Consider the following 112083-nt stretch of genomic DNA (forward strand, 5'->3'; position numbering starts at 1 on the left):
ATGGTGGCGGCATAATCGCGGCGGAAATCCACTTAACGAAACGCCCGAAACTGTTCAGACAAACCGAACCACCTCTTACGTCTGAAATTATCGCAGAGCATCTTTCTGAATGCGGAATTCCATTCATCTTCATGACTGGATATAGTGATCAGTCATCCATTCCTGAACGTTTCCGGCAAATCGAAGTTATCCGCAGACCTATCGATATTTCATCGCTCAATATAAAGTTTAATTCTATGATTAATGCACAGATTTGATCCAAAGGGATGTACTCTGGATAATCGCTGATTTTAATCTTGATAGTTTTAAACTTGATGAATAGAGCCTACCCGTTCGGTTTACCGGGTAGCTTCCTTAAAATTGTCGGTCGCATATTTTCAAATACTTTTGGCTTGGCATCGGAAAGACATTCGATTGTGGCTTCGAGGAGATTAAGTGCGAGAAAATCAGCTTGGCTTTCCTGTTGCAATTTTTTGCGATCAAATATGGTCTCGTTAGCGGCTGTCTGCCATAACGCTAGTCCGATACGGGCCGCTGGATTGAGACGTCTCAAACGCCGTAGAGAAAACTTAGCGCGACGTGCGGAATCTAAGTCTAGCACGCAAAGAACAATCGCAGTAGCACCCGCAATGTCTTCCTTTCGCAATTGACTGGGTTGAGTTCGCTCCTGATCAATCACCTTGGTTTCCGCTGCCTGAACCGACAAAACCTGCGCCAACATTGCAGCCGTAACATCATCAAAAGGACCACGACCGCCTAAACAAATTATCGATTTTTTTTCACCTGCGGGGATTTGCAACACTTTGCTATCTTCGTTGTCTGATAATGCACCAACAGAGACAGTTTCTTCATTATCTTCTTCTTCATCAGCTATTTGTTCGAGATTTGCGACCAGCATTCTAGAACTCTGTGAAATCTGTTGTAGCTGTGTGTCACTGAGAACGCCGCGAATGCGATCCTGTTCTGCAATAAGCAGCGCTGGAATGGCTACGTTGCCGTAATATTCTACTAAAAATTGTTCGGATAATAATTCAAGTGCGTTGTCGGTTGCCTCATTGGGATCACCAGCCAGAAGTCGTTGATAAAGCCTCTCTTCGGGATTGAGTACCGGCTCCGAGCCAAACAGAATTTCAAGAAACCGAAACTGCGGAACATAGCGCCCCAGAACGACCAGACATACGGTCAGTGGTGTTGAGAGTATCAATCCAATAGGACCCCACAACCACGTCCAGAAAATAGCAGAAACGATAATTGCTAAAGGTGACAAGCCGGTTCGCGATCCATAGAGCCACGGCTCAATTATATTGTTGCTGATGAGTTCAATCAGAACGAAAAGTGCGATGGTCCATAAAAGAAGATCCCATCCGGGTGCAATGGCAAATGCCAAAAAGAGTGGCATTATTGCTGCGATCACCGGCCCAATATATGGCGCAAATCGCAAGACAATTGCCAGCATTCCCCACAAAAGTGCGTTCGGAACTCCTAAAATCCAAAGCCCAATGCCCAGCGGCACACCATAGCTAATATTCACGACGAGCTGTGTGAGTAGATAGCGCCCCACACGCGTGCCCGCCTCCTGCAAAGCTGACGTCGTGCGATGCAGATCGCCATGGCCCACCAGACGAATAAAGCGATCTCGTAATTCTTCTCTCTCGAGAAGCATGAAGACCACCACCACAATAACGAGTCCCAGAGTTGCTAGCGGCCCGATAAGCGGCCCTACGATTGTTTCAAGCGTTTGGACTGGATTCCGCTGTGAAAATATTTCCACCAGTATAGGCTTACGCTCTGGCTGTCCTGAGACGGCGGTATTGGTGCTTTTTTCCTCGTCCTGACTGATTTCCGCGCCAATGCGTTCCGCAAAGCTATTCAGGCGATTAAGGAGACCATTATCGGTGCCGGTTTCTTTGAGCGTACGAATTTTCTCGATGATATTATATTGATAGGTCGCAATGTTCTGACCAACTTCATTGACTTGAAATGCCAAAATTGCCCCAAACAATCCAATAATCAGAAACCCGCCTGTAACGCTGGTGATAATGGCAGGCAAACGCGGCAAACCGATACGTCTGAGAAAGGAGACAATCGGTGCCAGCATGAAGGTTAAAAGCACAGCAATGGCTAGCGGTAAGAACACGTCCTGAGCAAAATAGAGGACAGCAACGACTGCGGCGACAGCTGCAAGCGCGGGCAATCGTGATTGTTCGTGCGCTACAGCTAAAGAGTGGTTACCGCGTCCAAGCCCGCGCTGCATGATACCTCTTGCTACTTCAGATTCCTATTCTGCAAATTGATAAATAGAGCTGACATTTAAAATAGCAAAGTATCTGCAAAGAGTGCTTATGACGAAATTATTGACCGGGCTTTAATTGGTACAATAACGGCTCTCCGACAAAGCAAATCAAATACAGGGTTCACCACGATACGCAAAAAGCTCACTGCTTAAAGCAATGAGCTCTTCACACAATGCTCAATCGGTTATGTTTTATCGATAACCTTCTTCACCGCATCCTTTGCCTTACCTTTGGCCTGCTGTGCATCACCCTTGGCTTCCTGAGCCAGACCTTTGGCTTGCATCTCTTTGTTATCAATGGCTTTACCGATTGATTGCTTAGCTTTACCAGCGAGTTCGTTAGCCTTGCCGGATACCTTGTCTGAAGTACTACTCATAATAATTATCTCCCTGACATATTTTTTGAAATTTCATTCTAAAAACGATAATCGCTAAAATTGGTTCCAGGGGAGTTTTAATTTCAAGGTACGGCACTCTGAAATCAGCGTTGAGATCGGGAGGGCATTATGAATAAAACCGAACCCGACCCGGCATCACGCTCTATCATACATTAGTAGACGAAGAAGCAGGAAGAAAACGATGATAAGAACCGAAAACCTTCGAAAATCTATTCAACGATGCCGTTCGGAAGTAAAGCAGGCGTCACCCTGCCCGACTGGTTGAAAAATCACATCCTTTGGGAAGCATCCGAGCCCTATCTTCATCTCCGAACAGATAATCAGGGACGTCGGAGGGGCATCCATCCCATCACAACCTTATTGCTGAAGGCGAAGAAATTATCGAGGAGTTCAAGTGTACGAAAGCTCTCGAAGCAGCCTTGATATCCTCCGCTCAGGCTACCGAATATTACTAGATTACATGATATGGAGCGCTTGAGCGCTGGGCCACTGAACTTTGACACAAGGATGTTGCGACGGCTCTTGACGCAACGTTGCAGGAAGAGGGTCAACGGATCGCGATCTGACAAACTTGCAGAAACCAAAATCAACTTAAAGGCTGCACAATTTCTAAGCCTCGCCTCGACGAGGCTCTATCATTTTAGGCACGCTTAAATGGATAGGAAAAAAGCCCATGTCCGGTTCCAGATTTAGTTCGCGACGACCAGTCAGTGGATACTCATCCGATTTATCCAAAAGATCATAATGAAAAGCCTACACACTCACAATCAAATTTACCCGGCAATTCTAAAAAAGCAAGTACCTAGGCCGTGTGGACGGATTTGATTAAGATGAAAGCAGAAGCGATTGCGACGATGGATCGGAAGTTTCTTGCTGTTTTCTCGCAGCGTAATGCGACACGTTTGAACCGTTTGAGCTTCCCCATCATTTGTTCGATACGTGCGCGACCTCGATAAAGCGCCGTGGCAAAATGCTTCGGAATATTACGCCTGTTTGATCTGTAAGGGATCACAGGGATAGCGCCAGCCTTTCGCGCAATCTCTCGATTAACGTCGCTATCATAGCCTTTGTCAGCAATGATAGCGCGGTGCCTGACTTGAGGGCCCGTGTCCATGAGGCTTTCAAACTGTTTGCTATCGGAGGCTTCGCCTCCGGTCAGTTCAAAGCCAAGGGGCTGACCATTTCGGTCGGTTTTCAGATGGATTTTGGTTCCGAACCCTCCACGAGACCGGCCGAGCGCTTGACCTTCCTGCCCCCTTTAGCGCCTGCTGCAGATACATGGGCGCGAATGACGGTGCTGTCGAACATAGCGATAAGATGAGCGCTTTCATCAAGCCCAGCCAAAATGGAAAAATAGTCCTCGAAAACACCTGCTTTACCTAAACGGTCAAAACGCTTCCATACGCTGTTCCAGTTACCAAACCGCTCAGGCAAAGCCCGCCATGAGATGTTGTGAAGGGTGAAATAATGCAATGCCTCAAGGAATAGGCGGTCATTTTTAGCTTTCGCGCCAACGGCTGGCAGACAAGTCCGAAAAACCTCAAGTGCCAGTTCATAGTCATTTTCTGTCATCTTGGTGCACATTACTGACCTCCAAATCACGTCAGCAATATGTGAATCACGTCGAGAGAAAGTCTGGAACCGGAAAACTTATACCTGAGTCAATTCGTCCACACGGCGTAAGCCACCCCACCCCGACCGTTCTAAGTATTGATAAAATAAATAAATTTAGTGCTCACTGAAACCTTTTACTGGCTCACGAGTTTTCCCGAAGAGAGCGTAAGGCTGACAGCTTGTAAAATAGCTGCGTCGTCATTGTTACTATTTTTAGGAGATAACCAACATGAACTCTATCATCTATTTAGTAGGCCTAGTTGTCATCGTGTTGTTCATCCTCTCTTTTCTGGGATTACGTTGATGATGGATCCAACAGTTGTAGAAAACGCTCCTGATCGTAGCTATGTCGATTGGGCTGCTATTTTTGCTGGCGCCACGGTCGCGTCAGGTGTGATGGTTGTCCTCACAACATTTGCTGGTGGACTTGGTTTAAGTTCGCTCTCAGTTGATGATGGAGGTGACATTAGTGCAGTCTGGCTCGTCATTACTGCCCTATTTATTATCGTATCAATGGTCGCTTCTTATATGCTCGGCGGGTATATCACCGGCAGAATGCGCCGACCATCAGGAACCGCAACCCGTGATGAAGCAACCGTTCGAGACGGTCTGAATGGCCTCGTCGTTTGGGGACTTGGTACAATCGTCTCGGCTATTATGCTTGTCAGCGTTATTTCAGGTGGAGCGAAAGCTGTTGGAAGCGCTGCTGAAACAGCCGTTCAAACCGCAGGAACCGTTGTCGGCGGCACAGCTCAGGGAGCTGGTCAGTTAGCTGGAGGTGTCATTTCAGGCGCGGGGCAAGCAGTGTCGGGATTGGCTCAAAGTGCAGGACAAGCCGCTGCTCCATCGGTCGAACAGATGATGCCGCAAGGGTTGAAAACTAATCCATTCGACTACCTCACTGACACTCTGTTACGCACGGATAGTCAAGGCAACTCTGTTGCTGGACAGGAAGCTCAAAACATCGCGGATTTCCAACGTCAAGTTAGCGGAATTCTCGGAAACTTGCTTACTACCGGTCAAATCTCAGACGCCGATCGTACGTGGCTCACTAATCAGATCGCGGCTCGAACCGGCCTTAGCCAAACCGATGCTCAAACTCGTGTAAACCAGACAGTTGAACGCGTTCAGGCTCTGCGTACTGAAGCTCAAACGAAGGTTGACGAAGCTAAAAAGACCCTTGCTGATATACAGGCACAAGCTGAAAAAACTGCCGAAGAGGTAAAAGCAAAGGCAGCTGACGCAGCAGAAAAAGCTAGGATAACTGGCATTCTTACCGCCTTCCTGCTCGCGGCGTCTGCACTTGTCGCTGCCGTGGCCGCTTACATCGGAGCCGTGCACGGTGGTCGTCATCGCGACGAAGGTCGAATTTGGGGTGGTTTAGCTTACCGCAAATAATGATCCACAAATCATAATATTAAATAGGGCTTTGTATAAATACGAAGCCCTTTTCTTTTCGCGTACTGACTATGGCGATACTTTCGGTGGCACAAAAGGAAGAATTTGTTGGACCTGCCTCAATTTCAGTGTCTTCAATCTCTTTGCAACAAATATGAAATTGTCAGATCGCAAAATGTGCAAGCGGCACCGTTATTACCGAAGACGTGGATAAATTAAATATATTGCAGAGCGCAACAAAATTACTTTGTTTTGATAAAGTCTGTCAAGTTAGGCTTCAGGGCTCAAATGCAGTGCCGTGTCCGACGCCTACATCAATATTCTATATTTAATCGATTATAAAAAAAGCGAAATGCATAAAATTACGGCCGCTTATTTTCCTTATCCGACGGAACAATCAGCAGTATTCATTTGTTGTATTGAGCGGGATTAAAGGAGATAAAGATGCATATTCGGGTTGGCTATGAAATGGCTGTAGAAGTTACATCTCCTACCGCGATTTACACTTATTTAAATGTTCATCCACAACATTCATTGGATATGGTGTGGTCTTGTCCTGAGAGTTTTTTCGGTAGCAAGCATACCGATGTTCACGGTAATGAGTTCAATCGTCTCATTTTGCCTGCCGGCGAGACCGTTTTAAGTCATGATGCAATTTACGAAAACAATGGCCTTCCTGATGTCTTCGACGATAAGGCTGAGCAAGTCGATCCTGCTCACTTGCCTACGGAATATTTACCTTATCGTATGCGCCGTCTCTGTCCCATTGATTTGGCGTGTTTTTATTGAGTGACGTTTCTGCCAGAAGGTCTTTGGTCTTCCAAGTCGTCGGTCGGCAGGACTGTGATGATAGATGCGACCTATTTGAAAGCACACCGCACGGCTTCAAGCCTACGGATAAAAAAGGGGGCGATGGACGCCTGATCGGTCGGACGAAGGGTGGCATGAATACCAAATTGCACGCCGTCACCGATGCACAGGGTCGCCCCATTAGGTTACACATCACGGCGGGACAAATCAGCGACTATACCGGAGCAGCAGCCCTAATCGAGACGTTACCGAAGGTCGACTGGCTTCTTGCTGACAGAGGCTATGATGCAGACTGGTTCAGAAAACGGTTAAAAGACAAAGAGATAAAGCCGTGCATCCCGGGGCGCAAAAACCGCAAGAAAGCCATCAAATATGACAAACGCCGATACAAGCGGCGCAATCGTATCGAAATCATGTTTGGCAGACTCAAAGACTGGCGAAGAATTGCCACCCGTTACGATCGCTGCCCGGTCGTGTTCCGAGCAGCTATAGAGCTCGCGGCTGCCGTGATCTTCTGGCTCAGAAAGGAATGAGTCCTGAGCCTAATCTCCCAATCGGAGCAGGAAAATTTCTGTATCGCGTCCGCCGCCCTTGGCGGCGGGTTCTTTTCATAACTACTTTTTCAAGGAGTTTATCGTGAGGAGAACCGCTCCGGGCGGAACGTTTCCAGCAAGGGATGCTCGGCGCCAGTGGCGATCTCGTAGGCAAGCAGTTCGCCCACGATGAGGCCGAGCGTCGCACCACTGTGGCTAAAGGCTACATAATAGCCTGGAACGGCTTTCAAGGCGCCAATCACAGGCTCACCGTCTCCGGGGATCGGCTTTTCGCCGACGCCAATCGAAGCAAGCTCGAGCGCTGGATTGCCCTCCATTACCTTCGCCGCTTCGGCAAGAAGGGTTGAAGCGACGTTATTGTCGATTTCATAACTACCGTTGGGGAGCACCGTAACGCCTTCATCGGCCGCCCAATCTGCATCCAGCGAGAATATTCCACCCGGCGCAGGGCGTACGGCGACACGCGGCGTGTTGAGGACAGCACGTAACGGATGAGCGAGCGGCTTTGTCTGGACGAGAAGGGCCAGGAGGGTACTGTCACTCATCGTTTGTCCGGTTTCCGCTACCATTCGCGGGACGGCTGGCCCCGTCGCCAGCACAGCGGCATCTGCCGCGAAGCGGTTACCCACAGCGGTTTCAGCCCCCACTGCACGAGCACCTTCAATCACGATCCGGGCCTGCCCCTGGTTCGTTACTAGAACGCCCCCAAGCGCGGCAAACTCCTCAAGAAGCAGATTTATAAGTGAGGGCAGATCGACCCAGCCTTCGCCAGGATTGAAAATAGCGCCCTGTGGCGTTACCGCATTAGCTGCCACCCCCGGGGTGACACGCGCAACATCGGATGCCGAAAGTCGCTGCGCATCATAAACAAGCGAGACCTCGTGGCGATAAGCGGCATCGATCTCATTGCGCTCATCATCGGCATCCCAGGTCAAGCCGCCATTAAAGCGCAGCCACTTGGCATCCGGAAAGCGCGCCGAGAGTGTTCGATATCGGTCGATTCCGGCCATGCGCAGACGATGATAGGGCTCCGAACGCATGCGCGATGAGTTTAGCCAGGACAGTGAGCGGCCCGATGCCCCATTCGCCGGCGGACCGTCATTGATGATAGTCACGCGAATGCCGCGACGAGCAAGCTGTACCCCAGTAGAAACGCCGAAAATACCGGCGCCGATGATGACGGCCGAAGAGATGATGGTATCTGTCATTTCATTATCCTCTAATTGTACGATCAAGGTGGTCAGCAATCTTCCTAGCGACCGCTGACAGCGGAGCGGATAAGCGCGATAACGACCCGACACCGTTGTCCGCCTGTTTATCCGCTCGGCGACGCGGCAGATAGGTTGAACCGAAACATCGCAGAGGCCAGTTGCATTATCTTGAAGACGCAGATTCTACAGCGCGCCTCCGTCGCCGACGCATCCGCTTAGGTATTAAGACACTTCAGTACTGTATCCCCAGCCGCAGAGCGTCTAGCATGGCTGCATGAACCGACCGGCTGCTGACAGCATCGCCGATCCTGTGCAGTTCAAAGCCGGTGGACGTTGGGGTGCGCAACGGAGCTGGCCCAACCAGGGTTTTGATGTCGGTGACACCATCATTTGTTGAAAGCGGGCGCAATGCATCGAAGAGGTCGTTCACGGGCAGCGTGCCATGCTCGACGATGACCTGCCCGTGGATCTCGCGGAATTCTCGGCCTGTCAGCGCATGACGGAGAACTACTTCGCGCTGCCCCGTCTGTCCGCCTACCGAGACCAGTTCATATTCCAGCAACACGCGTACCTCCTGTTCGGCGAGCGCCTTGCGATAGGTGATGCTCGAATGATGCTCCATCTCTGCAGCAATAGAGGGGTCGCGGGCAACGAAAGTCACTTTCTTGTCTGCGGCTGCAATTTCTACGGCGACCGCGGGGGCAGGATGGCGACCGGTGGCATCGTAGATCAGCACGTCGTCGGCGAGTAACGAGGGGTTTCCGAGCGCATCGAAGGCGCTGAGGCATAGATCGCTGCCGACAACCGAACCGAAATCCGGAACACCACCGGTCGCGATGACGACGAGGTTCGGTTTCTCGGCAAGAACATCTGCAGCTTCCGCATAGATATTAAACCGCACATCAACGCCGAGACGGCTCAGCTCCGCGATGCGCCAATCGACAATGCCGGTCAAATCGCGACGAAGCCGCGCTTTCGCGGCCAGAACTAGCTGTCCGCCTAATCGATTGGCCGCCTCGAGTAACACAACCTTGTGTCCCCGCTCCGCTAGCACCCGCGCCGCCTCAAGTCCTGCCGGACCACCACCCACGACGACCGCCTTGCACCCCGCCTGCGGAGAGCGTTCGATCACCTGTGGTAACCAGGTCTCGCGGCCCGTTGCCGGATTATGAATGCAATGCACCGGACGGTAGAGACAGTGCGAAGCACCGACGCAGGGACGAACCTGCGCTTCACGCCCCTCCTGGAGCTTGTTGACAATCTGCGGGTCAGCCATATGCGCGCGCGTCATACCGACCATATCGACCAGTCCCGCTTCAACCGCGTGGCGTGCCGTTGCAACATCCGCGATCTTGGCTGCGTGGAAGACCGGTAGATCCGTATGCTTCTTAAACGCTCCAACTTGGTGCAGCCACGGCGCCGAGGCAGCTGTCATATCGGGGATGTTGTAGACGAGCAGATTAAGACGCGTGTCGAAACGGCCGAAAATACAGTTGAAAAAATCGACTAGCCCCTCGCGCTCGAGCATGTTGGCAACCGCAACCGCCTCGGTGAAGTTCAGGCCGTTCTCGTGATCTTCATCGATCGTGTAGCGGATACCGACCGGATAATCGCTGCCGACTTCGTGTCGGATTTCCTCATAGACCATGCGCAGGAAGCGCATCCGGTTTTCAAGCGAGCCGCCAAATTCATCCGTACGGCGATTGACCATCGGCGACAGAAACTGTCCGATCAGATGGCCGCCGGTCATCGTCTCGATGCCGTCAAGTCCGCCCGCGCGCGCGCGCCGCGCCGCCTGACCAAAGTCGCGTACAATGCGTGCGATATCATGGCGGTCCATCTCATGAGCGAAGCTGCGGTTATAATCTTCGCGCGAATGGGAGGGGCCAAGCGCTGGGAGCCAGTCGCCAACAGTGGCGTTAGCCCGCCGGCCTACATGGGAGATTTGACACATGAGTGCCGCACCGTGGCTATGGATTCGTTCGGAAAAGGCGCGGAACACAGGGATGACGGCATCGCTTGACACATCAAGCTGTGTGCCACCCCAACTTGAATCTGCCGAAACACGCGCTGAGCCACCGAACATTGTCAAGGCGAGCCCGCCCTTCGCCTTCTCCTCGTGATAGCGCTGATAGGCATCAAGCGGATAACCACCTTCGTCGAGAGCGGTCTCGTGGCTGGTGCTCATAATCCGATTGCGTAGGGTCAACCGACCAAGCTGTAGCGGCATCAGCAACGGATCGGCCCTTTTTGTCGACGAAGCGACCAAGTTTTTCTCTTCCATCTCCATATCCGCCTATGCCAAACTGAGGGTTTTGCGCATGGCCTCGACGCATTGTTTCAGCGGCGCAGTCGGATCGACGTTGTATTTCCAGTTCGTCAGTTCGATCGTCAACGAACCCTCGTAATTCTGGCTCCGCAGATAGGTGACCAGCTGATCAAGATCGATGATGCCCTCGCCCCAAGCAAGATGGCTGCCGCCAGCATCGGAATCGGTGAAATGAACATGGGCGACACGGCCAGCAAGATGGGTAAAATAATCCTGTGGCGTCTCATGGGTCATCACTGCGCCGGCGACATCATACACCGCATGCAATGCTGGACTGCCGAGCTTGTCCATCAGCTGGCGGATTTCACGTGCCGATCGGATGATGTTGGCAAAGGCATCCGGCAGTGACTCCATCCACAGATCGACACCGAGCTTCTGAGCACGATCACAGAGGATGCCCATGGAATCTACGCAACGTGCCAATGCCTGTTCGGCCGGTTCGTCGCGGTAACCGCCACCAGCGGTCACCAGAAGAGCCGGGGCTCCACATTCGGTAGCAAATTCCATTGATTCCAGAAAATAGCGCAGCGAACGGTCGCGCAATTCGGGTTCCTTAGCCGAGATATTGATGGGATAGATGCATTGCTCCGGTGTGAAGGCCACAATCTCGAGCCCCATGCCGCGCACTTTTTGCCGCAAGGCCCGCGCGTCGGCGAGGGTCTTGTCGCCGATATAAAAATGGGGAGCCGCGGCCCAAAGCTCGATGCGCGAGACACCAGCATCGCAGACATCGGCCAGAAATCGGTCCATCGTATGTCGTATATAGTGAAAATTCATAACGCTGATATTGCGTTCATCCAGTGGCATGATCGGTATTCCTCCATTAGCCGTCCGTGCGGCGATTCTTATCCATTTATGAGAACGTTCTCTGTTCACGGCGCAAACAGTTTCACTTTGTTGGGGGTTCAAGACGTCCGAAGAGCGAATTCTCTCACTGTCTCTTCGAAGAAAGCGGCAACCTGGACAGCCTCGTCTTCCTTTGTCCATCCGAGATGTGGTGCGGCCAGTTTTGCCGCCCTTTCCGCGTGGCGCCGGCCGAGATCCGGCTCCCAGCCGACAGAAAGACGACGGCGCAGGATGTCCGACAGCGAACGCGCCTGCTCGTTGAGGATGGCATAAGCGATGGAGGCTTCGGTGACGCGATTCATATCCGGAGACGGGGGCAATGGTGGATCGAGCGGATGTGACGAGCCGGATGGTTTCAGTCGACGACGAACAGCGCGCGTCAATCGCCGTCCGGCATCGCGGTGGGTCATCAGCAAACCGCCGGTGAAGGTAAAGACATTTGGCAGGCCATCATCTGTCAGGTCGTGCTCGCGGACAGAAGGCGTGGCGCTTCTGCCGTTCCCGGAAAGGCTGCGCGGCCGCACGCCGGCCCATGCATATACCACATCCTCGCGCTTCAAGCCGAAGCTTGGAAACAGGCGGCCGAGTTGATCAAGAACGGCAGATATTTCCGCCTCCGTCGCGCGAAACCCTTCCGGCCGGTAATCCGAAACGGAATCCCAAGGGCCGACATAATGAAGCTCACCCCAAGGGATCAGATAGAAGGGTGCCCCCGCCTCGGTCACGGTCTCGAAGCCGAGACCGCGCAGTCTCTCGGGCAGTTGAACGACGATATTGGTGCCTTTTTCACCGATGTTCTTTCGGATATGTGGCACCCCAGCCAAAGCAGTGACCTTATCGATCCAGACGCCGGCACAATTCACGACCGCCCGAACCAGAATATCGCGAGATCCATCAGCGGCCGCGAGCGTCACCCGCCAGAGATCGCCTTGTCGCGCCAGCGCCGTCACCGCCGTATGGTTCAGCGCCTCCATGCCGATTGCGCGTGCCTTATTGATCGTATCAACGACGATGCGCTCTGGCCAATGATATTGATATTCGGTGAAACACATCGCCCCGCGAATATCTTCAAGCCCTGCCATGCCCTGAAGCGCTGGGTGCATCTGCGCGTCTTTAGCCGACAGGATGCGAAGGTTGAGCGGCACCTGGCCGCCGTCGCTGGCCGCCATCAGGCGAAAGGCCAGTTGCGCCTTCCAGCGTGGGATAGCGTTTTCCGGCGTCAGCGGAACGATGAAGGTAATGGGCTTCACCCGCTCGGGCGCAAGTCGCACGAATTCCGCTCGTCCCCGCATCGCGCGCCGCATGAGACCCAAGCAATCCAATGCACTACGTGGATGGGCGAGAAACGCTGCGATCGAGCCACTAGCGGCGGAGAGATAACCAAGTCCACAATGCTGAAGACGCGAAGTCTTGCTGGAAGTGCCTGCACCGTAATCGCCTTGCTCGGCTAGCAACGTGCGATAGCCTGCGGCTGCTAGGTGTTGACCTGCAGCTGCGGCGATGATGCCTCCACCGACAACTACGGTGTCGTAAATATCTCTCACGCTCAACTCCCGTCAGTCGTAGCAACAGGCCTCAATATGTGAGAACGTTCGCAAAATTTCGACCGCGGTGTCAAGACCCGCTTGACGTCGCCACCATGTCTATAATACGTATTATAACGTCATATAGAAAGGTACATCCTATGCCCCTCCCTTCCGCCTTTGATGCCGGCGTCGCCGCCACCTTGTCTGCGCTCGACGCAAAGTCGGTGAAGCATGTATTCTTCATCGCATGCGGTGGCTCCCTGTCGATCATGCATCCGGCAAAATTCCTCCTCGACCAACATTCAACCTTGCCTTCGGATGTCTATAATGCCGCCGAATTCCTCACCCGCGCGCCGCGCTCGCTCGACAAGAATTCGCTGGTGATTTTGTGTTCGATGACCGGCACCACGAAGGAAACCACGGCCGCCGCTGAATTCGCCAGGTCTAAAGGCGCCACCACCATTGGACTGACTGTAGAGCCCTCTTCTCCGCTTGCCAAAGCCGTCAATCACGTCGTCGGCTTTGAAGCGCCTTATACGACCGGCGTAGCGATCGAGGCGAAGGACAGCAACTACGCGCGAATATACCAGCTCATCATGGGCCTTGTTGCCCTGACTGGCGGCGAGGATCTCACTGAAACGCTCATCAGCAGCCTTTCGGCCTTGCAGCCCGCGATTGACCGCGCTCAGGTAACGTTCGCACCAAAGTTCGAAGATTATGCCCCGCGCTTTGCCAAAGAAGACGTCATCTATACGGTGGCCAGTGGGGCGAGCTATGGTGCGGCCTATTCCTTTGCCATCTGTGTGCTGATGGAAATGCAATGGATCAACAGCCAAGCTATTCACGCCAACGAGTTCTTCCATGGCCCCTTCGAAGTGCTGGACAAAAACCGCGCCTTCATCTTGATGAAGGGGCTCGATAGTACCCGGGCGCTTGAAGAACGTGCAGACGAATTTTTGCATCGGTTCGGCTCGCCTGAGAACATCCTGGTTCTCGACGCTGAGAAGCTTGATCTCTCCGGTATCGACCCACGTTTCCGGGGCAATGTCGTGCCGCTGATCTTCTTCGACACGCTCTGGCGTTTCGCATATAAGATTGCTGACCTACGCAAGCATGAAATGCTTGCGGCGCGACGCTACATGAAGAAGATCACCTACTGATTGAGCCTGGAAGGGGCGGATGGACGAACAATCGAAGCTTTTGCCGCTCTATGAACAGGTCCGGCGCGCGATCATGACCGGTATCGAAACCGGCCAGTTCCCGGTGGGCAGCTTCCTGCCCGCCGAACCCGAGCTGATGTCGCTTTACGGCGTCAGCAGGATCACTCTTCGGCGAGCAATAGGCGATCTATGCGCCGAAGGGCTGCTGCAACGGCAGCAGGGGCGCGGTACTGTCATCATGCCGCGCAAGGTGCGTCAGACGCTCATTTCCCTATCAGGCTTTTCCGAAACGATGGACGGGCTTGGCCGAAAGGCCAGTCATCGCATTCTGTCACGGACTGATAATCCCGATGCACCTGCCGTTCGCGAGCGTCTGCACGTACAGGTGCTGGTGCGTTTCGAAAGGCTGCTGGAGGATAACGATCGACCGATGACGCTCGAAACGCTCTGGTTCGATCCCAGCCGTTTTCCCGAGGTGATCGAGCCTGTTGCGGCTGGCGGTTCCTTTTTCTCCGCGTTGCGCGACAAGGCTGGCATTGTGCCTGCCCACGCGGAGCGGCAGATTGATGTCGGCCTTGCACTACCGGCTGAACGCGACATCCTTTCGGTCACCGCCACACAACCCGTCTACAGGATCGAGAAAATCGTCACCGATTCCGAAGGGCGCCCGCTCGCCCTGTCACAACTCGTCACTCCAAGCCATCTGGTCAGCTACACGATCAAGACCTGAAAGGTTCGACATGCATGTATTCGATGCCACTTCCGTTCACGCGGCGCTTCCGTGGACATTTTTGATCGAGGCTTTGCGCAAGGCTCATTGCGGGCCGGTGCCTGCTTGCGATGTCATCGTGCAGTCAGATCCCGCTGGCGGCAATGCCCAATTCGTCACCTTGCCCGGTTGGGCGCCCAATGGCCCTGTCGTCGTGAAGATGGTCGGCGTGTTTCCGCACAATGAAGGCCTTACACCTCCCCAGCCCGCAGTTCAGGGGTTGGTAGCGCTGTTCGACGGCACGACCGGCGGGCCGCTTCTCGTAGCGGACGGTGCGGCAATGACCGCGCGGAAAACCGCAGCCGATTCCGCCTTAGGTGCTACCATCCTCGCCCGCGCGAATGTCGAAAAACTTTTGGTCGTCGGGGCTGGCGCGCTCGCGCCGCATTTTGCCGAGGCGCATCTGACGGCGCGACCCTCCCTACGACAGGTCACGATCTGGAATCGCACTCCGGCACGTGCTGAGGCCGTTGCAGCCCGGTTGCGGGAAAAAGGCATCGACGCTGTCGTTAGCGATGATCTCGACCACGCCACCGCCTGTGCCGATGTCATATCCTGCGTCACCATGTCGGATAAGGCGTTGATCAAGGGTGCGTTCCTGCGGCCGGGCACCCACCTCGACCTCGTAGGTGCCTACCTTCCCCACCTTCGCGAGGCAGACGACATTGCCCTTGCACGCGGCACAATCTTCGTCGACAGCCGCAACAACATGCAGGGTGGTGGCGATCTTTCGCAAGCGGTCGCGTCGGGTACGATCAGCTGGGATGCGGTCAAAGCCGATCTTTTCGAGCTGATGCAAGGTAAAAAGGCAGGCCGAACCAGCGTAGATGAGATTACCGTGTTCAAGAACAATGGCGGTGCCCATCTCGACCTTTTCACAGCCTCCGCCTTATCCCATACCTTGAGCTGACAATTAAGCGTTTCCGCGGTACCATCGGCGGAAACGCATCTACCATTTTCAACCCTCTTCTGGTCATGCAGACGCTTCACATAGGTTCCGAAAATGCGTTACGCATCAGCCAGAACCCGTGCCAGGAATGCTCTCGTACGTTCATGTTGCGGACGCGTCAACACGATCGCCGGCTTTCCCTGTTCCACAATGACTCCTCCATCCATGAAGATCAGGTGATCGGCGACATCGCGAGCAAATCCCATTTCGTGCGTGACGACGACCATAGTCATACCATCATCAGCGAGCTGACGCATCACGGCAAGAACCTCGCCTACAAGTTCCGGGTCGAGCGCTGAAGTCGGCTCGTCGAAAAGCATCACGTCGGGCTTCATTGCCAGAGAACGGGCGATTGCCGCTCGCTGCTGTTGGCCTCCTGAAAGCTGAACGGGATAATAGTTTGCTCGCTCCTTCATGCCGACACGCTCCAGAAGAACCATCGCTTCTTGAATGGCGGTAGCACGCGGCACTCGCTTCACGAGAATCGGCGCTTCTATAACGTTTTCGAGTACGGTCTTGTGTGGAAAGAGATGGAACCCCTGAAACACCATCCCCATACGCTGGCGCTGACGGGCGAGTTCATTGAAGCTCATTTCATAAAGCTTCGCGCCTTTCCAGCGCACGCCTACTGGTTCGCCGTTGAGGAAAATAGCGCCAGATGTAGGCTTTTCGAGATAATTCAAACAACGGAGGAGCGTGCTCTTGCCCGAGCCGGACGGTCCAACGATGCAGGTCACATCTCCGCGGTTTACCGCAACATCAATGCCTCGCAGCACCTCATGTGCGCTGAAGCTTTTTCGTAGCTTTTCCACCTTCAGAAGTGGCTGAGCATTGGTCTGGTTATTCATGATAAGGTCTCCTGCTGCCGCGCGAAGAAACGGAAGAGACCGCCGGAATTCGCTCCAGCACGATGTTCGGATTTCAGCCGGCGCTCGACCGCATGTTCGATGGCGGTCAATATGGTGGTAAGCACGAGGTACCAGATGGTTGCTACAAGCAACAGCGGCACCGTCTGATAGGTGCGGGCATAAACCATCTGGGCCGAATAAAGCAGGTCTGGCAAGGCGAGTACCGAGACGAGCGAAGTGAATTTCAGCATCGAGATCGTATCGTTGCCAATCGGTGGAATGACAATACGCAATGCCTGCGGCAGCACGATGCGGCGAAGCGTCTGACCGCGCGTCATACCGAGCGTCGCGGCTGCCTCAGTCTGGCCGATGTTGATGGCCTGAATGCCCGCGCGGATCATTTCAGCGGCATAGGCACTTTCAGTAAAGGCAAGCCCCATGATGGCAGCGCTGAAAGGAGTAATGAGCTGGTTGGTGTTCCAGGAGAGGAGCTTCGGCCCGCCGAACGGGATGCCAATTGAGAGTTCTGGCAGGAGCAGAGCAAGGTTATACCAAAAAATCATCTGGACCAACGGAGGCACACCGCGGAAGAACCAGATCCAGCCCCAGCTGACCGACCGAAAAATGGGACTGGTTGAAAGGCGCATGATAGCCAGCACCACGCCGAGGGCAAGGCCAAGTACCATGGCGAGCACGGTGAGTAGCAATGTCATACCCAGACCCGAGAGGATGGCGGAGCTGAACATATATTCAGCAACCACACTCCACTGCATGTTCCTGTTGGTAAACAATAGTTGCAAGAAGACGACTGCAAGAATGGCAAGCGCCACGCCACCGATCCAATGACCGATCCTTGGCACCGCGATAGGCTTTGTCTCGTGGATTGAGGGCGGTGGCAGTGGTTTTTCAGACATCCTAATTCCTTGCTGCTCTTCTTCAACCTTGCGGAGCCGGCCCACGGTTCCGCGGGCCGCCATTTGGCTTTTGTTCCGGAAGCCGGACGCCTTAGAGATCGGCGGGGTTCTCTTCAGTAATCAACAATGCCTTACTTAGCATCCCGTTGTCGTTCAGGCCCCACTTGGCCATGATCTTCTCATAGGTGCCGTCGTCGATCATCGACTGGATCGTGTTCGTCAGCACTTGGCCGAGCGGATCTCCTTTGCGCACGCCGATGCAACTGTTCACCGGCGACAAAACCAGTTCGGACACCCTCATGTCGCTGGTCTGTTTTGCCATATAGGTCAGCTTGACTGAACCACCTACCGTGGCTTGGGCGCGATCAGAGCGCACGGCAAGTTCGGCCTGCGCCTGTGTGCCATGCGTCTGCATGAGCACCGGCTTGTCCTTGCATTCATTCGCATTCAGCTTTTCCAAGAGACCTATGTCCCACGAACCGTTGAGAACAGCTACCGTCAGACCGCAGACATCGGCTGCGGATTTGATATCAAGCGAGCTTTGCGCGGGATAGGCAAACGAAGTTCCTATTCTCCGTTGCGACACGAAATCAAGCGCTTTCAAGCGGTCAGCCGTGGTACCGAAAGAAGCGAAACCTGCGTCAAAGCGTTTGGATTGAAGCCCAGGGATAATGGCATCGAAACTCGTGCCCTCGAAGGTGAACGGCACGCCAAGGCGTGTTTGCATCTCCTTGGCTATGTCGACGCTCCAGCCTTTGAGTTGGCCATCAGCATCCTGATATTCGTCCGGCGCCCAGTCATTGAAAACTGCAGCCTTGATACCGTTGTCCTTGTATTCCTGCGTTAGCGCATCGTGCAACGCAGGAATGGCGTCGGCCATGGCTGGCATTGCCAATGCCGTGCTCAGGACACATCCGGCGAGAATGGATTTAAACATGACGTCCTCCTTGTTGTGGCTAACCCGATGGGTTCGCATCTGCGTCCTCTGGTTCCCCTTGAAAAAGTTTAGAGAACGTTCTCATATAAGAGACACGGACATAACCCGTCCGTCAAGCACCGTTTTATCAAAGCATTGCGCTTATGGCCATTGAAAACCGGTGATGATCTGCTAACACCTAAGCAGATATGTCGTTTTCCAACGCCACGTATGATACTATTCTCAGATCGGCGAGTGATAAATGTGAGAGGAATTGCCAATTGGCTCCGAAAAGCAAAGCGACGATTGCCGATGTTGCGCGTGCAGCAGGGGTTTCCACGGCGACCGCGGGACGTGTGCTCGGCGGCTATGGTTATACCAGCGAAGACAAGAAGGAACAGGTCCTCAAGGCAGCTCAGCGCCTGGGCTATCAGCCCAACGCACTGGCGCGTAGTCTCATTACCGGCAAGACCCGCACACTTGGTGTCGTGGCCGGTGACATTCAGAACCCCTTCTACGCTTCAGTCCTGCGTGGCATCTCCAACGTCGCGGAAGCCAATGGCTTTGGTCTGTTGATTACCAATAGCGATGAAGCCCAGCCCAAGGAAGTTAATTCGGTCGAGCTACTTGCTCGAAAGCAGGTAGACGGGCTGATCGTCACTCCCAGCGATACGCGCAAAGCGCGACATCTGCATAATCTGCGAGCTATGGGCGTCCCTCTCGTCCTCATCGACCGTGCAGTCGCCGGCTTGGTGGTGGACCGAGTTGCAACCGACAACGTCACAGCCGCTGAAATTGCTGTACGCCGATTGATCGCTGCCGGACACCGTCGGATCGGCATCGTCGCTGAACTTGTCGATGAAGAAGGTGGTGGTTTGGAAACCTTCCTCGCTCGGGCGATCTCGGGTGATCCGATCGAAAGCGAAACACTCTATCCCAGCTGGCAACGCCTGCTCGGTTATATTCGCGCCCATCGGATCGAAGGTCTGCCTGTCGACCCACGCCTGACGCTCCGAGCCGGAAGCTATTCAGCGCTCGCTGCACAGGCTGTTGTGCTCGGTTTAATGGCGACTTCCGGAGCACCGACGGCGCTCTTCACAACAGACGGCACCATGTCGGAAGGCACGATGCGTGCGCTCGCGGAAATGAAGCTTTCGATCCCCGAGAGCATTTCGCTTATCTGCTTCGACGATCTTGACTGGATGAGTTTTCATCGCCCCGGCATCACCACCGTTGCGCAGCCGCGCCTTGCCATGGGGGAAGCCGCTGCACGGATGCTCCTTGAGCGCATTCGCGGCGAGGATTATCCGCCACGCACCGTTCTTATGCCGGCGGAACTGATCGAGCGCGGTTCTGTCGCACAACGCTGATTCCGCAAAATCGAGCAAGAAGACCTTCATCGCATGCTGATGCATGACGGCAGTCGCCCAGTTATCTATTAGTGTTCCGCATGCGGACGTGCCTGTTTTAACGGACGCCAGCACGTCCGCTTATCTCCTCGCAGTTTCTCGGCTCTTCATCGCCCGGTGAAGGAAACCATTTGCCTTTTTCGCTACAGCCCTATAAATGAGAACGCTCTCAGTTTCTTCTCAGGAGAGCTCGTCTAATGCCCCGTCCCGTCAAAATCCTCGCCTTTGGCGATAATGTCGTTGACTGCTACCGTGATCGAAACCTGATGTTTCCAGGCGGAAACTGCGTCAATCATGCCGTTTTTGCGCGCCGTACCGGGGCCGAAACTGCCTATGTGGGTGCCGTATGCGATGATGACGCCGGGCGGTTGATCCGGCGCGCATTGATCGAAGAAGGGGTGGACGTCTCCTCGCTACGCGTGGTGTCTGGGCAAACGGCTTATTGCGTGATTGAGACGCAAGATGGCGATCGCGTATTCGTCGGCGCCAATCTTGGTGTCTCGATTATCGCACCGTCGAGGGCCGATATTGCTCGACTTTCGGATTTCGACGCCATTCACACCGGCCGTTCAAGCCATGTCGACGCCTGGCTGCCCCATTTTGCCGAGATCACGAAAGTGTCCTACGATCTTGCCACCGTACAAGACCCTGCCCGCATCGCCCAAATAGCACCGCACTGTTTTCTGATGGCCTGCTCCGCCGGTGGAGGTTCGCGTGAGGAGGCACTTGCGTTAGCTATGAGTGTCCGCACCGCTGGCGCTCGCTGGAGTCTAGTCACTCGCGGCATCGAAGGGGCTATCCTCGCCGGTGACACCGGTGTTTTCGAGGTTCCGGCCAAACCCGTCGACGCCCTCGATACGCTCGGAGCCGGTGACACCTATATCGCCAATGTCCTTGTCGGCTTATTGAGCGACCTGAAGCCCGAAACTATCCTTAGGCAAGCAGCAGAAGCTGCTGCTCATACGTGCCAGATGCACGGCGCTTTTGGACATCAGAGTTCCATGAGCGTGGACCTCACGAACATGATGAGCCTAGAAGAAATTTATCGCGTCACTCGTCCTGTGAAAGCAGCGGAGGAGGCCTAGCGTTATTTGAGCGATCAACCTCAAATGCGAATCCGATTATAGCGCTCTTCGGACATAACTATATTTGCACAGTTGATGCCGTGTGCATGTTATTCTAGCTATGTCCGGCAGTGTGAAAGGTATTTGCCTCTCCGAGAATCTGAAAAGCGCGTGACGCATTGATTGCCAGTCAAGATTCTCCCCTCGCTTAACGCGAACATCCGAGCTAAAATTGATACTTATATGGCTTTTTTGGGCGGTCCTGCTCGTAATAAGCATTCGGCCTATCTCATGAAAAATGCTGTATCATAATGCTGATGTCACGCCCGATTATGGATCGTTCATCGGAACCATTTGGACAGGTTTCTCGTTATTTCTGTTTCTCTGGCCTTAGCGCTAATATCTACCGAGAATGGTTTGGGTCCCATATGAACCCGAGAGAGCGACAATGAGAAATTTTGAGAAAACTCGTGACCAAATGGTGGAACAGCGGGTCCATCGCGGTGTTCACGACGTGGGCAAGCCGGAAGCAATGGGCACCGCGCATGCGGAAAATTCATTGATGAAGGCTCTATCGAATTTGCATATGAAGACTCACTCCATCAATTCAAATGGCCAGGCGATTTCACAGCAGGAATCTGGACCGCGAAGAAGGGGAGAAAGTCATGATAGAAAATGGTTACAAACTTCAGAGAAGAGGCGACGGCACCTGGTCCGTGATCGATGCCTTCAAGGGCAATCCGGTCACGTTCGAAGGGCGGTTGCAGATCGCATTGAACGAGGACGAGGCGCAGCGGGTCCTCGACTGCCTCAACCGCCAGAATCTCGAACGTCATCCCGAAGACGGCAGCGGTCGCCTGCCGTGATCCAGAGCATTATCGAAACATGAAGTGATCAAACGTGCCTATCTTAAATAATCAGGAAGCGTATTGCTGAGTTTTCGAAAGGAGTATTCCATGCCGCTCTTTAACGAAGCGAGCCGTATCTACAAGCCGGAAGAAGTGACCTTCATGCGCAACTGCTTTTCCCATGCCGCGATCATTCTTGAGGAGAGCGACCGGGAGTATGCTGCAGCCGATCTTTCGTCCGCGATCATCATGCTTTACCAGAACGGCCTGAGAGATCTGAACTACATTGCTGAACTGGCATCGCGGCTTGCCCACAAACGCTATCAAGACCGCCACGCAGAAGCGCCCATTGCCGCGAACCTGAACATTCTGCCGGATTCGGACGGTCCTTCCTGATGCGTCAGCCCTCGCCCAACGACACGCTCCCTTAGGCATTCTTGTCCGCATCAACAAACTTGTTGAAGCGGCTGTCGCCCGCGTCTTCATAGAGGAAAGCCAGATTACGATCATCGAAGATGGCGAAGAAATCATCCCAGTTGATCTCTTCCAGATTCTCGTCTTTCTCCGCGAAGTCGATGCGCAATATACCGACGTCATTACCCGTATCCACCACTGCCGGACGTCCGTTGCGGTCTTCCGCCCACCGGCGGATTTTGTCGTGGTCCCGTGTGATCTGAGCCATGTCTTATCCTTCCGCTTTGAATTTCTTCGCTTTTTCCAGCAGTTTTTGCCGGTCTCTGCCGAAACACTCAATCAACTGGCGGGCCTGAAGCGGCGAAATATCGGAGTTCTCGGCGAGAAACTTTACTTCTTCATCGTCCGTCAGCGGGGTGGTGGTTTTCTCGTTCATGGTCAACCTCATTTCTGATCTTCTGGCGGGTTGCTCGGCTGGTCCCCGCCGGTACCGGTTTGTGGCCGTTCGTTTTCACCCGGCTGCTGGATTGCGGGCTGATCGACCGAACCCGTCGCGGGCAGTGTCTGTATGCCCTGTTTTTCCGATACGGACCCACCGCCAGTCAGGCTCCACCCAAGGAAGAGAAGCAGCAGAACCGCCAGCGTGGCCAAAGCGAAGCGCGAAAAATATCCGAGTGTTCGCGACGAAGACTGGTCCCGTCTGTCCCGCTCAGGTTTCGATTGCATATTCATCACCATACCCATGAAATTGCGAAATAACCAATGACGACCATTGCGATGATGAACCACCAGACGAGATAGGCCGGGCCTTCCCGCATCTTTGCTTTTCCTCTGGCGGGTGGCGCCTTTTTCTCGGATGCCCACGCACGCAAGCCGGAAGCATGGCTGGAAGCGTTGCTGTCCTCAGTCGCCACAGTGTTGACACGGGCAGGCTGGGAATTGCCACCTGCCTCCGCATCCGTCTCCATCGGCGCTGCCGCAGGATCAAAACCGGGAACCTTGTCGCCGGTCTCACCCCGTTGGATCGCGCCCCTTGCACGAGCGCCAATGCTTTTATCCGGTGAAACTGCTTTCATCATTTTAGCCTCCCTATTCCAACCACAAGGCAGACCAATTGTTCCGCAAAACCTTGTTGCGGCAATCTGGTTGGTTTTTTCGGTCGCCCTTCCCGTTTCGTCCAACGAAACAATCCACGGTTTGAAAAGTTGGGCCACCAGTTCCAACGAATTGAGGCTCTCATGAAACACGACCCGAAAGTCGGCACCACGGACCAGAAACCGAAATGGGAAGGCCCGCCTGAAAACAGGCCTCACGGCTATGAACCTGCCGTTGATAACCCGGCAAAAAAGCGCGACGCTGCTGGGCACAGGCTGTCCGATCCCGACCGCAAGAACCTTTCCGATGCGCAGAGTGAGCCTCAGCATGCGGAACGAAAGGGCGACGACGGATGACGTGCCCAACTGAACGGCCGTTCCTTCACCCCACTGCTTGCTGCATTGTCGGATGGTCCGGACTTGCCGGGCCGGGCGAAGGATGTTCGGGTATGGGAAGCGGCGGTATCTGTTCCGGTTCGTCGGGGCTGAATGGCCCCTTGTCCGGTTGCGGAATGGTTTCAGGCGGCCGGACGGAAATACCTTCCGGCTCCTTTTCGGGTATTTCCGGTGGATCGGAGGGCAGCTCGGAGTCTGCGAACAGGACGAACGGCAACGCCGCTCCCCATTCTTCGATATGGATTTTCATTCGATTTCTCCCTTCAACGGGTGTCAAGCGTGATCCGGCCTGCCATAAGCCTTGCGCAGTTCATCCTTGGCTGCTTCCAATACCTGCTTGCGCTTCTCCGGCAAATTCTTGCCGGCGCGGTTGATATAGAAGGTCAGCATGGACATGGCCGAACGGAACGGCTCTGCCTTGCGTTTGTGGCTCTTGTCGGCTGAGCGTTTCAGGGAAGCGGCAATTTTCTTCGGATCGTCCTGCTCGAACACTTGCGGCTCGAGGTCCAGCGCATCGCTTTGCTCGGTCACTTCGGCTGACCACTTCTTTGTCGGGGCCATATCAAAATTCCTCTCTTGCGAGCTTCGATAACTGCCGAAGGCTGCCCATGTTCCTTTTACCCTGTCCGCGACATCGGCTGGTTTCGTTGCCTTGAGGGAACAAACCGCTCGCAAGCCGGTTCGGAAGCACGTTTCAGCCGTCATGGCACCCAACTGGAGGAATCATCATGTTCTACGATGCCGCAAGGATCAAACTGCCCTTTTTCGACAGGGATCGCGTCGGGGCGGGCGAACCATCCCAGCACGAACCGCGCGATCATCAGGCACGGCCGACGCATGAGCAGCCGAACGCGCCGGGCAACCCGCGCCCGCCACAGCCGGACAACCCGCAACAGGACTTCGATTTCGACAGCCCCAACAGCAAGCGCCCGAATGATCTGGCCAACCCCAGCGCGCGTGAACTGCGGCGGGAAAGCCGTGGTACCGAACAGAACTGACCATCCCAGGAGGTGAAGATGCCTGCAAAATCCAAAGCACAGCAACAGGCTGCCGGCGCGGCTTTGGCCGCGAAGCGCGGAGACAAATCGAAAAGCGAACTGCGTGGGGCGTCCAAGGAAATGGCCAAATCCATGAGCGAAAAGGAACTCGAGAAGATGGCCTCCACCAAGCAGAAGGGCAAGCCCGAGCACAAGTCGAAATCCTGACGGGACGTAACGATGACCACTTTGAAATGGCTTGCCGTCGTGATGTTCGCCGTGGCGCTGCAGGGGTTGGGCAGCCTGTTCATCACTTCCGACAAGGGGGACGTTTCGCCGGAGAGCCCCACCCAACCGGCCGGCTCTCCCACGCAGCCCTGACGTTTTGATTTTGCCCAATGGGCGAAACAAAACGGTCGCTGGCGGGTTAGGTGTTCCGTCGTCGGGATTTTCAGCCGAACGACATTGACAGTTTCGGAACTATAGGAGGCCTGCAATGGCCAGCACCAAACAACGCAATCTCGAGGACATTTATTATGCGGAGCGCAAAATCCTGAAAACTCTTCCCAAGATGTCCCGCGCGGCCAATGATGAGAAGCTGAAGGGCGCGTTCGAAAAACACCGGGAACAGACCCAAGGACATGTGGAACGTCTGCAGCAAGGTCGGCCGGCAGAGTCATAAGAACTCCTGAATGAAAGGGGCAGTCGTGTGCTGCCCTTTCTTAACTCAGTTGCGGATTGAAAAGGCTAAGACGATGTTATCCAAGCCAATACCCGAGTAGGCAATGTAACTTTAACCTATGCGCGAACACAGCTGTATCTATGATACTGATATCATGGGGATTTCAAGCATGCTATTTCACGCCAGGTCTGCATGGCAGACTGGCGGAGAAAGCGGTGGTTGGAGCGGGGAAAGTGATGAAGATTGTAAATTGGATCGTGTATGGACGCAAACTTTTGCAAATGGCGCGCTGATTTGAACCGCTTCATCATCCGCTCGCGTCGCCGTATAGGCTGGTGGGAATTCTCTGCCCGATTGTTCAAACTCTTATGCTGACGGTGATCACATTGAGTGAGACCAATCTCCCGCTTGGCGGCACCATAAGAGCCAAGCTTGTCTGTGACCATGACACGGGGAGAAACACCCTGACTGCTTAGTAATTTACGCATGAAACGCTTGGCAGCCTGGGTATCACGGCGTTTCTGTACCAAAATATCAAGGACAAAGCCGTCCTGATCGACAGCCCGCCACAAAATATGCCGCTCACCTTTGATGGTAATGAAACCTCATCAAGGTGCCATTTACCGCCAAGGCGCGGCGTGCGGCAACGGATCTGATTGGCATAGTCCCGACCAAACTTCTCCGCCTATTCCCGCACCGTCTTATGGGTAACAATAATGCCGCGGTAAGCTAGCATGTCTTCAACCATGCGAAAGCTCAGTGGAAAACGGAAATACAGCCAAACCGCTTCAGCAATAATCTCGGCCGGAAAACGATGGCGGTGATAAAGCGAGGCGCGGCTGTCGGTCATAACCAATTCTATAATCGCACAAACTTACGGAAACTTAAGGTTACGATGCCGCGCTCGGTCACCGTCAATGATTTTGGCGGCGGTGCAAAATCACTGCAGGCTTTGGTCGGCTCGGTCGACGTGGTCAGCGGGGCCTATGAACACACCATCCGCATGCAAAATCGCGGTCAGGATATCAAGGCGATCTGCGAACTTGGTCAGTTTCCCGGGATCTGCATCGCGGTGCGCAAGGACCTCGCAGGCGAGATCAAAACCATTGCCGACCTCAAAGGCCAGAATGTCGGGGTGACGGCACCGGGGTCGTCAACCTCGCTGTTCCTGCAATATGCATTGATCAAGAACGGCCTCTGAGCGGATGATGCATCCATTATCGGTGTTGGCGGCGGCGCCAGCGCTGTAGCAGCCGTCAAAAAGGGTGAAATCGCTGCCCTTGTGCACCTCGATCCAGTCATTACCCGTCTGGAGGTCGACGGTGATATCACCATCCTTCTCGATACCCGCACGGAAGCGGGAACCCGCGCCTTGTTCGGTGGCACCCCCCCCCGCCGCCATCACCTATGTCCAGCAAAGCTTCATCGACGCCAACCCCATCACCACCCAGCGCGTGGTCAATGCCTTTGTCAAATCGCTGAACTGGATCCACCAGGCATCCGCTGATGATGTGGCCGACGCCGTGCCGGAGGAATACCTGCTGGGTGACCGCGCCCTCTATAAGACCGGATTTGAGAAATCGCGCGCCATGTATTCCGAAAAAGGCATCATCGCAGCCGATGGTTTTGACAGCATGATGAACATGCTCAAGGCGCTTGATCCCGAACTCGCCGATTCAAAGATCAGCTTCGAGCAGACCTTTGACCCGCGATTTGCGCAAGCGGCCAAGACGTAACAGGGTTAAACCAGCATCATCTGTTCCGGCAAGCCTGTGCTGCCGGAACAGCCCGCAGCACCTTTGATCGAGCTTTGATCGCGAAAGCGACAATTCCGACACGACGGGTCAGCCGATCGAACCAATTGCTCCGACGCGCGTTTAAAAACCGAGAATTTCGCGCGAAGGAACATCAACTTGACGCAACAGGCAGTAACGCAGAAGCGACAATTGCGGCAGTCCCGGCCCTAGGGAAACAACCCCGAAAATCACCCTGACCACCCGACAAAAGCCCGCGCACCGGCATTACGATGTCATCGTGGTGGGTGCCGGCATCAGTGGCGCGCTGATCGCCCAGGCGCTGATGGACGGCAAACGGAAAATCGCGATCCTCGATCGTCGGCGACCGGTGTTTGGCAGCACAATGGCCAGCACCGCGATGCTGCAGCATGAGATCGATGTTCCACTGTTCAAGCTCAAGAAGCTTTTGACAGCGAAAGCCGCCGAGCGCATCTGGCAACGCTCGGCCGACAGTGTCGATGCCTTGATCAAGCTGACAGGAGAGCTTGATATAAATTGTAGCATGCAGCGCAAAAAGACCCTCTATCTGGCCAGTGACGAGTATGGCGCACGCGCGCTCAAGGAAGAAGTCGAAGCGCGGCAGGCGATTGGCCTTCGTGCGGAACTTCTCGACGCCCACACATTGAAGCAACGCTTTGCGATCGAGCGGACGGCTGCGATTGAAAGCGATATGTCGGCCTCCGCCAATCCCGCCCAATTGACCGCAGGTTTGTTGCGGCACTGCGTGAAAGGCGGTATCGAAATCATTCGCGACACGGAAATCACCGATTTTCTCAGTCTCAACGATCAGATCGCTCTCGCCACCGCGCAAGGCGCGGTGATAAGCGCCGGCGCTGTCGTGTTCTGCACCGGCTATCAATTCCTCAAAGCGCTGGCGCATAAGAATCATCAGATCATCTCGACCTGGGCGATCGCAGGTACCAAGCAACAGCCCACACCCGCCTGGCTGCGTGATTATCTGGTCTGGGAGGCGTCCGATCCCTATCTTTCTTTTCGCACGGCCAGCGATGGCAGACTGATCGCCGGTGGCGAGGATGAAGCCTCTGAGGACGCGTTTGAGGACCCACAAAAAGCCGCGGGGAAAAGCCAGACAATTGCCGGCAAAATTAGCGCATTGATCGGCTGTGACATACGCAAGCCCGCTTATCAATGGTCGGCGGCCTTCGGCTCGACGCCCACGGGTACGCCGATGATCGGGGCCATCGATGGCCATCCAAATGTCTATGCTGCGATGGGCTATGGTGGCAACGGCATCACCTTCAGCAAGATCGCTGCGGAAATTCTCGCCAAGGCGATCGGTGGCGGGGAAGATCGCGACGCAGCACTGTTCGCCTTTCTCTAGCCGCAGCACGTCGGCACCGGCAAACTGCGTGCAAGCCGCAGTCCGCAGGCGTGCCCGAAAGCCTGACGGAACAATCCGCAACGCGCGCGTTTATCCTTCTACGAGCCTTTGCAGCCGCTTGGTTTACCCTATCAAGGGTTGCGAAAGAATCAAGCTCCAGGCACGATCGCCTTGACAGTCGTGGCCTGGCGTAACGATCTTATAACCGGAGCAGGAAAACGCATGACGTCCCACCACACCGATCCCCTCACCCAGGATGAAGATATCAAGTTTCTGGCGAAAAACTCCGATCTGTCACCGCTTCAGGCCAAAGCGCTGATCGAAAAATTTGGCCGTGACCGCGAAAAATTGCTCGAGGAGGCCAAGCGGTTCAAAGCGGAAAGCTGATCCTCGCCGGGCTGAGCACCATTTCGCCTCTCACGCTGGAAGGAGGGGATGGCGTCCTGCGCAAACCATAAAGCATCGGCTGAATGAAGCGGGGCAGCGGTGCAACGCCCCGCGCGCCCGGTGTCTTATTTTTTGACGAAGACGGCGCCTCAACAGTCATTGGCTCGGGTTGTTGTGCCCACATGGCGCAGCCATTTCAAGGCGATCCGCTCATCCTGATCAAGCAGTGGTGCGACAACACGCAGGCGGGAGGCCGCTTGCACCATTGCTGTCAGTTGATCCTGCTCCCATTGCTCAAAAACCAACGGATGAATATAGGAGCGTCTGCAGACGACGCGTGTGTTGCAAAGCCGTTGCGCGATTCTGTCGATTTCCGCGTTCAACACCCGTTTCGACGCTGCCGCACCTTCGGGACGCGGCAAGGCTGACAATCCCTTCACAGCCGAGGCCGTCGCTGCCCAGGTCCGGAAATGCTTTGACGTGAAATCAGCCTTCGTCACATCCCGCAGATAGTCATTGATATCCTGCGAGGTGATCGCATGGCGTTTCCCTTCATCACAGACATACTGGAACAGGTGCTGACCTGGGAGTTCCTGCAACGAGCGAATGATTGTGGCGATCCGTCTGTCGGAAATCTTCAGGTTCCAGTCCTTTCCGGATTTTCCCTTGAAGATCAGCCGCAAGTTGTTGCCATCATTTTTTAGATGACGGTTGCGCAGGGTCGTCACGCCAAAGCTCTTGTTGGAGCGCGCATAGTCGGGGCTGCCGACGCGCACAAGCAACCGGTCCATCAGCCAGACAATCGTCGCAGTCACTTTTTCACGACACAATGAGCGCCGCCGCATATCGGCCTCGACCTGCCGGCGCAAGCTGCTCAACACGGTTGCGAAATCACCCAGACTGGAGAACTTCGTCTCGCCCTGCATTGCTGACCATTCGGAATGATAGCGATATTGTTTGCGCCCACGCAGATCCCTGCCCGTTGCCTGAATATGGCCGTTGGGATGCGCGCAGATCCAGACATCCTGCCAGGCGGGCGGAATGGCCAGCGCCTTGATGCGCTCAATGTCGCCGGCAGAGACGCGGCCTGCGCCAACGCCCTTATAACGGAAACCCGCACCGCAGCGCAGGCGTTGAATGCCGGGCTCACTGTCGCTGACATAGTGCAGGTCGCGCTCAAGCACCGGTGCGGGCTTTTCTGCAGCAGAAGCGTTCAATCGGTCAAGCAAGTGGCACCTCTTAGCGTTAGCGCAGCGAAAGCCTGCAGCCATCAACGCAGAGCGCCCGGCCGGGTTCCCGGTTATGCGACGCTGCGGAACCAAGCCACGATTGGCGAGTTCAATCCTGCAATCGGGCCTGCAATCGGGCCTGCAATCGAAAGGGATAAAACGGTGCCCAGTGCGTTTTGGAAAGGCTATCTCAAACTCTCGCTCGTCACCTGTGCAGTTGAACTGCGACCGGCCACCAGTGACAGCGAACGCGTGCGCTTTCACACGCTCAACGAGAAGACCGGAAATCGGGTGATCAGTCGTTACGTCGATCAGCAGAGCCAGAAACCGGTGCGCGATCAGGACCAGGCGAAAGGTTTCGAGAAAGCGGAAGGTGGCTATATCATCCTGGAGGACGACGAGCTTGAAGCCGTCGCGCTGGACAGCACGCGAACCATCGATATCGACAGATTTGTCCCACGCGACACCATTGGCTGGATCTGGTATGACAAGCCACATTTTCTGACCCCCGCCGATAAGGTTGGCGCGGAAGCTTTTGCAGTTATTCGCGAGGCCATGGACAGCGCCGGCGTCTCCGGTCTGGCGCGTCTTGTGATGTATCGCCGCGAGCGTGCCGTTCTGCTCGAGCCACGCGACAAGGGCATTGTGCTCTGGACACTGCGCTACGGCGACGAAGTGCGTGATGAGAAAGACTATTTCAGTGCGATCGAGGCGAACAAGCCCGAAAAGAAAATGCTGACCATGGTGCGCAGCCTCATCAAGAACAAGACGGAAGACTGGAACGAGCAACTGCTGACAGATCCCGTGCAGAAAAACCTCAAGCGGATGATCGCCGCCAAGAAAAAGAAAACGAAACCGCATGCCGCAAGCAAGCGCCAGGCCAATCCGTCAGGCGGGGGCAATGTCATTGATATCATGGAAGCGCTGCGCAGGAGTCTGGAAAAAGACCGCAAGAAATAGCTTTGGGCGCAGCCCTGTCGCAAGACGCGCAAACCCGATTGGCCATCCGTTGAAAAATGCATCGCTTTAACGCGATATGCACTCAGGAGATTGCCCGCTTTCGTCACCTGCCGCAATCCTCCCAACATGCCAGCTATCAGCTGGCGCTTGCGTGGTTAAAGCCGAAGAGCCCGTGACAATTGCCGGTTTCATGTCCATTTCCATCGCCATCAGCGACCGGATTGCCCTGCCGTGATTGCTGGTTCCGGGCACAGTGAAACCCGTCGCCTTGCTTATCCGGACACATGGCTTGGGGCCAATCAGCCGCATCCTAGACATGCCCGACCCCTGCCTGCACAGTTGGGCCCTGCACTGTTGAGCCCTGCAATTGACGGCGTATTTTCAAGCGGCGGCAGCTGCCGGCTGCAATTCTTTTGGTCACCATACTTAAGCGATTTAAATATTATTATTCCCTTTATTATATAGTCTTGAATTTAAAGCATGCAAACCTGCAATAACTTGCCATTTTCGAACGCCACTTCGAAAGATATAAGCGCGTTAATTGGTTCTTTAACAAAATCTTAACCATCCTCTATAATAATAGGCATTATAACCACTCTTTCTATGCGCTAATATTTATATTTCTACTGTCTAATATTGCATTGTCTATTTTCGTATCAGAGTCGGTCCGAGAACTTATTCATGTTGAACAAAGTCTTCGTAGCATGAGGTGAATTGATGCCAATTCGAGAAAGGCGAGTGCATTTCTCGACAGGTTCTCAAGATCCTTTGCCAGTCTTCGACATCTCCCCAGCCACGCAAATGTGGGCTCAACGACCTAGCGCCGTGGCAATATCTCGAAGCCCTTGGCAGTATCGGACCGTTTCACGATCTCGATGGTCAGGCCGGGCATGGCCTTCTTCTGACCCTTGGCAAAGACCGCCCCCCTGATAACCGCCATCAGCAAACAGCTGCTTCAAAAAAGGATAACCCCAAACAGCGTCTTCAGGACCAGCACGCCGCCGTCGCGCTCCTGGATGTCGGCCGGATGGACTAACGCATGCAGCAAAAGCCCTACCGTATCAACGAGGATATGACGCTTCTTGTCTTTGATCTTTTTCTCAGCATCATACCCGAACGGGTCGACACAACGCCCCCTTTTTCCGCGCCTTTGACGCTTTGGCTGTCGATGACCGCTGCAGTTGGACTGGCTTCGCGGCCCATGGCTTCCCCTACATTTCAGGTAGAGTTCCTCGTGAATGCGAGCAAGCGTGCCATCCCAATTCCAGAGATCGAAATAGCCAAACAACGTGCTACGGGGCGGCAGATCTTTCGGTACGGCGCGCCATTGGCAACCTGTCGACAGGATGTACATCAGGCCGTTGACAACCTCCCGCAACACAACCGTCCGTTTTCCCCCACCCCGCTTTCCCGCCGGGATCAACGGCTCGACAAGGGTCCATTCCTCATCCGTCAGGTCACTCGGACAACGCATTTGCTGCGATCATAGCGTCCGCGGCTCTCTGTCGTCCGCATTGAGCCTTCCTCACATGAAAAGATGCATTAAGGAATCACAACTCAGAGACAACTGCAAACCCTGTTGCAGCTAATTAATTCTGAATACAAATAAAGTGTCCGGACGGACACTCAGACCTGCGCGTAACAGTGCGTAGTGAAAAGTGGATTTCTCAGACATGCGACTGCGGTCAACCGGAACAATGCCCGCTGAGGCGATCATCTTAGAGGCTTGAATGTCAGCTCCCCTCCCGCGTCGCCGCACGCAGCTTTTGTGTTCTGCAGCCGTTGGTCTTGCAAGCCCGGTCGTGGCAAACCTGCCCGCGATGGCGCAGCCACAAATCACCTATACCGGCTCGGTGACACCCACACCACCGCCCGGGGCGACCGATTGGGACTTCTCTTCCAGTCAGACCCTCGTCGTTGGATTTCAGACTGCGGGCTCACTGAGCATCACAGGCGGTGCCAAAGGCACAGGTGATACGGTCCATGTGGGCGATCAGGGCTTCTTTGGCTCCGCTGATCTCTTGGTGGATGGAGCCGGCTCCAGCCTGCAGATCGCCGACCTCCGCATTGGCAACGAGAATAACAGCACTGGCACGGTGACGATCAGCAATGGTGGTGGGATCACCCTCAATTCAGTCGATCCGTTTTCTGTTACTGTTGGTAACTATTCAAACACCACTGCCGATCTGATTGTTTCCGGCGCTGGATCTTCGCTCACCGCCAATCAACGCATCATCATTGACGGCGACGGCACCGGCCATGTCACAATCTCCGGCCAGGGCTCAGCCTGGAATGGGCAGCATGGCATCTGGGTTGGACAATTCGGTAACGGCAGCGTGGACCTTTATGATGGCGGCACCATCAACGATAACACACTGGAAATAGCGTACAAAGCCGGAACCACGGGTATCGTCAAATTCGGCGGCGCCGCTGGGGCGCCAGCCAGGGCCGGCGGAGTCCTCAATGTCGCGACCATTGAATTCAATCGCGATGGCGGCGGCAGCAACGGAGTCCTAAACTTCAACACAACCGATACTGTTGCCGTCCACGCGGACATCAAGGGCGCAGGGACGATCAACCAGATCGCCGGAACGACGGTCTTCACTGGCAACGGCGATGATTTTACCGGCGTCACCAATATCACCGGGGGCGTGCTGCAGCTTGGCGATGGCGGCAACAGTGGCACCCTCGCTGGCAATATCAATACCGGAACCGATGCCGCCCATGCCGGCATGCTGGCTTTTAATCGTGCCGATAATGTCGAATTTTCAAACCCTGTCTCTGGCGCAGGTGCGGTCCGGCAGATGGGCACAGGCACGACCACGCTCGTGCAGGACAATAATTATGCCGGAGGCACCTGGATCATCGCAGGGACCTTGTCGGTGGCCTCCGACGCCAAGCGCGACCTTGCAACCGGCGCAGTCACATTGGATGGCGGCACGCTGCACGTGACCGGCAGTGCCGTTGGCAGCGCCGCGCGCAGTCTCACGCTCGGGAATCACGGCGGTGGCTTTGATATTGCTGAGACTTCCAACACAGTCACAGTGGCGCAAAGCCTGTCGGGAGCGGGTCAGCTGTGGAAACACGGTCAGGGCACTCTGATGCTTTCGGGCGATAACAGCTTCTCCGGAGGCTTGCATTTTGAATGCCGGTACCGCAAAGGCCGGCATGACCGATCATGCCTTTGGTTCGGGCATTTTGAATGTCGAGGCTGGGGCAACCGCTGATCTTGATCAATTCAACACTTCAACCGGCGGCCTTGCAGGCGCGGGCAGCGTGGCGCTCAATGCCGCAACGCTGACGCTTGCGCAAGACAGCAACACCCTGTTCTCCGGCACCATCAATGGCAGCGGTGGCCTTGTCAAGGATGGCGAGCAGGCGGTTGTCGGCGGCGCCTTCGCCTATACATTGCAGCAAGGTGGCGCCCAGGACGGCTCACAGGGCGCCAATGACGGCAACTGGTATCTGGTCTGCCATGCGCCGGATCCGGATACACCGCCTGTCGATCCGACCTGTCAGGACACCAACAGCTGTCCACCACCACCCAGCACACGCTACAGTAACGGTGCACCGGTGTATGAAGGCTATGGGCAGAACATGATGGCGCTCAACAAGCTGCCAACATTGCAGCAGCGGGTTGGCAATCGCTATTTTGCAGGGACCATCGCTTCTGATGCCGCTGCGACTTCCGGTGTCGGCGCTGGTGCTGGTGCAGGCGCGGAGCAGCCGGGCATCTGGGCACGCGTTGAAGGCGCGCATAACCGACTTGAACCCTCCACCTCGACCGCGCGCATGAAACAGGACATCAACACGCTTGAGATGCAGGCCGGTGTCGACGGACAGTTCTATGAGAATGACCAGGGCCGTCTGCTTGTCGGCATCACCGGCCAATATGGTCATGCCAAAGGCGATGTCTCCTCCATGCATGGCGATGGAACCATCACCACCGATGCATGGAGCTTCGGTGCCACCGCCACCTGATACGGCAATGACGGGTTCTATCTCGATGGTCAGGGCCAGGTGACATGGTTTGACAATGACCTTGTTTTCTCAACCGCCACTCAGTCGCTGGCCAATGGCCGCAAGGCGACCGGCCATGCGGTGAGCCTTGAAAGATGCAAGCAGATCCCTCTTGCAGGCAACTGGTCGCTGACCCCGCAGGCGCAGCTCTCCTGGTCGTCAATCAGTACCAACAGCTTCCGTGATGCGTGGAATGCCCGGATTGGTGTCGATGATGGTGACAGCCTTGTCGGTCGCCTGGGACTTGCCGCCCAATATGCCACCGCCTGGAAAGATGATCAGGGCCGTGCAAGCCAGGCTTCGCTCTATGGCATTCCCAATCTCTATCAGGAGTTCTTAGGCGGAACCACGGACGATCCGTCGGGTGTTGATTTTAACACCGACAATGACCGGACCTGTGGTGGCATTGGTCTGGACGGTACCTATGCCTGGGCCGACAGCAAATATGCGCTTTATGGCGAAGGCTCGGTCAATACAGGCCTCACCCACTTTGCCGACAGCTACAGCCCCAGGGCCAATGTTGGCTTCAAGGTGAACTGGTAACGTCGCACCTCAATGAAGAAAAAGAGCGGTTACGAACGCCCTTTTTCCATGAGCTGCGGATTTCTCCACAGTGTCAGCTCTGCGCTATTGGCACACTCATGAACGCGAAGCCGCCGCAACTGTCGTTTTGTTGTGGTTACCGGTCGTCATCATCCGCTCTCACTCTGATCAGCTTCTGATCAGCTCAAGCAAAGCTTAAGTTTCACCGCGAAATCACACGATTGGCGAAAGAAGAAGAAAGCAGCTGATCGTTGCAGCAAGCGGGTTTCAATTCTTTAGCTCGCCTTTTTGGCCCCACCCTGCTTCGCGGGCGTTTTCTTGGCAGCCGGTTTTCGGCCAACCGATTTCTTGTTCCCACCTGCTCCTTCAGCGCTCTTACGCAGCGCTTCCTTGAGATCAATGACCTGCGCGGATTTCGCTGGCGCCGGTTTCTTGAACGGTTTGCCTGCAATTTTAGCCTTAATCAGATCGGCCAGCGCCGTATCATAATGGTCATCAAAACCGGCCGGATCAAAACTGCCCATCTTGGTATCGATAATATGCCTGGCGAGATCGAGCATTTCCTTGTCGAACTTGAAACTGCCAATGTCTGAAAACGCTTCCTTGGTCGAGCGCACCTCGTAGTCGAAATTCAGCGTGGTCGCGAGAAGCCCCTCACCATATGCGCGGATCAGCAGTTTGCGAGCGCGCCGAAACAACACCGCCTCGGCAATCGCCCCAACTTTTTGCAGTTGCATCGCCTCGCGTAGCAAGTTGTAGGCTTGCTGATTGTCGTCATTCGGCGCCAGGTAATAAGGCCGGTCAAGATAAACATCATCAATCGCGTCGCAGGCAATAAAGCACAGCACATTAAGCGTCTTGTCGGTTTCAGGCACAGCCGCAGCGATTTCGTCGTCGTTAAAACTGACATAGGTCCCCGAGGCGATCTCATATCCCTTGACCTGATCCTCGCGGTCGACCGGTTTGCCGGTGTCGCTGTCGACAAATTCGCGACTGAGCCGATTGCCCGTCTTCCGATTGATCAGATGGAAGGAAATCCGGTCCGATGTTGACGCCGCCGTGTAAAGCGCGACCGGACACAGCAGTTCGTCGACCTTGATCTGCCCCTTCCAGTTTGCGCGCGGTGCCATTGTTACGCTCCATCCTCGTGCGAACTCGCCCTGCCGATCCTTTTCAAAATTTTCTCAAAGGCAAATCCAAAGCCCAGCAACAAGGGGAGACCCACCAACACGATCCAGAAAAATAACCATCCCATCGATTTTCCTCCCTCCTGCTGTAACCATTTCGATCAGGCAACAGCATTGATATGCTGCGCCCGTTTCCATGCTGAACAACCCATCCTGTTGAAAATGGTTCCCTGTCGCTGCAAACCATTCAACGCCCCTCTATTGCGGATATCGACTGCGGATCAAGATGCCCACCGACAGTCGACATCTCTCTGCCGCAGACACCATTGAACCCGGTGTCGCGGAAACCATGTCTTTTTAGAGAGTTCCCCTATTGCAGTTGGCGCCACCCTGCGCGCTTTTCACATTCTGCATCAACCCAATCTCGGGATGTCTCCATCGTAGTCGATCGTTCTTCTCAACAAGCCTGCGAGCGGCGTCAAGCATTTCACCTATCTCCGCGCGAAACAATGCAAGGGAACCAAGGCGTTCGCTGTTCGTTATGAGAAAATTCGCGGTGCATGGAGGCTTTGATGAGAAACGTCGACAGGAAAGATCGTTTGATCCTGGCACTCGCAGCGCTGCTGCGGGCTGAGCGCGAAACCCGTGGCGCCCTGGAATCAGCCCTTCAAAACGAAACTGTGAGCATCGAGTCACTGCGCGCCATCCTCTCCGATCCGGTCCCGGTGATCACGGAAGACGACATCTCATTTGCCGAGGATTTCGCCCGCTCAAGACATCTTCCACCGTTTCACCTTACGAACAACCCTCTCAGCGCAGCGAAGCGAACGTCCTGACGGTCAAGCCTATCCCTCTTTGCTTTCCAACGGGCGGAAACACTGTTGTCGTTTTCTGAAAAAACGCTAATCTTCCGTCATCTCCTGTTTGAGATTGTTTTGGAATTTCTCGCCGGAGCGGACTGTGAGCGATAACAAATTTATGCAGGATCGAGTTGCACCATTGATCTCCACCACGCATGCGGCAAGCGCAACTGCTCCCAACGCATTGGCGGACATCCCTGACTGTCGTCGCCTGCTTGGGACAATGGACTGGCCCACAAGTCCCCTTGGCCCGATGGATAGCTGGCCGCCTGCCCTGCGTTGCGCATTGGATCTCGCCCTTCCCTCCGACGCGCAGATTGTCATTTTCTGGGGTCCCCAGTTTATCGCGCTTTATAATGATGCCTATCGTCCAACCATCGGTCACAAACATCCCGCAGCCTTCGGTCGACCGGCCCAGGAGAACTGGTCGGAATTGTGGGATGATCTGAAACCATTGCTTGAAACCGTGCTTGAAACAGGTCAGACCGTTTCCGCGCAGAACCGCCCTTTTCGCATCGAGCGCTTCGGCTATCCCGAAACCGTTTATTTCGATATTTCCTATTCTCCGATCAGCGTTTCTGACAATGGTGCCTTGGGCGTGCTTTGCATCGTCAATGAAACCACATCGCGCGTCATCGCGCAGCGCAAGCTCACCGAAAACCAGCAGCGACTGGAGCTCCTCTTCTCTCAAACGGATGCCGGAATAGCCCTGAGCGAGCGCACGGGCAGGCTGATTAAGGTCAATCCTCGGCTCTGCGCGCTTTCCAGCCATCGTGAGGAAATCCTGCTGGCTGGCGGGCTGGATGCCGTGCTTGAACCCGCTGATCGGGAAGCTTACCGGACTTCACTCAAAGCGCTGTTCACCAACGGAGAAAGCTTTCTTCATCGATTCAGCCTGCTCGGCGCCAATGGTCGCCACACGCCTGTCAGTTGTGCGGCAAGCCCGGTGCGCAACGACACCGGCCTTATAACCCATGCTGTCTGGACGATTATCGACATCACGGAACAATTGCGCGCGCAGGAACTGGAAAGTCAGCTGGCGGCAATCGTTTCTTCTTCCCATGACGCAATTCTGAGCACTGATCTCGAAATGCGCATTCTGAGCTGGAATCACGGCGCGGAACGTCTTTATGGCTACAGCACTGACGAGGCTATCGGGCGCAAAGTCACTATGCTGCTCCCATCCGACAGGATGACCGAAGAGGTAGAGATCATTGAAAAAATCTCGCGCGGTCTCGCCGTCGCACCCCATGAAACAGTGCGGCTGCACAAGAACGGCGCGCGACTGGATGTTCAGTTGACGGTATCGCCGGTCCGGGATGGCAATGGACGCATCATTGGTGCGTCCAAAAGCGCCCATGATATCAGCGACCGAAAAAAGTCCGAACAGTTGCAGCAGGCAATTCTGGGCGAGATGAAGCATCGTATCAAGAATGTCCTGGCCACCGTCCAGGCTTTGGCACGCCAGACCTTTCGCAATCCCAGTCATAAAAGCGCCTATCAAACCTTTGAAGCCCGACTAGGCGCCATGGCCCGAACCCACGATCTTCTCACCGCCGATGTCTGGCAGGCGGCAGAACTCGACAAACTGGTGGAGGAGGCGCTGTTACCATTCGGTCTTTCCAATTTTGCGATCAATGGTCCGAAGATCGACGTTTCTTCACGCGCTGCCATGGCCTTTTCTCTCGGCCTGCATGAATTGGCGACCAATGCGTCGAAATATGGTGCGCTTTCAGTGCCGGGTGGCTCTGTCGACGTCACCTGGGCCTGCGATCCAGCATCGCAGCAACTCAATTTTGTCTGGAGAGAAAAAGACGGTCCCAGCGTCTCCGCTCCCAAAAGCAGAGGCTTTGGCAGCAAACTCATCGAGGGCGTCCTCGCAGGAGAAATCAGTGGTAACGTTGAGCTGAATTTTCACCCCGACGGCTTGCACTGTCAGCTGAGCACCAAGATCGCTCATCTCACGCAATAAACCTAAACGCCCAATTTGGAATCTTCGGCCGCGCGTTCAGCTGCTTATCTGCCGATAGCCGCATCTCGCCTCGACCGCCAAAGCGTTAGGCGCGCTGACGACGACCGCACCGCATCATCCGCAAGGCCCACCTCCGGGCCTCCGATATTTCTTCAGAAATTTAACCCGAGGCATGAAACAAAGCTGCCTCCTGGAGGTTCGGTCAATATGCGCATGCAACAGGCATCGCTTAACCACGCGCAATTTAATGGAGGAGCCGGAAAATGGCCAAAGCAAAGCAACGTAATCTTGATGATCTGTTTTATGACACTTTGAAAGATATCTACTATGCCGAACGCAAGATCCTCAAAGCGCTTCCAAAAATGGCGCGCGCCGCAAATGATGACAAGCTGAAAGCGGCGTTCGAAACCCACCGGGAACAAACTGAAACCCATGTCGAGCGCCTGCAGCAATGTTTCGAACTGCTCGGCAAGCGCGCGCAGGGCAAAACCTGTGACGCCATCGAAGGCATCATCGCGGAAGGCGAAGAAATCATGGAGGAGTTTTCCGACAGCCCAGCGCTTGACGCGGGTTTGATCTCGGCTGCCCAGGCGGTCGAGCATTACGAGATCACCCGTTATGGCACACTCAAACGCTGGGCTGAAACCCTGGGCCATAAGGATGTCGCCAAGCTTCTCGATGCAACCTTGCAGGAAGAAGGTCAGACGGACAAGGATCTGTCCTCGCTCGCCGAAACTTCGGCAAACGTCACCGCTCAGGCCGCCTGACCTCATCAGGCTGATTCTAAATGCTTGCCCGGGCGCGAGAGCGTCCGGGCCGACCAAGATCACCCGATCAGCGCGTTGCTAATCCCGGAAATTGCTCGCGCTCCTCGCACGCAAACGGACCAGGAAAGCAGACCAAAAGAGATTGACCGACGCATATTTTTCAAAGGAAGGCGCAATGGCTTGTGTGAGTGGACTTTTTGACAGCTTTGATGAAGCCTATGATGCGATGTCAGCCTTACGGGAAGCCGGAATAGAAGCAGAGCATGTGAGCCTAATCACCAACAATGTGGTCTTGCAGGGAGTCCAGCAAGCCAGGATTTGCGGGGCCCCGCAATCGGTTGAATGCCTGAACGATGCCGCAGCGCAACCGTCCCCGCACGACAGTCACACCCTTGACGCCTTGGGGATCATCTCGCTGCCGGGAATCGGTGAGGTGGCTGTGATTGGTTGGGTCACCGCCTCTCTTGTTGGCGTGGCGGGATCCGCGCGCAATGCTTCCGAACTCACAAGCATCGTTAACACCCTGCCACAACATGACATTTCCGAACGCATGGCTGATACATACAGCGAAGCACTGCGTCGCGGCAGTACGCTGTTGCTCACGCGTTGTGATGAAGCGGAGGTCAATAAGGTGGAAGCACTGCTCGATGAATGGGGCAGTGTGAAGATCGACGAGCGCCGCGATCTCTATGTGGCGGAGGGTTGGATAGCATTTGATCGTACAATGCCGCCTTTGACCTTTGAAGAGATCGAAAGGGATCGCCGTGCCAGAGGGCTCGAACGATGAAAAAGATTGACCCGATCAAGGCACGTCAAGGGTCTAAAGGCCGTCCGGTGCTGCTCGTTCTTGTGATGAGCCTTGTTCTCGCTCTCCTTGTCTGGGCTGCGTTCGAATTCTACGGGCAGATGCGTCCCGGACGTGGCTTTATGGACGATGACGCCAAGCTGCCGGCTTCCTCTCCTTCGCAAACGCCGCCCTCGGCCACCGGCCGTCAATAAGCCCGCTATTCTGTGATGCCTGTCCTTGTTTGCCAAGGTTTCCCGTCGCCTTAGCGACGCAGATCCTCATTCCGCCTATGCTCCCGCGATGTCCCGTCAATATTGACGCGGCGGCTGATGTCGGCCGCGCCGAACCGGACCAGCCAGATGCTCCAACGGCTTGCCTTCTTTGCACGGCACGCTTGGAGGCTAGCCGTCTTGCCAGCATGTCAGACACATCGATCACCGGCTGCTGTCCAAACTCGCGGAAAGCCAATCGTGAACGATGTTACAACGGCAATTTCGGAACATCCAGTGTTTCGCAGGGTTAGACCCTCGTCACGCGCGACAAAACATCATCCTACAACATGAAATTGGGAAGGAAAAAACAATGGCACAGAATCATAGCCAGGGCGGCAGCCACGAACAGCACGTCAAGGCCGGCCAGCAGAGCCACAAAAACACCGGCAAGCAGGCCAGCAACCGTGACGATAATAAAGAGAACCCATCGTCCTCGCGTGGCGGCACACATGAGCAGCATGTGAAGGCCGGGCAACAAAGCCATAAAAATTCATAGACTCGAAAGGGCAGCTTCGGCTGCCCGCACCGGGCTGTGCCCGGAAAGGCTGGAGCAATGTCTTGCAGAACCCCCGAAAAGAGCACAACCGACTGTGTGCTTGAACCCGACCAACTCGTTGCCATGATCCCCGCATTGAGGGCATTCGCGCGCAAATTCTACAATCAAAGAGAAGACGTCGACGATCTCGTTCAGGAAACGCTCGTCAAGGCGATCGCCAACCGCGCGAAATACGTACCCTATGCGCCGCTCAAATCATGGTTGTTTACCATCATGCGCAATACATTCTGTACCCGTATTCGGATCCAAACCCGCGAAGCGCCCGGGATCCTGGATTGTGTTTCCCAGGATATGGTGGTCAAAGCGTCCCAGGAATACGCGCTCGAAGCGCATGAGGTTCAACTGGCGCTTGAAACCTTGCCGGTTAAATATAAACGGGTGCTTGCCCTGGTGGTCTTTGAAGGCAAGTCCTATCAACGGGCAGCCGAACTCTGTGACTGCTCGGTCGGTACCGTGAAAAGCCGCCTGCATCGTGCCCGCTACAAACTTCACACGATCGTCGACGGTCACCGCTAAAAAACATCCACCGAGTAAAATCTGTTCACGCGCATGACTTGTAATTTTCATCCAATCATGGCGAACTCGCTGTAATGGTTCATTCAAAGCTTGGCACGCCGCATTTGTTTCGCGGCAAGAAAATACTAATTTTTGAGGATGGCTTCCTCCTGACCGAGGACGCGAAAACCAAGCTTGTGGGGCTTGGAGCCTCAATTCTCGGACCCGTCAGCACCCCGGAAACCAGCCTCACTGTGCTGGCAAGCGAAACAGTCGATGCGGTCATACTGGATGTTGCAATCGAACCCGAAGCAGTTCTGCCGGTTATAGCGGCGCTGGAAACCTATTGCATTCCCTTCATCTTCGCGCTCGCTGCCCATCCAGGCCTTGATGGGCAGCGCTTCGCAGGTTTTGTGCTCAGTGCCACGGATGACGATCTTGCGACCATCGCCACCGCATTGTTCGGTCAATCCGACCTGGTCCACTGACCAATGCGATCAGCAGGGTGCAACCATGCATTGCTACATGGCCTCTGTGAATCTGCGGCTTGCTCGAGCGCTTGTCTTTAATTTCTAAAAACATCACCACGATGCTACGGCGCAGGGACCAGTTTGTCTGCTATCGTACAGAAAAACCACGCCGGATCAGGGTGTTATAGATTGTTCCCCGTCAAACAGAATCGAGGGGGCAATGCGGTGCGGAGCGCGTTCCATGCCCAAAAGTAGGATACATGGACGGCGTCAGACAATTGCAGAACCGAATACTCAACAGCCTGCCCCCCGATATATTTTGCGAGATTTTTACGTCCCTTGAGCCAGTGACCCTGGAGCGCGGCCAGGTCATCGTCGCAGCAGACCAACCGATCGATTATCTCTATTTTCTTTGTAGTGGCATTGGTTCTGTCATTATAGTGCCCGCAAGCGGAAAACTTGCTGAAGCCGGCATGCTCGGTCGCGAAGGGTTTGGCCCAACCTCGCTTGCAGTCGGGACTCAGAAAAGCATCCATCAGATTGTGATGCAGGTCGGAGGACACGGCCACCGGATCGATGCGCGCGCCGCTCGCAGCCACATTAAACGCCATAGCCTGTTTGCCAATCTGCTGGCGCGTTACCTTCAGAGTTTTTCCTCGCAGGTCTCCTACACCGTCTGGGCCAATGTCAATTTAAATATTCATGAGCGCCTTGCCCGCTGGCTTCTGATGACCCACGACCGCACTGACGGTGACGAGATTATCCTCACCCATGATTTTATCGCCTTGATGCTCGGCGTCAGGCGACCCAGCATCACTACCAGCCTGCATATGCTTGAGGGAAAGAAACTGGTTCGCTCCGAGCGAGGACGGATCACCATTCGTGACAGAAAAGGATTGGAGGAATTTGCCGGTGAAGCCTATGGCAAGCCGGAGCAGGAATATCATGAACTCTTCGGCACAAAGCTCTGACATCCCAAACAAAGCTTTTCCATTTCGGGGCGCACGAACAAATGGAACCGGAAACACATTCCGCTTGTGCAAGCCTTCGTTGCTCCAAAAGAGAAGTGACATCGTTTCCCCAGGGCTCCGCCAAACCTACGGCGTTGCCTGAGGAACGCGGTTTGTCTTCGCCCAGGCCAGCCTGACGGCTGAAAAAACGCACAGCCCTTCATCGGCGTCATTTCCATCCACGCAGAGCTGAGGCCGAGAAATCTTAAGCCGGGCAATGATTGGCGTGCTTTCCATCTCCATGCCTTATCGGCCGTCGCCTGCGAAGAATAACCGATCCCGCGTGGATCCGCAGCGTGCTTATGCGGGTTGGACGCTGGCTTTCGTATTCAGATCCTGCATCAGCCGGCGATATTCCTGTTCCGCCCAACCATAGGCTCCGCCGGCATAGGCCTCGAGCGCTTTGCGGTCCCAGATCACGATATTGTTGCGCAAGGAGCGGATCAATCCCAGTCCCTCAAGCACATGAAGCGAAGTCGTGACGCTTGGCCGGCGCACGGCAAGCATGATGGAGAGAAACTCATGGGTCAACGCGATTTCCGAGCCTGAAATGCGGTCATCACACATCAACAACCAGCGCGCCAGGCGCTGATTGATCTCGTGGACGGCGTTGGTCACCGCTGTCGAAGCGAGTTGCACCGAAAAGGCTTCAATCGCCCGGATCATCACCCGAGAAAAGCTGCGGCTCGTCTCCATGCGTTCACGAAACCGATCATAGGCCACCGCATAGCCCTGTCCCGCTACCTGCATGATGACATCATAGGAGCTGGTCTCAACACCGGCCACCGCTGAGGTCGGCACATATCCATCAAATCCAAACAGCCCGGCTTCCGCCCGGTGCCCTTCGCGCGTGGTGACGATCACCGAGCCAATTCCAGCCGTTAAAAAATAAACAGCCTCTATCTCCTTGCCGGCCTGCGCCAATATGTGCCCGCGCGGAAGTTCAAGAAAGCGCGCATGACCGGCAATCGCGTCGTAATCAGCTTGCGAAAGGAGCGAAAGAAGCTGGTTTTCCATATTCTGCAGCTGCGGGAATGTCATTTCAACTTGCCTTGTTTTGCCGCCCTCAACCCAAAACAAGCCAGGCAGGCTTTTGTTCCGCCTGGCAACCTCATCGCTTAGAGCGGTAAGCAAGGCCTTTGTACGCTATCGGACAAAAAAAACGGGGTGCTTTATCCGCTATACTGGATTTCTGCCCACCAACGGGTGGCTGATAACAGCGAGGAATTTGCCGTGCCCCTTTTTAACGAAGCGAGCAGAATCTACGCGCCCGATGAAATCGACTTCATGCGAAACTGCGTTGCACTTGCTTCCCTCAAACTATCCGGTCCGCAACTCGACGAAGCCGTTCTGGCCGAGCAGGTGTTGCGGCTTTACGAAAGTGGCCTGCGGGATTCATCAGCAGTCTGCGATCTGGCGATCCGCTTGATCAGTCCAGCGCAACAGTCTCAAGACGTTTTCGCCGCCAATGGCAATGCTGCGCAGGAACCAGACATGCTTCCCGAATAAACACCCGTTACGACGTTGAATTCAGATCCAACTCCAATTGCATGCGGGCGCGACACAGCCTGCTTTTTATCGTGCCAATAGTACAGCCGCTCTGGGTGGCGGCATGTTGATAGCTCAGACCATTGAAGACAACCATGTCGATGACGTTGCGGTGGCTCTCCGAGAGTTTGGTGTAAGCGCGCCCAACGTCCTGGAGTTCAATCGCCATTTCCTGCGGCGCGTTGATGACCGGCCCCCCTTCATCGCCCAAAGCTGTTTCCCGACGCGCGCGCTTGAACCGGCTGCAAAAGCTATTTTTCATGATCGTGAACAACCAGGATTTCAGCGAGCCATAGGGCTGGTATTTTTCCCGGTTTTTCAGGGCCTTGACCAAAGTCTCCTGAACAAGATCTTCTGCATCGGCAGATTGGCGGCATAAGGACCGCGCGAACTGCGTCAGTGCCGGTAGCAGCTGCATCAACTCATCTTCGAAATTTGGCTGCGATAACATCATCTCTCTCCTGTCCGCCATTGATTTAAGGCCCGACCGGGGCTTTGGTTCCGAGAGACGGTCCAACCGTACGATATCGTACAGGGAAGATCTCAGCTGCGGTTGCTCTGTGGCTGTTGGGTTCACGACCGGGAACGGCTGCTGGCCGTAAAAAGCGGGAACGAAAACAGAATGGCGGAGTTTGGTGGGTAAACCGGCAACCAACTCCGCGCGAAAATGGCGGATGATTGGAGCCGGCCGCACAATTGAAAAGAAAGCGCGAGATCAAAATGCTGCCTGAAACCGGGATCACCAAAGGGAACCTCCGTGCTGGGAGCATGCATCTTTGCGTCGACATGCAAAAATTGTTCGGCCCCGGAGCGCCGTGGCATGTGCCCTGGGCGGAGGCGGTTCTTCCCAACATTGTCAGTCTTTGCGGGATCTGCGCCGAGCGGACCGTCTTCACGCGCTTTATTCCGCCACACTCTCCAGACGACGCCGTCGGCGCCTGGAAACGCTATTACCGCAAATGGCAGAGCGTGACGCTCGAATTTCTGGACCGTGATCTGCTCAATCTTGTTGATCCCTTACAACGCTTTGTCCCGCCGGCCACTCTTCTGGACAAGGGCGTCTACTCTCCCTGGACGCAAGGTCTGCTCCAGAAATTCCTCTATAAAAAACGTGTCCACACCTTGATCGTCAGTGGTGCGGAAACCGATCTCTGCGTACTTGCGACCCTTCTTGGAGCCGTGGATCGCGGCTATCGCGTCATTCTGGTGACGGATGCGGTCTGCAGTAGCTCCGATGCAAGTCACGACGCAATCCTCGCACTCTGCCATCATAGGCTGGCGGAACAATTGGAGCTTGCGACAACGCAGGAGCTGGCCGATGCATGGTAACAACCCCAAGAAAAGGATCACGGCCCCTGCAATGGTGTCCGTGTCTGTCATCAGCCGGGGCGCCCACAAGCTTTTGCTCACCTCCTGTGAAGAAGTGGAGCTGGCGCCGGCCCGCGTTGGTCAAAGCTCTTCCCCGATATGGCTATCGCTTATCGTAACCGCTCATGCATGAAACGGCACCGCGGCTCCAGCCGGCGCAGCGCGACGTTCACGAGAGCCGCGATAAAAGCGATTTCGCATGTGCGACTACAGCGCAAGTTTTTCTGGATTGAAAGGGGGCGGGGGTACCTCCTCTGGCATCGGAACCTCGGGTGCTGGATCGGGACGATCAGGAATATCAGGTCCCAGCGGTTCGGGTAGACTGTCTGGCTGCTGCTCGGGCACGGTAGCCGGAGGGATATCCGGGATTTCCGGCGAATGCTCCGGCACCGGAACATCAAGCGTGGGCTCGGGCCGGTCAGGAATGTCAGGTCCCAGCGGTTCGGGAAGACTATCTGGCTGCTGCTCGGGCACGGTAGCCGGAGGAATGTCCGGGATTTCTGGCGACTGTCCGGGCTGCGGTAAATTGGACGGATTGCTATTGTCCTGCGGAAGCGGTTGTGTCGTCATGGTTTTCTCCTCAAAGCTCTCAAAACACCAACCCTTTGCCGGTTGCTTTGTTCCAAAGCGAAATTTCCACAGCGTCACCCATTCTGGCGGTTCGATCAATCACCGGTTTGGTGATTGCTGGCCTGCACTGGCTTGGATTCGGGCGAACCCTTCTGACGCAAATAAATCGATAAGAGAACCAGCGCGGCCGTCGACATAAATTCAGACTGCCAGTTTTGGAAAGATTCAAACCATAGGCCCGAATCCAGCAAGTAAGGCCAGAATGCCGCCAGAGCTGCGCCATGCTGTACCGCTTCTTCACGCGCTGCGCGAAAACTGGCTATTACGTGGAAAACAAAACTGCTAGCAAACAATGCAAAGAGAGCAATGCCCAGCGAATGGGCATAGAGAAACTCTATAGCAGGGTGGAATCGGCTGGCTGCGGGCGATGGTCTTTGCGATGAGGGCGCCCGATCCTGATCGGGATCTCTTGACTCCGCTGAACCACGCTGAAACAGCATCGCGGTCAGGACGACATAGACCCCCATCTGCAGGAATTCACTCTCCCAGTTTTCAAACAGAGCCGAAAGAAATTCCCCGCTCTTAAGGTACTCGAACAGCCCAAGCGGTGCCCGGTGATGACGCACGAGCGTTTCGTTTACATTGGAAAGTCCCGCAACAACCATACCCACCAGCGACAGAAGAAACAGCGCGATAAGAGCGATCGTTAGCCCATTATCTTTGAGAAAGCGGCGCATCGGCTGCGGCCGCTTACTGTCGTTGCGGCTCTTCAGACATTGAGCCTGCGCCAGATTTTCTTCTGTCGGGATTTGGTCTCCGCCATCTGCTCGAACGGCGCCTGGCTCTATCTGGTCCCTCGCCTCAGCGAGACCGTCAGCAATGGATGACGGCAAGTTCGATCTTGTTTTCCTGGTCATTTTTGCAATCATCGGTCACTTCCTCCGCATTCCGAACTCGCCGGGTCGAAGCTTGTTCCAGATGTTTCGCTGATTGCCTTCCGCTCCCCTTCTTTGCCCCTCGGCCAATCTATCGAGAGGTGGCTTCATCAACAGCGACCTAATGGGTGACGGGGGAAAGGCCAGTGAGTTGCACGAAGGGACCCTTGAGATAGGCCTGCAAAGTTGTAAGTTGGCTCGCAGATCTGCCTGAATCCCTTAGAAAGTGCTGGATGAGCGCGTCTGATCCTTTCTCGAACCGACCTGGTGCGATTTCTGCAGTGGGGAAGCTCAGGGCAAAAAAATGCCGGGAGAGTTCTGTCCGGATGTGTCTCTCTTCCTGCGTGTCGGCGTCGAATTCCTGAAACGCAACGCGGTCCATCAACCCGGCTTCGAGCAATGCAAGACGCAGCTTAAAGCAATAGGGACAGCCCGCTTTCAGATAGATGACCGGCTTGAATCCGCAAGTTCCCGGGTGCGGAACATCACTCTGCCCGGACGAATCCTGAAGCGAAGGCGGCGGCTGTTGCACTGCCAAAGCCCCAGTGGCACCGCCGGTTTCTTCGTCGGCTGTAGGCAGTGTCGCTGCCCTGTCGGATGTCCTGTTACTATTCTGGCTTGCTGGGTTCTTCATCCTCTCATACTCCTGTCATTGGAAACACCCCAACAAGAAGGCGAAGACACTGTTCCCTCAATTTTGAGAACCACCGAATTTTTGAATCCTTCTTGCATGGCGACCCGCCAACCCCATGGAGGAGAGCGGACAGTCACTCAGCAAAGCCTCGCTGCGACGAAACCCTCAACAATTCAAGGTTCAATATAGCTTACCACGCGCAGCTTCGGCGCGCGATTGCGCGGATCGTTCAAGAAAAACAGTGCGCCCGAGGACCGAGCTTGTGATGCCACATAATCGAAGATTGCGATCGCCTGTTCCGCGCCCCCTTGCGGTTCGTCAATGGTTCCTACAACACGAACCTGGGCGGCGCTTGATCGCGACGAGTTGAAAACTGCAAAAGCGACCCGATACCCATTTTCGACCGCAGTATAGCCGGTCACTTCGACACGGAAATCGGCTTTGTCTGGCTGATATTGATAACTATGATACCCCAACCAGCAAAGCAGCGAGGCGATAAGCAAAGCGGATAGGCCACCCGCGAGCCACTCGCTCCAATGGACTTCAACGGTCGCTGCTTCATTGTTCTGCCTGTTAATTTGCTTGTTCATGTCGCTGCCTCACAAAACCAGGCGGGCGGATGCCGCCCCAATCGCTGTGGGAAACGACAGCACAATAATCGTTGTCACCATCTGGGCGAATGAGGTGTCATCCAGCCGTTCAAATGTCCATAATGTGTATGCACTGGTGGCAAATGCCAGCACATAGCCCGGCAGCGTGAACCGGACCAAAGAGCTCCACCACGGCGCGCCTTCCTGCACGCGATGCTCGCCTTTGAAATGAACGCTATAGACAAAGCCATGCATGATGATGATCGACACAAGCAGGATCAGCACGGCCTGGCCAGGCACAATCTTGTAGGCAATCAGGATCATTTCCTCGGTGGGGGCCACATTCAACCCCAGAAAAAGCGCTCCAACGATCATCATAAACAACTCATTGAAATAGCCGCTCTCTCCATCATATTCTCCATCCTCTTCGTCATCCTCTTCCGACCGCATGCCGAGTTGGCTGCGTCCCAGCAAGGCGCCGATACTGGCTGGAACGGCTTGCAGGGCAATCATCGCTATCATGTGGTGCAGCGGCAATTCACGGCTCAACAGGCCAAACAGCCAAAGGATCATTCCGCTCAACACAATACCAAGAGCGAAGGCGATAGCCGCGTCACGCAGCGTTTGTGACCAGGTCGACATGCGCTCAAACCCGATACGGTAAGCAAGCCCGATCAGCAACGGAATGTTCAACAGGCAAAGCAGCAGCAACCGCATCGGATTGGCGTAAAGACCAAGCTCCCACATTTCCATCGTCATCAGCATCGGCAGCGCAAATAACAGAGCACCCCCTAGGCCACGCGCAATGCCTGTAAAAAAGTCAGGGTGGATATTGGCAGAAGGAATGGTTGACGTGGAACGCACAATTAATACCTCATCATCGCGACCAGACAGATCTGAAACTTCCACGCCTGCAACATGTTCCCAGTTGTTCCCTTCATATGCCGCCCATCAGGAATTCTTGGGCTCTGTGGAAGTTTTTTGGAACTTAACCTCCGGGCGTGAGTTCGGTAGGTGTAGACATTACATCAGTGGAGAAAAACCATGAAAATCAGCGTTTTAGCGCTTGCTGGCGCGTTCCTTGTCGCGCCGTCTTTTGCCTTTGCACAGGATAGTGGTGCCACTTCACCGGAAACCCCGGCAGTCTCGACCCCGGACAGCAAAAATCCAGATGCACCGGTGAAGGGCGCCAATAGCTTCACCGAAGATCAGGCCAAGAGCCGCATTGAAGAAGCAGGGTACAAGGATGTCACCGCTTTGAAACTGCGGGACGATGGTATCTGGGAAGCCTCGGCAATGAAGGGCACTGAAAAGATGGAAGTGCAGCTTGATTACCAGGGTAACGTCACCAAGAAGGCGATGTAATCCCCACCCCCCGTCGTAATAACACCTTCATGAACCAGGGAGAAGAATATGCGAACTGTTACTGGACTTTTTGATAGCTATTCCGCAGCTCAGGACGCGGTTGCACGCCTGGAAAGCGCGGGCTTCCCTTCAGACGATATCTCGATTGTCTCCCACCACGATGACAGAGAAAGCAATGCCGGCTCCGGAGCGGGTGTGGGTGCTGGCATCGGTGCCGCTGTGGGCGGTGCGGGCGGGCTTCTCGCTGGCTTAGGCATCATGGCTATTCCTGGCGTCGGGCCCGTGGTTGCTGCCGGTTGGCTCGCAGCTACCCTGACCGGTGCCGTTGGCGGCGCCGTGGTTGGCGGTGTGGCGGGTGGACTAATTGGTGCCCTCACCGAAAGCGGCGTGTCGGAAGAGGATGCGCATGTTTATGCTGAAAGTGTGCGTCGTGGTGGCTCGCTTGTGACTGCGCGTGTCGCCGACGAGCGCTATGCGGAAGCTGACGCCATCCTGGCCGGGACCAACAGAGTGGATGTCGCGACGCGTCGCAAGCTTTATACCGAGGAAGGCTGGCAGTGTTTTGACGCCGATGCTGATCCTTACACGCCCGAGGAAGTCGAGCGCGAACGCCGTCGTTACCTGTAAATGAGAAAGCGGGCGAAAGCCCGCTTTTTTGCTATTTGGAAGAAACGAATTGAATTTCCATTTCTTCCTCATTCGCAAAGGAAGAGAAAATGTCTGATAATCCGACACTCCAGGATCCACGTAGCCTTTATCCGGCCCCACCGTTTCCCCAGCAACGCCAGGCAAGACCCGGCATTGCTGAAAAGATGTTGCCCGAACCCGATCACGGTGAACAATCCTATCAGGGTCACAATCGATTGGAGGGGCGGCGCGCACTGATCACCGGCGGCGATTCCGGCATCGGGCGAGCTGCAGCGATCGCTTTTGCCCGCGAAGGAGCCGATGTGGCAATTTCCTACTTGCCGGAGGAAGAAGAGGATGCGCAGTCGGTCATCGCTTTGATCCGCGCTGAAGGCCGCAAAGCGGTTGCCCTGCCCGGTGACATCAGTGACGAAGTCTGGTGCCGCGAAATGGTCGCACAGGCGGCGCATCAACTCGACGGGCTCGACATACTGGTTATCAACGCCGGCCGGCAGCAGTTCCGTGAAGAGATTTTCGAGCTCACCAGCGCGGATTTCGACAGAACCATGAAGACCAATCTTTACGCGCTGCATTGGATCGCTCAAACGGCAGAACCATTGCTGCCGGCCGGTGCAGCGGTGATCACAACCGCCTCCATACAGGCATACCAGCCTTCGGAAATCCTGCTGGATTATGCCACGACCAAGGCCGGTATCGTTGCTTATACCAAAGCCCTGGCCAAACAATTCATCAAAAAGGGCATTCGTGTGAATGCGGTGGCTCCCGGACCCGTCTGGACGGTGCTGCAGCCTTCTGGCGGGCAACCCGATGAGAAGGTCGTTCATTTTGGTGAGAACAGCGATTTCGGTCGACCGGGTCAACCCGTCGAACTGGCCCCCATCTATGTATTGCTTGCTTCCAATGAAGCAAGCTTCATCAATGGAGAAGTCTATGGCGCCACGGGCGGCAAGGGCATCGGCTAAATTCTGCCTCCCGGGTTTTCAGATGACTATCCACTATCACAACAAGGGTGCCGGTCGGCACCCTTTTTCCCGGTATGTCCAACCAGTCAACGGCATGGCGGGAACCAATAGTTATATCCGCCGTTGCCATCCGTCATGACTTTGCAGGCAGGCAAGTTCTGCAAAGCAGAAATGGCGCCCTCTTCTACCTGGCGACAGCGGATAGCGAACAACAGTCGATGCACAACCCACTCTCTGGCTCATTCGCTGGCCCGATCGCGCTGGCCCCGATTGGCGTTGTCTCCGAAGGCTGTGGGCTCACCGCAAGCATCATGCAAAGCGCTGATCACCGCTCCATTGCGGGCCTTGTTCGCCGTCAACCCTCAGCCATTGGGTCTCATCACAACCTTGATGCAGCCATCCTGTTTGTCGCGAAACCTTTTATAGGCCTCAGGACCGTCTTCAAGGCCCAGGCGGTCGGTGATCAAAAAGGATGGGTCGATCTTCCCCTCTATGATCAATTGCAACAATGGCTCAAGATAGCGCTGCACATGGGTTTGTCCGGTCTTCAAGGTAAGACCCTTGCCCACCACTGCCCCCAGCGCCGTCGGAACTGCAGACCCCACGAATACGCCGGGGATCGACACAACGCCACCCGGACGACAAGCGAGAATTGCCTGGTTAAGGGCATAGGGCCGTTCACTGGCAGTAAGGCTTGATTGCAGGGCTTCGATCACCCCGCCCGCTCCATGACTTTCCATGCCCACTGCTTCGATCACCGCATCCGGTCCCTGACCGTTGGTCAGATCGATAATCTGCTGCTGAAGCTCCTCATCTGTGTAATCCAACACGTCTGCTCCTGCCTGCCGAGCCAAAGCGAGACGTTCTGGAATGGTATCAATCGCTATGACTTTCTCCGCACCCAATAAAAAGGCCGACTTGATTGCAAAGAGGCCGACTGGACCACAACCAAAAACCACCACGCTCTGTCCGGGCCGAATGTCGCAATTCTCCGCCGCCATATATCCGGTTGGAAAAATATCTGACAAAAAGAGGACCTGGTCATCGCTGAGCCCGTCCGGTATCACGACCGAGCCGACATCGGCGAAAGGCACCCTGAGATACTGCGCCTGCCCACCTGGGAAACGTCCGTAAAGCTCGGAATAACCAAAGAGACCCGCCGTTGGATAACCGATCTGCTCAGCCTGCAAGGCAGCTTTTGGATTCGAGCGCTCACAGAGCGAAAAAAGACCACGGCTGCACATTCGGCACCCACCGCACGAAATCGTAAAAGGCACAACAATGCGGTCGCCCACCTTCAACTTGCGGCTTCCTTTGCCGACCTCCACCACCTCGCCCATGGTCTCATGGCCCATAATATCGCCGGCATGCATCCCTGGCACAAAGCCACCATAAAGATGCAGATCAGAGCCGCAGATGGCACAGCTTGTCACCTTGATGATCGCATCGCGCTCATCCTGGATGATTGGATCGTCGACTTCCTCACAACGTATGTCGCCAGTACCGTGCCACGTTAACGCCTTCATTGTCTTCTCCCTGTTTGCAACTGCGAGCATGCCCGCCAACGAGATGGCTGACTGGACGCCGGGTTTCCGTTCCCATTGTTGTCATTGTTCTCATTTTCATCCCCCGAACTCGTCCGCGCGGGAACTGTTCCATTTGCACAGGTTTTTCGTTGGGTGGTTTCGCAAAGCAAAGGGAACAAGTGCTTGCCAGCCGGGTTCGGCCATCAAGGCATCACGCCAAAAAGGAGTGTCCCATGCGATATCGAGATATCAACCCACCCAATGAGTGGGGCGAAGCACCAGATCAAGGCATTGCCGTCACACCCTTGACCGAAATGTACCTATTTGCCCTGCTTCCCCAGCAAGGAGCCGAAGCACAGGATCGAGCCCCGATTTCAGGCGGGCGGCTGGTCGCGGCTGCCTCTGCCGCCGATGCTAGACTGGTCGCCGCCGCAACAGAGTTCATGCAGGAAACAGATCAGCAGCCAATGCCCAGCTTAAGCCATAGTTCAGCGTTTCGCGACGAAAAGCTCTACCGTGTCGAGCAAATCGACCAACGCCCCGTCGAAGCGGCTCGCGGTCTGATCGCAACCGAGTTTGATGAGCAATGCCAGTCATTTCTCTCGCTGCCCAACCCGCGTCGTTAGCTGCGAAAAAACCTACACGCGGTTGCGATTATTCACGCTGCCGCGGATTTAAGGAGCGCGGACCTATCATTGCTTCGCAATGTGTTTGGTGGCTTTGACGACCAAGCCAGCCCTATAAGTGCGCACCCATCCTTCAACTCATATAGTCATCGTTGCGCAATGCATAAACCGCTCCCTCCTTAAGGAGGGTTCAATATAGGAGCTGCGTGGTGACGGCACCAAAATTTGTGCCTCCCGCCATCGTCAACGCGCGGGCGGAAGGCGCTCTGCTTATCACAGTTTGACCGGAGTTTCCCGCGCCCAGACGCGCAATTTTGCGCAGGTCGCGTAGAAATTCTGGATCGCCTTCTCGTCTTCAAGCAAAATCAGCCCTTCATCCATATCTGGATCAATTCCGGCACGTTGCAGCAGCGGCAGGGCACCTTGCGTGAAAGCGATGTATTTGCAATGCGCAAAGGCATCCGACACGAAATCCCGCGCTGTCGCTTCACCGCATAAGCGCTCTGCAGCCTGTTCCGATAGCACGAGTGCGACTGCGTCAAACAGAACCGATGGACCGCCATCGACCATATAATCCGCAGCAATCAAGCTGCCATCCTCTGCCTCGACACCACCCACCTGCGGGGCGACGACCTCGACCATGGCATCGCCGCCTGCAAACCGATCTCTAAGCGTGTTGAAGATTCCGGCATCACAGCCTGCGCCCACCAGAACGCCGAGTTTCCGTCCCGCGAAGCTCTCGGGGCCGTTTTTGATAATACTGAGCGCTGGCGAGGGCTCCAGATCCTGTCGCGGCCTAAGCGCGGTATCCGCAGCAGCGGGCAGCGCCTGAATACCAAGCTTATCAGCGACGTTGGTTGCCAGACCCTCATCAATGTTAAGCAGGTGTGAAACCATTCTTTCCCGGATCTTCACATTCTCGCATCGACTTAATTCAAACGTCAGCGCGGCGGCGATATGATGCTGTTCCACTTCTGTCTGACTGATAAAAAACTGTCGTGCCTGACTGTAGTGATCCGCGAAGCTTTCGGGACGCAGCCGAAGCTTTTCACCACGTTCCCCGGCCGGATAGGTCGTGAAACCTCCCTGCGGGTCTTCACGCGGCTCCTCCTGCCATGAATTGGGCTGATAATTCACCCGCCCCACGGGATTTCGCATCGCCATGTGCCCATCCTGCTGAAAATGATGAAACGGACATTTGGGAGCGTTGATCGGCAGATGTGTGAAATTGGTGCTGCCAAGTCGTTTAAGTTGCGTGTCGAGATAGGAGAAGTTGCGCCCCTGAAGCAGGGGATCGTCTGAAAAATCGATACCCGAGGGCACGTTTTGCGTCATGAAGGCAACCTGTTCCGTCTCGGCAAAGAAGTTATCCGGCATGCGATCCAGAACCAATCGGCCGACCGGTATCGGGGCGAGAACCTCTTCAGGAATAATCTTGGTGGGATCCAGCACATCAAAATCAAAACTGTCGGCAAATTCCTGGTCGAAGACCTGCAGATTGAGTTCCCATTCCGGGAAATCTCCGGCTTGAATGGCGTTCCACAGATCGCGGCGATGAAAGTCCGGATCCGCCCCATTGATCTTGACGGCCTCGTTCCACAGCACCGATTGCAATCCGAGCATTGGCTTCCAGATGAATTTCACGAATTTGGGTTCGCCACTGGCATTGACCAGACGGAACGTGTGGACCCCAAATCCTTCCATGAACCGGAAAGAGCGCGGTAAGGCGCGGTCAGACATCACCCACATGATCATATGCATGGATTCCGGCGTGAGGCTGATGAAATCCCAAAAATTGTCATGCGCGGATTGCGCTTGCGGGAAACCGCGATCCGGCTCCGGCTTCACCGCGTGAATGATGTCCGGGAATTTGATCGCGTCCTGAATGAAGAAGACCGGTATATTGTTGCCGACAAGATCCCAGTTTCCTTCCTGGGTGTAGAATTTGACGGCGAAACCGCGCACGTCCCGCGCCAGATCAAACGATCCTTTTGAGCCCGCCACCGTGGAAAAGCGGACAAAAACCGGCGTTTTCTCGCCAGCACGCTGAAAAAGATCTGCCCGTGTATAGGCGGCCAGCGACGCATAATTCTCGAAATAGCCATGCGCGCCATATCCCCGTGCATGAACCACGCGTTCGGGAATGCGCTCATGATCGAAATGAAAAATTTTCTCCCGAAAATGAAAATCCTCCATGAGAGCCGGGCCGCGCGACCCGATCTTGAGACTGTTCTGATCGTCGGCTATCGGTACGCCCTGGGCGGTGGTCAGCCGCGTCTTGCCCTCCTCGACAGTCTGATGAAGCTCTCCTCCCGCCCCTCTTTCAAGCTTCTGGTCGTGAATCGTGGCGGTTGCAGGCTGGCTTTTCTTGGCTGGCATTCGCTCTCTCCCTTCAAGAACTGCGCTCCTAACCCGCCGATTGGTTCAAGGTTCCCTAACCTTCAAGCCAAAGCTGCTTTTCGTTGTCATATCCTACCTAGCCAGGAGGTTCAGCGGACATCTCATCCCAAATTGCGACCAATGCAGTGGAGGGAGCGCGAAACATTTTGCAGTTGCTGTGGTTAGGTCAACCGCGACAATGCCGATCCATAACCGGTCAATAGCGGCGGTATGGCCGCCCCCCGACACCAAGAAACAGTCCGGTGCGCCCGGTGCTGGTGTAGACAATAAAGGAATAATCATGAGCAGCCGATCACAGAAGCCGTTGAAAGCTCTCGCTCTCAACGCGACATTGAAAACGTCTGACAAGCAGTCCTCGACAAAAAAGCTGTTATCCTATGTCGAAACTGAGCTTCATCCGTTTGGTGTGGAAACCGAGCATGTGCTTCTGACAGATTTTACCATTGCGTCTGGCGTCAGCTCGGATGAAGGTGGGGATGATCAATGGCCCGAGCTGCGACAGAAAATCGTCGAAGCCGATATTATTCTGATCGGCACGCCGATCTGGCTCGGCCAACCATCCAGCGTCTGCAAACGCGCTTTGGAACGTATGGACGCGTTTTTATCGGAAGCCGATGACAGAAACCGCATGCCCTCCTACGGACGCGTCGCGGCTGTCGTTGTGGTAGGAAACGAGGACGGAGCGCATCATGTTTCGGCCGAGCTTTTTCAGGCGCTCAATGATGTTGGCTTCACATTGCCTGCCAACGCCGTCACCTACTGGGTGGGCGAGGCCATGCAGTCCACCAACTTTATCGATCTCGACGAGATCCCCGAAGCCGTTGTGACCGCCACTAGGCTGCTGGCAGCCAATTGTGTTCACCTGGCTGCATGTTTGCGAGACGAGCCCTACCCGGGCTTCACGTGATACAGGGGCGAAACTCCGATAGCCGCTTTCTTAGCCGGAACGCGATGTTGGGATGGCCGTAACCATCACGTCAGTCTGCGGGCAGGCGGGCGGCTGACATAAGGACTTCCTGAAAGCCAAAACCGCCAGGCAACGTCCTGCGCGCGGCTGATCCCGATGCGAGGGCCTGTTTCAATGCGTGGATCCGCCTGTGAAGCGATCAGTTCGAACGGCTGATCAAAAAGTGGCGCGCCGTCAAGCTCAGCGGTAACCCCCATCGCCTGGGCAAGTTTCGCAGGTCCTGAGCCCAAAGCCAACTCATTGCTGGTCCCTCTTCTTTGTTGCATGAAAGCAAGACCCTTGGCGGGTGCTAGCGCTCGCAACAAGACAGCAGAACCATCCAGGCAGACAAAGTTCAAACACCAATGCAGACCGTATATTCGGTAGACATAAGCATGGCCAGGAGGTCCGAACATCGAACGATTTCTTCGGGATGGGCCTTTGAAGCTGTGGGAGGCGGGATCCATCCGGTTATAGGCTTCGGTCTCCACAATCATGCCCCCAACTCCCTCAAGCGTTAGCCCCCAGCCGATGAGCTGCGGTGCCACTACACTCGCATCGCGGGCAAAGAAAGATTGAAGATCATTATTTTTCAATTGGGAACATCTCCCTAAAGCCGGCGGCGTTCCGTCTTAAGTTGGCGCGACGGGATTGCACGTTCCCGGCAAAACATCAACTGTTCCGACGCTTCCTTGTTCCCTGGCTGCTGACCCTATCGCCCCCTCTGCCGAACCGCAATGGCGCACATTTTCTCATCGGTCGAGAAATTTGCCTGTCAATTGGAGCGGTAGTCAAACGGGCTTGCGCGCCAATTCGCTGCAGGAAAGTTTTTGAACGCCAAAGCGGAAGCGCGGCAATTGTGAATATGCGCAATGAAAACTCTCCCAAAAGCCAAGGGTTTATCTTCGCGCTTCCGCAGCCCGCGCACGATCCAGATCGTAAGCCACGCGACCAAGGTCGCTCATTGCCGATGTCATGCGCATCGCGGGTTCATGTCGGGGAACAAAGCTGTTTCGCAGTGGTTGGGGGCATGTTCCACAAGAGGAGATTTAGACATGACAGAAGCAAAAGAATGGCTCGTGCAGTGGCTGCGTGACGCCCATGCCATGGAGGAACAGGCGGAGACAATGATGAATGGCCTCTTGTCCCGGATTGAGAACTATCCGGTGCTGGCCGAACGCATTCAACAGCATGTCGAGGAGACCAAAAGACAAGCTTCGCGTCTTGATCAATGCCTTAAGATTCTCGGCGAGGATTCCTCGGCGCTTAAGGATGCGGGTGGTAAGATGATGGCGATGGCACAATCGCTGAGCGGGGTATTTGCAGGCGACGAAATATTGAAAGGTTCTCTTGCCAGCTATTCGTTCGAGAACATGGAGATCGCCTCCTACCGTATTCTGATTTCGGCAGCCACCTTTCTCGGTGAATCCGACATCGCGCGGCTTTGTGAGGAAAGCCTTCGAGAAGAACAGCAAATGGCGAAATGGCTTGAAGATCATCTCGATGAGACGACGCAGATGTTCCTCAACCGCAGCCTACACGAAGGCGTTTCCGAAAAGCGATGACCCCTGGCTCTGCGAAAGTGCGGTTGCAGGTCGTGCAACCGCATCGCGTCCAACAAGCCTGCGCAACACGCGGCACAGCCTGCATGAGATTTTAAACGCGATCTTTATTGGCAAATGATGAAAACATAATGGGAGTCTCAAACATGCCTGCCAAGTCAAAAGCGCAACAACAAGCAGCGGGTGCGGACCTTGCCGCAAAACGCGGAGACAAACCCAAAGCAGAGCTTCGGGGAGCCTCGAAACAAATGGAAAACACGATGAGTAAAAAAGAGCTCGAGGAACTCGCTTCAACCAAACACAAGGGCAAGCCTTCGCATAAGAAAAAGCAATCCTGATCGGGAACAGTCTGAAGGCATCCAGTTCAAATTATGCCCTAGGGATCAATTATCGATCAGTGTGTCTCGCGCTCCTACGCATTCGTTGAAGTTCGCCACGCTTAAATTGCCATAGGCCGTCGCCCGCCTTTCGTTGTAGGACGCATGGCGTGTGATTTATCGAAATGCTAATCTATGTCCTGCTGTAAAGCGGGTTCATTTCTTGCTGTGTTTCACATTATATTCACGACATGCTTTGGCATCCTGTCCCGGCGCGCATATCCTTAGCTTTTCTGCCTTGCGTTGCGCATCTTCCTGTTGCTCCTGCGGAGATTTCGGCGCCGATTTGCTGTTGGGTGGAACAGGTTTAGCGCCCGTAGTGGAATTGTTGCCAGGGACCTCGGGTTCTTGTCCACTTGATTGATTGGGAAGGCCGGATTCTTCAGCCGATACGGCACTCGGCAGATGACACAGTGCCATGGTGAAGAGGACCGCAGCAATGGTGGCAGGTTTCATGGTTCACTCCTTAGGCTGGGCTAGCCTTGACTGCGCTTGCTCCCCATCTAACATCCCAGCGGTTAGAATGTTCCGCGCCGCTTCTGGCAACGATAATCATTTTGGGTATAGCCCAAGACCTCCAGCGTCGATGGATTGATCGTTCTCCTTATCGACAACGCGTGGGTTGAAGCCTTCTGCGGACAATGGTTGCGACAAAAAAATCATTGGCAGAGAACAGAGCCTCATGATGTTTTTCGCTTTGCCTTCCTCCGCTCACCTCAACATTTAACCAAACGAGAAGGATGACTGCGACCCCGAGCACTGCAGACAGCACTATGGAAGCTGCATGAAGGCCGCTATCAAGCCGCGTGGAAAGCTTTGGCTTGCCAAATCTGTCTCGGCTCTGGATCATTTTAACACATTGAAACATCACCAGATAAGCAACCATTGCCAGAAGACCCGAGGTCCATGCAAAATCCTGCCCAAGCGTTGGATTGCCCGGTACGCCCAGAATCTACGGCAACAGCAGCAAACCGCATAGACAAGCGGCGAAACTGGCAAAGTAGCGTCTGAAGAAGCGAGGAACCATCTGAAATCCGGATGCGTTATTTTGCAATCAGTTGCTTATAGCAACAATGGTGCGATGGATGGAAACGACATCGTGACGGGGGCAGTGTAACTTTAACCTATGCGCGAACACAGCTGTATCTATGATACTGATATCATGCGGATTTCAAGCATGCTATTTCACGCCAGGTCTGCATGGCTGGAGTTTCATGTGGCTTAGGTCCTTTAAAAATCCTGTTGGATGAAACCGGGAAAACAATCTGGCTTAGATTGGGGATGTTTCTGGTCACTCCCACTATGTTTCTACTCTGGAGATGGATTAAGAAGTGCTTTCTTCCATTTAATTAGCTGGAAAAGTCATAATTACATCAATCTCCGTGCCCCTTGATCGGCCGGTCGAGACGACGTTGATTGGCACCAATGGCGCCAGTTCCGGTGTTTGCTATTGTCAGATGGCGGGCAAGGCCGGTCAACGCATGGCGCAGGATATCGAAGGGGTTGTGCCCAAGGGTCCCCTTGTCAAACTGGAAGCCGGAAGTCTGATCGGCGTGTTGTTTCTTGAGAGCGTGCTGCAACCCTCGTCTGGCCTAGCATCACGGAACGAAGCAATGCCATGAATAGGGACGAGGATCTTTTCGGCCGGACCATCATGTGGCGGGAAACCATGCGCACTCCCTCGTTTTTCCTGCTCGACGCGCATTGCATTTTTGTCCTGCCGCTGTTCCTCTTCCATAAAAGGTGGTGGACATTCGCAGTGCTGCTCGTCACAGTTCTGTCTTTCGCTGCCATGCGATTGTTTCAGTATCGCCCGTCAAGTGCTGTGCGCGCATTCAGATCGGTGCTTGCCGGTCCTCTGCGCCAGCCCTTTGGCGACAGCAGACTGCGTCCTGGCGTGGATTACGGTTTTGAATATCGCATTGAAGGCAAAAAAAAAGCGCTTCAGACATTAAGGCGCATTCGCTGTTTGTTGCGGATGTCCCCCGTGCAAAGCTCCACGCTTTTGCAGGGTTTTTTGAGTGCGCAGAGCACGGCAGGAACAAAAACCATCTTTCGCGGTTGTTGTCTCAGTGATCAGGTGCCGAGGAGACCGCGGGGCCAGCGACGGTCAAGTTCTTCCTTCTCTCGTCTCGCGGCAGCAAGACGCTGCGGGTCAGAATTGAGCAGTCTGGCATCACCGCTTTATAGTGGACGTCTCGATGTGGCACTGACAGCTTGATGAGGACAGTCATGGCCCGCGATAAACTCGCAACCTACAAAAAAAAGCGCGACTTTGAAAAGACGCAGGAGCCAAAAGGCGCGAACCGGCCAAAGGCCTCGAAGAAGCTGCGCTTCGTTATTCAGAAACATGCTGCGACGCGACTGCATTACGATCTGCGTCTCGAACTTGACGGTGTTTTCAAATCCTGGGCCGTAACCAGAGGACCCTCTCTTGATCCCGGCGACAAGCGCCTGGCGGTCGAGGTCGAAGACCATCCGCTTGATTACGGGGATTTCGAGGGAACGATCCCCAAAGGTCAATATGGCGGCGGCACTGTGATGCTCTGGGACCGTGGTTACTGGACACTAGAAGGAGAACTGACCGCCGGCGAGGCGCTTGCCAAAGGCGATCTGAAATTCACGCTGGAAGGTAAGCGACTGCATGGCAGCTTTGTGCTGGTGCGCATGAAAGCGGATCACAACGGCTCCAAGCGCACCAACTGGTTGCTGATCAAGCATCAAGACGCGTTTTCCGTGTCCGGCGACGGTGCTGCCGTTTTGGACGACAATGACACCTCTGTCGCATCCGCTCGTTCCATGCAGATGATAGCAACCGGCAAAGGCAGAAAGCCGCGCCCCTTCATGGTTGAAACTGACGCTATCGCGGCAGACGCCGTTTGGGAAAGCGGTCATGGCCTTGCTGCTAAAAAGCGCGAAAAGAACAAAAGGATGTCGGAGACCGCCAAGTCAAAGCCCGCCACCATGCCGGACTTCATCCCACCCCAATTATGCGAAACCCGCGAGAGGCCGCCGGCTTCGAAAAACTGGATTCACGAAATCAAATTCGACGGCTACCGCATCCAGATGCACGTCAATTCTGGCATAGTCACCTTGAGAACCCGAAAGGGTCTCGACTGGACAGAAAGATTTCCAGCCATTGTAAAAAGCGCGGCAGCACTCCCCGACGGCATCATCGATGGGGAAATCTGCGCCCTGGACGAAAGTGGAGCACCTGATTTTGCAGCGTTGCAGGCAGCTTTGTCCGAGGGCAAAACCGATGCCCTGGTTTATTTCGCGTTTGATCTGCTTTTTGACGGCAGCGAGGACCTGCGGCAACTTCCGCTCACCCACCGCAAGCAACGACTCGATCAGATGGTAGAAAGCGTCAGTGAGGATCCGCTGATCCGCTATGTGACACATTTTGAAACAGGCGGGGAAGCGGTTCTGCGTTCCGCCTGTCGTCTTTCGCTGGAAGGCATCGTTTCCAAACAGGCGGACGCCCGCTATGTTTCAAGTCGTTCCGACAGCTGGGTCAAGTCCAAATGCCGTTCAGGCCATGAAGTGGTGATTGGCGGCTATGCCGCGACCAAGGGCAAATTCCGTTCTTTGCTCGTCGGCGTCAATCGCGGCAGACATTTCGTATATGTTGGTCGTGTCGGCACCGGCTATGGCGCAAAAACCGTTGCGGGCATTCTACCGAAACTTCGTGCGCTTGAGGCCAAGAAATCGCCTTTTACCGGTATCGGTGCGCCCAAGGGAGGCACCGATATCAAATGGATGAAACCGCAATTGGTCGCAGAGATACAATTCGCCGGGTGGACGGCAGACGGCCTCGTTCGCCAAGCGGCGTTCAAAGGGTTGCGCGAGGACAAGCCAGCGAAAGAGGTGGTTGCCGAAAAGCCGGCAGCGCCGAGCGACGTCGATGTCCCTGAAAACGACACCGCAAAGCCTGGACTTATTCTCGCCTCTCAAGCAGGCGGCAAACCCAATATCATGGGCGTATTGATTTCGAGCACTGATAAGACACTCTGGCCGGATGCCGGGGATGGAAAGCCGGTCACAAAACTCGATCTCGCCCGCTATTACGAGGCGGTGGGACCGTGGTTGATCAACCATGTCAAAGGCCGGCCCTGCTCGGTGGTTCGCGCGCCCGATGGTTTGCAGGGCGAGCAGTTCTTCCAGCGTCACGCGCTCCCAGGTACCTCGAACCTGATCGAACTTGTAGAGGTGTTTGGTGACAGGAAGCCCTATCTCCAGATCGATCGGGTGGAAGGGCTCGCAGCAGTCGCTCAAATGGGTGGCGTCGAACTGCATCCGTGGAATTGTTTATCCTATGAACCCGAAATCCCTGGTCGGCTGGTGTTTGATCTCGATCCTGGCCCTGACGTGGCTTTTTCGAGCGTTATCGAAGCGGCGCTGGAAATGCGCGATCGCCTTGATCAGCTTGGTCTGGTCAGCTTCTGCAAAACCACGGGCGGCAAGGGACTGCATGTGGTCACGCCGCTTGGCCGCGGCAAACGCAAAAAACTCAGCTGGGCAGAAGCCAAGGGTTTCGCACACGATGTTTGCCAGCAAATGGCCGGCGACTTGCCCGACCGCTACCTGATCAAAATGGCCAAAAGCCAGCGCAAAGGCCGTATTTTCCTGGACTACCTACGCAATGACCGCATGTCGACAGCCGTTGCACCGCTCTCACCCCGAATGCGCGAGGGGGCAACGGTGTCGATGCCGCTCAACTGGACCCAGGTCAGAAGGGGCCTCGACCCCAAGCGATTTACAATCCGGACCGTTCCCGCGCTGCTCGGAAAGAAAATGGTCTGGGAGGACTATTTTGACGAGCAACGTTCTCTGCGTGAGGCGATAAAGAAGCTCGAAAAATCGATACGTCCACCAGCTTGAGCAATCGTCAGCACTGTACGCGCACCCGCGATGAGAATGGGGTTGCATTCGTAGTGCAATATATGAATCCTTTTGTAACATCGTATTTCTGCAAGTGTTTGCACCACGATTTGTGAATCTCGGGTGCCCTTCGCGTAATCGGGGCAGATTTGTCGGCGGTTCTTTTATTTTTGAGTCAAAGTCAGAAATGCTTTTTACTCAAGACTTGTGCATAACGCCGAAGTTTGTCGATCATTTTGAGCCCGAGGATTCCTGATTTTGGCAAATCATGATTCTGTGTCTGTATGCCGAAGAGAACGCTTCCCTCGCCTGAGCATGCTGACACGCTTTCACTGAGCGCGTTGCGCAGTCTGGTCACAGGCCTGGTTGAAAAGGCAGAACGTGCAGAGGCTCGGCTTGAGAAACTGGAAGCTGAGAATGCAGCACTCCGTAAGGAGAATGCCGAGCTGCGTCTGGAAAACACCCAGCTTAAGGTTGAAAACCAACTCCTTCGCGATGAGATTGCGCGACTGAAAAATCTGCCGCCACGGCCACCGTTCAAACCGTCGGGCATGGACAAGGCAACAGACGGGAAGGGTGAGGACAAGCAGGCAGGCAAGAAGAAGCCGCGTGGACCAAAACTGGATGTCGAGCGCGTTGATCGTGACGTGGTTCTTCATGCCAATGTTCCAGACGGCTCACGTTTCAAGGGCTACAAAAGCTGTTACGTGCGGGATGTGGTTTTGCGCGCTGAGGTTATTCATTACCGGCGCGAATGCTGGGTAACACCGGAGGGTAAAACAGTTCTTGCGCCGCTGCCTGCCGGAATCGTCGGCGGTTACGGACCCAATCTGCGGCGGTTGTGTTTAATGCTGCATGCACAGGGCCAGGTGACGATGGAACGACTGTCGACCCTGTTGAACGATATCGGCGTCGAAATCTCGAAGAGACAGGTCGTCCGTTTGCTCTCCAAAGGGCTCGATGGTTTTGTGACCGAGGATGCTGCCGTCCTGCATGCTGGCCTGGTGTCAGCAGCCTATGTGACGGTCGACGACACCGGTGCCCGTCATGCGCGTGATAATTTCTACACCACCCATATTGGCGGCGAGCATTTTACTGTGTTCCGCACCACGAAGACCAAGTCACGGCTGAACTTCCTGTCGCTCTTGCGCGGCAATTATCAGGATTATGTGCTCAATGATGCCGCTTGCGATTATCTGAAGTCGCGGCATGGCGTCGATCCGACGGTTATCCCCAGGCTGCGAACCCGCAAACCACAGCACTTTCCCAATCAGGTGCCGTTTCTTGAGCACTTGGCCCATAAGGGTATCGACATCTTCGATAAGGATTTAGTTCGGATAATCGCGGAATCCGGTATCTGGGGTTCTATTCGCCATCATGGTTTGTTGGGCAATGCCGTTATTGTCTCTGATGATGCTGGTCAGTTCCGTGTCGGAGACCATGCCCTGTGCTGGGTCCATGCTGAACGCTTGGTGCACAAGCTGATGCCAGCAACGCCGCAACAAGTGGCACATGTCGAAACTCAGCGTAAACTCATCTGGCTCTTTTACAAGCTTTTGAAAGACTTTTCCCGAAGTCCCAGCGCTCGTGCAGCCCAGGCCCTTGAAGTCAGGTTCGATCGGATCTTTTCCATCCGCACCGGATATGCTGAGCTGGATAAGCTTTTGGCACGCTTACTGCGTCGTAAACAGGAATTGCTGAAAATTCTCGAACGCCCGGAAATCCCCTTGCACACCAATGCGTCCGAGAATGATCTGCGCAGCTGCGTCACCAAACGCAAGATCTCAGGCGGCACCATGAGCCGGGATGGACGTGTCGCCCGCGATACCATGCTCGGCCTCATGAAAACCTGCAAAAAGCTTGGGCTTTCCTTTTATCATTATCTTGGCGACCGGCTGGGCGTTCCCAGTCAACCAACAGCAATCCCTGAGCTTGCAGGCCTGATTATCGCGAAAGCCTGATTGCACGTCATCGGCGAGGACCAGGTTTTGGAAATGAAACAACCTGACCTGCTCTTGTTGGTGCTTCATCCATAATATGACCGCCAGTCAGGCTCAGCAATGACGGCGAAACATTCCACTGCTTATCGTCATCCGTATGCACCGTCACTGTCTTGCGATTACGGCGAATGACAAAGCCCCGAACGATCGCGCCATCTGGCCCTTCAAACATCACGCCGCTGCCAATCTTGATCTCCTGAAGTGCAGCGACCATTTTCTGCTGCTGAAGGAACTGCAAGCGTTCGACGATGCGCCGGTTCAAGGCGATCAGCATTGCTTCATCCAGACCATCAATATCGATCCCGATCATAGGCGGCTTGTTCATCAGGCAATCCATAAGGCTGTTGAGGACAGAGAGGATTATGGGAGATTACAAATCAGTGCGCAATTGCCCGGCAAAACGGCACTGCCACTAAATTAGCCCCGCTTACCCCCCTTCGTAAGCGGAGCAAATTGAGAGGCGAATTTGTGTTTCTGATAACAAATCAGAAATATTAAGCCCTGTGCATATCGCGTGTTTCGGATAGGTATTTTGGGTGTTCGGGATTCCTGATTTTGGCAACTCATGATTCTCTGTGTGTATGCCGAAGAGAACGCTTCCCTCGCCCAAGCATGCTGACACGCTTTCACTCAACGCGTTGCGCAGTCTGGTCACGGGTTTGGTTGAGAAAGCAGAACGTGCAGAGGCTCGCCTTGAGAGGCTGGAAGCTGAGAATGCTGCACTCCGTAAGGAGAATGCCGAGTTCCGTCTGGAAAACACCTCGCTTAAAGTCGAGAACCAACTGCTTCGCGATGAGATTGCTCGTCTGAAAAATCTGCCGCCACGGCCACCGTTCAAACCGTCGGGCATGGACAAGGCAACGGACGGGAAGGGTGAGGACAAGCAGGCAGGCAAGAAGAAGCCGCGTGGACCAAAACTGGATGTCGAGCGCGTTGATCGTGACGTGGTTCTTCATGCCAATGTTCCAGACGGCTCACGTTTCAAGGGCTACAAAAGCTGTTACGTGCGGGATGTGGTTTTGCGCGCTGAGGTTATTCATTACCGGCGCGAATGCTGGGTAACACCGGAGGGTAAAACAATTCTTGCACCGCTGCCTGCCGGAATCGTCGGCGGTTACGGACCCAATCTGCGGCGGTTGTGTTTAATGCTGCATGCACAGGGCCAGGTGACGATGGAACGACTGTCGACCCTGTTGAACGATATCGGCGTCGAAATCTCGAAGAGACAGGTCGTCCGTTTGCTCTCCAAAGGGCTCGATGGTTTTGTGGCCGAGGATGCTGCGGTCCTGCATGCTGGCCTGGTGTCAGCCGCCTATGTTACGGTCGACGACACCGGTGCCCGTCATGCGCGTGATAATTTCTACACCACCCATATTGGCGGCGAGCATTTTACTGTGTTCCGCACCACGAAGACCAAGTCACGGCTGAACTTCCTGTCGCTCTTGCGCGGCAATTATCAGGATTATGTGCTCAATGATGCCGCTTGCGATTATCTGAAGTCGCGGCATGGCGTCGATCCGACGGTTATCCCCAGGCTGCGAACCCGCAAACCACAGCACTTTCCCAATCAGGTGCCGTTTCTTGAGCACTTGGCCCATAAGGGTATCGACATCTTCGATAAGGATTTAGTTCGGATAATCGCGGAATCCGGTATCTGGGGTTCTATTCGCCATCATGGTTTGTTGGGCAATGCCGTTATTGTCTCTGATGATGCTGGTCAGTTCCGTGTCGGAGACCATGCCCTGTGCTGGGTCCATGCTGAACGCTTGGTGCACAAGCTGATGCCAGCAACGCCGCAACAAGTGGCACATGTCGAAACTCAGCGTAAACTCATCTGGCTCTTTTACAAGCTTTTGAAAGACTTTTCCCGAAGTCCCAGCGCTCGTGCAGCCCAGGCCCTTGAAGTCAGGTTCGATCGGATCTTTTCCATCCGCACCGGATATGCTGAGCTGGATAAGCTTTTGGCACGCTTACTGCGTCGTAAACAGGAATTGCTGAAAATTCTCGAACGCCCGGAAATCCCGTTGCACACCAATGCGTCCGAGAATGATCTGCGCAGCTGCGTCACCAAACGCAAGATCTCAGGCGGCACCATGAGCCGGGATGGACGTGTCGCCCGCGATACCATGCTCGGCCTCATGAAAACCTGCAAAAAGCTTGGGCTTTCCTTTTATCATTATCTTGGCGACCGGCTGGGCGTTCCCAGTCAACCAACAGCAATCCCTGAGCTTGCAGGCCTGATTATCGCGAAAGCCTGATTGCACGTCATCGGCGAGGACCAGGTTTTGGAAATGAAACAACCTGACCTGCTCTTGTTGGTGCTTCATCCATAATATGACCGCCAGTCAGGCTCAGCAATGACGGCGAAACATTCCACTGCTTATCGTCATCCGTATGCACCGTCACTGTCTTGCGATTACGGCGAATGACAAAGCCCCGAACGATCGCGCCATCTGGCCCTTCAAACATCACGCCGCTGCCAATCTTGATCTCCTCAAGTGCAGCGACCGTTTTCTGCTGCTGAAGGAACTGCAAGCGTTCGACGATGCGCCGGTTCAAGGCGATCAGCATTGCTTCATCCAGACCATCAATATCGATCCCGATCATAGGCGGCTTGTTCATCAGGCAATCCATAAGGCTGTTGAGGACAGAGAGGATTATGGGAGATTACAAATCAGTGCGCAATTGCCCGGCAAAACGGCACTGCCACTAAATTAGCCCCGCGTACCCCCCCTTCGCCTAGCCTCATCTTTGCCATCCACATACTTATCTAGTTATAATTAATGACTATTAGTTCTTTAATTCAACCAAATCATTTATTAAGTATCGTTACCGCGACATTAACTATGTTTGTTTATAACCTCTGATAAGTATAGCTTATCGAAGCTTATTGATTTCAGGGCGCAAATCAGTAAAAATTGGGCAAAGGCCGCGCCGCTGAAGGCCCGTTTTCAGGCCCACCAAGGAGTTTTTTGCCCGTGTCGTCACCGAGAGTTTCTTCTGAAGAACAGCGCGCCGAAACGCTCGACACAATTGCCGCCGTCTTGCCGATGAACCGGCGCGATATGCTGGCATGTATTCTAAGCGATGAAGATGTCGAAACGCTCCGCCATCTGGTCAATGAGGGCATGGGCGAAAACACCCTGCGCGCACTGACTTCAGACCTGGCCTATCTTGAAGCCTGGTCACTCGCTGCAACCGGCAGCCCCCTCCCCTTCCCCGCACCCGAAGCCCTGTTGCTCAAATTCGTCGCCCATCATCTTTGGCGTCCACAACAACGCGAGATCGAACCTAATCATGGTATGCCTTCCGGCGTCGCAGAAGAATTACGTCAACAAGGATTCTTGCGCGTATCCGGGCCGCACGCACCGGCAACCGTCCAACGCCGTCTGGCCAACTGGTCAACACTGACCCGCTGGCGCGGTCGGGAGGGTGCGTTTTCGTCACCAGCCGTCAAATCAGCCATCCGCCTTGCAGTGCGCGCGATCAACCGGCCTAGAGCCCGCAAGAGTGCCAATGCCATTACCAGCGATATTCTGACCAAACTCTTAGCCACCTGTTCCGGTGGGGACCTGACTGACATACGTGACCGAGCCATCCTGATGGTGGCCTTTGCGTCCGGCGGCCGTCGCCGCAGCGAAATCGCTCGATTGCGCGTAGAACAGCTCGTCAAACAGTCGCCTGTCACCGACGAGGATGGCTCCCCCCTCCCCTCGCTCGCCATTCATCTTGGACGCACCAAAACCAGTGGCGTCGACCAAGACGAAGTCGTCTATCTGACTGGCCGTCCTGTTGAAGCCCTCACCCGCTGGCTAAAAGCAGCACGGATCGACAAGGGCAGCGTGTTTCGAAAGATTGATCGCTGGGGCAATGTTTCCGCACGTGCACTGGAACCGAGCGCCATCAATCAAATCGTCAAGCAACGCGCACGAATGGCCGGGTTTAAGCCGGAGAAGTTTTCTGCGCACGGGCTGCGCTCTGGCTATCTTACCGAAGCGGCCAATCGTGGCATTCCCCTGCCGGAAGCGATGGAACAATCCCGCCATCGCTCTGTGCAGCAGGCGTCCGATTACTATAACAATGCCAAACGGCGCAGCGGACGGGCGTCAAGGCTACTCTGAAGCCCGAATGCACCATAGCAAGATTGATTTGCAGATGTCGGAAGTTGAGTTGTTATCGGTTTGGCAGGATTCCGGCAGCCGATCCTAAACGCCGACAAGACGACTTCAAACAAAGCGATTGTGCAGGTCATAGGATTGCCCAAGTGAGCAACGATCCTAAAAGCCTTTCTAGTGACCACCATTTCCTGCAAGTCCAATTCCAGCAATCAGCGCGCCCCACACCTTCAGGCGCAGGCCAACAGCCTTTATAACGCCTGTAGCCGCAATGAGGTGTCCTGTAAATCCACCAAGATTGTTGGTATAGATTTGAACAAGGCAACCAGTGCCGTCGAGCATAATCTTCTCTTGTTCTTTATGCTCAAGCTCAAGGTAAACAAGTAGCGATCCGCGTGGTGCTCGCGCATTAAGTTCAACCAGTCTTCCTCCCGGCACGATCTGACCTGTTGAGATTGCGGGCTGGATGTGAACGACCCTTGCAGGCAGAACTGTGTTGCTGAAGGACAAGCCGATATTGCTGTCACACGCGATTTCTGCGGGCATCCCCTCATAGATTGTCGAGCGTGTCACTTGTGAAAAGCCCGCCGTAATCCTGAGCGGCAAATCGTCGGGACGATCGGGAATGATCACCATCGCTGGACTCAATATGAGAGTTGACGCGGGACTTCCTACGCTCAAAGATAATTGGGTTACGACACCGCCGGTGAACGAGCGAACCTCAGTCATGCTTAGCGCGACCCTGGCGCTTTCGACTGCCGTCTCGGTTACTTTGCGTTGCGCGGGAAGCGATTGAGAGATTTCCAATTGTGCCAGGCTCAGCTGGGCCTGTGCCGCCGCCAGATCTGCCTCGCCAATCTGGAAAGCCGACTCTGCTATGCGCACAGTATCCTTCGTGCCTGCGTTCTTGGCGAACAAGGCCTGCGCGTTCTTGAGATCACCTCTCAACTTTTCGAGCGATGCTCTCGACTCGACCACGCTTGCCTGCGCAACCTTCAAGGCGTCAACTGCTTTCGCTTCTGCGGCAGCAATTCGGTCGAGTTCAGCTTCGGCTTGCTTTAGCGTCGCTTTCTGGGCGCTGTTTTCAATCCGGAAGAGTAAGTCACCGGCGGAAACCCTCTGCCAGTTTCGTACGGCGATTTCTGTTACAGGACCACTAGTTTGCGCCACGATTGACGCGGTACGGAAAGGTACCAGGCCAGAGTATGACTTGGGATGAAAGTAGAAGATCACGACAAAAAGGAAAAAGGCAAGCACGGCCCACAAGAACACCGCGGTCCGCATGTTCCATACCGTCATGGATTCGCCACGACGTCTCAATTGGTAGTACCGGATAATGACCGGAAAAGAAGTAAAGAGAAGCTCAAACATTCTGGGGGGCCTCCGGCGTGGCGGGGCCAATAACGTCGTCAGTCAGTTCCGGCGAGACTACCGCCGGCGAAGCAGTTGTGTCGGACGCCACTTCCTGAACACTGGGCAGATGGAAGCGCGACCAGTCCGCCAACAAGGCAAGAAGGATCGCGGTTAACGGAAGAAGAACGTGGAAATGCTCAAGCGGAAAGATCTCGTAGAGCAGGGCAATCGTCAACAATGTCGGGATTGTCTTAGCCAGGGGGGTGCCCTTCGACCTGTGTTCGGCCCAGCGATCGAACACTGCATAAAGGGTCACAATCCCATAGAGAGCGAGGCATATCAGTGTCAAAGCCACCCACGCCAGCATGTCCGCATCACCCGGAGCAGTAAACCAGGATGGACTTGCATGTCCGAGGCCATCTTCAATCCCCATCAATTAACCCCCAGAAAACAATCGCCGGAATTAGTATCGAGTAGTAGGACAATAATTACAATACTAAGATTGGCTTTAAAGTCGTGAACGAGTTTTTCTGTCGACTGGTGCGCAATATTTCCAAGCCACTGCGATACTTTTTAGATTTCTGCCCGGGCGACAAGAGCCAAAGGGAAATTACATGCGCTTTAAGCGAAAGTCGGTGAGCATCTCCTGTCGAGAATACAAGTGATCAACCATTCTTGACTATTCGTCAGTTATGGAGTTTACGGCCGTAAACTTACGGGGTAGCGACTTGTGTTAACCTTTCGTTAACTTAAAACTCCTTGCAGAACCCGGAGAATCGGAGCTAAATGCGATAAATTGCTTTTAGAGCAAATAAAATCGCACTTTCGGGTTCCGCTCTATGAATATCGCATTTGATGCCGACAAACCACTGACAGACTTCGATCAACTCATCCTGAGGCAGGGATCAGCGTTGTCGGGTCGACTGGAAAAGCATCGCTTGGAGAACTTCCCGCCGGACGCAGTAAAGACGCTCCGCGTATTCCAGCTTGCTGAAGCAGCAGAGTATATAGGGGTTAGCCAGGGACATCTTAAGAATCTGTCGCTCAATGGCAAGGGGCCACAGCCAGCCGTTACCGCTACTGGCCGTCGTTCTTACACGGCAGAACAGATGCTGGAAATGCGCCAGTATCTCGATGCCAATGGCCGCTCCGATTCACGTATATATGTTCCTCACCGTAAGACTAACGAGCATCTGCAAATTATCGGTGTCGTGAACTTTAAGGGCGGCTCAGGTAAGACTACGACTACGGCTCATCTCGCACAGCACTTGGCACTGACAGGCCATCGTGTCCTCGCCATTGATCTCGATCCCCAGGCATCTCTGACAGCGCTTCATGGCATCCAGCCAGAACTCGATCATATGCCCTCGCTCTACGAAGCCATTCGCTACGATGATGATAGAAAACCTCTCAGTGCACTTATCAAGAAAACGAATTTTCCCGGTCTCGATATAGTGCCTGCCAATCTTGATCTGCAGGAATTCGAATACGATACACCGTTGATCCTGAGCGAGAAGGGCACCCGAGACATGGGGCGCACATTCTTCACCCGCCTCGACGCCGCTCTGTCTGAAGTCGAAGATCAATACGATGTGGTTGTTCTCGACTGCCCTCCGCAACTGGGGTATCTGACGCTTACCGCATTGTCTTCGGCAACTGCTGTTCTCGTTACAGTGCACCCTCAGATGCTAGACGTTATGTCGATGTGCCAGTTTCTGCTCATGCTTGGCGAAATCCTGGACCCGATTAAGCGTGGCGGTGGCAACATGTCTCTAGATTGGATGCGATATCTCGTTACTCGTTACGAGCCTGGTGATATTCCACAACATCAAATGGTTCACTTCATGCGGTCATTGTTTGGCGGCTTCGTTCTCAAAAACGAAATGTTAAAGTCGACCGCAATTTCGGATGCAGGCATCACGAAGCAAACGCTGTACGAGGTCGAGCGCTCACAGCTTACGCGTTCAACATATGACCGCGCTATGGAAAGCTTGCACGGTGTTAACGGTGAGATCGTGAACCTTGTCCACAAAGCATGGGGTAGGATGGTCTAATGGCACGTAAAGGCATCATGTCCGGATTGTTGGACGATACTAAGGATGAGAAGTTTACTGCCGTAAACGCTGAATCGGAAACACCTACACCCACAGTTGCAATAGAGACATCAGGTCGTCGTGGCGCTTTTGGGATGATGTCTCGTGCTGCCGATGAAATGGCTTCTAAGGTCGCCGCGGCTGAAGAAATCGAGAAGCGGCTTCAAAGCGGTACCCACATCATTGAGCTCGATCCGAATGAACTGGAGACTTCATTTGTCGTTGATCGCTTAGAAGATGATGACGATACAAGCCTTCAGGAACTTATTGCAGCAATCCGTGAACGTGGGCAGGACACGCCGATACTGGTGCGTCCCAATCCAACTGTTGAAGGCAAATATCAGATTGTTTTTGGTCATCGCAGAGCAAAAGCTGCAAAGGCTTTAAATATCAGAGTCAAGGCCACTGTGAAGCCACTCTCTGATCGCGACCATGCTATTGCACAAGGTCAGGAAAACACAGCTCGTGCTGATCTCAGTTTCATTGAACGTGCACTATTCGCCAAAAAGCTCGCGGAGCAGTTCGACAACGAAACGGTGATGTCTGCACTAGCTGTCAATAAGACCGTTCTCTCAAAGATGCAGTCAGTGACCAACTATGTACCGTCTGATCTCATTTTGAAAATTGGACCATCTAAAGGTATTGGTCGAGATCGATGGTATGACCTTTCGGTCGCATTTAAAGATGGAATTGCAACCGACATTGACTCGATGACGGACCAGCACAAGTTCTATTCAGCGTCATCTGATAATCGCTTTTTGATGGTTCTCGATACCATCAAGTCAGGTACGAAACCTGTAACTGCGCAGAATGCGAATGTTGGTAAGAAACAACAGCCAGCAAAGTTCTGGAGATCCAAGGACAATTCAGTTGCCTTTTCCATGAATCGGAAACCAAAGAAAGTCGATATCTCTCTGAAGAGCGATGATGCAGGATCCTTTGGTGAATGGCTATCAACTCGTCTGGAAGGCCTCTATGAGGAATTCAGAGAATCTAAACCAGATAGTGGAGAGTAATCCGCAAAAGAAAAAGCCCCCACAAACGTCAGTCTGCGAAGGCCATTTCGTTTTTCTGTAGCAAGATACGAATCGCATTTCTCAGAATCAGTGTCAAGAGTCATTGGCGTCATTTTGGCGGGTGGATTTCTTTTGCCTTTTGAAAGGTGAGAGGGAATGCAACTTTTGGGAACTGTCACGTCCGCGTTTCGCGGGCGAAGGAATAGTTTTGCCCAAAATCCTGAACTGCAGAATAAGCAGGGCAGGGGGGTAAACAGATGGGTGATTTACAAACAGCTCTGTGTGGCCAAGTCGGCACTCGATCTCAATGATCGCTGCCTTGCTGTGCTCAGTTCGCTTTTGTCATTTCTCCCTGACGATGACATGAATGAGAAAACCGGCCTCGTCGTTTTCCCATCCAATCGTCAACTGTCGCTGCGTGCCCACGGCATGCCTGAATCAACGCTGCGCCGTCACCTGGCTTCGTTGGTTGAGGCCGGGATCATTGCGCGCAAAGATAGCCCGACCCGCAAGCGTTATGCGCATAAGGACAGGGAAGGGGCTGTTGAACTTGCCTTCGGCTTTTCCTTTGCGCCGTTGCTTGATCGCGCGGCTGAGATTGCCGGTATCGCAGATAAAATCCTTGCGGAGCAAAAAGCCCTGAAACGGCTTCGCGACGAGGTGTCCGTCATGCGCAGAGAGATCGCTTCGACTTTTTCAGAAAACACGGATGGGTCCGGTGACCTTATTGAGGGTCTTGAAGGGCTATTTGTTAGCTTCCGTGGGCTTGTGGACACCATTCCGCGCCGAGCATCCCTCGATGAGCTGATGATTATCAAAGCCAATCTTGCAGCCATATACGATGAATTGGCTATCGCTTTGAAAAACATGGCAATTGTTCCAGAAATGAGCGGCAGCGTCGCTCAATCTGAGCGGCAGCATAATGAATCCCTGCCAGAATCCCTTTTTGAATCTCAAAATAGCAAGAAGATTGATTTGAAGGTGTCTTCTTCGGAAGCGACGGATCCTTCGATCTCCGAAAGCAAGAGCAGTATCCCTGTTTCAACCCCCATTTCGCTCGATCAAGTACTGCGAACATGTCCCGATATTCGCGAATATGGACCAAACGGCATCAGCACATGGCGAGAGCTTCACGATGCGTCACAGATCGTTTCCGGGTTCCTCGGCATTAGCCCATCCGCCTATCGCGAAGCACTAAGCTTCATGGGAGCAGAAGCGGTATCAACGGCCATTGCCTGGATCCTGCAGAAGCTCACGACCATCAGTTCACCAGGCGGTTATTTGCGATCTCTTACCCAAAAGGCGAGGGCAGGGGGCTTCTCCATCAGCCAGCTTCTGTTCGCTGGGATGAAAAGCAATGGAAACCTGGCATTGGCAGGATCGCAATGAGCTCCGACGCGCAGGAGGCGACGGAGTATGGACTTTTACCATCCTTTGTCGGTTCATACCGTAGCAACCTGTAACGTGAGACGTTTACTAATTTCGGTACTTCGCACGCTGCGATGCAAACAAAACACGCAGCGCAAGCCAATTGGAGTTCTAGCTATGAGCTTTCCCGAGGAGAGAAGCACGGATCAAATCTCTTTTGTTGTGTGCCTCCAAAGCGGGGGAGGGGCTGTCGATGAGCTCAGAACCTGGTTCGTTTGTTGTCCGAAGGCGGCCAGACTCTCCTGAGTATTTATTCTGTCAGTGTCCGAAACGGGCTCTATGGGATTCCCGTCAAGGTGATGGCGGATCGCGCCAGCTTTGCTGCAGCTGAGATAATAGCGTTTCGAATGAACATAAGCGCCGATAGCGCGACGAAGGGTAGTGACGCTTGCGTCCGGCTTGAGAAGATTAAGAGAAATGAAAAACCCCGGCGCTCTTCCCAAAGACACCGGGGCCGTTCATCGCAATCTGGTCACGTTTCCATCCGCTCTGAACGCGGAAGATATAACCACCGTCTAGTGAGATTCCAACCTGGCGTTTGTCTCAAAACGTCGAAGAGGCATCGGTAGAATCCCGATCTCGCGTTTATCAGGATTGGCTCCTCAAACGATGCCAGTGCGCCATTTTCGGTGTGAGCGTAGCGAGCGCCGTCGGCCGGAGGCACCCGCGCTCTCATATCGCGCTGTAGGGTTGCCGGAGGCCCATTCGGAGAGGCGAAACGGCTGAGGTTATTGCAAGCGATAGTATGAGTGACATTGCCAAAAAGGTAATATTGGAAGGCCGGTGAGGCGGACCTATAGAGGAAGATTTCGTCCAATTTCTAGAGATAATGGCCTCATATGGCGCACTTCTCTTGCCGTACGCCTGTTTTAGGGTTGCCGAAAAGAACCAAATCGGTAACATTCGTGCCGTTGAATACCAAACTTCAAGGAGAATGTGGCCGGGTAAAAAGAAAAACCGCTCCCGAAAAAATCCGGAAGCGGAGTGCAAATTTCAAACGTTTAGTCAAAATAAAATCGCACTCCCATCTTCCAAAGTCAATAAAAAACGCTTTTCGGCGAACGGGAAAGCTTTGCCTGGTCTTTAAGAGGAGACGAGGAGTATGGGGGAAGCCCTACAGCCTGTGCGGCGGATCGGCCGTAAAAATACACCACAACGAACCGAGTTTCGTCGAATGGCTCAGTTCGCAGAGATTGGAACGGTGACACGGGGCCAGTTGACTGGTCTTGCTCAGTCACTCCCTTGCCTTGGCCTCATCAATGGCACCGAGGCGCACTTGCTTGTTGCCCTGATCATTACGGCTCCGGCAGAGAGCTATGACAAAGGCGGCCGACCGATCGTGTTCAAATCCAATGCGGCGCTTGCCTTTGAGATCGGGCGATCTGAGGGTCGTGTGAGCCGCATGTTGTCACGGCTATTCGATGCCGGTTTAATCACCATGCAGGACAGCGGCAATTACAAGCGCTATCCGGTGCGTAGCGGGGACGGCAGTATTGCCGACGCTTGCGGCATCGATCTGCGCATTTTGATCGCCCGCTTCCCGGAACTCGATGGGATGGTCCGGCAAGCAAAGGCGGAAAAGAAAGCACTCAATGCGATCCTGCGTCGCTATCGCGGCGCTGTTCGCAATCTGCGTTACGCGCTCGCCTCTATAGATGAGCTGCCCGCTCGGCTGCGCTCAATAATTGAGAAGCGTTTCGCCCGTGTTCGTGATGCCGTAGGCATCGCGACAAAGGCATCCAGCACCGTTCTCCGTCGCGCAACAGGCCTAATTGAATGGATCGTCGAGCGGGTAATGCAGCTGCCTCACCGTGAGCAGCCGTCCGATAGAAATGAAGATTCGACATGCCCGTATGCCGAAAACGACATGCACAAACAGATTACAAACCCCTATTCCTTTGAAAATAGTAGAGTTGAAAAGCGTTCGGCTAACGCCGAACAAATCAGTTACCCAAAGATCGGCTTGGTCGGTAAGAGGGCTTTAGAAAAAAGCCTGGGGCGCAATTCGTGCCAAGTCAATCAACCCCATCACCCGCCACAGGTGTTAGTGGCCCTGCAGGATCTGTTACGAGCAATACCGGCGCTGACTGCCTATGGAATGTCGCGCCCCCGAACCTGGGCTGAATTGGCGCGGCTCGCGCCACAAATCTGCCGCTTGGCCGGCATTTCCGAAGATGCTCACCGCCGCGCGGTCGATCAGATGGGGGAACAGGCTGCCGCGATTGCCATCGCTGTCACGCTGCAGAAGTTCGACGAGAGGCATGTGACGTCGCCAGGCGGCTATTTGCGCGCCATGACTGAACGCGCCACCGCCGGCGAACTACATCTAGCCCGCTCGGTTTTCGGGCTTGTTGCCCGTCATGGAATGGAGGGTATAAATTGATCGTTGGCTATTTTATCACTGCCGCGGCGGCCCTGCTGATGAATGTCGGTCTTGCCGTTGCTAAACAATGGCCGGGTTCCGTGGCCGGAACGGCCCGCGTCATCGATGGCGATACGATCAGCATACGACAACAGCGTGTCTGGATCGCCGCTTGCGAAAAGAAGCAGAGCGGCTTTTAGAACGGAAGTTCCTGACATCTGGAGGAAGTTCAAAAGCTCAGGTCAATAGGCTCTCAAGACGGTTTTCCTGACCCTTCTTCGCACTGCAGGGTTTATTGCAATTCGGTTTGCTGTAATTGGCCTGTCCAAGTACAACGTGGGAAACTCCTCCGTCGAGGATTACACCAGGATTAGTTAATGCGATTGACGCTTTACACAGACTTCTCACTTCGCGTTTTGATCCATCTCGCATTGCACCGGGAACGTTTGTGCTCGATCAGGGAAATCTCGAATAGTTACGCAATATCACATAACCATCTTACGAAGGTCGTGAAGGGGCTGGTAGACGACGGTTTCATCGAAACTATTCGTGGACGGAGCGGAGGTCTGCGTCTGGCACGGGCTCCAGACAAGATAACTGTCGGCCAGGTTGTCCGACGCACCGAAGAAGGTCTTCAACTGGCAGATTGTCCTGATTGTGTGCTTTCGCAGGCTTGTGGCCTTACCGGCGTCCTTGCCAAAGGGGTTGAAGCGATGCTTGCTGTGTTCGACGGCTACACAGTTGAAGATTTGTTGACAGATAAAGTGGTCCTGCGGCGACTGACAAAACAACAGTCACCTCTCGGTTTCAGCGTGACCTGAAGCTTCTCTGCACGAGACAGGCCGATTGCCATGCTGGAATACGTAACGAGGGAAAACATTCTATTTTCCCTCGTACTCATCATGATACAGGGCTAACGGGCATAAGCTATGCGGCCAGAAGCTCGTCTGCCGGTCCGAAAAATTCATAGTGAATGCGATCCGACGGCACGCCGGCAAGCGACAGGGCTGAAACCGCTGCGCGCAGGAAAAGGCGAGGGCCGCAAATATAATAATCAGCGCTACCTACGGGTGTGTTTGTAATCAGCCAATCATCAGTGATCAGTCCTGCACGATCGTAGTCCTCACCAGGGGTTTCGTCAGGGAGAGGCGTCTGATGGAAGTTTGTAACCGTGACTGCTGTACTCCTGGCGGCAAGGGCATGAACGTGGTCCCCCATGGCATGGGTCTCACGGTCATGTGTGCCGTGAATATAGTGTGTTGGAGCTTCCGGATATCGATTGGCGATTGTTTCAAGCATGGCGATCATTGGCGTAAGACCGACACCGCCTGACAAAAGGACGGTTGGCCGCACTGGCCGTTCCGCCAGAAAAAATTCGCCAGCCGGCGCTGCGACCTTGATCACTGTTCCTACGGTTGCATGATCGTGAAGCCAGTTCGAGGCAACGCCTTTCGGCTCGCGCTTCACGGAGATGCGATAGGTTTCCCCGTTGGCCGCACTGGAAATAGAGTAATTCCGTTTCACAGCAGGCTGGCCGTCGATGTCAAACGAGAAGGTCAGGTATTGACCGGGTTTGTGCTCCATAACTGGCTGGCCGTCGACCGGACGAAGAATGAAAGACGATATGACGCTGCTTTCGCGGGCAACATGTTCAATGCGGAAATCACGCCAGCCATTCCAGCCGCCTGTTGAGCTTTTTTGATCCCCGTAGATGCGGTCTTCGCGGGCCATGAGGATATTTGCCAGAAACCAGTATGCTTCTCCCCATGCTTCAAGCACTTCTTCAGTTGCCGCGTCTCCAAGAACGGCCTTAATAGCGCCAAGCAAAGCTTCTGCGACATGTGGGTAGTGTTCCGGCAAAATCTGCAGCCCGACATGTTTTTGTGCAATGCGCTCTACGGCTGGCGCCAGTGCGCCAAGGTTATCGATATTGCTCGCGTAAGCGAGTATGGCGCCGGTCAATGCCCTTGGTTGCGCGTCGGTCAGTCCTTGATGGGATTGATTGAACATATCCCGAATCTCCGGGCTCTGGAACAGTCGTGAATACATCTCATTCACGATATCAAGCCCATGAGCGTTCAGCGCTGGAACGGTTGCCTTGACGATTGCAACGGTTTGTTCACTCAGTGTTTGTGACATTTGTGCTCCTTTTGACCGCGCTACTGGTTCGGAAATCAACATAAAGCTTCTTGGGTCAAGCTAACGGAACCGGGCTAAACGCGGCGCGTTGGTCGCTGCATTAAAACATGTAGCTGAGATGCATCTATAGAGCTTGCAGAAAACATGCAAGTGAAATGCATCTTAAAAGATGAAGCGTGAAAATCGTTGCAAGCCTTTCAGCATGCCAGCTATGCGAATCTGGCGCTTCTGCCCACGCTAGCTCAGACCTATATGCTGTTTGCAAGACAAAGAGAGAATTTTTGAGGAGAGAGAAATGAACCTGATCCGCTCGTACAGCAACTGGCGCCGTTATCGTAACACCGTAAACGAACTGAGCCGCCTGAATGCTCGTGAACTAAACGATCTGGGCATCATGGCTTCGGAAATCCCGTCCGTGGCTCGTCAGGCCTCGGGTCGCTAATAAATTTTGATTATCGCTGAGGCCGTTCCTCCCAATTCCTCGGCGATCTAAGACCAGCATCTTCCTCCCAAGGTCTGGTCTTCACCATAAACACCCGTCGCTCCTCCCGCGGCGGGTGTTTTATTTTACGCTACGTTTTCGCCCCGCGGTGGCCCAGCTGATGACAGTCGGTCTTGCTGTCGCTGAACAATGGCCGGGTTCCGCCGCCGGAACGGCCCGCGTCATCGATGGCGATACGATCAGCATAGGACAACAGGGTGTTCGGATTGGCGTGATCAAGGCTTGCGAAAAGGGGCAGAGCGGCCTTTTGAACGGTAAGACGTGGCCATGCGGCCTGGTTGCGCGCAGCTACCTTCGCAAAATGATCGACGGGAAGCACGTGTTCTGCCGAACCGTTGATGTCGATCGCTATAAGCATACCGTTGGTCAGTGTTATCTTCAGAACAACGATATCGGCCTTGCAATGTTGCGCGCGGGACAGGCAGCAGCGATGTTGCGCTTTTTGCCGCGAAACCACGGCATCGACTTAGCCGAATACGGGTATGCCGAGAACGGAGCACGCGAGCGTTTGCTTGGAATATGGTCGGCGGACGCAGAGAGCCCACATCTCTATCGACGGGCCCATGCCTCCAGAGAAGCCCGCTAATGCATAGCCATATTGGCATTGTCGAATGATCAGCGCAGAGAACCGTTACGGTTATCAAATTTTACCATTGGTAACACGATACACGTTGAAAATGCGCTGTATCCGGCTATTATGCGTTGCAATATCGGTACCGTATCAACGGTCTATGCCAACGAGAGGAGTTGCCATATTGGCGCATAGAGCACACCTCTAATCGGTTGCTTTTGACGCTCGTTCGCACGTCGACGCGGTTGCTGCAAAGCCGGAAGCCTGAAAATTTCCCCGCCTGCGGCTCCTCGCGCGACAAATTTTTCGGCCCTCGGCTTCCTCCGCTGCGCTCCGGCCCAAGGGTGCAACACCGCTTACCGTCGTGCCCGTGAACGATCATCGCAACCACATAGAGGAGTGAATACCATGGCCAACGAAATCACCAACTTCATTCAGTTCGACAGCGAAGACCTCGACACCGCATCCGGTAATGGCCGCATCTCAACCCTGACCGACGACATCGACATCGAGGTCGTGCCCTTCAACTCGGAAAACCCGGACGCTCCGACGCACCGCGTTTTCGCCAAGTCTCCGCGTGGCTTCAATATCGAGGTTGGCGGGATCTGGAAAAGGGCAAAGGCCGATGGCGAAGGCTTCAAGCGCAATCTCGCGATCCGTCGCCTGAACTACAACGCCAACCTCGGTCGCTTCGGCGGACAGGACGACCCAAGCCTTCAGGCCGTTCTCGAATGGGAACCGCGCAATTGATAGCCCAACAGCGCCCGGCCAAGTGCCGGGCGCAATGCATCGAAAGCCTCAAAAATCCCTTAGTTTTCTGGATTTTGCGCTAGGGTTTATCACAACAGGAGTTTTGACGATGAACTTTCATGCCCCCCGTCCGGATCGATCTCCAGAAGCTGTTGCCAAGCGCAAAAAGGCTACTGATCAGGCGCGCGCCGCAAATATGCGACAGGGCTATGTCCACGATCCACTGTTGGAAGCGGCAACCGCGGCCTATGTCGCAGGCGATATCACGCGCGACGAATACAAAGAGCGCGTTGTCCGCAAACCGCAATAGTTAAGGCGGAACCTCGTTCCTACACGGCTCGCGTATCGAGATGGGCTTGGATGAAGCCTTTAGACCGATCCGGAATCCCGAAATTTTGCGTGGATCTTCGGTCGAACGGTTCGCCGAGATCGCCGGTAAAGTGTTGGCAGAGTTGAATTATGTGCACCCGTTTCGAGAAGGAAACGGACGGACGCAGGAGGCGCTGCTAGCATCTCTTGGTCGCGAATATGGTCATGAGGTTGACTTCACGGTCATTACCAAGCCGCGCATGATCGAAGCGTCGATCGCGACGACCAACGACCCCTCCAATCCGGCGATGAAATATGTCTTTGAAGACGCGATCGATCCAAACCGACAGGAAGCCATAAGAGCTGCATTCGTCGATCTGGAAATGCGCGGTGAGAATGCTTTCGAGCACAACGTGCGCAGCGCCAGGCCGGGCGAACAGGTTTCAGGTCAGGTTCTCGGTCACGATATCCGTGTGGCCAGCCTTGTTACCGATAACGGGATTGTTGCCGTCGATCGCGCCGACCTTCCAGAGCGGTTGCCCAATGATGATACCGAAATCACATTCACGGCTTGTTCTGACTTGTCCCGCCTGTCGCATCAAGATCAGGTCAGAAATGCAGATGAACCCGTCGTCGAACGAATGCCGCCAGAGCAGAAAAGCGCCGCGAACACATCCCGGCTTGCAGAGTTGTCGGCGCACAAGCCACCCGAGCGGGATTCCGACGACCGCGAACGATAAGCAGTGCAACCTCCGCGCCGAGGCCGGTCCCGTTCGCAACCGGTGACTGACATCTAGGCCGTCTCGTTCGTTGGCTGATTGACGGACAAGCTGCGATAGCCACTCTCCCATGCAACCGCTTCGCGGTCCTCCTCTTCCGTTGCGGCCCAAAGGGTGCATGGGCTCGTTTCGGCTATCTCCGTTTCTTGCCGTCAACCAACGAATGGAGACGGTTATGAACAATGTCAGCGACACCTATCAGCGCATCACAAACCTCATCATCGAACAGCTGGAAGCCGGCACCAAACCTTGGGTGCGGCCGTGGCGCGGAAATATCCGCCCGACCTCCATCATCCCACGCCGATCCAGCGGCGAGGCCTATCGCGGCATCAATGTCCTTATGCTCTGGATCGCATCGCAGATGAACGGCTACGAGGACACCACCTGGATGACCTATCGTCAGGCAAAGGACATCGGCGGTCAAATCCGGAAGGGCGAACGTGGATCGCTTGTCGTTAAATATGGCACCTTTACCCCGAAGGATCAGGACGCCGATGACGACCGTTCAATCCCTTATCTCAAAGGCTACACGGTATTCAACGTAGAGCAGATCGAACACCTGCCTACCGAATATTACAGCCCAGCCGAACCGATGCCTATGGTGCCCGTGCCGCACAACGAAACCGTCGACACCTTTGTCCACCAGACCGGAGCTGTCATTCACTACGGCGGCACGAAGGCTTGCTATCGTCCTGGACCTGACGACATTCTCATGCCCGACCGAGAGCGTTTTTTAAGCGACGTCCACCTGTACTCGTCGCTTCTTCACGAAATTGGTCATTGGTCAGGCGCAAAACATCGCCTTGATCGTGATATGTCGGGCCGCTTCGGCACCAACGCTTATGCGCTCGAAGAGCTGGTCGCAGAACTGTCCGCAGCATTCCTTTGCGCTGACCTGGGTGTATCCCATGATCCTCGCGAAAACACAGCCGCTTACCTTGAAAGCTGGATGTCCGTCATGAAGGCGGACAAACGCGCCATTATCACCGCAGCAGCCAAAGCTCAGGCGATTGCCGATTATCTGCATGGGCTTACATCGATACACGGATCGGAGGTCGCGTAAGCGACCTCCATGTCAAACAGGCCTTTTCTGCCGCATCGGATCTGACAGAAATAACAAGATTATGAGATACTACTGTGTTCTGGAGCGAGCGGTATTATAAACATCTCCACGCTCACGTTTTCCAACGGCCACGACCAACACCGTCACAGTGTCGTCGTTGACGGAATAAACCAGCCGATAGCCTAATTGACGTAGTTTTATCTTATAGTGGTCAGGCATACCGTGAAGTGATGCGCTAACGACCCGCGGCGTTTCCAAACGTTCACGCAGTTTTTTCTTTAATTGTTCCTGGATTGTTGAGCCGAGTTTATTCCATTCTTTGAGTGCCGAGGGCAAGAATTCAAGCTTATAAGGCATCGATATCGACCGAAATTCCTTTTTCGTCGGCTCGTTTCCTGATTATCTCAGTAAGGCGAATATCGTCCAGCTTCTCGAGCATGGCTTCATAGACGTCAGCGGGAACCATATAAGCCATAATTCGATTATGATTAAGAACGGCGACGGTCTCGCCATTAGCCTCGTCCATAACTGCGGACGGACTTTTTTTGAGATCCGAAACACTAACCGCTATATTTGCTTCCACACGTTGCATGACAAGTTCCGTATCCAATTTAGTGCGAAATTTAGTATCATATTAAGTCTGGCAATGCAACAGTGCACCTGATCAGCCAATCGATGATTGGTTCTTAAAGCGTGTCGCGTTCAATCATATTCACACGATACGCTTTAAGCTTTTGTTTTTACGCATGTCTCTATCCCGAAACCGGTTCCCACTTTCGGGAGACACGCTTCAGATCGTGCATTTCGAGCAATTGTCGGCTATTCGCAATAGCCATCGCTGGCTTCGACTATTTCGTTGAATCCGTGCTTTGGGGTTTGGCATCGACCTGGCTTTGTAGGTCTGCCATTTTTTTAACCAACGAAAGCAAGTCACGCGTAGTGCTGTGCGGGAGATCTGCCACGAGTTTCGCAAGTTCGACGCGATCCCTGGCTTCTTCCTCATTATTACCCCACAAATGGGGGGCTGCTTCGTAAAGCATATCGATGGGCATAAACCCCAGCACTTCACAGATATGGATCATGCGAGTGACGTGGAGTTTTGAAAATGCCCGCTCATAACGACCATAAACTGGCGTAGACAGTCCCATGAGTGGTGCAAAATCGGCTTGTTTGAGGCCCGCTTTTTCACGTGCGTCGCGAAGGTATTTCGCAAGCCGCTGATCGATTTCTTCAAACGTGCTTATTCCGCTGAAGCCCGGACGCCTAAAGACCGGCTTATCAATCTCAGGATCATTGGTTTTTTCCAAAGAATGTTCACTAGCGAAATCCAATGCCTCACTACTCACGCGGAAACCCCTTTTGCCTGCCGTGCCACAACAGCGATCATTATCACATTTTCATAAAATAGCAGCACTCCAGAGGTGGCGTTGGTCTGTTTCAGCGCGCGTTTATATTGAAATGAAGGAGGAGGGCACTTTCGGCGCTAGCGTTTGGGATACCCAATGCCGATCGTCGTCACATCGGTTATCTGGATTTCACCGCCACAAGGCGCCAATCATTGGCCGCCCCCTCAAAGACGGCTTCGATGGCTTTGGGCTCGTTCAGCCAGCTTAGTGATGCAGACAATTCGCATGCAACAGTCTGCTCTTTGATTGGAATACAACGCAGGACCGACACTTTGGAAGAATGGCCGTAATCGGCGTAATTCCAGTTCGACAATCGAAACAGCTCCGTCCTGGCTGTTTCGTCATCAGGCCAAATGGTATCGTCGCTGTGTTTTGCCAGATTAACAACCGTCTGTTGGTCATCGTTAAAACCGAGATTGGCGCGCAGCGATGGCGCGATATAGATGCCAATGGCAATTCCGAGCGCAATGCCCATGAGAAAACTTCGGCCAAGCATGATCAGTATCCGTTATCTTTGAGATAGTGATCAATTGCGTCGCGGAGTATGACGGTCATTTTGAGACCGTTGTCGTGTGCTGCATTCTCAAGACGACGTTTCGTTTCATAATCAAGCGAGACGTTGACGAAATGCTTGCTTTCACGTTCACGGGATTTGCGAAGCTCACGCAGTCGGTTACGGGAGTCTTCCCGGCGGTTCGCATTTTCAATTGTACTTGCCCGGTGTTGTTCTGGTGTTGTCTCGAGAGGTTTGTGCTGCTTTTTCTGACTTGATATCGCGGGCGCCGATTCATTTCCAACTCTTGCAGCGTCTTCGTCGTGCGTGTGCGAAATCGGCGGGGAAGAAGCCGTGACCTTATCCAGATCAGCAGAACGTTTTCGACGTTCCGCGACAGGGAAATCAGAAAGAGAGATTTTTCCCTTAGCCATTGATAGTCTCCCCTTGGTGCGCCGTTTTAAGTTGCTCCAACTCCTCGACGAATGCATTAACCTCAACTCTGGCCTTGAGAACCGGTTCACTCGGTTCGAGCATTTGTAGCGTGCCAAGACCGCTGCGGATTTCGCGATAGCAGTTGCGCTCGATCAACTCTGTATCGAGCAACACGGAATTATAGCCGTGTTCGCTCAGATTTTGGACGAAAGGGCGAATGATCCGGTATTCTTCCAGATGCCGATTGACGATCGTGATACGGGTTCGCAGAACTGCTTGAGGAATACTACGATCAAGAACGTCCGTTCGTGTCGCAATCGCCTCCGCGGCCTCACCAACTGCTTTAATCTCATCTTGGGCGGGCTGAATGGGTGTGATGACGATATCTGAATGGTCTATTATCGTATCCATCACAACACTATCGACGCCCGGCGCGTCGATCAGTATGGCGTCATAGTTGTCCTCCTGTGACGCCATTAACTTCTCTATATTGTTTTGTCGAAGTGCGGTCGCGAGTGAGATCGAGGCCGGCACATTGTCCTTTGCCTCGCACCGCTTCCACCACTCGGCTAAGTTCTGTCGTGGATCGGCATCAATGAGCAATACCCGTCGATTTTTAAGTGCGAGTTCACCTGCAGTCAAAATGACTGCGGTCGTCTTTCCCGCTCCACCTTTGCCGCTTACCGAAGATATTCGAAGTGTCAACGTTGGCCCTCCTGTACCTGGATAATGCTGGTTTTCTTTGTGTTAATTGAATGCCTGAAGCGCCGGCGAATGTTGCCCACAGGGCGCAATGCTTTTGTGTGAAGCTACGTTACTTTCACACGGTGTAACAACACCATTTATAGCATGCGACACACGATATGTTCACAGCACACTTTCACATCAAATAAACACACCAAATCTGCCTTTCCGGAGCAGCCGTTAGCCGGTTGTATCTTTCGGGCGAGAGTGAACCCCGGAGCCGCGCAAGAGCCGTCTGTGCTGTTAGAACGCAGGCCGGCAAGGGCGAAGAGCGAAGCGTCCCTTGCTGGCGAGTACGATGGCACACAAAGGCGATTCAAGCGGCTGCAGGAGGTGAACCTTGGTGAGCGTAATTCCGCTGAAACGCCGAGGCGCAGCCTCGCGTGTAGGGCGAGCAGAGCGAGGCCAAATTAGACGAATATTGAATGGTTCTCTCTGTAATATGGTAGGCAGGATACGGAAAAATGTGCTACATTTTTGCTAAGCAATCGCGAAACATGTCCGCGATTGTCGATTGCTGCACTGAACTGGAGTTAACAACGCCTATGAATGAAGCAATTTCATTGGATGTGGCGGCTGTAAAAGCCAAACCGCAAACCATTCATAGCCGGGTGTCCGCAGACGAGTATGATGCAATCGATGCAGCCGCAAAGGCGGCCGACATGACGATGAGCGCATTTTTCAAAGGTCTGTTGCTTGAAGGGGCAGGACTAAAGCCGATCTTCAATGCCGAAGACAGAGCGCTTTTGTCCCTTATGCTTGAGGACATGCGTATGATTGGCGTCAATCTCAATCAGGTGGCAAGAGCGCTGAATAGTGGAAAGTCGGTGTCTGATAGCGAAATCCGAATGGTGGTCGGGGATGTGCAGAAGATGCAAGTGGCGGTTCTCAGTGAGTTGAGGCGCGTGACCAAACGGTCTGGGTATAGACACCGCAGCAAGGATTAGCGGCTATGGAATTCTTTCTTGGGGCCTTTGAGAGCGAATGGGAGCAGCGCCGTGCGGCGTTGCTGCATGAGCTTTCACTGGGTTCGAGTGCTGCAAGCAGCGCCGAGGAAGAAATGCGGCGGAGGCTGCGCGAATTACAGATCGCAGGCGGAGCTGCCGCTGCAGGTGGTGCTTCAGTCCCGAAAATGCGCACTGGATCCTCAAGGGCACAGAGGATCCAGTTCTTTGGAGGCTCTGCAAGTAAGCCCGTTGCGGCAGCGAGGCCGATGGAAACACGTTTGGCCGCGGTTGCAACAGGCAGTCAGCCTGCGGTGGTCAAGTTGGCGTCGTATGGTGGCGGCGCGCGTCTTGGCGCAATGGTGAATTATGTTGCCCGCAATGGTGAGATTAGCGTCGAAAAGGAAAACGGTGAGCGGCTTCAGGGTCGCGAAGAGCTGGCCCGATTGCGTGGTGAATGGGAGCCATTGTTTCAAAATCGGGTCGAGAGCAGGGATATCGGTACGTTCCGAGTGTCGATCGAAGCTAGCGGTTTCGCAACAGAAGAAGCTTTGCACCAGCACGTGCGCGATAGCCTGGCGAGCGCATTCGGTAATCGCAGCTTCGCTTATGCTGTTTGGCAGCCTTCACGTGGAGTTTTACAAGTTGACGGTATTGTAGTGTTGCGCAGTGCGGAAGGGGAACGGTTGACCGGCGACCCGAAGGCAGCGGACATTATTCAGAGGCGTTACAACGAAAGCGTAGCGTCCGCGCTGGCTAGGGCGCGGTTCCGTTTTACCAGCTATGGTAATGGCGTGGAATATGGCACTGCCAAGCTGCGCAATCTGGTCGAGGAGCATAAAGGTGACGTTCGTGACGATAAGGGTCGCGTCGTTCCGGATGCGCGTTCCGCAGGCGACCTGGTGCAAAAACAGTGGCGTCGCGAGTTGCACAGCCGTAAGGGCAGGGATGTGATGCATGTCATCATGTCTGCCAAAGCTGGCACCAATGTTCAGGCATTCGAAGGCGCTGTTCGGGATTTTCTAGCCGCGCAGTTCGAAGGACATCGCTACATATTTGCAATGCATGATCCGTTCAGCGATCCTAAAGAGGCAGAGCAGGGCGGAAAGCGACCGCATATCCACGCTCATGCCATTATCGCTATGCGTTCGGATGCCGGTGATCGGATCGAGACCTCGCCACAGGTGTTTCGCCAGTGGCGTGAGCTAATGGCTGAAAAGGCGCGCGAGCACGGCATCGCTATGGAAATGACCGACAGGCGCGAGTTTGCAAATGCGCCAGCCTATACGCGCAATCAGGTTCGGCCGGTTAATCACGAGGGACGAACGGAACATGAGGGGACGAGTGCGGCGGCTCAGGCGCGTTATGATGCCAAGCGCTCGGGTCGGCGGGGCATGGCGCGAAGCGTACGCAGCCGTGAATATACCGTAAAGGTAACTCAGAGTTGGGAGAAACTCGCGATGGCCAGCGGCAATCATCAAATTGCCTCATACGCCATGCAGCAAAGAGATATCGTTGTATCAACCAGTTCGATTCAATCGGAAGCCAAAACTTCTCACATCGCTCATGCAGATTTTGGGTCACATTACCGCGCCAATTTGGTAAAGTTGCAAAACATCATTTTGGAGGGTGAAAAAGTGCGCGAAATGTCGAGAAGCGATTTTGAATCCTATGAGAAAGAAGTTGAAACAGCTCTGTTCCGGCTTGGCCGCAATCTCGAACCGGAAGACAAATCCGATCTGGATCAGGTATCGCAGTATGCGCGCGAGCATGTCAATCTCATGCGCGAGCATATGGAATTGACGGAACAGCGTGGATTGACCGTTGAAACCCCATCTCGTGAAAGCGAGCAGGATAGCTCGTCGATGCAGATCGCTCGCGAACCCGATTCCGAAATTGCAAAGCCCGCGCATGTTGTCGCGGAAGCGGATGAGGAACGGTCATCGGCAGATAATGTCAACGAACCTCGTTCCAGCATGGATGACGAGGAGAAAGCGGCGGCCGCATCCTACCGGGCTGAAATGGATCGTTCATTCCCGGATGAAATCACGAGACGATATTATATTCGTGAGGATCACGGGGGGACGCAGCGGGTCTTTGCCGATTCAAAGGGTGAGCGCGAAGTGTTCCAGGACAATGGAGAGAAGCTACGCGCTAAATCGTTCGATGCTCAGGGCGTTCGATTGATGATCGAAACAGCAGCACATCGAGGCTGGACGAGCATCGAGATAACGGGGAGCAAGGCGTTCCGCCGTGAAACGTGGCTGGAGGGTCAGGCGCACGGCATCTCGGTCAAGGGCTATCAGCCGACGGAACTGGATTGGCAAGATCTGGCGCGTCGCGAGCAGTCCTATTTGCGTAATGAAATTGTTCCGATCGAGGGCAGGACGCTGGATGCGGCTCACCGGGATCAGGAGCAATCTGCAGGTTCGGATCAGTCGAGCAAGATCGATAGAGAGCCACAGAACGCAGATAATTCCGGAACGCCGCAGTCCAAGACCGGCAACTATAAGGAGGGCGTTCAGGGTATCCTCGTCGAGACAGGCGAGAAACCCTATCAGGATAATGAAAAGAACGAGCCTTCGCCGTTCGTCGTTATTGAAACTGCCAACGGCAATCGCACGGTCTGGGGTGTCGGATTGCCGGATTCGTTGCATCGGGCCGGCGCTGATATCGGTGATGTAATTCATTTGCGGTCCACTGGTACGGAACGCGTCCTGAAAACCGCTATACAGGAGATTGACGGTCAGAAGCACCGTGTCGAACAAATGGTTGATCGCCGGGCATGGGAAGCGAACTTGCTTGAAGAGCGGGATCGGACAGATGGAAAAGTTGAAGGTGCCAAACAGCTCGATAATCGTGCGAATATGGAAACAAAGGCCGTCGTTCGGGACGGAGAGACAACCCGTACAGATCCGCCGCAACAGCAGATTCCGCGATTGCAGGAACTAGAACAAGAGCAGCAGCAAAAGAAGGAACGCGGCGAACACGAGCGTTAGAGGATGATGCGACACGATTACATCTGTAATTCACCTCCCGATCCGAAGACCGAAGAAGCTTTTGCAAAGTTCTTTGCGGTTCTGTTCTGGCTCGTTCTGGGGCTGGTAGCGATCGTGTACATAGCTACTGTCGTAAGAAGCTGGTTCAATGCAGCCATCGCGTGGTTAACCGATATGATCAGTTTCCTTGGAGGATTTTTGCCGTTTTGACGGCAATGAATATTTAATCAGACGGGCACTTTTGCTGCCCGGAATGTTTGAAGTGGGATTGAGATTTAAGCGGGTCTGGGGTCAGTTACAGGAGCAAACTACATTATGGGGCGGGAATAAACGTGCTAAGTCGAATCCGATGCCCGAGTGTAAAACTCAATGTCTTTAATATATCTAATGCATAAATGCCGACCCTATAGCCGGCCGTTGTAGGCGGTGGACTGTGGAGCTCCCCTAGCGTTCCTGACGTGGCCTCAACTCGATCGTTAAAGGGTCGATCTCTTTCATAGTCAGGAGGGCATTCACCCGCCGCGCCGCGCCGCCAGCGCGAAACCACTTGGATGCTGCGTCAATATTGAAGCGTGGGCGCCGACGGCCCTCCTGGGGCTTAGATGCTTCTGTCACAACCTTAACGATCTCATCGATCCGGTAGAGTCCGCCTGCGACAGGAAGAGGCATTTTTCGTTGCTGGAGCGCCTGCCGCTGCACTTCAAGCTTCTCAGCGACGTCAGCCAGGCTTACCAGGTCAGGTCGAACCTCGTGAAGGGTCGTGCCTTCGGGAAGCGCTTTGATCAGCGCCCGTGCTGCATTAAGAATTACGTTCTCAGCGTCATCGCCTTCCGCTTCTAACTCGACACCGAGCAAGCCGGGCGTACCAGTGCCCACCAGGGCGTCCTCGAAGCCAGCTTCGAAGATGGCGTCGGACAACACAAATGGATCGTGTTCCCCGTCAGGGAGCGCGAAAACTAACTCGAATTCGAATTCCTCAGCCATCGACATTTCCTTCGTCATTTTTCTTTAGTTGCACGCAAGCAAGGGCTTTCTGGCGGAGCTTCTTAGCATGTTGCTGAGGGTTTTTGGGTGTCGACCAGACCGACATCTGGCAAAACTCGCCACAGCGACAATCCTGATCATTGGCAGGGCAACGCAGGATACCCCAACAATGCCCTTTTCCCTCGATCAGCTTCCACCCGAGCTTTTCGAGCTCCTGGAGGACGCCTTCTATTTCCTTCGACGTGTGCCTCTTTCTAGGCAAAATATATACTCCGCCATATTAAATTGTCAATTGACAAGTTAGAATGCCGCATACTCTTAACCATAAGAATGAGTATGATGCCATGTCATCCTTCCTCGCGTGTGACTTGGTAAGTTATAGTGGTACACAATTACAAGCGAGAAGTTCAAAGGTCAGATCGCTGTCGCATATCGACGTAGGTTCTAGACGGTCACGGAAAACGCATGGACCGGCCAAAGTCGAGCGACATTCTCTAATTCTGCAATTTCACCACGTTTCGAATGAGTGCTTTCGGCCCTCTAGAGGTCGTTACGAAGGGCTCCGTTCCCACCCGCAACTCGCCGTTCATTCTGGATGAGATGCACGACGGAGTCGGGGCCGAGAACGGCCTGTCTGATTCTGGCGATCGTCAGGCGGTAAGGTGACGTTCTCCGTCCGACCAAATCGCTTGATCGATGAAATGGTTGGGATGATGCTAAACTTCGGCGACTACTTGGCGAGCCACTCAGCATATGCCCGAATGTCAATCATGGGTACGGTACCGCTAAACTGCAGCTGCGCGATCAATTCGAACAGGAATGCCGTCGCCGGCCGGTTCTCCGGCTGAATTTCGTATTCGCCGGGTGTTGGCTGATAGACGAAATTGCCGTGTGCAGCGACGCAACCCATATTGAGCCGCCGGTTTCCCGCGCCTTTATACAAGGCTGCCTGAAGAGGTTCGCCGAGCGGAGGTTTCCAATCGGACTCGAAGGTCAGCAGCCCGCCGATGATGGGCACCGGTGGCTTTGGCGGATACACTCCGCCTGCGTGCGGGATCGGCAGGCTGGTACGATGCAACTTGCGGACCGATTCGACCTTTGTTTGAGCATATTCGACCTGATCCGCATTGATCGATTGCTTCGCTTCGAAGACAGCATAAACCGCCTCTGCTGGAACGATCTTGCTTCCCTCAAATAGGAAGATGAAAGGCGAGTACTGGCGGTCAAAAATAACAATGTCGATCTGCTGGCTGAAGTGATCTGTGCTATCGACGACGAAAGCCGTCTCGGCTTGATACCGCTTCGGTAGATAGTTTTGGAGCATCGTCAGCCAGGCTGTCTCACTAGCGTCACCCTTAGCAACGGGGTGCCCCATCAGATTTCGCGCTTTGTTTAAGCGTTCCTGCATGTCGGTATGTAGACCTTCGAGAAGACGGGGCAATGACCATTCTGTCATGACGTTGCTCCATCTTGAAAAGGTGGTGTCTCGACCATGTGCATTGCGATCTCGATGGCGCGGGCTGGTGCGATTGCGTGTCGCGGATAGGCGTCGAGAACAATCGTCGGCAACAGACGCTGCATGATGTCCGAGAAGGTAAAGCCGTGGGGGCTGTCCTTCCTTGGTCCGGTCGCCTGCACCAATTTGCCGATATCCGAAGCGGAGAAGCCTATCTCCGACAGGGCATGACTGAGCAGCGCCTGACGCTGCTCAGGGTTTGGGCGCGCGAAAGACAGGATATCCGCGGCGCGGCGCTTAATCGCCGGATCGAGCGCACTGAGGCGATTAGTGCACATGATGACGGCGGCGGGGAGCGCAGCGTTTGCGATCCGATCGATACCACGAATGAACGCATTTACGCCGGCGCGATCTTCATGGTGCATCTGGGCGTTCTCGCGCGACTGCGCGAGCGCATCGGCTTCGTCGACCAGCAAGATGACACCTCCACGCGCCCGCCCATTTGCGCCCTTCAGCTTAGTTGCCTCAGAAATCGTGTAGTCGAAGGCGGTCGTCACCAGCTGCGTCATTTCACCCACGCGCCCCTGCCCTCGCGCCGACAAGCTGAGTGGCAACAGCGATATCTCGATATCCTCCTGTCTCGCGACAGCATCACCAACCGTCTCGGCGAGTTCGGTCTTCCCCGAGCCGACGTCACCGGCAAGCACGACGAGCGGCGGCCTCCGCAAGACGGAGGTCAGCAGCGTCTTCATCTGCGGATGATTCTTTTTCGCCCATGTCTCAAGGCTGGTAGGGTTGACCAGCAAACCCAGTACCTTCGTTATCCGAGAGATCTGATCGTCGAGACCGACCAACCGAGCCAGTCGATCGCGTGCGGCAAAATCCGGGTAGCTGATGCGGCGCTCGAAAACGCTTTCGGTCGGTTTCATCGCGTTCATGTCAGGACCTCACAGTAGACCGGTTCAGCGCGCGGCCACCGGCTGAGTACATTTGGTCGCTACTGAAATAGCCCGATACGCCGGGCTCCGGCGCGTCACCGCGCGTGAAGGGCAGCGTCTTGCCGAGCGTATCACGCTCAGCTTGGGTCAGCGCGTAATAGGCGGGAGTATAGGTCATATACGAATAGAAGCTCGCCCCGACTACACTCGCGCCAGGCTTGATCTTTCCGGGATCATCATCGCTATGGCCTGTGCCGGACAATTCCTGCGCAGTGTAGCGCAGGGTCGGTTCGATCCACTGCTCGTTACGCCGGAAACCGTAGGTGACAGTTTCGACGTATTTGCCTTTCAGCATCGCGATCAATTCGCGCTCATAATTGCCGATCCGTTCGTCGGTCGGGTGATTGTAGAAGCGCTGCACGCGCTTCAAATCGGTCGCGACCTTGGCAGCGATATGCTGCGCGTGGGTAACGGTAAAGATGGTGGTGTCGGTGTAGGTAAAGCTCTGAGTCATTAGATCATACCTGAAAAGCTGTGCCGAAGACTTTTTGCCAGTAGTAGACCGTCTCGCCCTTGGTCGGCGCTGCCAGCGCCGCATCAATGGCGTCGCCCGCGTCCAGTGCGGCCTCGACGATCATCTCGATATTCTTCACCGTGTAGAGGCGGCTGACATTGTTCTGCGCGTTAACGGGGTCGATGATTTTCATCGGCTCAGAAAATGTGCCGACGGTATATGCAGGATAGTAGTCAGAAAATAGGATCTGTTCGCGGAAGTTGCTGGTCGCAATGTAGGTGAAAAATTGCTGCAGTGCCTCTGGGTAGTTTGAGAAATCCGCACCTTTATCCTGCAGGTGGGCGAGGATTAACTCGACCATAAAGGACTTGAAGCGGAAGCCGTCGCGCTCGCGCTTCATAACGCGAGTCCAGAATTTGACGAGCCGCACCACCTGGGCAAAATGTGTTTGTTGGGCTGCCTTCCGTTTGCGTGCAAATTCCAGATGCAGTGGGATGCTCGTTTTCAGGAAGCTGCCATCTTCCTGACTAACGAGATTCCCATACCATCGCAGGTCGCCGTCGTAGAGGATCGGTACGACATCGACGTCGAGGCCTGAGCCGCGAAACGAAACTGTCACACTGTAGGTCTGTGGCTGAACCTGATCGGGACTGAAATTCGGAAACGCCTTACGCAGGCGTTCGGCGAGATATTGAAGCAGCGCCTGCACATCCTGCGGCGCGTTGGCGCCACTGATATAGCAGGCCACGTCAATGTCGTTTAGTGACCGCAGGGCGGTTCCTTTGGCAAGACTGCCGGAAAGCAGCATTTTCCGTAGCGTGAAATCCGGGTGTTCTTGTAAGTAGCCTTCCAGCTTTTCGCGTAGTCGGCGCGCTTGGGCGCGATACTCGTCCGCCTGCTCTTTCGGCAGATTCACCTTCTCGGCAGCGAAGCGGACCAGGTCGGCGTGATCGACGTGGAGCAGGCTCATTTGTCAGTTTTCCTTTCCATGTCGAGTTCGCCATGTTATATATGTCGAGATATAAGCGATCAATAAAAGATCGTCAAGTACAACATGCCGGAGTCGACATGACCGATGCACAGCCGCCCTCAGTGATATTTCAACAGCGATTGCGCCGTGCGCGCGAAATCCGCGGCTGGAGCCAGAGTGACCTCGCCACCGAAGCCGGCATGCCGCCCAGTTCGATCGCGCATTTCGAGACGGGCACGCGCAAGCCGTCCTTCGATACGCTGCGCAGGCTGGCGAACGCGCTCGATATGACCACTGATTTTCTGCTCGGCCGCGTTGAGGAGCCCGGCCTTGCAGAAGCCGGCGATCCGCTTTTCCGGGATGTCGGTAAGCTAAGTGCAAACGATCGCGAGATCGCGCGCGATTTCCTGAAAGTGCTTGCCGATCGCAACGCTAAAAAGGGGAATAGCGGTGGGTAAATTCCGCCTTTTGTTGGCAAAGCAGGGTGCGGAACAGTTTCTGACCGACGAAGGAATCGACACGTTGCCGGTCGACCCATTCGCCATTGCCGAGAGCCGCGACATCATTGTTCAGGGGAAGCCGCCAGAAGTTGAAGGCGTGTCCGGCATGCTGCACCGCTACGGCAACACCTTTGGCATCATGTATGCCACCAGTATCGCGTCGCCAGGCTTTCAGCGCTTTTCCGTCAGCCACGAGCTGGGCCACTACTTTTTGCCCGGACATATCGATCATGTCTTGCCGGTCGATGGCGTGCATGTCTCGCGAGCAGGATTCGTCACGGAGAATTCCTACGAGCTGGAAGCCGACCATTTCGCAGCCGGCCTGTTGATGCCGCGGAAACCATTTAAGAAGGCGCTTGCCGATCGCGTTCCAGACCTTTCTGTTATCAGAGAGATGGCCGAGCTGTGTGACACGTCCCTCACAGCCACTGCAATTCGCGTCGCAGAGTTGAGTGATGCCGCCGTGGCAGTGATCCTGAGTACGGGGACCACAGTTGACTATTGCTTCCGATCTGACGCGATGAAATCGCTGCCTAAGCTCGACTGGGTGCATAAGGATTCACCTGTGCCGGTTGGAACACCCACTTCACGTCTCGCGGCCGATGTCGGTCGCGTTCGTGCGGGTGGGGTGATCGAAGATGAGATCGATATCCGCGATTGGTTTGGTGGCACGCAGAGGGCTTTTGTTTCTGCCGAATCCATCGGTCTGGGTAATTATGGAAAGGTGCTCACCATTCTCAGTTCGCCGCATATCGGCCGGGAAGACGAGCCTTCTGACGAACAGGAAGAAGCGGATCTGATCGACAGCTGGAAGCCTAAGTTTCGTCGGTAGGGAAGTCGACGAATGTAGGAGCTGGAAACAGTTTCTCATTGCGTGCGGAGCGGCGGGTACGCAGATCTTGTGCAGTTAAACGTACACACCGACCTCCCTCGTCGGCACACCTAAGCAAGAACCCGAATTCGGCGAGCACAAGCGCAAAGTGCAACAAATCGACTTGAGAACGCAAGCCGACAAGCACCGAGAAGGTCGGCAACGTCTACTTTCGAACTAGGATAAGGTTTGCGTAAACGGCTGCAATGAAGGCGCAAAGCTGCCGGAATTCGGCGACCTATTGAGTGGCAGCTTTTTCAATTTGGCCGGTCAGAAGCGTCGAGGCAAGTTATACCCAATTGTGCTGCTGAGCTCGGCGCGATTGCTGAGTCTCACTCAACACCTCTTTCGAGTGCCGCAGTTATTTTCACAATGTGACATTGGTTATCAGCCCAATATCTTCCGGGTCTGGCACAGTAGCATTGAATATGTCTAGATAACTTTTCCGCTTTCGAGGCGATGCGCCCGAGGCTTCGACTTTTTCGTTCACAGCCTTCAATAATCGTTCTGCGCTCGGTTTAAGCTGCGCTTCGACTTCTTCAATCCGATCATGGATGTCAGCGGGAGGAGCTGCCGACTTCGTGTCACTCCCTGTTGAAGCTAATTTGACGTTCAGATTGACCGTCCTGCTATTTGTTTTTTTCCTGTCATCAGCGTTAGGAATTGACGGAGAATTGTTTGGGCCCGATTTATGCAGAGGTTCCTCATGCTTTTCAGGACGGGCGGGCAGGGGGCTAATTGTCTGCTCAACGGCCTGTTGCCCATCACTCGCGTATTCGCTCGTCAGTGCTGGAACTGCCCTATGAGGTAGATATTCAATCGTCGGCACATCAGGAACATGCGATTGCGAATAAGCTTCAGCGGCCTTGAAGGGCATGGTGTTGAAAAATCGCAGCTTGTCGCCATAGATCGGTCGTTGTCCTTCAACGAGCAAGATCATCTTGTTTTCTGGCATTTGCCGCACCTCTTGGGCCATCATTAGATCGCGTTCGCGGATTTGCTCAACTTTTGTACGTCGAGGTAAACCGAGAATCTCGATAGTGCGTGATTCAGATTTGTAGCGGATCGTTCTCTTTCCAAGTGCGCGGGATGCATATTCCGCTGTCGCTTGATCGTTGGCACCTAGCACCAGCTGATATCCACAGTTGCCAAGAAGGGAGTGACGCGAAGTCTCACCGTAAATCTCGTCGAGATTCTTGAGGTCCTGAATAATGATTGCGAGCTTGATATTATAACCAGCCACATAGGGCAGCTTTGTCATAATCTCGTCCATCTTTTTAAGCTGTCGAAATTCATCCAGCAAAAAATAGACGGGTAGCGAATTTGGATCGTGTTCCAGCGTCAGAATGTTCATGACTTGCTGTACGAACAATGTGAGAAGCGGTCGCAGGATCGTAATATCAGTAATATTCGGTGCAAGATAAATTGAGATTGGCCGCCGTTTCATGGCGGCGATATCCATGTCAGTTACCTCCGTTGCGGCAACAATGCGTTCATTTCGGAAGGGTCTAAGCGCGTTTTGGATATCGAGCAGAGCGGATGCTGCAGCACGCTCTGACAATGCCAGAAATGCGTTGAAGCTTTCGACCGTATATTTTGAAAGGTTAGGCTCTTTTTCCTTGATGAACTTGATTTGCGCCTGAAGATCAACACCACTGTTTACAAAAGAAATGACTTCGCCGAGGTTTCGGCGTCCATGGTAAAAGGGGCTCTCAAGAACGTAGCTGATAATTCCCGCAACGACCTGTTGAGCTAAGCCCTGCCAAACTGAATTTTCAGAGCCTAGATTCTCAGGGACGAGAATGCTGGCGATATTTTGTATATCCGTGGTGCGATTACCGCGCTCGGGGCGCACAAAATCGAGAGGATTATAACGATTTGTCGTTTCAGAGCCGGGGGCGAAGAGGAAAACCTGGCTACCGTTCTTCTTGCGATACCCTGCTGTCGCTTTGAAAATTTCGCCCTTCAAGTCGGATACGATCATTGACCCTTCATGCACGAGAGCATTTGGAATGACATAACCCGCTCCCTTTCCCGATCGTGTAGGGCCGATTATCAGATGATGGCGACTGTCGGCCGCTCGCAACACATTTCGGCCGAAACGACCGAATATGTGCCCTTTCTTGCGGAACCACTTGCCGCGTCGAAGGCCCATGACGTCCTGAAAAGCCGCGTCGCCCAGAGGGTTTTCGTGAGCCCTGAGACCAAGGTAGCCCGCAAAAACTGCGGCGGCGATGGCAGGTAATAAGGCACCGATGGCAACACGTTGCAGAGTTGAGTTGGACGCGTAGGCCCAGACTTGCTGAAGCGGAGCAAAAGGATTCTCGGTGATCGTGATATTCAATACTCGGCTGTCTTTATAAACTACCCCGAGTACGACTCCATAAGCCAAGGTCCAAACAAGGAAGGCTATGCTTGCACAAAATACCAGATAAACCGCTTTGTAACCCTTGCTCATGGTTGCTCGTTTCGCGCGAAAAATATCTCCGATACGCCCCGTTTTCCGCCGTCGCGACGCAACTGGATGACGATGGGGATGACCATCCGGATATACGACATGAGATCATGCTTCGAGTATCCGCCAGCTAGCCCCGCTTGCTGCATCATCATGGCGAGCTGTTCATAGGCACCTTGCGGCGTATCGGCATGAACCGTCGACATAGAACCTGGATGACCGGTGTTAATGGCGCGAAGAAATGAAAACGCTTCAGCGCCGCGGATCTCGCCAACGAATAGACGGTCAGGCCGCATACGAAGGGATGATTCAAGCAAGTGCTGAATTGTGACGTCAGCCGTGCCCTGTCCACCTTTCGAGGCTACCAGATGAACGCGGTTCTCCTGGGGCGGTAACAGCTCGCGGGTGTCTTCCAGCGTGATAATTCGTTCCTTTGGATGGACAGATTTCAGGCAGGCATTCAGAAAGGTAGTCTTTCCCGATGATGTACCGCCGCTAATCAGGATCGAAACCCGTTGCGTAATGGCCGTGTTGATGAAATCGAAAATTCTGTTTTGCTTCAGATGCTCGATCAGCAGTCGGTCAATATCACTAAGCCCACCAACAGCCACGGAAACCTTGTCCAGCGAACCGCTATCCCTATATTCTTCCAAGCTGAAATTGCTAACGACCTGCTTGCGGATCGATATCGAGCCGCCATCCGGTGCAGCAGGTGGAAGAACCACCTGAATGCGCTCGCCAGTCGGAAGCGCTGCGCTCAGGATTGGCGCGGATTTACTGATAAACTGATCAGTCGCACCCGCAACACGCTCACCGATATTCTGAATCTCCGCCGATGAAAGCGCATGAACCTCGTGGAACTCCATGTGATCGGCACCAAGTCGCTCGATATAGACGTGACCTGGTTTGTTGACAGCTATTTCCACGACTTTTGGATCGTTGAGAAATGGCCGCAGCGGCTCAAGTGCTCGATCTAAAAAGTAATATCTGCTTTGTGTGGTTGCTGCCGCACTATTTGCCCCTGCGTTCACGTTGAATTTCCTTCATCGCTTCTGTTACGGGATCGTCGTACATGGCCGAAAAATCGAGGTCCTGACGCACAAATATGAAAATGCGTTCGCCTTGATGGACGCTGATTGTCGGCTTGATGCGCAAGTTCTCGCTCAGTGCGGTATTTGCCATTTGGGAGAAAGTGTCGGCGATCGTCTCGCGGGCTAGTTCTTCTCCGCGTTTTGCATCGTCATTGTTACGACCGAAGGCTTCACCGCTGCCGAAACCTGTCAGATAGCTTGCGCCGGCGCCGACCATGGACAACATGATGGAAGCCCCGAACCGTTCACGCCATTTTTTATCGACGATACCGGTCAGACCCGATCGGCCAAGGCTGTCAGTTCCCACGGAGTTCAGGCGCACGCTTACACCATCATCCCTAAGCAAGCGGGTCCAGACTACGAAAACGCGGGTCTGGCCTGTCATGACGTCGCTTTGATATTCACCAATGAGGCGGGTGCCGGTCGGAATCAGAATGCGACGACCATCAAAACTGTAGACGTCTTCAGAGGTGATTGCGCGAACTTGGCCCGGCAGATCACTTACGATCGATGTTTCGAGGATACCGGGTATCATCGTTCCTTCCGGCACAACTGCATCGATGCGCTTGATTTTCGTAGCCTTGGCATTACGGTCGGCCATTGCCGAGGCCGTCGCCAGAAACTTGCTGTTTCTGTCTTCGCCAGCAACAGTCGGTGTTCCTTCGCCACTATCGCCACCAAGTCCCCCATTTGCTCCGCCTGATCGCGCTTGATCCATCTGAATAAGTTTGGATTTGAACCGGTCTGGAAATTCTTCAACGATCTCCGGCGTGGGTGCCTGATCGGGTTCCTTCACCGCGACTGTCGGCGGGGGCGGGGGAGGGACATTAAATGTCGTGGTGTCGACTTTCTCCGGCTCCGGTGGCGGTGGAGGCGGCGGGATATTGATGATGTTGGGTTCGGGCGCAGCAGGAGGCTGATCCTGGTCGCGCACGAAAGACGGCGGTCTGAACGACGTGGTGCTGAACTCCTCGTCACCGCGCACGAGATCGCGCGGCTTCTCTGAAGGTTGTTTGAGAACAAAATAAGCCATAGCTACACCTGCAAGCAGAAATACGGCCATCGCAGCCGTCTGATTCCGCTTTGCATTCTTGTTGCTGACTCCGGCGTCATCTGCAGACGCCAGTGCTTCCAGTTCGGGAGACTGTTTCATCAGTTGCCGCTCCTTCTCCGCTTGGTTGCCACTTGATCAGGCGCAGGACCCATGATGTCGGGATCGGGTGCGCCAAAATCCGGCTTTCTAAGGTTGAAGATGCAGATCCACTGATCACCGTCGCGGAGGGTGTATTGAGTTGCCGTGCCATCCACGACCAGATATTCGCCTTCCTTGCGGAAGTTACGCAATGTTTCGGAAAAATCGCTGTTCACAGCAAAGATTGCTGGCGTCCGACCAGTGAATTTGAAGAAGGTTTTCTTGCCGTCATCGAAAACCATTGACGGCTTCAGTTTTGTATCTCCCGTAAATGAATAGTCGATATTGACGTTTGCCTTGTCGATTTTAGAGATATTCGGGTTGGCAGCGCGATATTCAGCCTCTTTGCGCATCGCTGCATTCAAATCCTTCTCGGGGTAAATGAAACGGACGCCAAAGACCTTTTTGCCAGCATCCGGGGCATAGTCGTGCAGCTCCAGAAAATAGATGCGCTTGGTTGTGACAACGTTCATGTTTGTGACGACGTTCTTCGCCGTCGGTTTCACAAACAGAATGTTGCCTTTTTCGGTTGGAGCGACCTGCCAGCTCTCTGTATCGCCGAGTGAAATCGTCTCAAACTTTTCATCCTCATCGAAGATGATCATTGTCGATATGCCATACGTCGCGGAGATTTTGACGACATTGTTTGGCTGGTAGACAACACTGGTAACACGTGAATCGAGCGATCCAGCCCTTGGTGTCTGTACTGCGTGGGCGTGCGAAAGGAGGACGGTGGAGAATGCCGCCGCAATTAGGAAGCGGTTTTTCATCCCTTGCTCCCTTCCGTGACGGTTTCCTGATCACGCCGGTAATTGTAAACTTGGAAGCCGAGGGGATTTTCAAACCGCCATTCGTTTGTGGCGGGTTCGTCCGTGTAGCGATAGCGCACGACACCTATGTAGTGTCTGGTGATGGCATCGGTATCGGACTTTTCAGTGGTTGAGAAACGAACAAGTGCGGTGGAGTCATTGGGGAAGGTGACAGACTTCACATTGACAAGCACACGCTTGTTTTTCCCGTAGACCTTCGCCGGATTGTTCGGATTCGCAGCGCTGTATTGCTCTTGCAATTCGCGAGCGGCATCACCTGTCGACAGCAGTGCTGCCGTGCCGAAGTTCGCATCAATCGCGTAAGGATCATAGCCTTCACGTGTCCTGATATACCGAACGACGTTGGCTTGTGTAATTGCGCGTGAATCCGTCAGATTTTGCGCTTTTGTCAGTCCGCTTTTGGTTTCGATGTAGCCGGTAGCCTTGTCAACGACGACAATCACAGGCTCGAACGATTTTAGCGGAACCAGCATAACGAGCGCGAGCAATGCGAAAAGCGCGACCAGCCCGAATATGATGGTTACGAACCATGCCACGGCCTTTGAACGTTTTGCTTTCCGGACGATTTCGTTCTCCCAACGATCACCGTCCTGAAAATAACTTCTCAATGCAGCTTCTCTGGAATCCGTCATGATCTGGCCTTTGACCTCTTATGAACCTGCAGCCTCAGCGAGGCAGGCTGTTGCTGCTTATTCGGTTTTGCATTGCTTCTTTTGCGCCCTGGCTTGTCGGGGAAATAGAGCCCCCGCCGCCGCCAAAACGATTGTAAAGTGAACGTCCGCCTCGGTAGCTTGCGCCGATCCCCTTGAAGCCAGCTCGCGCAATCCGCATTGGGGCGGTGACACCGGTCATGCGAGCAATCCGAGTCGCGGCAGCGCCAATACCAACGGCCAACCCACCTGCAATGTCCTGAGCAAGGACCTGGATGTTCAACAGGACGAAAGCGCCTGCGAAACAAAGCAGGAGGAAAGCTGAAATATCACTCAGCGTAAGGCGTCGCTCTGTAGCGGCAGCGGATACCTTCGTCAGTTCAGGGTCCATTGCGGCGATAAGGAAAGCGGCGACGACAAACACGAATAACGGGATCAGTGCGTATAGAAGAACTTGTTGGAACCACGCCTGCCCAAGGCTGCGCGATTGTTCAAACAACATGCAGGCGATAAAAATCGGTGCGGTTCCGATCAGAACCCATAACATCACCTTGGCTAATACGAGAATTGCGAGGGCAACTGCGATGAAGATTGCCACGCAGGCCATGATGAGAAAGCCAACCATAGAAGGCAAAACGGAAAAATAGCCCGATTGCTCGGCAAACGCGGAAGCCGCCTCATTCGCGGTTTTCCAGATCATGGAAAGACCATTTGTCGGTTCGGTAATTCCCGTCCCGGTGGCGGTCAGGATGGCGCGACCTACATCTTCAGGGGTATTGTTCAGCCACTTATAGAAAAAATCGTTGAAGTATCCCCAATTGCTGATCAATGCCAGAATGAAGACCATGCGGAATACGCGTGTAACAATTTCAGCCACACTAATCCGCGAAGTCCCCATTATTACTTGGATACCGTAATATCCAACATAGGCGATGAACATCACCTTGAGCAGCGGCGTGATTTCAGAGCCAATAATATTGTAAGCCTGCGATGAAAAATTCTCGCCGGAATTATCAATTCTCTCCAAAAGATCGCTCAAGAAATCATGCATAGCGGCCCCCGATTATTCCGTCGCTATCGAATTGATCGCAGCAATGGCGGTCGCTGGATCGCCATTAACAAAGGCCATAGGTCCACAGTCTTGCCGAATGTCTTCGGCAAATGACGTGAGATTTGCGGGACGTTTGCAAGGAGCAGTCTTTTCCTTGACCGTTCCGCAGCCGGCAACGCCGGCTGCAATGGCGGCAAAGATAAAACACTTCAGGAAGCTGTTAGCGATGTTAGTTTGCACTGTACGTCAACACCTTCTTGGAATTGGAAATGTCGGTGAGGCGGCGCTGATTATCGGCCTGCAATGACGACACGGCACCGTTCATCACGCCGATCAGTTCATTGATGGTCAGTCCTGCTTGGACTTGCAGCTGCGTGTTTTGGTCGATGGAACCTTTAATGTCCTTTGCCTGACCGATACTCTGCCCGGCCTGCTCAAAAGCGCTTCGGCGCGTCGTTACCGCCTGTTGCGAACCATTTACGAGTGCGGCGACACCAAGCACAGTGTTGACCATCTGTTCATAGGACTTGTCTCCGCTGAAGCTGCTATTTGCTTGCCCCGACAAGTTCTTAACGAGCTGAAGCCCGTTGATGAAAGTGGACGCCACCTTGGCGATGTCACCACCCATGCTGCCAAAATTTGGCACTCCACCGGACATAAGGCTGTCAAAAGAGGGCATTGACGATACGCTAAAGCCATTCCCGACGGCCAGGCTTTGCATCTGGTTCGCATCGCTGCCGCGATCACCGGTAACGGCCTTCAATGTCTCCTCGACCGTTGTCAGGATTTCCTTGTTTGTCCCGAGGATCTTGTCAGTCGTGACGGAGGTTTGTTTTGCCACTTCATAATTGGCAGCGTCGATGACCGGGACACCACCTGCATAAGCCGCCATGGGAGCGAACGATGCTAGAGCCACGGCAATCGCTGACGCCGAAATGATCAGTCGTTTCATTGTTAGTCTCCCTTATTGAGGATCAAGGTTCAGTTTGATGTTCGCCTCGCGTTCACGCTGTTGAACGCAAGCCTTTTCTTCAGTATTCCATTCGAGGCCGGTACGGGGATCGCAGACGCCGGTCGTTTCTCGCGGCTTGTCGTCTTTCTTGTTGAATGAAGCCGATTGAGATGCGCCCGAAATGCCACTGGCTGAAACTGCTTTGCGGCCGTTGAGCAGTTCGGCCATTGAATTGCCGAGGACAATCACCTGGTTGACCATTTCGAGGTTCGCATTTCGAGCGCCGGCGTTGTGATCCCAACTGTCTTGAATTGTGCCGGATTGCATGCCGCCGAGCTGCGTGAGCCATGAGGCGACGTTGGCGGTACTTTCCTGTGTTGCCTGCGTCGTTGCCATCGAATTGATGGTCGAATCCCGCATACCGGAATATGCTGTATCACCGCCGCCGTAGTTCATGGGCAGGTCCTTTGACCCGCCGAACGCCGGTGTCCATTTCTGCGTGATATTCCGGACGTACCCCTGCGTTTCTTTGAACGGTGGAATGCCGCCGTATTTATTAACGTTGCCAGCGCCAGCATTGTACGCTGCAAGGGCGAGGTTGGCGTTGCCGTTGAAACGCTTGAGCTGCTGTTTAAGATAACGAGCACCACCGCGGAGGTTCTGTTCAATGTTATGCGGATCTACGCCCAACTCTTTTGCGGTATCAGGCATCAACTGTGCCAAGCCGATAGCCCCCACGCCCGATTTCGCGCATGGATTAAAGCGGCTTTCCTGATAAACGAGCCCTAGAAACAAATTTTCGTCTACACCCTCTTCGCGTGCCACTCGTTTGACCAACCCGGAAATTTCCGGATTGGCTTTGGCGGCTGCAACGGGATCGTCCTTGCGCCCCGGTCGGTAGACAGCACATGTTACGCTCTTGTTGAGGGAAAACCGGTCTTTATCCGTCTTCTCGATTTCCGATGTTTTTTGATCCCGGACCGTTCGTTCGGACAAATTAGATCCGTCAATGACAGGAACGCCACCAGCCCACGCCGACAATGGCATGTTTGCTGACGCCAAAATTATGCATAAAGTTGCTCTCTTATGCATCATTCCTCTCCCATCCGCAGAATTCAGCCAACCAGTTTTCAGGCTCATCGCCGTATCGTTCCCGCAGCGCAGCACATTCTGAGACGGTCTCTTTTCGACCCGAGAGTACTTTGACGAGATCAGGCATTTTCGAGAGATCGAGACGGGCAATGACCGAGTCATTCCCGTGCTTGACGAGAAATGTGCGCTTTTCAGGCGGAGTGTTTTTGATGAAATTGAATTCTTTAACGCTCAATCCAAAGCGTCTGAGGTAGCTCTCTTCGTCAGCGCGCGGGTTCGGGAAATGAATGTTCGTGGCCGATTGCTCAATAAGGGTGTGAGACGCCTTGGCTTTGGCAATGTCGGCGGCCGACTGCGTTCCGAAGCCGACAATACCGTTGAGCTTTCGAATGGTTTTCATCTTGTCGATGATGAAATGACTAAACGTTTCATCCATAAGCAGCTGCCAGCCTTCGTCCATGAAGAACATGACAGGATCGCCGTTCAGAAGCTCATCGAGACGGTGATAAAGGTACATCAGTGCGGGGGTTCGGATATCCTCGTTGCCGAGGATGCTGGTCATATCGAAACCGAAGACGCTACGCCCGGAGAACGACAGCACGTCATGGTGGGCGTTGAAGAGCCAGGCCTTTTCGCCGTCGATCCAAGGACGCAGCCTTGACGCCAGGTCGTTCGCATCCGCACGCGAACGTCCTACAAGCAAGCCCGACAGGTTTGGCAGGTTGCGCTGAGCTGCCGGCTCTTCCATGATACGGGCAATCGCCCGTTCCAGCGTATCTGCGTCCTCCTGGCTTAAGTCGCGACTATCGCTGGAGCGCAACATGGACTTCAAAAGACGAAGCAGAAAGTCCCGATTTGGCCCGGTATTCTCCAGTTGAAGCGGGTTAAAGCCTGTTGGCGTTCCCGGCGAGAGGACTTCGTATGCTCCGCCCATGGCCCGTACGAAGATTTCAGCGCCCCTGTCCTTGTCAAAAAACACAGCCTTCGGCGTTGGAGTAACACGCATTGCCTGAGCCAGCAGGAATGTCAGGGCAACGGTCTTGCCGGAGCCAGTTGGCCCGGTGACCAAAAAATGGCCGATATCACGACGGTGAAAATTGAACCAATACGGGGTTTGCGAGGTGGTTTCGAGTATCGTGATCGGCAAGCCCCAATGCAGATTGTCCGATTGCCCAGTCGCGAAATTATGCATCGATGACAGGCCGGAGAAATTTGCCGATGACAGCATGGCCTTTCGTGCACGATAGCTGTGATTGCCGGGCAATTGCGCCCAGAACGACGCTTCGAGGTTCATATCTTCCCGAAGCCAGTTGATGTTCATATCGGTCAGGCAACTACCGAGTTCGGAAACTGCCTTGCTCAAACCATCAAGGTCGCGAGAGAGGCAAAGCAAAGAGAAATGGTGGATGCCAAAAACAGCCTCCTGGTTCATGAGACTGTTCAGAGCGAAATCGATATCGCTTTCGACCGCGCTGCCGGATTCATCCGACGCGGCAATCTGGCGCTGAAGCCGGGTAATACGCTCTTGCGCAATCGGCTTGTCCGAGATTGTGAAGCTTTGCGTCAGTATAAACTCGTGATTTACCTGCAGCAGACCGTCCAGCATTCCCGGACCGGTGTACGGCGGATATTCCTTTATGGAGAGCATTGCGCCAAAGCGATTGTCTTCATCGACGGCGGCTTGTGTCTGCATTGCTCGCTTGCCGAAATGCAGGCGTGACGCTCCGACGTAATTTCGAATCCCCATCCGCGGCAGTCGCATCTTGCGCGGTACACCGCAGGTCAGGATTGTGTTGATGAATTCGCACGGTTCAGAGTATGGCTCCCCATTGCGATAGGTGATGCCAAGCTCGCGTGCGCCATACTTTTGCAGCTCACGGGTCATGTTGGCGACGAGCTCTTCGAGCTCGGTCACTATTTCCCGCGTTTGCTGATCTCGAACCTCAGCCCCGCCGGATCGCGTGAAAGCACGGCTTACTACGTCGCTGAGACCGAGGGCGCCGCGCATATTGGTTCGCACGATGGAGAGGTAAATTTCGTTGGCGAACATGCGTTTATGACGCAACTGGCTCATATATCGGCTGTTTAGTTGATCGCAAAACGGGTCATCGAAAGCGCCACCAATTTCGGAATCGACCTGTCGGCGAATAACAGTCGACCAGACAGAAAAACGGCTCGATCCAAGCGCTCGAATGATCGTATTCTGAACATTCGAGCGCATGTTGAGTTCGGCTTGATCTTCGGTTTGGAAAAAGAGGCCGTCGAGTTTGATGACCGACAAGAGAGCGCCGTTTTCCAAGCCGATCACTGTATCCGACATATGCCTCAGATATGGGATATGCGAAGCCATAGGCCGCTCATTATGAGCGACCTTGCCAAATCCGAGTTCTTCTCTGACGACTTTCAACATTAGCTAAGGTCCGTACGAATTTGTTCCCCAGAAGGACTTGTTGCGTGTGCGAGGCGTTTTGCGCGCGGTGACTTCAACAACATCGAGAATTTTGTTGTCCCAAGCGCAAAGGGAGAACAGAACCACATAGCTGATCGGGGCTAGGAGCAGGATCCAGAACGACTTGCTGACCAGCCATGCTATGATTGTGATGCCGATAACGACGACGACTGCCATATACGGGACACCCCACATGGTGGGAGATCGGGTTAACCCGATTACCAACGGGGTCAGCTGCGGCTTTACATCCTCGTACTCAGCCATCGCTAGTTTCCAACTGTGCTGATCAGCTCGTCGACGATTGATGGAGCACCGAAAACAAGACCGATCCCGAGGATCACACCGCCAGCAAAAAACCAAGACAGTCGGCCAGCAAATGCGAGAAAGCCCAACGCCATCACGGCGATGATTGCAAACAGGCGACCAATAGGGCCGCTGATGAAATCAACGATAGCTTGAAATACTGTCTGAATGGGCGCGAAGGCACCACCAACGCCGCCTGACTGTGCCAGCGCCAAATCCGCCCCGACAATTTGCGCGGCAGCCACCAAACCAAGGCAGGCTGCCAGCTTTGAAGCGCTGATATGCCAAGCCTTATTCTGTTCGCTGATCATCCTTCTCTCCTTTAAAAATGCATCACGCCACCAACGAAGGTGCCGGTTTTCTTGACTGCAATGACCCCGGATTGAGTTTCGCTCGCCATGACAGGCGAGGATCTCCGACTACCACCAACGAGCTTCTTTTTCGGCGCTGGCATAGTTACGCCAAGCTGGTAATTGACGACCTTTGCGACGTATCCGATGGTTTCCCTGAACGGTGGAACGCCGCCGTACTCATAGATGCGGCCTTCGCCTGCGTTATAAGCGGCGGCAACAAGCAGGGGGTTTTGGAACTCGTCCAAAAGCACCCGGAGATACTTAACGCCGCCTTCAATATTTGACGCCGGATCACAGACGTCGCGGACGCCGAAGCGCTCAGCGGTTCCCGGCATGAGCTGCATCGGCCCGCGTGCGCCTTTGTCTGAATTGCGGGAACGATCGAACTGGCTTTCTGCCCAAGTGATGGCGGTAGCAAACAGAGCATCAACTTGATGTCGGCGAGCGGCCTGTTCGACCAGAGTTTTGATTTCCTCTGGTGTTAGCGGGGAGGGGCCGCATTCGGGAGTGGATACAGCTGCCTGCTTAGAGGAAGGCAAATCGCCTAAACGGGTAGATTCATTCTGAAACGAGATAACTGGATTGGTAATATTAGATAGGGAGCCAGTGGCTAAAACAGTGCCGAATAAATTGCCAAAATGGTTATTCGTATTAGTGCCGTTTCCACTTTTATCCTCCGCGGAAACGATGCCATCAGAGCCCACAACAAATTCTTTGCTTTCGCTTGTCCAGCGGCGGTTGAATACGGTCAAGTCCGAGCGTGATCCGGATGCGTTGTGAGTTGCGGCCTCGCCGTCGCCATCTTGCGCGAATGGCGCAATTGCGCCTTTTACTTCTGCGCAAGTGGCGGCAATCCCGAACGGGATGAACAATGTGGCGCTTAGCAATAGCGCTTTGATTGAAAGCCTCTCCATTCTAGCCCCTTAGCTCCTGTCGCAGACCTCACATGCGCTGTTGAGGTTGCAGCGAAAACCGATTAAG

At 54.2% G+C, this 112083-nt stretch carries 120 protein-coding genes and 6 pseudogenes; 63 read left to right on the forward strand and 63 right to left on the reverse strand.

Annotation, left to right across the window (positions count from 1 at the left end; all coding sequences use genetic code 11):
* Positions 1–257: response regulator (locus tag FHY56_RS18030; protein ID WP_210240059.1), on the forward strand; the 257-nt coding region annotated here is incomplete at its 5' end.
* A 68-nt stretch (positions 258–325) separates the two neighbouring features.
* Here FHY56_RS18030 and FHY56_RS13485 read toward each other — a convergent pair.
* From FHY56_RS13485 to FHY56_RS13500, 4 genes are all read right to left on the reverse strand, one after another.
* Positions 326–2254, reverse strand: coding sequence for an AI-2E family transporter (locus FHY56_RS13485; RefSeq protein WP_036567570.1), 1929 nt, complete (start codon positions 2252–2254; stop codon positions 326–328).
* Between the two features lie 224 nt (positions 2255–2478).
* Positions 2479–2670: a CsbD family protein gene (locus tag FHY56_RS13490; RefSeq protein WP_024898610.1), complete on the reverse strand. Its 192-nt coding sequence runs from the start codon at positions 2668–2670 to the stop codon at positions 2479–2481.
* Between the two features lie 823 nt (positions 2671–3493).
* Positions 3494–3895 (reverse strand): IS5 family transposase, encoded by a 402-nt coding sequence (locus FHY56_RS13495; protein WP_084486908.1) that lies wholly within the window; start codon positions 3893–3895, stop codon positions 3494–3496.
* A complete protein-coding gene (locus FHY56_RS13500) occupies positions 3886–4275 on the reverse strand; it encodes a transposase (protein ID WP_095444932.1) in 390 nt (129 codons plus the stop codon). The genes FHY56_RS13495 and FHY56_RS13500 overlap by 10 nt, the downstream gene beginning before the upstream one ends.
* Before the next feature lie 333 nt (positions 4276–4608).
* On the opposite strand from FHY56_RS13500, the gene FHY56_RS13505 reads away from it, so the two are divergent.
* The 3 genes and pseudogenes from FHY56_RS13505 to FHY56_RS13515 form a co-directional block, all read left to right on the forward strand.
* Entirely contained in the window at positions 4609–5703 is a 1095-nt protein-coding gene (locus FHY56_RS13505; RefSeq protein WP_140905731.1) for a hypothetical protein, read from the forward strand.
* A 444-nt stretch (positions 5704–6147) separates the two neighbouring features.
* Positions 6148–6492, forward strand: a complete 345-nt coding sequence (locus tag FHY56_RS13510; RefSeq protein WP_193556790.1) for a hypothetical protein — start codon at positions 6148–6150, stop codon at positions 6490–6492.
* Between the two features lie 48 nt (positions 6493–6540).
* Positions 6541–7046: pseudogene (locus tag FHY56_RS13515) on the forward strand (IS5 family transposase); the annotation flags it as partial.
* 98 nt (positions 7047–7144) lie between these two features.
* On the opposite strand, the gene FHY56_RS13520 reads toward FHY56_RS13515, so the two are convergent.
* The 4 genes from FHY56_RS13520 to FHY56_RS13535 form a co-directional block, all read right to left on the reverse strand.
* The gene (locus FHY56_RS13520; RefSeq protein WP_024899113.1) at positions 7145–8275 is read right to left on the reverse strand and encodes an NAD(P)/FAD-dependent oxidoreductase; all 1131 of its coding nucleotides are present in this window, start codon (positions 8273–8275) and stop codon (positions 7145–7147) included.
* A 235-nt stretch (positions 8276–8510) separates the two neighbouring features.
* Positions 8511–10562 carry an NADH:flavin oxidoreductase gene (locus FHY56_RS13525; protein ID WP_024899112.1) on the reverse strand — a complete coding sequence of 684 codons (2052 nt, stop codon included), beginning with the start codon at positions 10560–10562 and terminating at the stop codon, positions 8511–8513.
* Between the two features lie 12 nt (positions 10563–10574).
* Entirely contained in the window at positions 10575–11414 is an 840-nt protein-coding gene (locus FHY56_RS13530; protein WP_024899111.1) for a sugar phosphate isomerase/epimerase family protein, read from the reverse strand.
* Positions 11415–11512: 98 nt separating this feature from the next.
* Entirely contained in the window at positions 11513–12997 is a 1485-nt protein-coding gene (locus FHY56_RS13535; RefSeq protein WP_024899110.1) for an FAD-dependent oxidoreductase, read from the reverse strand.
* Positions 12998–13137: 140 nt separating this feature from the next.
* Here FHY56_RS13535 and FHY56_RS13540 point away from each other — a divergent pair, with 140 nt between their 5' ends.
* The 3 genes from FHY56_RS13540 to FHY56_RS13550 are packed head-to-tail and all read left to right on the forward strand — an operon-like array spanning position 13138 to position 15818.
* Positions 13138–14139 carry an SIS domain-containing protein gene (locus tag FHY56_RS13540; RefSeq protein WP_024899109.1) on the forward strand — a complete coding sequence of 334 codons (1002 nt, stop codon included), beginning with the start codon at positions 13138–13140 and terminating at the stop codon, positions 14137–14139.
* Positions 14140–14158: 19 nt separating this feature from the next.
* Entirely contained in the window at positions 14159–14869 is a 711-nt protein-coding gene (locus FHY56_RS13545; RefSeq protein ID WP_024899108.1) for a GntR family transcriptional regulator, read from the forward strand.
* A 10-nt stretch (positions 14870–14879) separates the two neighbouring features.
* The gene (locus FHY56_RS13550) at positions 14880–15818 is read left to right on the forward strand and encodes an ornithine cyclodeaminase (RefSeq protein WP_024899107.1); all 939 of its coding nucleotides are present in this window, start codon (positions 14880–14882) and stop codon (positions 15816–15818) included.
* Between the two features lie 98 nt (positions 15819–15916).
* Here FHY56_RS13550 and FHY56_RS13555 read toward each other — a convergent pair whose 3' ends face one another.
* The 3 genes from FHY56_RS13555 to FHY56_RS13565 form a co-directional block, all read right to left on the reverse strand.
* The gene (locus tag FHY56_RS13555; protein WP_024899106.1) at positions 15917–16705 is read right to left on the reverse strand and encodes an amino acid ABC transporter ATP-binding protein; all 789 of its coding nucleotides are present in this window, start codon (positions 16703–16705) and stop codon (positions 15917–15919) included.
* Positions 16702–17619, reverse strand: coding sequence for an amino acid ABC transporter permease (locus FHY56_RS13560; RefSeq protein WP_024899105.1), 918 nt, complete (start codon positions 17617–17619; stop codon positions 16702–16704). Before FHY56_RS13560 ends, FHY56_RS13555 begins: the two co-directional genes overlap by 4 nt.
* Before the next feature lie 91 nt (positions 17620–17710).
* A complete protein-coding gene (locus FHY56_RS13565) occupies positions 17711–18556 on the reverse strand; it encodes a transporter substrate-binding domain-containing protein (RefSeq protein ID WP_024899104.1) in 846 nt (281 codons plus the stop codon).
* Between the two features lie 260 nt (positions 18557–18816).
* On the opposite strand from FHY56_RS13565, the gene FHY56_RS13570 reads away from it, so the two are divergent.
* The 4 genes from FHY56_RS13570 to FHY56_RS13590 all read left to right on the forward strand — a co-directional run bounded on the left by FHY56_RS13570 (position 18817) and on the right by FHY56_RS13590 (position 22252).
* Positions 18817–19905, forward strand: a complete 1089-nt coding sequence (locus FHY56_RS13570; RefSeq protein ID WP_024899103.1) for a LacI family DNA-binding transcriptional regulator — start codon at positions 18817–18819, stop codon at positions 19903–19905.
* A gap of 236 nt (positions 19906–20141) precedes the next feature.
* The gene (locus FHY56_RS13575) at positions 20142–21029 is read left to right on the forward strand and encodes a PfkB family carbohydrate kinase (RefSeq protein WP_024899102.1); all 888 of its coding nucleotides are present in this window, start codon (positions 20142–20144) and stop codon (positions 21027–21029) included.
* Positions 21030–21673: 644 nt separating this feature from the next.
* Positions 21674–21874, forward strand: a complete 201-nt coding sequence (locus tag FHY56_RS13585; protein WP_094574821.1) for a hypothetical protein — start codon at positions 21674–21676, stop codon at positions 21872–21874.
* 90 nt (positions 21875–21964) lie between these two features.
* Complete coding sequence (locus FHY56_RS13590) at positions 21965–22252, forward strand: hypothetical protein (RefSeq protein ID WP_094574817.1); 288 nt, start codon at positions 21965–21967, stop codon at positions 22250–22252.
* A gap of 31 nt (positions 22253–22283) precedes the next feature.
* Here the strand turns inward: FHY56_RS13590 and FHY56_RS13595 are convergent, their stop codons facing one another.
* The 4 genes from FHY56_RS13595 to FHY56_RS13605 are packed head-to-tail and all read right to left on the reverse strand — an operon-like array spanning position 22284 to position 23346.
* Entirely contained in the window at positions 22284–22538 is a 255-nt protein-coding gene (locus tag FHY56_RS13595; protein WP_140905733.1) for a hypothetical protein, read from the reverse strand.
* Positions 22539–22541: 3 nt separating this feature from the next.
* The gene (locus FHY56_RS17925) at positions 22542–22706 is read right to left on the reverse strand and encodes a hypothetical protein (protein WP_168927608.1); all 165 of its coding nucleotides are present in this window, start codon (positions 22704–22706) and stop codon (positions 22542–22544) included.
* An 8-nt stretch (positions 22707–22714) separates the two neighbouring features.
* Positions 22715–22996 (reverse strand): hypothetical protein, encoded by a 282-nt coding sequence (locus FHY56_RS13600; RefSeq protein WP_235818724.1) that lies wholly within the window; start codon positions 22994–22996, stop codon positions 22715–22717.
* Positions 22997–23001: 5 nt separating this feature from the next.
* Positions 23002–23346 (reverse strand): hypothetical protein, encoded by a 345-nt coding sequence (locus FHY56_RS13605; protein WP_140905803.1) that lies wholly within the window; start codon positions 23344–23346, stop codon positions 23002–23004.
* 162 nt (positions 23347–23508) lie between these two features.
* Here FHY56_RS13605 and FHY56_RS13610 point away from each other — a divergent pair, with 162 nt between their 5' ends.
* The gene (locus tag FHY56_RS13610; RefSeq protein WP_094574813.1) at positions 23509–23721 is read left to right on the forward strand and encodes a hypothetical protein; all 213 of its coding nucleotides are present in this window, start codon (positions 23509–23511) and stop codon (positions 23719–23721) included.
* Between the two features lie 25 nt (positions 23722–23746).
* Here the strand turns inward: FHY56_RS13610 and FHY56_RS13615 are convergent, their stop codons facing one another.
* Positions 23747–24010, reverse strand: coding sequence for a chitin-binding protein (locus tag FHY56_RS13615; protein WP_140905734.1), 264 nt, complete (start codon positions 24008–24010; stop codon positions 23747–23749).
* Positions 24011–24033: 23 nt separating this feature from the next.
* Entirely contained in the window at positions 24034–24321 is a 288-nt protein-coding gene (locus tag FHY56_RS13620) for a DUF3175 domain-containing protein (RefSeq protein WP_094574809.1), read from the reverse strand.
* A 167-nt stretch (positions 24322–24488) separates the two neighbouring features.
* Between FHY56_RS13620 and FHY56_RS13625 the strand changes: the two genes are divergently transcribed.
* The 4 genes and pseudogenes from FHY56_RS13625 to FHY56_RS13635 form a co-directional block, all read left to right on the forward strand.
* Positions 24489–24758, forward strand: a complete 270-nt coding sequence (locus FHY56_RS13625; protein WP_094574807.1) for a hypothetical protein — start codon at positions 24489–24491, stop codon at positions 24756–24758.
* Between the two features lie 18 nt (positions 24759–24776).
* Entirely contained in the window at positions 24777–24965 is a 189-nt protein-coding gene (locus FHY56_RS13630; protein WP_094574805.1) for a DUF3008 family protein, read from the forward strand.
* Positions 24966–24977: 12 nt separating this feature from the next.
* Positions 24978–25118 carry a hypothetical protein gene (locus tag FHY56_RS17825; RefSeq protein WP_158447766.1) on the forward strand — a complete coding sequence of 47 codons (141 nt, stop codon included), beginning with the start codon at positions 24978–24980 and terminating at the stop codon, positions 25116–25118.
* 115 nt (positions 25119–25233) lie between these two features.
* A pseudogene (locus FHY56_RS13635) lies at positions 25234–25398 on the forward strand (YciE/YciF ferroxidase family protein); the annotation flags it as partial.
* A 173-nt stretch (positions 25399–25571) separates the two neighbouring features.
* Here FHY56_RS13635 and FHY56_RS13640 read toward each other — a convergent pair.
* Positions 25572–26269 (reverse strand): annotated as a pseudogene (locus tag FHY56_RS13640) (IS6 family transposase).
* A 60-nt stretch (positions 26270–26329) separates the two neighbouring features.
* Here FHY56_RS13640 and FHY56_RS13645 point away from each other — a divergent pair.
* From FHY56_RS13645 to FHY56_RS17930, 3 genes and pseudogenes are all read left to right on the forward strand, one after another.
* A pseudogene (locus FHY56_RS13645) lies at positions 26330–27155 on the forward strand (ABC transporter substrate-binding protein); the annotation flags it as partial.
* Between the two features lie 298 nt (positions 27156–27453).
* Positions 27454–28557, forward strand: a complete 1104-nt coding sequence (locus tag FHY56_RS13650; RefSeq protein ID WP_328595378.1) for an NAD(P)/FAD-dependent oxidoreductase — start codon at positions 27454–27456, stop codon at positions 28555–28557.
* Between the two features lie 222 nt (positions 28558–28779).
* Complete coding sequence (locus FHY56_RS17930) at positions 28780–28944, forward strand: hypothetical protein (protein WP_164844759.1); 165 nt, start codon at positions 28780–28782, stop codon at positions 28942–28944.
* 149 nt (positions 28945–29093) lie between these two features.
* Here FHY56_RS17930 and FHY56_RS13655 read toward each other — a convergent pair whose 3' ends face one another.
* Positions 29094–30173 carry a DNA topoisomerase IB gene (locus tag FHY56_RS13655; protein WP_094574801.1) on the reverse strand — a complete coding sequence of 360 codons (1080 nt, stop codon included), beginning with the start codon at positions 30171–30173 and terminating at the stop codon, positions 29094–29096.
* Positions 30174–30335: 162 nt separating this feature from the next.
* On the opposite strand from FHY56_RS13655, the gene ku (FHY56_RS13660) reads away from it, so the two are divergent.
* Positions 30336–31133 carry a non-homologous end joining protein Ku gene (gene ku / locus FHY56_RS13660; protein WP_128095140.1) on the forward strand — a complete coding sequence of 266 codons (798 nt, stop codon included), beginning with the start codon at positions 30336–30338 and terminating at the stop codon, positions 31131–31133.
* 817 nt (positions 31134–31950) lie between these two features.
* Here ku (FHY56_RS13660) and FHY56_RS18290 read toward each other — a convergent pair.
* Positions 31951–32073, reverse strand: a complete 123-nt coding sequence (locus FHY56_RS18290) for a hypothetical protein (protein ID WP_268876667.1) — start codon at positions 32071–32073, stop codon at positions 31951–31953.
* Positions 32074–32088: 15 nt separating this feature from the next.
* Entirely contained in the window at positions 32089–32607 is a 519-nt protein-coding gene (locus FHY56_RS13665; RefSeq protein ID WP_235818723.1) for an IS5 family transposase, read from the reverse strand.
* Between the two features lie 256 nt (positions 32608–32863).
* Between FHY56_RS13665 and FHY56_RS13670 the strand changes: the two genes are divergently transcribed.
* Together FHY56_RS13670 and FHY56_RS13675 are read left to right on the forward strand one after the other, a co-directional pair.
* Entirely contained in the window at positions 32864–34360 is a 1497-nt protein-coding gene (locus FHY56_RS13670; RefSeq protein WP_140905735.1) for an autotransporter-associated beta strand repeat-containing protein, read from the forward strand.
* A pseudogene (locus FHY56_RS13675) lies at positions 34302–35696 on the forward strand (autotransporter family protein). Before FHY56_RS13670 ends, FHY56_RS13675 begins: the two are co-directional and overlap by 59 nt.
* A gap of 275 nt (positions 35697–35971) precedes the next feature.
* Here FHY56_RS13675 and ku (FHY56_RS13680) read toward each other — a convergent pair.
* Entirely contained in the window at positions 35972–36826 is an 855-nt protein-coding gene (gene ku, locus FHY56_RS13680) for a non-homologous end joining protein Ku (RefSeq protein ID WP_140905736.1), read from the reverse strand.
* Between the two features lie 569 nt (positions 36827–37395).
* Here ku (FHY56_RS13680) and FHY56_RS13685 point away from each other — a divergent pair.
* From FHY56_RS13685 to FHY56_RS13725, 9 genes are all read left to right on the forward strand, one after another.
* Entirely contained in the window at positions 37396–37659 is a 264-nt protein-coding gene (locus FHY56_RS13685) for a hypothetical protein (protein WP_140905737.1), read from the forward strand.
* Between the two features lie 124 nt (positions 37660–37783).
* Positions 37784–39655, forward strand: a complete 1872-nt coding sequence (locus tag FHY56_RS13690; RefSeq protein ID WP_235889504.1) for a PAS domain-containing sensor histidine kinase — start codon at positions 37784–37786, stop codon at positions 39653–39655.
* Between the two features lie 263 nt (positions 39656–39918).
* The gene (locus FHY56_RS13695) at positions 39919–40422 is read left to right on the forward strand and encodes a YciE/YciF ferroxidase family protein (RefSeq protein WP_140905738.1); all 504 of its coding nucleotides are present in this window, start codon (positions 39919–39921) and stop codon (positions 40420–40422) included.
* Positions 40423–40564: 142 nt separating this feature from the next.
* Positions 40565–41209, forward strand: coding sequence for a hypothetical protein (locus FHY56_RS13700; protein WP_140905739.1), 645 nt, complete (start codon positions 40565–40567; stop codon positions 41207–41209).
* Positions 41206–41421, forward strand: a complete 216-nt coding sequence (locus tag FHY56_RS13705; protein ID WP_094574791.1) for a hypothetical protein — start codon at positions 41206–41208, stop codon at positions 41419–41421. Before FHY56_RS13700 ends, FHY56_RS13705 begins: the two co-directional genes overlap by 4 nt.
* Positions 41422–41791: 370 nt before the next feature.
* The gene (locus FHY56_RS13710; RefSeq protein ID WP_094574787.1) at positions 41792–41977 is read left to right on the forward strand and encodes a hypothetical protein; all 186 of its coding nucleotides are present in this window, start codon (positions 41792–41794) and stop codon (positions 41975–41977) included.
* Positions 41978–42034: 57 nt separating this feature from the next.
* Positions 42035–42553 (forward strand): RNA polymerase sigma factor, encoded by a 519-nt coding sequence (locus FHY56_RS13715; RefSeq protein WP_140905740.1) that lies wholly within the window; start codon positions 42035–42037, stop codon positions 42551–42553.
* 74 nt (positions 42554–42627) lie between these two features.
* A complete protein-coding gene (locus tag FHY56_RS13720; protein ID WP_094574783.1) occupies positions 42628–43020 on the forward strand; it encodes a response regulator in 393 nt (130 codons plus the stop codon).
* A 242-nt stretch (positions 43021–43262) separates the two neighbouring features.
* The gene (locus FHY56_RS13725) at positions 43263–43973 is read left to right on the forward strand and encodes a Crp/Fnr family transcriptional regulator (RefSeq protein ID WP_168927609.1); all 711 of its coding nucleotides are present in this window, start codon (positions 43263–43265) and stop codon (positions 43971–43973) included.
* Between the two features lie 339 nt (positions 43974–44312).
* Here the strand turns inward: FHY56_RS13725 and FHY56_RS13730 are convergent, their stop codons facing one another.
* Entirely contained in the window at positions 44313–45053 is a 741-nt protein-coding gene (locus tag FHY56_RS13730) for a Crp/Fnr family transcriptional regulator (RefSeq protein WP_140905741.1), read from the reverse strand.
* Between the two features lie 192 nt (positions 45054–45245).
* Here FHY56_RS13730 and FHY56_RS13735 point away from each other — a divergent pair, with 192 nt between their 5' ends.
* Positions 45246–45521, forward strand: a complete 276-nt coding sequence (locus FHY56_RS13735) for a hypothetical protein (protein WP_140905742.1) — start codon at positions 45246–45248, stop codon at positions 45519–45521.
* 7 nt (positions 45522–45528) lie between these two features.
* On the opposite strand, the gene FHY56_RS13740 is transcribed toward FHY56_RS13735, so the two are convergent.
* Positions 45529–46014, reverse strand: a complete 486-nt coding sequence (locus FHY56_RS13740; RefSeq protein WP_235889505.1) for a sigma-70 family RNA polymerase sigma factor — start codon at positions 46012–46014, stop codon at positions 45529–45531.
* 266 nt (positions 46015–46280) lie between these two features.
* Here FHY56_RS13740 and FHY56_RS13745 point away from each other — a divergent pair, with 266 nt between their 5' ends.
* On the forward strand, positions 46281–46889 hold the full coding sequence (locus FHY56_RS13745; RefSeq protein ID WP_094574777.1) for a cysteine hydrolase family protein: 609 nt from the start codon (positions 46281–46283) through the stop codon (positions 46887–46889).
* Positions 46890–47135: 246 nt separating this feature from the next.
* On the opposite strand, the gene FHY56_RS13750 is transcribed toward FHY56_RS13745, so the two are convergent.
* The 5 genes from FHY56_RS13750 to FHY56_RS13770 all read right to left on the reverse strand — a co-directional run bounded on the left by FHY56_RS13750 (position 47136) and on the right by FHY56_RS13770 (position 50524).
* Positions 47136–47498, reverse strand: a complete 363-nt coding sequence (locus FHY56_RS13750; protein ID WP_140905744.1) for a hypothetical protein — start codon at positions 47496–47498, stop codon at positions 47136–47138.
* A gap of 95 nt (positions 47499–47593) precedes the next feature.
* Positions 47594–48235: a DUF6766 family protein gene (locus FHY56_RS13755; RefSeq protein WP_140905806.1), complete on the reverse strand. Its 642-nt coding sequence runs from the start codon at positions 48233–48235 to the stop codon at positions 47594–47596.
* Between the two features lie 319 nt (positions 48236–48554).
* Positions 48555–49067: a thioredoxin domain-containing protein gene (locus FHY56_RS13760; protein WP_094574773.1), complete on the reverse strand. Its 513-nt coding sequence runs from the start codon at positions 49065–49067 to the stop codon at positions 48555–48557.
* Positions 49068–49240: 173 nt separating this feature from the next.
* Positions 49241–49657, reverse strand: a complete 417-nt coding sequence (locus tag FHY56_RS13765) for a TIGR02588 family protein (protein ID WP_140905745.1) — start codon at positions 49655–49657, stop codon at positions 49241–49243.
* 9 nt (positions 49658–49666) lie between these two features.
* Positions 49667–50524, reverse strand: coding sequence for a TIGR02587 family membrane protein (locus FHY56_RS13770; protein WP_167382744.1), 858 nt, complete (start codon positions 50522–50524; stop codon positions 49667–49669).
* A 177-nt stretch (positions 50525–50701) separates the two neighbouring features.
* Between FHY56_RS13770 and FHY56_RS13775 the strand changes: the two genes are divergently transcribed.
* The 3 genes from FHY56_RS13775 (at position 50702) to FHY56_RS13785 (ending at position 52632) form a co-directional block, all read left to right on the forward strand.
* Positions 50702–51022, forward strand: a complete 321-nt coding sequence (locus FHY56_RS13775) for a hypothetical protein (protein ID WP_079211041.1) — start codon at positions 50702–50704, stop codon at positions 51020–51022.
* A 48-nt stretch (positions 51023–51070) separates the two neighbouring features.
* Positions 51071–51649, forward strand: a complete 579-nt coding sequence (locus FHY56_RS13780; RefSeq protein WP_140905746.1) for a general stress protein — start codon at positions 51071–51073, stop codon at positions 51647–51649.
* An 89-nt stretch (positions 51650–51738) separates the two neighbouring features.
* A complete protein-coding gene (locus tag FHY56_RS13785; protein ID WP_094574764.1) occupies positions 51739–52632 on the forward strand; it encodes an SDR family oxidoreductase in 894 nt (297 codons plus the stop codon).
* Between the two features lie 362 nt (positions 52633–52994).
* Here FHY56_RS13785 and FHY56_RS13790 read toward each other — a convergent pair whose 3' ends face one another.
* The gene (locus FHY56_RS13790) at positions 52995–54158 is read right to left on the reverse strand and encodes a zinc-dependent alcohol dehydrogenase (protein ID WP_140905747.1); all 1164 of its coding nucleotides are present in this window, start codon (positions 54156–54158) and stop codon (positions 52995–52997) included.
* Positions 54159–54391: 233 nt separating this feature from the next.
* Between FHY56_RS13790 and FHY56_RS13795 the strand changes: the two genes are divergently transcribed.
* Positions 54392–54784 (forward strand): hypothetical protein, encoded by a 393-nt coding sequence (locus FHY56_RS13795; protein WP_140905748.1) that lies wholly within the window; start codon positions 54392–54394, stop codon positions 54782–54784.
* Positions 54785–55057: 273 nt separating this feature from the next.
* Here FHY56_RS13795 and katE read toward each other — a convergent pair whose 3' ends face one another.
* Positions 55058–57163 (reverse strand): catalase, encoded by a 2106-nt coding sequence (katE, locus tag FHY56_RS13800; RefSeq protein ID WP_140905749.1) that lies wholly within the window; start codon positions 57161–57163, stop codon positions 55058–55060.
* Positions 57164–57464: 301 nt separating this feature from the next.
* Between katE and FHY56_RS13805 the strand changes: the two genes are divergently transcribed.
* A complete protein-coding gene (locus FHY56_RS13805; protein WP_094574755.1) occupies positions 57465–58091 on the forward strand; it encodes a flavodoxin family protein in 627 nt (208 codons plus the stop codon).
* A gap of 65 nt (positions 58092–58156) precedes the next feature.
* Here the strand turns inward: FHY56_RS13805 and FHY56_RS13810 are convergent, their stop codons facing one another.
* A complete protein-coding gene (locus FHY56_RS13810) occupies positions 58157–58726 on the reverse strand; it encodes a DNA-3-methyladenine glycosylase (protein ID WP_094574753.1) in 570 nt (189 codons plus the stop codon).
* Positions 58727–59185: 459 nt separating this feature from the next.
* On the opposite strand from FHY56_RS13810, the gene FHY56_RS13815 reads away from it, so the two are divergent.
* Both FHY56_RS13815 and FHY56_RS13820 read left to right on the forward strand, forming a co-directional pair.
* Positions 59186–59695 carry a ferritin-like domain-containing protein gene (locus tag FHY56_RS13815; RefSeq protein ID WP_094574751.1) on the forward strand — a complete coding sequence of 170 codons (510 nt, stop codon included), beginning with the start codon at positions 59186–59188 and terminating at the stop codon, positions 59693–59695.
* 143 nt (positions 59696–59838) lie between these two features.
* Complete coding sequence (locus FHY56_RS13820; protein WP_128095159.1) at positions 59839–60030, forward strand: DUF3008 family protein; 192 nt, start codon at positions 59839–59841, stop codon at positions 60028–60030.
* Positions 60031–60225: 195 nt separating this feature from the next.
* Here the strand turns inward: FHY56_RS13820 and FHY56_RS13825 are convergent, their stop codons facing one another.
* On the reverse strand, positions 60226–60525 hold the full coding sequence (locus FHY56_RS13825; protein ID WP_140905750.1) for a hypothetical protein: 300 nt from the start codon (positions 60523–60525) through the stop codon (positions 60226–60228).
* Positions 60526–61451: 926 nt separating this feature from the next.
* Between FHY56_RS13825 and FHY56_RS13830 the strand changes: the two genes are divergently transcribed.
* The 4 genes from FHY56_RS13830 to FHY56_RS13845 all read left to right on the forward strand — a co-directional run bounded on the left by FHY56_RS13830 (position 61452) and on the right by FHY56_RS13845 (position 66911).
* Positions 61452–61691, forward strand: coding sequence for a TraB/TrbI/VirB10 family type IV secretion system protein (locus FHY56_RS13830; RefSeq protein ID WP_140905751.1), 240 nt, complete (start codon positions 61452–61454; stop codon positions 61689–61691).
* Complete coding sequence (icmT, locus tag FHY56_RS13835; protein ID WP_140905752.1) at positions 61688–62290, forward strand: IcmT/TraK family protein; 603 nt, start codon at positions 61688–61690, stop codon at positions 62288–62290. The genes FHY56_RS13830 and icmT overlap by 4 nt, the downstream gene beginning before the upstream one ends.
* An 11-nt stretch (positions 62291–62301) precedes the next feature.
* Entirely contained in the window at positions 62302–64950 is a 2649-nt protein-coding gene (ligD, locus tag FHY56_RS13840) for a DNA ligase D (RefSeq protein ID WP_140905753.1), read from the forward strand.
* Positions 64951–65234: 284 nt separating this feature from the next.
* Positions 65235–66911 carry an IS66 family transposase gene (locus tag FHY56_RS13845; protein WP_140905754.1) on the forward strand — a complete coding sequence of 559 codons (1677 nt, stop codon included), beginning with the start codon at positions 65235–65237 and terminating at the stop codon, positions 66909–66911.
* A gap of 7 nt (positions 66912–66918) precedes the next feature.
* Here the strand turns inward: FHY56_RS13845 and FHY56_RS13850 are convergent, their stop codons facing one another.
* Positions 66919–67275, reverse strand: coding sequence for a hypothetical protein (locus FHY56_RS13850; protein ID WP_140905755.1), 357 nt, complete (start codon positions 67273–67275; stop codon positions 66919–66921).
* Positions 67276–67531: 256 nt separating this feature from the next.
* On the opposite strand from FHY56_RS13850, the gene FHY56_RS13855 reads away from it, so the two are divergent.
* Positions 67532–69208 carry an IS66 family transposase gene (locus FHY56_RS13855; protein WP_140905756.1) on the forward strand — a complete coding sequence of 559 codons (1677 nt, stop codon included), beginning with the start codon at positions 67532–67534 and terminating at the stop codon, positions 69206–69208.
* Positions 69209–69215: 7 nt separating this feature from the next.
* Here the strand turns inward: FHY56_RS13855 and FHY56_RS13860 are convergent, their stop codons facing one another.
* Positions 69216–69572: a hypothetical protein gene (locus FHY56_RS13860; protein ID WP_140905757.1), complete on the reverse strand. Its 357-nt coding sequence runs from the start codon at positions 69570–69572 to the stop codon at positions 69216–69218.
* Positions 69573–69928: 356 nt separating this feature from the next.
* Here FHY56_RS13860 and FHY56_RS13865 point away from each other — a divergent pair, with 356 nt between their 5' ends.
* The gene (locus FHY56_RS13865; RefSeq protein ID WP_140905758.1) at positions 69929–71071 is read left to right on the forward strand and encodes a site-specific integrase; all 1143 of its coding nucleotides are present in this window, start codon (positions 69929–69931) and stop codon (positions 71069–71071) included.
* A gap of 168 nt (positions 71072–71239) precedes the next feature.
* On the opposite strand, the gene FHY56_RS13870 is transcribed toward FHY56_RS13865, so the two are convergent.
* Together FHY56_RS13870 and FHY56_RS13875 are read right to left on the reverse strand one after the other, a co-directional pair.
* Positions 71240–72436 (reverse strand): HlyD family secretion protein, encoded by a 1197-nt coding sequence (locus tag FHY56_RS13870; RefSeq protein ID WP_140905759.1) that lies wholly within the window; start codon positions 72434–72436, stop codon positions 71240–71242.
* Complete coding sequence (locus tag FHY56_RS13875; protein ID WP_210201641.1) at positions 72429–72851, reverse strand: hypothetical protein; 423 nt, start codon at positions 72849–72851, stop codon at positions 72429–72431. The genes FHY56_RS13870 and FHY56_RS13875 overlap by 8 nt, the downstream gene beginning before the upstream one ends.
* Before the next feature lie 406 nt (positions 72852–73257).
* On the opposite strand from FHY56_RS13875, the gene repA reads away from it, so the two are divergent.
* The 3 genes from repA (at position 73258) to repC (FHY56_RS13890) (ending at position 76916) form a co-directional block, all read left to right on the forward strand.
* Positions 73258–74472 (forward strand): plasmid partitioning protein RepA, encoded by a 1215-nt coding sequence (gene repA / locus FHY56_RS13880; protein WP_140905760.1) that lies wholly within the window; start codon positions 73258–73260, stop codon positions 74470–74472.
* The gene (gene repB, locus FHY56_RS13885; protein WP_140905761.1) at positions 74472–75527 is read left to right on the forward strand and encodes a plasmid partitioning protein RepB; all 1056 of its coding nucleotides are present in this window, start codon (positions 74472–74474) and stop codon (positions 75525–75527) included. The genes repA and repB overlap by 1 nt, the downstream gene beginning before the upstream one ends.
* 156 nt (positions 75528–75683) lie before the next feature.
* Positions 75684–76916, forward strand: a complete 1233-nt coding sequence (repC, locus tag FHY56_RS13890; protein WP_140905762.1) for a plasmid replication protein RepC — start codon at positions 75684–75686, stop codon at positions 76914–76916.
* Between the two features lie 185 nt (positions 76917–77101).
* On the opposite strand, the gene FHY56_RS18375 is transcribed toward repC (FHY56_RS13890), so the two are convergent.
* On the reverse strand, positions 77102–77404 hold the full coding sequence (locus FHY56_RS18375) for a ProQ/FINO family protein (RefSeq protein ID WP_140905763.1): 303 nt from the start codon (positions 77402–77404) through the stop codon (positions 77102–77104).
* A 653-nt stretch (positions 77405–78057) separates the two neighbouring features.
* Between FHY56_RS18375 and repC (FHY56_RS13900) the strand changes: the two genes are divergently transcribed.
* The 3 genes from repC (FHY56_RS13900) (at position 78058) to FHY56_RS13910 (ending at position 80138) form a co-directional block, all read left to right on the forward strand.
* A complete protein-coding gene (gene repC, locus FHY56_RS13900; RefSeq protein WP_140905764.1) occupies positions 78058–79338 on the forward strand; it encodes a plasmid replication protein RepC in 1281 nt (426 codons plus the stop codon).
* A complete protein-coding gene (locus tag FHY56_RS13905) occupies positions 79335–79517 on the forward strand; it encodes a hypothetical protein (protein WP_140905765.1) in 183 nt (60 codons plus the stop codon). Before repC (FHY56_RS13900) ends, FHY56_RS13905 begins: the two co-directional genes overlap by 4 nt.
* Before the next feature lie 177 nt (positions 79518–79694).
* Positions 79695–80138: an RrF2 family transcriptional regulator gene (locus tag FHY56_RS13910; protein WP_140905766.1), complete on the forward strand. Its 444-nt coding sequence runs from the start codon at positions 79695–79697 to the stop codon at positions 80136–80138.
* Positions 80139–80244: 106 nt separating this feature from the next.
* Here the strand turns inward: FHY56_RS13910 and hmpA are convergent, their stop codons facing one another.
* Positions 80245–81456 carry an NO-inducible flavohemoprotein gene (gene hmpA / locus FHY56_RS13915; RefSeq protein ID WP_140905767.1) on the reverse strand — a complete coding sequence of 404 codons (1212 nt, stop codon included), beginning with the start codon at positions 81454–81456 and terminating at the stop codon, positions 80245–80247.
* Between the two features lie 295 nt (positions 81457–81751).
* Here hmpA and FHY56_RS13920 point away from each other — a divergent pair, with 295 nt between their 5' ends.
* The 6 genes and pseudogenes from FHY56_RS13920 (at position 81752) to FHY56_RS13945 (ending at position 85430) form a co-directional block, all read left to right on the forward strand.
* Positions 81752–81898 carry a DUF1127 domain-containing protein gene (locus tag FHY56_RS13920; RefSeq protein WP_140905768.1) on the forward strand — a complete coding sequence of 49 codons (147 nt, stop codon included), beginning with the start codon at positions 81752–81754 and terminating at the stop codon, positions 81896–81898.
* A 160-nt stretch (positions 81899–82058) separates the two neighbouring features.
* On the forward strand, positions 82059–82544 hold the full coding sequence (locus FHY56_RS13925) for a thermonuclease family protein (protein WP_140905769.1): 486 nt from the start codon (positions 82059–82061) through the stop codon (positions 82542–82544).
* 393 nt (positions 82545–82937) lie between these two features.
* The gene (locus FHY56_RS13930; RefSeq protein WP_094544285.1) at positions 82938–83279 is read left to right on the forward strand and encodes a DUF736 family protein; all 342 of its coding nucleotides are present in this window, start codon (positions 82938–82940) and stop codon (positions 83277–83279) included.
* A 109-nt stretch (positions 83280–83388) separates the two neighbouring features.
* Entirely contained in the window at positions 83389–83589 is a 201-nt protein-coding gene (locus FHY56_RS13935) for an antitoxin VbhA family protein (RefSeq protein ID WP_094544284.1), read from the forward strand.
* 4 nt (positions 83590–83593) lie between these two features.
* Positions 83594–84328 (forward strand): annotated as a pseudogene (locus tag FHY56_RS13940) (Fic/DOC family protein); the annotation flags it as partial.
* A gap of 214 nt (positions 84329–84542) precedes the next feature.
* Positions 84543–85430 (forward strand): ArdC family protein, encoded by an 888-nt coding sequence (locus FHY56_RS13945; RefSeq protein ID WP_140905770.1) that lies wholly within the window; start codon positions 84543–84545, stop codon positions 85428–85430.
* Between the two features lie 69 nt (positions 85431–85499).
* On the opposite strand, the gene FHY56_RS13950 is transcribed toward FHY56_RS13945, so the two are convergent.
* The 6 genes from FHY56_RS13950 to FHY56_RS13975 all read right to left on the reverse strand — a co-directional run bounded on the left by FHY56_RS13950 (position 85500) and on the right by FHY56_RS13975 (position 88469).
* Positions 85500–85787 carry a type II toxin-antitoxin system RelE family toxin gene (locus tag FHY56_RS13950; protein WP_165902970.1) on the reverse strand — a complete coding sequence of 96 codons (288 nt, stop codon included), beginning with the start codon at positions 85785–85787 and terminating at the stop codon, positions 85500–85502.
* Positions 85777–86022, reverse strand: a complete 246-nt coding sequence (locus tag FHY56_RS13955; protein ID WP_140905771.1) for a type II toxin-antitoxin system Phd/YefM family antitoxin — start codon at positions 86020–86022, stop codon at positions 85777–85779. The genes FHY56_RS13950 and FHY56_RS13955 overlap by 11 nt, the downstream gene beginning before the upstream one ends.
* 256 nt (positions 86023–86278) lie before the next feature.
* Positions 86279–86776, reverse strand: a complete 498-nt coding sequence (locus FHY56_RS13960) for a helix-turn-helix domain-containing protein (RefSeq protein ID WP_168927610.1) — start codon at positions 86774–86776, stop codon at positions 86279–86281.
* 178 nt (positions 86777–86954) lie between these two features.
* Positions 86955–87332: a hypothetical protein gene (locus tag FHY56_RS13965; RefSeq protein ID WP_112807351.1), complete on the reverse strand. Its 378-nt coding sequence runs from the start codon at positions 87330–87332 to the stop codon at positions 86955–86957.
* 2 nt (positions 87333–87334) lie between these two features.
* The gene (locus FHY56_RS18190; protein WP_235889506.1) at positions 87335–87763 is read right to left on the reverse strand and encodes a hypothetical protein; all 429 of its coding nucleotides are present in this window, start codon (positions 87761–87763) and stop codon (positions 87335–87337) included.
* Entirely contained in the window at positions 87756–88469 is a 714-nt protein-coding gene (locus FHY56_RS13975; protein ID WP_140905772.1) for a ParA family protein, read from the reverse strand. Before FHY56_RS13975 ends, FHY56_RS18190 begins: the two co-directional genes overlap by 8 nt.
* 584 nt (positions 88470–89053) lie before the next feature.
* Between FHY56_RS13975 and FHY56_RS13980 the strand changes: the two genes are divergently transcribed.
* The 3 genes from FHY56_RS13980 to FHY56_RS13990 are packed head-to-tail and all read left to right on the forward strand — an operon-like array spanning position 89054 to position 92661.
* Entirely contained in the window at positions 89054–89455 is a 402-nt protein-coding gene (locus FHY56_RS13980; protein WP_235889507.1) for a plasmid mobilization protein, read from the forward strand.
* Positions 89456–89460: 5 nt separating this feature from the next.
* Positions 89461–92451, forward strand: coding sequence for an LPD7 domain-containing protein (locus FHY56_RS13985; RefSeq protein ID WP_140905774.1), 2991 nt, complete (start codon positions 89461–89463; stop codon positions 92449–92451).
* A 3-nt stretch (positions 92452–92454) separates the two neighbouring features.
* Positions 92455–92661, forward strand: coding sequence for a hypothetical protein (locus FHY56_RS13990; protein ID WP_140905775.1), 207 nt, complete (start codon positions 92455–92457; stop codon positions 92659–92661).
* A 234-nt stretch (positions 92662–92895) separates the two neighbouring features.
* Here FHY56_RS13990 and FHY56_RS13995 read toward each other — a convergent pair whose 3' ends face one another.
* The 5 genes from FHY56_RS13995 to FHY56_RS14020 form a co-directional block, all read right to left on the reverse strand.
* Positions 92896–93435 carry a hypothetical protein gene (locus FHY56_RS13995; RefSeq protein WP_140905776.1) on the reverse strand — a complete coding sequence of 180 codons (540 nt, stop codon included), beginning with the start codon at positions 93433–93435 and terminating at the stop codon, positions 92896–92898.
* 730 nt (positions 93436–94165) lie between these two features.
* Positions 94166–94891 carry a DUF6602 domain-containing protein gene (locus tag FHY56_RS14005; protein ID WP_140905777.1) on the reverse strand — a complete coding sequence of 242 codons (726 nt, stop codon included), beginning with the start codon at positions 94889–94891 and terminating at the stop codon, positions 94166–94168.
* A complete protein-coding gene (locus FHY56_RS14010; RefSeq protein ID WP_140905778.1) occupies positions 94888–95829 on the reverse strand; it encodes an AAA family ATPase in 942 nt (313 codons plus the stop codon). The genes FHY56_RS14005 and FHY56_RS14010 overlap by 4 nt, the downstream gene beginning before the upstream one ends.
* Before the next feature lies 1 nt (position 95830).
* Positions 95831–96343 carry an HORMA-1 domain-containing protein gene (locus tag FHY56_RS14015; protein WP_140905779.1) on the reverse strand — a complete coding sequence of 171 codons (513 nt, stop codon included), beginning with the start codon at positions 96341–96343 and terminating at the stop codon, positions 95831–95833.
* Positions 96344–96347: 4 nt separating this feature from the next.
* Positions 96348–97313 (reverse strand): CBASS oligonucleotide cyclase, encoded by a 966-nt coding sequence (locus FHY56_RS14020; protein ID WP_140905780.1) that lies wholly within the window; start codon positions 97311–97313, stop codon positions 96348–96350.
* A gap of 98 nt (positions 97314–97411) precedes the next feature.
* On the opposite strand from FHY56_RS14020, the gene FHY56_RS14025 reads away from it, so the two are divergent.
* Both FHY56_RS14025 and FHY56_RS14030 read left to right on the forward strand, forming a co-directional pair.
* A complete protein-coding gene (locus tag FHY56_RS14025) occupies positions 97412–97771 on the forward strand; it encodes a helix-turn-helix domain-containing protein (RefSeq protein WP_140905781.1) in 360 nt (119 codons plus the stop codon).
* Positions 97764–98645 carry an ImmA/IrrE family metallo-endopeptidase gene (locus FHY56_RS14030; RefSeq protein WP_140905782.1) on the forward strand — a complete coding sequence of 294 codons (882 nt, stop codon included), beginning with the start codon at positions 97764–97766 and terminating at the stop codon, positions 98643–98645. The genes FHY56_RS14025 and FHY56_RS14030 overlap by 8 nt, the downstream gene beginning before the upstream one ends.
* A 406-nt stretch (positions 98646–99051) precedes the next feature.
* Here FHY56_RS14030 and FHY56_RS14035 read toward each other — a convergent pair whose 3' ends face one another.
* The 13 genes from FHY56_RS14035 to FHY56_RS14095 are packed head-to-tail and all read right to left on the reverse strand — an operon-like array spanning position 99052 to position 112016.
* Complete coding sequence (locus FHY56_RS14035; RefSeq protein ID WP_140905783.1) at positions 99052–101142, reverse strand: type IV secretory system conjugative DNA transfer family protein; 2091 nt, start codon at positions 101140–101142, stop codon at positions 99052–99054.
* Positions 101139–102170 (reverse strand): P-type DNA transfer ATPase VirB11, encoded by a 1032-nt coding sequence (virB11, locus tag FHY56_RS14040; protein WP_140905784.1) that lies wholly within the window; start codon positions 102168–102170, stop codon positions 101139–101141. The genes FHY56_RS14035 and virB11 overlap by 4 nt, the downstream gene beginning before the upstream one ends.
* A complete protein-coding gene (gene virB10, locus FHY56_RS14045; protein WP_140905785.1) occupies positions 102151–103383 on the reverse strand; it encodes a type IV secretion system protein VirB10 in 1233 nt (410 codons plus the stop codon). The genes virB11 and virB10 overlap by 20 nt, the downstream gene beginning before the upstream one ends.
* Complete coding sequence (locus FHY56_RS14050; protein WP_140905786.1) at positions 103383–104192, reverse strand: TrbG/VirB9 family P-type conjugative transfer protein; 810 nt, start codon at positions 104190–104192, stop codon at positions 103383–103385. The genes virB10 and FHY56_RS14050 overlap by 1 nt, the downstream gene beginning before the upstream one ends.
* Positions 104189–104884 carry a VirB8 family type IV secretion system protein gene (locus FHY56_RS14055; RefSeq protein ID WP_140905787.1) on the reverse strand — a complete coding sequence of 232 codons (696 nt, stop codon included), beginning with the start codon at positions 104882–104884 and terminating at the stop codon, positions 104189–104191. The genes FHY56_RS14050 and FHY56_RS14055 overlap by 4 nt, the downstream gene beginning before the upstream one ends.
* A gap of 34 nt (positions 104885–104918) precedes the next feature.
* A complete protein-coding gene (locus tag FHY56_RS14060; RefSeq protein WP_140905788.1) occupies positions 104919–105953 on the reverse strand; it encodes a TrbL/VirB6 family protein in 1035 nt (344 codons plus the stop codon).
* A 12-nt stretch (positions 105954–105965) separates the two neighbouring features.
* A complete protein-coding gene (locus FHY56_RS14065; protein ID WP_235889508.1) occupies positions 105966–106193 on the reverse strand; it encodes a hypothetical protein in 228 nt (75 codons plus the stop codon).
* The gene (locus tag FHY56_RS14070; RefSeq protein ID WP_140905789.1) at positions 106183–106905 is read right to left on the reverse strand and encodes a type IV secretion system protein; all 723 of its coding nucleotides are present in this window, start codon (positions 106903–106905) and stop codon (positions 106183–106185) included. The genes FHY56_RS14065 and FHY56_RS14070 overlap by 11 nt, the downstream gene beginning before the upstream one ends.
* A 12-nt stretch (positions 106906–106917) precedes the next feature.
* Positions 106918–107952: a lytic transglycosylase domain-containing protein gene (locus tag FHY56_RS14075; protein WP_168927613.1), complete on the reverse strand. Its 1035-nt coding sequence runs from the start codon at positions 107950–107952 to the stop codon at positions 106918–106920.
* 37 nt (positions 107953–107989) lie between these two features.
* Entirely contained in the window at positions 107990–110407 is a 2418-nt protein-coding gene (locus FHY56_RS14080; protein WP_140905790.1) for a VirB4 family type IV secretion/conjugal transfer ATPase, read from the reverse strand.
* 3 nt (positions 110408–110410) lie between these two features.
* On the reverse strand, positions 110411–110710 hold the full coding sequence (locus FHY56_RS14085; protein ID WP_128095088.1) for a VirB3 family type IV secretion system protein: 300 nt from the start codon (positions 110708–110710) through the stop codon (positions 110411–110413).
* A 2-nt stretch (positions 110711–110712) separates the two neighbouring features.
* Positions 110713–111060, reverse strand: a complete 348-nt coding sequence (locus FHY56_RS14090) for a TrbC/VirB2 family type IV secretion system protein (protein WP_140905791.1) — start codon at positions 111058–111060, stop codon at positions 110713–110715.
* Positions 111061–111071: 11 nt separating this feature from the next.
* Positions 111072–112016 (reverse strand): transglycosylase SLT domain-containing protein, encoded by a 945-nt coding sequence (locus tag FHY56_RS14095; protein WP_140905792.1) that lies wholly within the window; start codon positions 112014–112016, stop codon positions 111072–111074.
* Between the last annotated feature and the right edge of the window lie 67 nt (positions 112017–112083).

The organism is Brucella gallinifaecis (genome assembly GCF_006476605.1).
GTDB classification, from domain to species: domain Bacteria; phylum Pseudomonadota; class Alphaproteobacteria; order Rhizobiales; family Rhizobiaceae; genus Brucella; species Brucella gallinifaecis.

Bases quoted from the DNA above. Each gene is read 5' to 3' on its own strand.
- FHY56_RS13560 (WP_024899105.1), bottom strand. From the start codon at position 17,619: ATGTCTGAAAAACCACTGCCACCGCCCTCAATCCACGAGACAAAGCCT.
- FHY56_RS13820 (WP_128095159.1), top strand. From the start codon at position 59,839: ATGCCTGCCAAGTCAAAAGCGCAACAACAAGCAGCGGGTGCGGACCTT.
- FHY56_RS13510 (WP_193556790.1), top strand. From the start codon at position 6,148: ATGCATATTCGGGTTGGCTATGAAATGGCTGTAGAAGTTACATCTCCT.
- katE (WP_140905749.1), bottom strand. From the start codon at position 57,163: ATGCCAGCCAAGAAAAGCCAGCCTGCAACCGCCACGATTCACGACCAG.
- FHY56_RS17925 (WP_168927608.1), bottom strand. From the start codon at position 22,706: ATGAACGAGAAAACCACCACCCCGCTGACGGACGATGAAGAAGTAAAG.
- FHY56_RS13730 (WP_140905741.1), bottom strand. From the start codon at position 45,053: ATGACATTCCCGCAGCTGCAGAATATGGAAAACCAGCTTCTTTCGCTC.
- FHY56_RS13855 (WP_140905756.1), top strand. From the start codon at position 67,532: ATGCCGAAGAGAACGCTTCCCTCGCCCAAGCATGCTGACACGCTTTCA.
- FHY56_RS13665 (WP_235818723.1), bottom strand. From the start codon at position 32,607: ATGCGTTGTCCGAGTGACCTGACGGATGAGGAATGGACCCTTGTCGAG.
- FHY56_RS13525 (WP_024899112.1), bottom strand. From the start codon at position 10,562: ATGGAAGAGAAAAACTTGGTCGCTTCGTCGACAAAAAGGGCCGATCCG.
- FHY56_RS13935 (WP_094544284.1), top strand. From the start codon at position 83,389: ATGAACTTTCATGCCCCCCGTCCGGATCGATCTCCAGAAGCTGTTGCC.
- FHY56_RS14080 (WP_140905790.1), bottom strand. From the start codon at position 110,407: ATGTTGAAAGTCGTCAGAGAAGAACTCGGATTTGGCAAGGTCGCTCAT.
- FHY56_RS13600 (WP_235818724.1), bottom strand. From the start codon at position 22,996: ATGCAATCGAAACCTGAGCGGGACAGACGGGACCAGTCTTCGTCGCGA.
- repC (WP_140905762.1), top strand. From the start codon at position 75,684: ATGCAACTTTTGGGAACTGTCACGTCCGCGTTTCGCGGGCGAAGGAAT.
- FHY56_RS13605 (WP_140905803.1), bottom strand. From the start codon at position 23,346: ATGAAAGCAGTTTCACCGGATAAAAGCATTGGCGCTCGTGCAAGGGGC.
- FHY56_RS13965 (WP_112807351.1), bottom strand. From the start codon at position 87,332: ATGCTTGGCCGAAGTTTTCTCATGGGCATTGCGCTCGGAATTGCCATT.
- FHY56_RS13815 (WP_094574751.1), top strand. From the start codon at position 59,186: ATGACAGAAGCAAAAGAATGGCTCGTGCAGTGGCTGCGTGACGCCCAT.
- FHY56_RS13545 (WP_024899108.1), top strand. From the start codon at position 14,159: ATGGACGAACAATCGAAGCTTTTGCCGCTCTATGAACAGGTCCGGCGC.
- FHY56_RS13745 (WP_094574777.1), top strand. From the start codon at position 46,281: ATGCTGCCTGAAACCGGGATCACCAAAGGGAACCTCCGTGCTGGGAGC.
- FHY56_RS13530 (WP_024899111.1), bottom strand. From the start codon at position 11,414: ATGCCACTGGATGAACGCAATATCAGCGTTATGAATTTTCACTATATA.
- repC (WP_140905764.1), top strand. From the start codon at position 78,058: ATGGGGGAAGCCCTACAGCCTGTGCGGCGGATCGGCCGTAAAAATACA.
- FHY56_RS13630 (WP_094574805.1), top strand. From the start codon at position 24,777: ATGCCTGCAAAATCCAAAGCACAGCAACAGGCTGCCGGCGCGGCTTTG.
- FHY56_RS13520 (WP_024899113.1), bottom strand. From the start codon at position 8,275: ATGACAGATACCATCATCTCTTCGGCCGTCATCATCGGCGCCGGTATT.
- FHY56_RS13490 (WP_024898610.1), bottom strand. From the start codon at position 2,670: ATGAGTAGTACTTCAGACAAGGTATCCGGCAAGGCTAACGAACTCGCT.
- FHY56_RS13805 (WP_094574755.1), top strand. From the start codon at position 57,465: ATGAGCAGCCGATCACAGAAGCCGTTGAAAGCTCTCGCTCTCAACGCG.
- FHY56_RS14035 (WP_140905783.1), bottom strand. From the start codon at position 101,142: ATGAGCAAGGGTTACAAAGCGGTTTATCTGGTATTTTGTGCAAGCATA.
- FHY56_RS13875 (WP_210201641.1), bottom strand. From the start codon at position 72,851: ATGGGGATTGAAGATGGCCTCGGACATGCAAGTCCATCCTGGTTTACT.
- FHY56_RS14005 (WP_140905777.1), bottom strand. From the start codon at position 94,891: ATGACAGAATGGTCATTGCCCCGTCTTCTCGAAGGTCTACATACCGAC.
- FHY56_RS13850 (WP_140905755.1), bottom strand. From the start codon at position 67,275: ATGAACAAGCCGCCTATGATCGGGATCGATATTGATGGTCTGGATGAA.
- FHY56_RS13705 (WP_094574791.1), top strand. From the start codon at position 41,206: ATGAAAAAGATTGACCCGATCAAGGCACGTCAAGGGTCTAAAGGCCGT.
- FHY56_RS13845 (WP_140905754.1), top strand. From the start codon at position 65,235: ATGCCGAAGAGAACGCTTCCCTCGCCTGAGCATGCTGACACGCTTTCA.
- FHY56_RS13485 (WP_036567570.1), bottom strand. From the start codon at position 2,254: ATGCAGCGCGGGCTTGGACGCGGTAACCACTCTTTAGCTGTAGCGCAC.
- FHY56_RS18290 (WP_268876667.1), bottom strand. From the start codon at position 32,073: ATGGCGGTTATCAGGGGGGCGGTCTTTGCCAAGGGTCAGAAGAAGGCC.
- FHY56_RS13740 (WP_235889505.1), bottom strand. From the start codon at position 46,014: ATGATGTTATCGCAGCCAAATTTCGAAGATGAGTTGATGCAGCTGCTA.
- FHY56_RS13615 (WP_140905734.1), bottom strand. From the start codon at position 24,010: ATGAAAATCCATATCGAAGAATGGGGAGCGGCGTTGCCGTTCGTCCTG.
- FHY56_RS13925 (WP_140905769.1), top strand. From the start codon at position 82,059: ATGACAGTCGGTCTTGCTGTCGCTGAACAATGGCCGGGTTCCGCCGCC.
- FHY56_RS13540 (WP_024899109.1), top strand. From the start codon at position 13,138: ATGCCCCTCCCTTCCGCCTTTGATGCCGGCGTCGCCGCCACCTTGTCT.
- FHY56_RS13610 (WP_094574813.1), top strand. From the start codon at position 23,509: ATGAAACACGACCCGAAAGTCGGCACCACGGACCAGAAACCGAAATGG.
- FHY56_RS13785 (WP_094574764.1), top strand. From the start codon at position 51,739: ATGTCTGATAATCCGACACTCCAGGATCCACGTAGCCTTTATCCGGCC.
- FHY56_RS13585 (WP_094574821.1), top strand. From the start codon at position 21,674: ATGATAGAAAATGGTTACAAACTTCAGAGAAGAGGCGACGGCACCTGG.
- FHY56_RS13590 (WP_094574817.1), top strand. From the start codon at position 21,965: ATGCCGCTCTTTAACGAAGCGAGCCGTATCTACAAGCCGGAAGAAGTG.
- FHY56_RS13795 (WP_140905748.1), top strand. From the start codon at position 54,392: ATGCGATATCGAGATATCAACCCACCCAATGAGTGGGGCGAAGCACCA.
- FHY56_RS13695 (WP_140905738.1), top strand. From the start codon at position 39,919: ATGGCCAAAGCAAAGCAACGTAATCTTGATGATCTGTTTTATGACACT.
- FHY56_RS13715 (WP_140905740.1), top strand. From the start codon at position 42,035: ATGTCTTGCAGAACCCCCGAAAAGAGCACAACCGACTGTGTGCTTGAA.
- FHY56_RS13760 (WP_094574773.1), bottom strand. From the start codon at position 49,067: ATGAAGAACCCAGCAAGCCAGAATAGTAACAGGACATCCGACAGGGCA.
- FHY56_RS13950 (WP_165902970.1), bottom strand. From the start codon at position 85,787: ATGCCTTATAAGCTTGAATTCTTGCCCTCGGCACTCAAAGAATGGAAT.
- FHY56_RS13780 (WP_140905746.1), top strand. From the start codon at position 51,071: ATGCGAACTGTTACTGGACTTTTTGATAGCTATTCCGCAGCTCAGGAC.
- FHY56_RS13930 (WP_094544285.1), top strand. From the start codon at position 82,938: ATGGCCAACGAAATCACCAACTTCATTCAGTTCGACAGCGAAGACCTC.
- FHY56_RS13955 (WP_140905771.1), bottom strand. From the start codon at position 86,022: ATGCAACGTGTGGAAGCAAATATAGCGGTTAGTGTTTCGGATCTCAAA.
- FHY56_RS13920 (WP_140905768.1), top strand. From the start codon at position 81,752: ATGAACCTGATCCGCTCGTACAGCAACTGGCGCCGTTATCGTAACACC.
- FHY56_RS14015 (WP_140905779.1), bottom strand. From the start codon at position 96,343: ATGACTCAGAGCTTTACCTACACCGACACCACCATCTTTACCGTTACC.
- FHY56_RS13625 (WP_094574807.1), top strand. From the start codon at position 24,489: ATGTTCTACGATGCCGCAAGGATCAAACTGCCCTTTTTCGACAGGGAT.
- FHY56_RS14070 (WP_140905789.1), bottom strand. From the start codon at position 106,905: ATGAAACGACTGATCATTTCGGCGTCAGCGATTGCCGTGGCTCTAGCA.
- FHY56_RS13860 (WP_140905757.1), bottom strand. From the start codon at position 69,572: ATGAACAAGCCGCCTATGATCGGGATCGATATTGATGGTCTGGATGAA.
- FHY56_RS13870 (WP_140905759.1), bottom strand. From the start codon at position 72,436: ATGTTTGAGCTTCTCTTTACTTCTTTTCCGGTCATTATCCGGTACTAC.
- FHY56_RS14095 (WP_140905792.1), bottom strand. From the start codon at position 112,016: ATGGAGAGGCTTTCAATCAAAGCGCTATTGCTAAGCGCCACATTGTTC.
- FHY56_RS13555 (WP_024899106.1), bottom strand. From the start codon at position 16,705: ATGAATAACCAGACCAATGCTCAGCCACTTCTGAAGGTGGAAAAGCTA.
- FHY56_RS13565 (WP_024899104.1), bottom strand. From the start codon at position 18,556: ATGTTTAAATCCATTCTCGCCGGATGTGTCCTGAGCACGGCATTGGCA.
- ku (WP_140905736.1), bottom strand. From the start codon at position 36,826: ATGGCACCGCGCGCAAACTGGAAGGGGCAGATCAAGGTCGACGAACTG.
- FHY56_RS13575 (WP_024899102.1), top strand. From the start codon at position 20,142: ATGCCCCGTCCCGTCAAAATCCTCGCCTTTGGCGATAATGTCGTTGAC.
- FHY56_RS13720 (WP_094574783.1), top strand. From the start codon at position 42,628: ATGGTTCATTCAAAGCTTGGCACGCCGCATTTGTTTCGCGGCAAGAAA.
- FHY56_RS14020 (WP_140905780.1), bottom strand. From the start codon at position 97,313: ATGAGCCTGCTCCACGTCGATCACGCCGACCTGGTCCGCTTCGCTGCC.
- FHY56_RS13775 (WP_079211041.1), top strand. From the start codon at position 50,702: ATGAAAATCAGCGTTTTAGCGCTTGCTGGCGCGTTCCTTGTCGCGCCG.
- repB (WP_140905761.1), top strand. From the start codon at position 74,472: ATGGCACGTAAAGGCATCATGTCCGGATTGTTGGACGATACTAAGGAT.
- FHY56_RS14090 (WP_140905791.1), bottom strand. From the start codon at position 111,060: ATGATCAGCGAACAGAATAAGGCTTGGCATATCAGCGCTTCAAAGCTG.
- FHY56_RS13945 (WP_140905770.1), top strand. From the start codon at position 84,543: ATGAACAATGTCAGCGACACCTATCAGCGCATCACAAACCTCATCATC.
- FHY56_RS18190 (WP_235889506.1), bottom strand. From the start codon at position 87,763: ATGGCTAAGGGAAAAATCTCTCTTTCTGATTTCCCTGTCGCGGAACGT.
- FHY56_RS13990 (WP_140905775.1), top strand. From the start codon at position 92,455: ATGATGCGACACGATTACATCTGTAATTCACCTCCCGATCCGAAGACC.
- icmT (WP_140905752.1), top strand. From the start codon at position 61,688: ATGAATAGGGACGAGGATCTTTTCGGCCGGACCATCATGTGGCGGGAA.
- FHY56_RS17825 (WP_158447766.1), top strand. From the start codon at position 24,978: ATGACCACTTTGAAATGGCTTGCCGTCGTGATGTTCGCCGTGGCGCTG.
- FHY56_RS14050 (WP_140905786.1), bottom strand. From the start codon at position 104,192: ATGAAAAACCGCTTCCTAATTGCGGCGGCATTCTCCACCGTCCTCCTT.
- repA (WP_140905760.1), top strand. From the start codon at position 73,258: ATGAATATCGCATTTGATGCCGACAAACCACTGACAGACTTCGATCAA.
- FHY56_RS13500 (WP_095444932.1), bottom strand. From the start codon at position 4,275: ATGTGCACCAAGATGACAGAAAATGACTATGAACTGGCACTTGAGGTT.
- FHY56_RS14085 (WP_128095088.1), bottom strand. From the start codon at position 110,710: ATGGCTGAGTACGAGGATGTAAAGCCGCAGCTGACCCCGTTGGTAATC.
- FHY56_RS13765 (WP_140905745.1), bottom strand. From the start codon at position 49,657: ATGAACAAGCAAATTAACAGGCAGAACAATGAAGCAGCGACCGTTGAA.
- FHY56_RS13550 (WP_024899107.1), top strand. From the start codon at position 14,880: ATGCATGTATTCGATGCCACTTCCGTTCACGCGGCGCTTCCGTGGACA.
- virB10 (WP_140905785.1), bottom strand. From the start codon at position 103,383: ATGAAACAGTCTCCCGAACTGGAAGCACTGGCGTCTGCAGATGACGCC.
- FHY56_RS17930 (WP_164844759.1), top strand. From the start codon at position 28,780: ATGACGTCCCACCACACCGATCCCCTCACCCAGGATGAAGATATCAAG.
- FHY56_RS14055 (WP_140905787.1), bottom strand. From the start codon at position 104,884: ATGACGGATTCCAGAGAAGCTGCATTGAGAAGTTATTTTCAGGACGGT.
- FHY56_RS13755 (WP_140905806.1), bottom strand. From the start codon at position 48,235: ATGCGCCGCTTTCTCAAAGATAATGGGCTAACGATCGCTCTTATCGCG.
- FHY56_RS13980 (WP_235889507.1), top strand. From the start codon at position 89,054: ATGAATGAAGCAATTTCATTGGATGTGGCGGCTGTAAAAGCCAAACCG.
- FHY56_RS14060 (WP_140905788.1), bottom strand. From the start codon at position 105,953: ATGCATGATTTCTTGAGCGATCTTTTGGAGAGAATTGATAATTCCGGC.
- FHY56_RS13710 (WP_094574787.1), top strand. From the start codon at position 41,792: ATGGCACAGAATCATAGCCAGGGCGGCAGCCACGAACAGCACGTCAAG.
- FHY56_RS14025 (WP_140905781.1), top strand. From the start codon at position 97,412: ATGACCGATGCACAGCCGCCCTCAGTGATATTTCAACAGCGATTGCGC.
- ligD (WP_140905753.1), top strand. From the start codon at position 62,302: ATGGCCCGCGATAAACTCGCAACCTACAAAAAAAAGCGCGACTTTGAA.
- FHY56_RS13505 (WP_140905731.1), top strand. From the start codon at position 4,609: ATGATGGATCCAACAGTTGTAGAAAACGCTCCTGATCGTAGCTATGTC.
- FHY56_RS13790 (WP_140905747.1), bottom strand. From the start codon at position 54,158: ATGAAGGCGTTAACGTGGCACGGTACTGGCGACATACGTTGTGAGGAA.
- FHY56_RS13685 (WP_140905737.1), top strand. From the start codon at position 37,396: ATGAGAAACGTCGACAGGAAAGATCGTTTGATCCTGGCACTCGCAGCG.
- FHY56_RS13825 (WP_140905750.1), bottom strand. From the start codon at position 60,525: ATGAAACCTGCCACCATTGCTGCGGTCCTCTTCACCATGGCACTGTGT.
- FHY56_RS13910 (WP_140905766.1), top strand. From the start codon at position 79,695: ATGCGATTGACGCTTTACACAGACTTCTCACTTCGCGTTTTGATCCAT.
- FHY56_RS14010 (WP_140905778.1), bottom strand. From the start codon at position 95,829: ATGAACGCGATGAAACCGACCGAAAGCGTTTTCGAGCGCCGCATCAGC.
- FHY56_RS13985 (WP_140905774.1), top strand. From the start codon at position 89,461: ATGGAATTCTTTCTTGGGGCCTTTGAGAGCGAATGGGAGCAGCGCCGT.
- FHY56_RS13725 (WP_168927609.1), top strand. From the start codon at position 43,263: ATGGACGGCGTCAGACAATTGCAGAACCGAATACTCAACAGCCTGCCC.
- FHY56_RS13995 (WP_140905776.1), bottom strand. From the start codon at position 93,435: ATGGCTGAGGAATTCGAATTCGAGTTAGTTTTCGCGCTCCCTGACGGG.
- hmpA (WP_140905767.1), bottom strand. From the start codon at position 81,456: ATGTCACAAACACTGAGTGAACAAACCGTTGCAATCGTCAAGGCAACC.
- FHY56_RS13620 (WP_094574809.1), bottom strand. From the start codon at position 24,321: ATGGCCCCGACAAAGAAGTGGTCAGCCGAAGTGACCGAGCAAAGCGAT.
- FHY56_RS14075 (WP_168927613.1), bottom strand. From the start codon at position 107,952: ATGCCATTGTCGGCGTGGGCTGGTGGCGTTCCTGTCATTGACGGATCT.
- FHY56_RS13750 (WP_140905744.1), bottom strand. From the start codon at position 47,498: ATGACGACACAACCGCTTCCGCAGGACAATAGCAATCCGTCCAATTTA.
- FHY56_RS13595 (WP_140905733.1), bottom strand. From the start codon at position 22,538: ATGGCTCAGATCACACGGGACCACGACAAAATCCGCCGGTGGGCGGAA.
- FHY56_RS13670 (WP_140905735.1), top strand. From the start codon at position 32,864: ATGTCAGCTCCCCTCCCGCGTCGCCGCACGCAGCTTTTGTGTTCTGCA.